The sequence below is a fragment of the Streptomyces sp. NBC_00354 genome (genome assembly GCF_036106915.1).
GTDB lineage: Bacteria > Actinomycetota > Actinomycetes > Streptomycetales > Streptomycetaceae > Streptomyces.
This window is the reverse complement of record NZ_CP107983.1, coordinates 793717-906172: the sequence shown is the minus strand read 5'-3', so window position 1 is coordinate 906172 and position 112456 is coordinate 793717. Positions and strand designations below refer to the sequence as shown.

104 protein-coding genes, 3 pseudogenes and 1 riboswitch (2 of these 108 running past the window's edge) are annotated in these 112456 nt (G+C 71.1%); of the genes and pseudogenes, 51 read left to right on the top strand and 56 right to left on the bottom strand.

The features are described 5' to 3' along the window. The 4 genes from OHT74_RS04360 to OHT74_RS04345 form a co-directional block, all read right to left on the bottom strand. Positions 1-941: the 5' portion of an ABC transporter permease gene (locus OHT74_RS04360; RefSeq protein ID WP_328619394.1), read on the bottom strand. Its footprint begins 127 nt before the window's first position; the window shows 941 of its 1068 coding nt (coding positions 1-941); it begins with the start codon at positions 939-941; its stop codon lies off the left edge, out of view. Positions 942-988: 47 nt separating this feature from the next. Next, complete coding sequence (locus tag OHT74_RS04355) at positions 989-2548, bottom strand: sugar ABC transporter ATP-binding protein (protein WP_328619393.1); 1560 nt, start codon at positions 2546-2548, stop codon at positions 989-991. After that, positions 2545-3600: a substrate-binding domain-containing protein gene (locus OHT74_RS04350; protein WP_328619392.1), complete on the bottom strand. Its 1056-nt coding sequence runs from the start codon at positions 3598-3600 to the stop codon at positions 2545-2547. The genes OHT74_RS04355 and OHT74_RS04350 overlap by 4 nt, the downstream gene beginning before the upstream one ends. Before the next feature lie 75 nt (positions 3601-3675). Continuing rightward, a complete protein-coding gene (locus OHT74_RS04345; RefSeq protein WP_266672473.1) occupies positions 3676-5202 on the bottom strand; it encodes an NPCBM/NEW2 domain-containing protein in 1527 nt (508 codons plus the stop codon). Positions 5203-5681: 479 nt separating this feature from the next. Between OHT74_RS04345 and OHT74_RS04340 the strand changes: the two genes are divergently transcribed. After that, entirely contained in the window at positions 5682-6515 is an 834-nt protein-coding gene (locus OHT74_RS04340; RefSeq protein ID WP_328619391.1) for a DeoR/GlpR family DNA-binding transcription regulator, read from the top strand. Beyond that, entirely contained in the window at positions 6512-7570 is a 1059-nt protein-coding gene (gene galT / locus OHT74_RS04335) for a galactose-1-phosphate uridylyltransferase (protein WP_328623255.1), read from the top strand. The genes OHT74_RS04340 and galT overlap by 4 nt, the downstream gene beginning before the upstream one ends. Before the next feature lie 25 nt (positions 7571-7595). Here the strand turns inward: galT and OHT74_RS04330 are convergent, their stop codons facing one another. Continuing rightward, positions 7596-8036, bottom strand: coding sequence for a MarR family winged helix-turn-helix transcriptional regulator (locus tag OHT74_RS04330; protein WP_266660753.1), 441 nt, complete (start codon positions 8034-8036; stop codon positions 7596-7598). Positions 8037-8173: 137 nt separating this feature from the next. On the opposite strand from OHT74_RS04330, the gene OHT74_RS04325 reads away from it, so the two are divergent. Beyond that, positions 8174-9688: an MFS transporter gene (locus OHT74_RS04325; RefSeq protein ID WP_328619390.1), complete on the top strand. Its 1515-nt coding sequence runs from the start codon at positions 8174-8176 to the stop codon at positions 9686-9688. Between the two features lie 135 nt (positions 9689-9823). Here the strand turns inward: OHT74_RS04325 and OHT74_RS04320 are convergent, their stop codons facing one another. Next, positions 9824-10582 (bottom strand): hypothetical protein, encoded by a 759-nt coding sequence (locus OHT74_RS04320; RefSeq protein ID WP_328619389.1) that lies wholly within the window; start codon positions 10580-10582, stop codon positions 9824-9826. Between the two features lie 212 nt (positions 10583-10794). On the opposite strand from OHT74_RS04320, the gene OHT74_RS04315 reads away from it, so the two are divergent. Next, positions 10795-11616, top strand: a complete 822-nt coding sequence (locus tag OHT74_RS04315) for a lipase family protein (protein WP_266660747.1) — start codon at positions 10795-10797, stop codon at positions 11614-11616. A gap of 4 nt (positions 11617-11620) precedes the next feature. Here the strand turns inward: OHT74_RS04315 and OHT74_RS04310 are convergent, their stop codons facing one another. After that, complete coding sequence (locus OHT74_RS04310) at positions 11621-11980, bottom strand: DUF6204 family protein (protein WP_266998852.1); 360 nt, start codon at positions 11978-11980, stop codon at positions 11621-11623. Between the two features lie 649 nt (positions 11981-12629). On the opposite strand from OHT74_RS04310, the gene OHT74_RS04305 reads away from it, so the two are divergent. Both OHT74_RS04305 and OHT74_RS04300 read left to right on the top strand, forming a co-directional pair. Beyond that, on the top strand, positions 12630-13709 hold the full coding sequence (locus tag OHT74_RS04305) for a hypothetical protein (RefSeq protein WP_328619388.1): 1080 nt from the start codon (positions 12630-12632) through the stop codon (positions 13707-13709). A 177-nt stretch (positions 13710-13886) separates the two neighbouring features. Further along, a complete protein-coding gene (locus OHT74_RS04300; RefSeq protein ID WP_328619387.1) occupies positions 13887-15644 on the top strand; it encodes an Ig-like domain-containing protein in 1758 nt (585 codons plus the stop codon). A 54-nt stretch (positions 15645-15698) separates the two neighbouring features. On the opposite strand, the gene OHT74_RS04295 is transcribed toward OHT74_RS04300, so the two are convergent. The 4 genes from OHT74_RS04295 to OHT74_RS04280 form a co-directional block, all read right to left on the bottom strand. After that, entirely contained in the window at positions 15699-16580 is an 882-nt protein-coding gene (locus OHT74_RS04295) for a pirin family protein (RefSeq protein WP_266660736.1), read from the bottom strand. Positions 16581-16704: 124 nt separating this feature from the next. After that, positions 16705-17355, bottom strand: a complete 651-nt coding sequence (locus tag OHT74_RS04290) for a hypothetical protein (RefSeq protein WP_328619386.1) — start codon at positions 17353-17355, stop codon at positions 16705-16707. Between the two features lie 116 nt (positions 17356-17471). Then, a complete protein-coding gene (locus tag OHT74_RS04285) occupies positions 17472-19547 on the bottom strand; it encodes an RICIN domain-containing protein (RefSeq protein WP_328619385.1) in 2076 nt (691 codons plus the stop codon). A 232-nt stretch (positions 19548-19779) separates the two neighbouring features. Then, complete coding sequence (locus tag OHT74_RS04280) at positions 19780-20697, bottom strand: DMT family transporter (protein WP_328619384.1); 918 nt, start codon at positions 20695-20697, stop codon at positions 19780-19782. An 87-nt stretch (positions 20698-20784) separates the two neighbouring features. Between OHT74_RS04280 and OHT74_RS04275 the strand changes: the two genes are divergently transcribed. Then, the gene (locus tag OHT74_RS04275) at positions 20785-21273 is read left to right on the top strand and encodes a MarR family winged helix-turn-helix transcriptional regulator (RefSeq protein ID WP_328623254.1); all 489 of its coding nucleotides are present in this window, start codon (positions 20785-20787) and stop codon (positions 21271-21273) included. Positions 21274-21291: 18 nt separating this feature from the next. On the opposite strand, the gene OHT74_RS04270 is transcribed toward OHT74_RS04275, so the two are convergent. Further along, a complete protein-coding gene (locus OHT74_RS04270; protein WP_328619383.1) occupies positions 21292-23163 on the bottom strand; it encodes a galactose oxidase-like domain-containing protein in 1872 nt (623 codons plus the stop codon). A 217-nt stretch (positions 23164-23380) separates the two neighbouring features. On the opposite strand from OHT74_RS04270, the gene OHT74_RS04265 reads away from it, so the two are divergent. Next, on the top strand, positions 23381-24049 hold the full coding sequence (locus OHT74_RS04265; protein WP_443047274.1) for a DUF4360 domain-containing protein: 669 nt from the start codon (positions 23381-23383) through the stop codon (positions 24047-24049). Between the two features lie 86 nt (positions 24050-24135). On the opposite strand, the gene OHT74_RS04260 is transcribed toward OHT74_RS04265, so the two are convergent. Continuing rightward, positions 24136-25065 carry an AraC family transcriptional regulator gene (locus OHT74_RS04260; protein ID WP_328619382.1) on the bottom strand — a complete coding sequence of 310 codons (930 nt, stop codon included), beginning with the start codon at positions 25063-25065 and terminating at the stop codon, positions 24136-24138. Between the two features lie 101 nt (positions 25066-25166). On the opposite strand from OHT74_RS04260, the gene OHT74_RS04255 reads away from it, so the two are divergent. Beyond that, positions 25167-26084, top strand: coding sequence for an MBL fold metallo-hydrolase (locus tag OHT74_RS04255; protein WP_328619381.1), 918 nt, complete (start codon positions 25167-25169; stop codon positions 26082-26084). On the opposite strand, the gene OHT74_RS04250 is transcribed toward OHT74_RS04255, so the two are convergent. The 7 genes from OHT74_RS04250 to OHT74_RS04220 form a co-directional block, all read right to left on the bottom strand. Beyond that, positions 26081-28015 carry a helix-turn-helix domain-containing protein gene (locus tag OHT74_RS04250; protein WP_328619380.1) on the bottom strand — a complete coding sequence of 645 codons (1935 nt, stop codon included), beginning with the start codon at positions 28013-28015 and terminating at the stop codon, positions 26081-26083. The genes OHT74_RS04255 and OHT74_RS04250 overlap by 4 nt on opposite strands. A gap of 32 nt (positions 28016-28047) precedes the next feature. Then, positions 28048-29421, bottom strand: a complete 1374-nt coding sequence (locus tag OHT74_RS04245) for an MFS transporter (protein WP_328623253.1) — start codon at positions 29419-29421, stop codon at positions 28048-28050. 617 nt (positions 29422-30038) lie between these two features. Further along, positions 30039-30596 carry a CBS domain-containing protein gene (locus OHT74_RS04240; protein ID WP_328619379.1) on the bottom strand — a complete coding sequence of 186 codons (558 nt, stop codon included), beginning with the start codon at positions 30594-30596 and terminating at the stop codon, positions 30039-30041. A 163-nt stretch (positions 30597-30759) separates the two neighbouring features. Beyond that, the gene (locus tag OHT74_RS04235) at positions 30760-31365 is read right to left on the bottom strand and encodes a CBS domain-containing protein (RefSeq protein WP_328619378.1); all 606 of its coding nucleotides are present in this window, start codon (positions 31363-31365) and stop codon (positions 30760-30762) included. Positions 31366-31694: 329 nt separating this feature from the next. Further along, positions 31695-32261, bottom strand: coding sequence for a CBS domain-containing protein (locus tag OHT74_RS04230; protein WP_328619377.1), 567 nt, complete (start codon positions 32259-32261; stop codon positions 31695-31697). Positions 32262-32272: 11 nt separating this feature from the next. Next, positions 32273-32743, bottom strand: coding sequence for a cyclic nucleotide-binding domain-containing protein (locus tag OHT74_RS04225; RefSeq protein ID WP_328619376.1), 471 nt, complete (start codon positions 32741-32743; stop codon positions 32273-32275). Positions 32744-32836: 93 nt separating this feature from the next. After that, positions 32837-33214 carry an MBL fold metallo-hydrolase RNA specificity domain-containing protein gene (locus OHT74_RS04220; protein WP_328619375.1) on the bottom strand — a complete coding sequence of 126 codons (378 nt, stop codon included), beginning with the start codon at positions 33212-33214 and terminating at the stop codon, positions 32837-32839. Positions 33215-33389: 175 nt separating this feature from the next. Between OHT74_RS04220 and OHT74_RS04215 the strand changes: the two genes are divergently transcribed. From OHT74_RS04215 to OHT74_RS04170, 10 genes are all read left to right on the top strand, one after another. Next, positions 33390-34466 carry a zinc-dependent alcohol dehydrogenase family protein gene (locus OHT74_RS04215; protein ID WP_328619374.1) on the top strand — a complete coding sequence of 359 codons (1077 nt, stop codon included), beginning with the start codon at positions 33390-33392 and terminating at the stop codon, positions 34464-34466. 5 nt (positions 34467-34471) lie between these two features. Further along, positions 34472-35155, top strand: a complete 684-nt coding sequence (locus tag OHT74_RS04210; RefSeq protein ID WP_328619373.1) for a helix-turn-helix domain-containing protein — start codon at positions 34472-34474, stop codon at positions 35153-35155. Next, a complete protein-coding gene (locus tag OHT74_RS04205; protein WP_328619372.1) occupies positions 35155-35910 on the top strand; it encodes an HAD-IA family hydrolase in 756 nt (251 codons plus the stop codon). The genes OHT74_RS04210 and OHT74_RS04205 overlap by 1 nt, the downstream gene beginning before the upstream one ends. Next, positions 35907-38306 (top strand): glycoside hydrolase family 65 protein, encoded by a 2400-nt coding sequence (locus tag OHT74_RS04200; protein WP_328619371.1) that lies wholly within the window; start codon positions 35907-35909, stop codon positions 38304-38306. The genes OHT74_RS04205 and OHT74_RS04200 overlap by 4 nt, the downstream gene beginning before the upstream one ends. Positions 38307-38391: 85 nt before the next feature. Beyond that, positions 38392-38844 carry a universal stress protein gene (locus tag OHT74_RS04195; RefSeq protein WP_328619370.1) on the top strand — a complete coding sequence of 151 codons (453 nt, stop codon included), beginning with the start codon at positions 38392-38394 and terminating at the stop codon, positions 38842-38844. Positions 38845-38952: 108 nt separating this feature from the next. After that, positions 38953-39180 (top strand): DUF1801 domain-containing protein, encoded by a 228-nt coding sequence (locus tag OHT74_RS04190; protein ID WP_443047273.1) that lies wholly within the window; start codon positions 38953-38955, stop codon positions 39178-39180. After that, a complete protein-coding gene (locus OHT74_RS04185; protein WP_328619369.1) occupies positions 39161-39850 on the top strand; it encodes a putative PEP-binding protein in 690 nt (229 codons plus the stop codon). The genes OHT74_RS04190 and OHT74_RS04185 overlap by 20 nt, the downstream gene beginning before the upstream one ends. Next, positions 39847-40347 (top strand): flavodoxin domain-containing protein, encoded by a 501-nt coding sequence (locus tag OHT74_RS04180; RefSeq protein ID WP_328619368.1) that lies wholly within the window; start codon positions 39847-39849, stop codon positions 40345-40347. The genes OHT74_RS04185 and OHT74_RS04180 overlap by 4 nt, the downstream gene beginning before the upstream one ends. Before the next feature lie 42 nt (positions 40348-40389). Next, positions 40390-40986 carry an Rv1733c family protein gene (locus OHT74_RS04175; RefSeq protein ID WP_443047272.1) on the top strand — a complete coding sequence of 199 codons (597 nt, stop codon included), beginning with the start codon at positions 40390-40392 and terminating at the stop codon, positions 40984-40986. A gap of 74 nt (positions 40987-41060) precedes the next feature. After that, positions 41061-41318 (top strand): dsRBD fold-containing protein, encoded by a 258-nt coding sequence (locus OHT74_RS04170; protein WP_328619366.1) that lies wholly within the window; start codon positions 41061-41063, stop codon positions 41316-41318. Positions 41319-41431: 113 nt separating this feature from the next. Here the strand turns inward: OHT74_RS04170 and OHT74_RS04165 are convergent, their stop codons facing one another. Next, positions 41432-43792 (bottom strand): phosphoketolase family protein, encoded by a 2361-nt coding sequence (locus OHT74_RS04165; protein WP_328619365.1) that lies wholly within the window; start codon positions 43790-43792, stop codon positions 41432-41434. Positions 43793-44027: 235 nt separating this feature from the next. On the opposite strand from OHT74_RS04165, the gene OHT74_RS04160 reads away from it, so the two are divergent. Beyond that, positions 44028-44903: a universal stress protein gene (locus tag OHT74_RS04160; RefSeq protein ID WP_328619364.1), complete on the top strand. Its 876-nt coding sequence runs from the start codon at positions 44028-44030 to the stop codon at positions 44901-44903. A 55-nt stretch (positions 44904-44958) separates the two neighbouring features. On the opposite strand, the gene OHT74_RS04155 is transcribed toward OHT74_RS04160, so the two are convergent. After that, positions 44959-45666, bottom strand: a complete 708-nt coding sequence (locus tag OHT74_RS04155; protein ID WP_328619363.1) for a response regulator transcription factor — start codon at positions 45664-45666, stop codon at positions 44959-44961. 257 nt (positions 45667-45923) lie between these two features. On the opposite strand from OHT74_RS04155, the gene OHT74_RS04150 reads away from it, so the two are divergent. Both OHT74_RS04150 and OHT74_RS04145 read left to right on the top strand, forming a co-directional pair. Further along, positions 45924-46250, top strand: a complete 327-nt coding sequence (locus OHT74_RS04150) for an STAS domain-containing protein (protein WP_328619362.1) — start codon at positions 45924-45926, stop codon at positions 46248-46250. Between the two features lie 127 nt (positions 46251-46377). Beyond that, entirely contained in the window at positions 46378-46875 is a 498-nt protein-coding gene (locus tag OHT74_RS04145) for a pyridoxamine 5'-phosphate oxidase family protein (protein WP_328619361.1), read from the top strand. Between the two features lie 14 nt (positions 46876-46889). Here the strand turns inward: OHT74_RS04145 and OHT74_RS04140 are convergent, their stop codons facing one another. Beyond that, entirely contained in the window at positions 46890-48572 is a 1683-nt protein-coding gene (locus OHT74_RS04140; protein ID WP_328619360.1) for a sensor histidine kinase, read from the bottom strand. Between the two features lie 269 nt (positions 48573-48841). On the opposite strand from OHT74_RS04140, the gene ppk2 reads away from it, so the two are divergent. After that, the gene (ppk2, locus tag OHT74_RS04135; protein WP_328619359.1) at positions 48842-49636 is read left to right on the top strand and encodes a polyphosphate kinase 2; all 795 of its coding nucleotides are present in this window, start codon (positions 48842-48844) and stop codon (positions 49634-49636) included. A gap of 23 nt (positions 49637-49659) precedes the next feature. On the opposite strand, the gene OHT74_RS04130 is transcribed toward ppk2, so the two are convergent. The 5 genes from OHT74_RS04130 to OHT74_RS04110 form a co-directional block, all read right to left on the bottom strand. After that, entirely contained in the window at positions 49660-50652 is a 993-nt protein-coding gene (locus OHT74_RS04130) for an Acg family FMN-binding oxidoreductase (RefSeq protein ID WP_328619358.1), read from the bottom strand. A gap of 24 nt (positions 50653-50676) precedes the next feature. Further along, positions 50677-51555 (bottom strand): universal stress protein, encoded by an 879-nt coding sequence (locus OHT74_RS04125; RefSeq protein ID WP_328619357.1) that lies wholly within the window; start codon positions 51553-51555, stop codon positions 50677-50679. A 115-nt stretch (positions 51556-51670) separates the two neighbouring features. After that, complete coding sequence (locus OHT74_RS04120; protein WP_328619356.1) at positions 51671-52285, bottom strand: CBS domain-containing protein; 615 nt, start codon at positions 52283-52285, stop codon at positions 51671-51673. 13 nt (positions 52286-52298) lie between these two features. After that, positions 52299-53186, bottom strand: a complete 888-nt coding sequence (locus tag OHT74_RS04115) for a universal stress protein (protein ID WP_328619355.1) — start codon at positions 53184-53186, stop codon at positions 52299-52301. A 34-nt stretch (positions 53187-53220) separates the two neighbouring features. Beyond that, positions 53221-53871: a CBS domain-containing protein gene (locus tag OHT74_RS04110; RefSeq protein ID WP_328619354.1), complete on the bottom strand. Its 651-nt coding sequence runs from the start codon at positions 53869-53871 to the stop codon at positions 53221-53223. Positions 53872-54114: 243 nt separating this feature from the next. On the opposite strand from OHT74_RS04110, the gene OHT74_RS04105 reads away from it, so the two are divergent. The 6 genes and pseudogenes from OHT74_RS04105 (at position 54115) to OHT74_RS04085 (ending at position 59038) form a co-directional block, all read left to right on the top strand. Beyond that, positions 54115-55023, top strand: coding sequence for a universal stress protein (locus OHT74_RS04105; protein WP_328619353.1), 909 nt, complete (start codon positions 54115-54117; stop codon positions 55021-55023). Beyond that, complete coding sequence (locus OHT74_RS04100; RefSeq protein WP_328619352.1) at positions 55020-55883, top strand: universal stress protein; 864 nt, start codon at positions 55020-55022, stop codon at positions 55881-55883. Before OHT74_RS04105 ends, OHT74_RS04100 begins: the two co-directional genes overlap by 4 nt. Positions 55884-55890: 7 nt before the next feature. After that, positions 55891-55977 (top strand): annotated as a pseudogene (locus tag OHT74_RS42075) (hypothetical protein); the annotation flags it as partial. A 46-nt stretch (positions 55978-56023) separates the two neighbouring features. Continuing rightward, on the top strand, positions 56024-56959 hold the full coding sequence (locus tag OHT74_RS04095) for an HAD-IC family P-type ATPase (protein ID WP_443047686.1): 936 nt from the start codon (positions 56024-56026) through the stop codon (positions 56957-56959). 2 nt (positions 56960-56961) lie between these two features. Further along, on the top strand, positions 56962-57234 hold the full coding sequence (locus tag OHT74_RS04090; RefSeq protein ID WP_443047271.1) for a DUF1918 domain-containing protein: 273 nt from the start codon (positions 56962-56964) through the stop codon (positions 57232-57234). Positions 57235-57307: 73 nt separating this feature from the next. Next, positions 57308-59038 carry a sensor histidine kinase gene (locus OHT74_RS04085; protein WP_328619350.1) on the top strand — a complete coding sequence of 577 codons (1731 nt, stop codon included), beginning with the start codon at positions 57308-57310 and terminating at the stop codon, positions 59036-59038. Between the two features lie 19 nt (positions 59039-59057). On the opposite strand, the gene OHT74_RS04080 is transcribed toward OHT74_RS04085, so the two are convergent. The 3 genes from OHT74_RS04080 to OHT74_RS04070 form a co-directional block, all read right to left on the bottom strand. Next, on the bottom strand, positions 59058-59762 hold the full coding sequence (locus OHT74_RS04080; RefSeq protein ID WP_328619349.1) for a response regulator transcription factor: 705 nt from the start codon (positions 59760-59762) through the stop codon (positions 59058-59060). A 104-nt stretch (positions 59763-59866) separates the two neighbouring features. Continuing rightward, positions 59867-60511, bottom strand: coding sequence for a CBS domain-containing protein (locus tag OHT74_RS04075; RefSeq protein WP_328619348.1), 645 nt, complete (start codon positions 60509-60511; stop codon positions 59867-59869). Positions 60512-60535: 24 nt separating this feature from the next. Beyond that, positions 60536-61000 (bottom strand): Crp/Fnr family transcriptional regulator, encoded by a 465-nt coding sequence (locus OHT74_RS04070; RefSeq protein ID WP_328619347.1) that lies wholly within the window; start codon positions 60998-61000, stop codon positions 60536-60538. 212 nt (positions 61001-61212) lie between these two features. Between OHT74_RS04070 and OHT74_RS04065 the strand changes: the two genes are divergently transcribed. Both OHT74_RS04065 and OHT74_RS04060 read left to right on the top strand, forming a co-directional pair. Continuing rightward, positions 61213-61695 (top strand): pyridoxamine 5'-phosphate oxidase family protein, encoded by a 483-nt coding sequence (locus OHT74_RS04065; protein ID WP_328619346.1) that lies wholly within the window; start codon positions 61213-61215, stop codon positions 61693-61695. Positions 61696-61785: 90 nt separating this feature from the next. Further along, positions 61786-62091 (top strand): annotated as a pseudogene (locus tag OHT74_RS04060) (SulP family inorganic anion transporter); the annotation flags it as partial. A gap of 168 nt (positions 62092-62259) precedes the next feature. On the opposite strand, the gene OHT74_RS04055 reads toward OHT74_RS04060, so the two are convergent. Continuing rightward, positions 62260-63399, bottom strand: coding sequence for an amidase domain-containing protein (locus tag OHT74_RS04055; protein WP_443047269.1), 1140 nt, complete (start codon positions 63397-63399; stop codon positions 62260-62262). Between the two features lie 219 nt (positions 63400-63618). Here OHT74_RS04055 and OHT74_RS04050 point away from each other — a divergent pair, with 219 nt between their 5' ends. Beyond that, on the top strand, positions 63619-65793 hold the full coding sequence (locus tag OHT74_RS04050) for a transglycosylase domain-containing protein (RefSeq protein WP_266998894.1): 2175 nt from the start codon (positions 63619-63621) through the stop codon (positions 65791-65793). A 37-nt stretch (positions 65794-65830) separates the two neighbouring features. On the opposite strand, the gene OHT74_RS04045 is transcribed toward OHT74_RS04050, so the two are convergent. From OHT74_RS04045 to OHT74_RS04030, 4 genes are all read right to left on the bottom strand, one after another. Then, positions 65831-67153 carry a hypothetical protein gene (locus OHT74_RS04045; RefSeq protein WP_266998895.1) on the bottom strand — a complete coding sequence of 441 codons (1323 nt, stop codon included), beginning with the start codon at positions 67151-67153 and terminating at the stop codon, positions 65831-65833. Between the two features lie 525 nt (positions 67154-67678). After that, on the bottom strand, positions 67679-67864 hold the full coding sequence (locus tag OHT74_RS04040; RefSeq protein WP_328619345.1) for a hypothetical protein: 186 nt from the start codon (positions 67862-67864) through the stop codon (positions 67679-67681). Between the two features lie 57 nt (positions 67865-67921). Then, the gene (locus OHT74_RS04035; protein ID WP_328619344.1) at positions 67922-68878 is read right to left on the bottom strand and encodes a transposase; all 957 of its coding nucleotides are present in this window, start codon (positions 68876-68878) and stop codon (positions 67922-67924) included. Positions 68879-68880: 2 nt separating this feature from the next. Further along, positions 68881-69138, bottom strand: coding sequence for an IS110 family transposase (locus OHT74_RS04030; protein ID WP_328619343.1), 258 nt, complete (start codon positions 69136-69138; stop codon positions 68881-68883). Between the two features lie 267 nt (positions 69139-69405). Here OHT74_RS04030 and OHT74_RS04025 point away from each other — a divergent pair, with 267 nt between their 5' ends. Continuing rightward, positions 69406-70620, top strand: coding sequence for an RNA-guided endonuclease InsQ/TnpB family protein (locus OHT74_RS04025; RefSeq protein WP_328619342.1), 1215 nt, complete (start codon positions 69406-69408; stop codon positions 70618-70620). A 129-nt stretch (positions 70621-70749) separates the two neighbouring features. Here OHT74_RS04025 and OHT74_RS04020 read toward each other — a convergent pair whose 3' ends face one another. After that, entirely contained in the window at positions 70750-71940 is a 1191-nt protein-coding gene (locus OHT74_RS04020) for a cytochrome P450 family protein (RefSeq protein WP_328619341.1), read from the bottom strand. Beyond that, entirely contained in the window at positions 71937-72608 is a 672-nt protein-coding gene (locus OHT74_RS04015) for a DUF6545 domain-containing protein (protein WP_328619340.1), read from the bottom strand. Before OHT74_RS04015 ends, OHT74_RS04020 begins: the two co-directional genes overlap by 4 nt. Before the next feature lie 444 nt (positions 72609-73052). Between OHT74_RS04015 and OHT74_RS04010 the strand changes: the two genes are divergently transcribed. After that, the gene (locus OHT74_RS04010; RefSeq protein WP_328619339.1) at positions 73053-74327 is read left to right on the top strand and encodes a serine hydrolase domain-containing protein; all 1275 of its coding nucleotides are present in this window, start codon (positions 73053-73055) and stop codon (positions 74325-74327) included. 178 nt (positions 74328-74505) lie between these two features. Here OHT74_RS04010 and OHT74_RS04005 read toward each other — a convergent pair whose 3' ends face one another. Further along, complete coding sequence (locus OHT74_RS04005; protein ID WP_266660676.1) at positions 74506-76986, bottom strand: SpoIIE family protein phosphatase; 2481 nt, start codon at positions 76984-76986, stop codon at positions 74506-74508. A 174-nt stretch (positions 76987-77160) separates the two neighbouring features. On the opposite strand from OHT74_RS04005, the gene OHT74_RS04000 reads away from it, so the two are divergent. Then, positions 77161-78147 carry an LLM class flavin-dependent oxidoreductase gene (locus OHT74_RS04000; protein WP_266660674.1) on the top strand — a complete coding sequence of 329 codons (987 nt, stop codon included), beginning with the start codon at positions 77161-77163 and terminating at the stop codon, positions 78145-78147. Positions 78148-78250: 103 nt separating this feature from the next. Here the strand turns inward: OHT74_RS04000 and OHT74_RS03995 are convergent, their stop codons facing one another. Then, entirely contained in the window at positions 78251-79402 is a 1152-nt protein-coding gene (locus tag OHT74_RS03995) for a baeRF2 domain-containing protein (protein WP_266660673.1), read from the bottom strand. A 218-nt stretch (positions 79403-79620) separates the two neighbouring features. On the opposite strand from OHT74_RS03995, the gene OHT74_RS03990 reads away from it, so the two are divergent. After that, the gene (locus tag OHT74_RS03990) at positions 79621-79989 is read left to right on the top strand and encodes a YbhB/YbcL family Raf kinase inhibitor-like protein (RefSeq protein ID WP_328619338.1); all 369 of its coding nucleotides are present in this window, start codon (positions 79621-79623) and stop codon (positions 79987-79989) included. Between the two features lie 16 nt (positions 79990-80005). Here OHT74_RS03990 and OHT74_RS03985 read toward each other — a convergent pair whose 3' ends face one another. Then, a complete protein-coding gene (locus tag OHT74_RS03985; protein WP_328619337.1) occupies positions 80006-81103 on the bottom strand; it encodes a baeRF2 domain-containing protein in 1098 nt (365 codons plus the stop codon). 130 nt (positions 81104-81233) lie between these two features. Beyond that, on the bottom strand, positions 81234-82037 hold the full coding sequence (locus tag OHT74_RS03980; RefSeq protein WP_328619336.1) for a TIGR01458 family HAD-type hydrolase: 804 nt from the start codon (positions 82035-82037) through the stop codon (positions 81234-81236). A 524-nt stretch (positions 82038-82561) separates the two neighbouring features. Here OHT74_RS03980 and OHT74_RS03975 point away from each other — a divergent pair. The 4 genes from OHT74_RS03975 to OHT74_RS03960 all read left to right on the top strand — a co-directional run bounded on the left by OHT74_RS03975 (position 82562) and on the right by OHT74_RS03960 (position 88087). Then, entirely contained in the window at positions 82562-84244 is a 1683-nt protein-coding gene (locus tag OHT74_RS03975; protein WP_328619335.1) for a SpoIIE family protein phosphatase, read from the top strand. Between the two features lie 209 nt (positions 84245-84453). Continuing rightward, complete coding sequence (locus OHT74_RS03970; protein WP_266660664.1) at positions 84454-84999, top strand: (2Fe-2S)-binding protein; 546 nt, start codon at positions 84454-84456, stop codon at positions 84997-84999. Continuing rightward, on the top strand, positions 84996-87101 hold the full coding sequence (locus OHT74_RS03965; RefSeq protein WP_328619334.1) for a xanthine dehydrogenase family protein molybdopterin-binding subunit: 2106 nt from the start codon (positions 84996-84998) through the stop codon (positions 87099-87101). Before OHT74_RS03970 ends, OHT74_RS03965 begins: the two co-directional genes overlap by 4 nt. Next, complete coding sequence (locus OHT74_RS03960; protein ID WP_328619333.1) at positions 87098-88087, top strand: FAD binding domain-containing protein; 990 nt, start codon at positions 87098-87100, stop codon at positions 88085-88087. The genes OHT74_RS03965 and OHT74_RS03960 overlap by 4 nt, the downstream gene beginning before the upstream one ends. A gap of 36 nt (positions 88088-88123) precedes the next feature. Here the strand turns inward: OHT74_RS03960 and OHT74_RS03955 are convergent, their stop codons facing one another. The 5 genes from OHT74_RS03955 to OHT74_RS03935 form a co-directional block, all read right to left on the bottom strand. Continuing rightward, complete coding sequence (locus tag OHT74_RS03955; RefSeq protein WP_328619332.1) at positions 88124-88879, bottom strand: hypothetical protein; 756 nt, start codon at positions 88877-88879, stop codon at positions 88124-88126. 104 nt (positions 88880-88983) lie between these two features. Continuing rightward, entirely contained in the window at positions 88984-89412 is a 429-nt protein-coding gene (locus tag OHT74_RS03950; protein ID WP_443047268.1) for a PadR family transcriptional regulator, read from the bottom strand. A 36-nt stretch (positions 89413-89448) separates the two neighbouring features. Continuing rightward, complete coding sequence (locus tag OHT74_RS03945) at positions 89449-90213, bottom strand: hypothetical protein (protein WP_328619330.1); 765 nt, start codon at positions 90211-90213, stop codon at positions 89449-89451. Beyond that, positions 90197-91660: a VWA domain-containing protein gene (locus tag OHT74_RS03940; protein WP_328619329.1), complete on the bottom strand. Its 1464-nt coding sequence runs from the start codon at positions 91658-91660 to the stop codon at positions 90197-90199. The genes OHT74_RS03945 and OHT74_RS03940 overlap by 17 nt, the downstream gene beginning before the upstream one ends. 232 nt (positions 91661-91892) lie before the next feature. Beyond that, a complete protein-coding gene (locus OHT74_RS03935) occupies positions 91893-92564 on the bottom strand; it encodes a MerR family transcriptional regulator (protein ID WP_328619328.1) in 672 nt (223 codons plus the stop codon). 136 nt (positions 92565-92700) lie between these two features. Between OHT74_RS03935 and OHT74_RS03930 the strand changes: the two genes are divergently transcribed. Beyond that, entirely contained in the window at positions 92701-94050 is a 1350-nt protein-coding gene (locus OHT74_RS03930) for a YhgE/Pip domain-containing protein (RefSeq protein ID WP_328619327.1), read from the top strand. 84 nt (positions 94051-94134) lie between these two features. Here the strand turns inward: OHT74_RS03930 and OHT74_RS03925 are convergent, their stop codons facing one another. Then, positions 94135-95484, bottom strand: coding sequence for a (2,3-dihydroxybenzoyl)adenylate synthase (locus tag OHT74_RS03925; protein WP_328619326.1), 1350 nt, complete (start codon positions 95482-95484; stop codon positions 94135-94137). A 385-nt stretch (positions 95485-95869) separates the two neighbouring features. Here OHT74_RS03925 and OHT74_RS03920 point away from each other — a divergent pair, with 385 nt between their 5' ends. Both OHT74_RS03920 and OHT74_RS03915 read left to right on the top strand, forming a co-directional pair. Then, positions 95870-96487 (top strand): CatB-related O-acetyltransferase, encoded by a 618-nt coding sequence (locus OHT74_RS03920; protein WP_266660644.1) that lies wholly within the window; start codon positions 95870-95872, stop codon positions 96485-96487. A 98-nt stretch (positions 96488-96585) separates the two neighbouring features. Continuing rightward, on the top strand, positions 96586-97326 hold the full coding sequence (locus OHT74_RS03915) for a class E sortase (protein WP_328619325.1): 741 nt from the start codon (positions 96586-96588) through the stop codon (positions 97324-97326). Positions 97327-97417: 91 nt separating this feature from the next. Here the strand turns inward: OHT74_RS03915 and OHT74_RS03910 are convergent, their stop codons facing one another. From OHT74_RS03910 to aceA, 3 genes are all read right to left on the bottom strand, one after another. Next, the gene (locus tag OHT74_RS03910) at positions 97418-98296 is read right to left on the bottom strand and encodes a 3-hydroxybutyryl-CoA dehydrogenase (RefSeq protein WP_328619324.1); all 879 of its coding nucleotides are present in this window, start codon (positions 98294-98296) and stop codon (positions 97418-97420) included. Beyond that, positions 98293-99885 (bottom strand): malate synthase A, encoded by a 1593-nt coding sequence (aceB, locus tag OHT74_RS03905; RefSeq protein ID WP_328619323.1) that lies wholly within the window; start codon positions 99883-99885, stop codon positions 98293-98295. Before aceB ends, OHT74_RS03910 begins: the two co-directional genes overlap by 4 nt. Before the next feature lie 97 nt (positions 99886-99982). Beyond that, positions 99983-101269, bottom strand: coding sequence for an isocitrate lyase (gene aceA, locus OHT74_RS03900; protein WP_266660635.1), 1287 nt, complete (start codon positions 101267-101269; stop codon positions 99983-99985). On the opposite strand from aceA, the gene OHT74_RS03895 reads away from it, so the two are divergent. From OHT74_RS03895 to OHT74_RS03870, 6 genes and pseudogenes are all read left to right on the top strand, one after another. Next, positions 101268-101444 (top strand): hypothetical protein, encoded by a 177-nt coding sequence (locus tag OHT74_RS03895; protein WP_328619322.1) that lies wholly within the window; start codon positions 101268-101270, stop codon positions 101442-101444. The genes aceA and OHT74_RS03895 overlap by 2 nt on opposite strands. A 193-nt stretch (positions 101445-101637) precedes the next feature. Continuing rightward, positions 101638-103056, top strand: coding sequence for a short-chain fatty acyl-CoA regulator family protein (locus OHT74_RS03890; RefSeq protein WP_328619321.1), 1419 nt, complete (start codon positions 101638-101640; stop codon positions 103054-103056). Positions 103057-103129: 73 nt separating this feature from the next. Beyond that, positions 103130-103308, top strand: a riboswitch (cobalamin riboswitch). 228 nt (positions 103309-103536) lie between these two features. Continuing rightward, positions 103537-104235: pseudogene (locus OHT74_RS03885) on the top strand (aldehyde dehydrogenase family protein); the annotation flags it as partial. Positions 104236-104254: 19 nt separating this feature from the next. Further along, positions 104255-105277, top strand: a complete 1023-nt coding sequence (locus tag OHT74_RS03880; protein ID WP_328623250.1) for an enoyl-CoA hydratase/isomerase family protein — start codon at positions 104255-104257, stop codon at positions 105275-105277. Further along, positions 105274-106179, top strand: a complete 906-nt coding sequence (gene mmsB / locus OHT74_RS03875; RefSeq protein WP_328619320.1) for a 3-hydroxyisobutyrate dehydrogenase — start codon at positions 105274-105276, stop codon at positions 106177-106179. The genes OHT74_RS03880 and mmsB overlap by 4 nt, the downstream gene beginning before the upstream one ends. Before the next feature lie 4 nt (positions 106180-106183). Next, a complete protein-coding gene (locus OHT74_RS03870; protein ID WP_328619319.1) occupies positions 106184-106966 on the top strand; it encodes an enoyl-CoA hydratase in 783 nt (260 codons plus the stop codon). Positions 106967-107012: 46 nt separating this feature from the next. Here OHT74_RS03870 and OHT74_RS03865 read toward each other — a convergent pair whose 3' ends face one another. Then, complete coding sequence (locus OHT74_RS03865) at positions 107013-107438, bottom strand: secondary thiamine-phosphate synthase enzyme YjbQ (RefSeq protein WP_266660620.1); 426 nt, start codon at positions 107436-107438, stop codon at positions 107013-107015. 227 nt (positions 107439-107665) lie between these two features. On the opposite strand from OHT74_RS03865, the gene OHT74_RS03860 reads away from it, so the two are divergent. Next, a complete protein-coding gene (locus OHT74_RS03860) occupies positions 107666-108100 on the top strand; it encodes a VOC family protein (RefSeq protein WP_328619318.1) in 435 nt (144 codons plus the stop codon). A gap of 78 nt (positions 108101-108178) precedes the next feature. Here the strand turns inward: OHT74_RS03860 and OHT74_RS03855 are convergent, their stop codons facing one another. The 3 genes from OHT74_RS03855 to OHT74_RS03845 all read right to left on the bottom strand — a co-directional run bounded on the left by OHT74_RS03855 (position 108179) and on the right by OHT74_RS03845 (position 110257). After that, positions 108179-108493, bottom strand: coding sequence for a hypothetical protein (locus tag OHT74_RS03855; protein ID WP_328619317.1), 315 nt, complete (start codon positions 108491-108493; stop codon positions 108179-108181). Positions 108494-108640: 147 nt separating this feature from the next. Further along, on the bottom strand, positions 108641-109174 hold the full coding sequence (locus tag OHT74_RS03850) for an SRPBCC family protein (protein ID WP_328619316.1): 534 nt from the start codon (positions 109172-109174) through the stop codon (positions 108641-108643). Between the two features lie 51 nt (positions 109175-109225). Next, entirely contained in the window at positions 109226-110257 is a 1032-nt protein-coding gene (locus tag OHT74_RS03845) for a medium chain dehydrogenase/reductase family protein (protein ID WP_328623249.1), read from the bottom strand. A 170-nt stretch (positions 110258-110427) separates the two neighbouring features. On the opposite strand from OHT74_RS03845, the gene OHT74_RS03840 reads away from it, so the two are divergent. Then, on the top strand, positions 110428-111105 hold the full coding sequence (locus tag OHT74_RS03840) for a TetR/AcrR family transcriptional regulator (protein WP_328619315.1): 678 nt from the start codon (positions 110428-110430) through the stop codon (positions 111103-111105). A 29-nt stretch (positions 111106-111134) separates the two neighbouring features. Here OHT74_RS03840 and OHT74_RS03835 read toward each other — a convergent pair whose 3' ends face one another. Continuing rightward, positions 111135-112456, bottom strand: the 3' end of a protein-coding gene (locus tag OHT74_RS03835) for a bifunctional nitrate reductase/sulfite reductase flavoprotein subunit alpha (RefSeq protein ID WP_328619314.1). The gene runs 2887 nt beyond the window's last position; only the last 1322 of its 4209 coding nucleotides appear in the window; its start codon lies beyond the right edge, outside the window — the gene reads right to left on this strand; its stop codon occupies positions 111135-111137.

Here is a 112456-nt window from a genome sequence, read left to right as displayed (position 1 = left end):
TCCAGCGCCCCGAGCAGCGTGATGGCGAGCAGGGTCCCGCCGACCCCGCCCTTTCCGCCCGCCAGGAGGCAGCCGCCCAGGGCGGCCGCCGTGATCGCCTTCAGCTCGAGGCCCTCGCTGCCGGAGACGGGGTGGCCGAATCCGGTCCGGGCGGTGAGCAGCACGCCGGCGACCGCGGCGATCACCCCCGCCAGGCCGTAGACGGCGATCAGGTACTTGTTGATGTTGATCCCGGCCAGCCGGGCGGCGGTGTCGTTGCCGCCGATCGCGTAGATGTTGCGGCCGACGTCGGTCGACTTGAGCAACAGGTGGATGGCGAGGGTGACCACGGCAAGCACCCACAGCAGTACGGGGATTCCGGCGATCGAACCGTTCGCGAGAAAGACGAAGACGTCGTCGTTGCTGACGTACCCCTGCGCCGCGCCCTTGGACAGCAGCTGCGCGACCCCCTTGTACGCGGCGAGGGTGGCCAGCGTCGCGATGACCGGGTTGACCCGGCCGAAGACGATGACGGCGCCGTTGAGGAGCCCGGCCAGCAGGCCCGCACCGAGCGCGGCGGCGATGCCGAGCAGGGCGCTCCCGCCGGTGGAGGTGAAGACCATGGCGGAGACCACGGAGGCCACGCCGACCTGCGAGCCGACGGAGATGTCCAGCGCGCCGCAGATGATCACCACGGTCTGGACGAGGGCGAGCAGCCCGGAAATGGTCACCGCGTCGCCGATGACCTTGATGTTGGCCCAGGTGAGATAGGCGGGGTTGAGCCAGCCGAAGAGGGCCAGCACCAGCACCAGGGCACCGATCAGGCTGAGGTTCTGGCCGCCGGCGGAGCCGAGGAGCGAGCCGATCCGGTGCCGGCGGCCCGCTGCCGGCCCGCCGCCCTGGTCGGTGGCGGCCGGAGTACCGCCTGTGGCGGCCGTCTCGTCGGCCGTCCCCTCGGACATGCCGCCTCCTGCGGTCGCCGTGTTCGCTGTGTCCGCCGTGTCCGCGTTCACTGCACTCCTCCGTTGCCCGTCGCTGTGCTGGTGAGGTCGTCGGCCATCGCCAGGGCGAGGACGGCCTCCTCGGTGGCCTCGGACCGGTCGAGCTCGCCGGTGATCCGGCCGCCCTGCATCACCAGCACCCGGTCGGCCAGCCCCAACACCTCCGGCAGCTCCGAGGAGATGACCAGGAGCGCCACCCCGGCCTCCGCGAGGTCCGCGATGATCCGGTAGATCTCGGCCTTCGCGCCGACGTCGATGCCGCGGGTGGGCTCGTCGAGGATCAGCACGGCCGGCCGGCGGGCCAGCCAGCGGGCGAGCACCACCTTCTGCTGGTTGCCGCCCGAGAGCGTGCGCACCTCCCGTTCCACGGACGGGGTGCGTACGCGCAGCCGGCCGGTGTACTCGCGGGCGAGCTCCTGCTCTGCCGCCCGGCGTACGAAGCGCAGTCGGCGCAGCCGGTCCAGCACGACCAGCGCGATGTTGTCGCGGACCGACCGGTCGAGGAACAGAGCCTGCGCCTTGCGCTCCTCCGGCGCGAGCCCGATGCCCGCGCGGATCGCGTCGGACGGGCGGCGCAGCCGCAGTTCCGTGCCCCGCACCGAGACCGTTCCGCCGCGCAGCGGGAGGTCGCCGATCAGGGCGCGGGCCAGCTCGGAGCGCCCGGCGCCGACCAGCCCGGCCAGGGCCACCACCTCACCCGCCCGGACCTGGAGGCTGATCCCGCGCACGTCGTCGGTCGTGACCTCGCGTACGTCCAGGACGACCTGGTCGGTGGTCACGTGCGGGCGGGCGAAACCCCTCCGAGTGGCGGACAGGTCCCGGCCGACCATCATCCGTACGATGTCCCCCTCGTCCGTGGCGTCGGCGGCCTTGACGCCGGCCAGCGCCCCGTCGCGCAGGACGGCCACCCGGTCGGCCAGCCGGAAGATCTCCTGCATGCGGTGGGACACGTAGACGACGGCGAGGCCCTGTGCGCGCAGTCTGCGGATCAGTGTGAACAGGGCCTCCACCTCGTGCTCGGAGAGCGAGGAGGTGGGTTCGTCGAAGGCCACCACCTTCGCCTCCCCGGTCAACGCCCTCAGGATCTCGACCAGTTGGCGCTGGGCCGGGGTGAGGGCGACGCCGGGGGCGTCCGCGTCGAGGACCTTTTCGAAGCCGATCCGGACCAGGTCCTCCCGGAGCCGGCGGCGCAGGGCCGCCCGGTCGAAGCGGCGGCCGACGCGGGTGGGCAGGGCGCCGAGGTAGACGTTCTCGGCGACCGTGAGGTGCGGGACGATCTCCGGCTCCTGGGGGATGAGCCGGATGCCGGCCGCCCGGGCGTCGGCCGGGGAGCGCAGCCGTACCTCGGCGCCGTCGACGTGGACCGTGCCGGAGTCGGCCGGGTGGTCACCGCAGACGATCTTGAGCAGGGTGGATTTGCCCGCGCCGTTCTCGCCCATCAGCGCGGTGACCGAGCCGGCCGGGAAGTCCAGGCTGACGTCGCGCAGGGCCGGGACCCCGGCGAAGCTCTTGGCGACCCCGGCCACGCGCAGTCCGGCGGCCGTCACGGGGGCGGCGGGGGCCGTCACTTGCAGCCGAATCCGGCGTCCCGCCAGGTACCCGCGTCGACCATCCTGGTCGGGGCGAAGGCCTCGGGGGCGAACTCCGTACCGTTCTTGAGCCTGTCGTACATGGCCTGGACGGCCAGCTTGCCGACCTCGTCGCCGGGGATGTAGAGCGCGGCCTTCATCCCGTTGTCGGCGCCCGCCTGCCAGTCCTTGCAGGCCAGATAGGCGCCCAGGCCGACACCGACGATGTCCGCGCCCTTGACGCCCGCGTTGTTCAGGCCCTTGACCCCACCGGAGACGTTCTCGTCGTTGCAGCCCATGACCACCCAGTGCTTGACCCCCTGATTGGCCGTCACAGTCGCCTCGACCTTTGCCTGTGCGCCCGCCGGAGTGTTGTCCGTACCGAGCTCGATCGTCTGGACGTCGGGGCCGCCGGCCTCCTTCCATGCGGCCTTGGCGCCGTTGATCCGGTCGGTGCAGACCGTGGTGTCCTGCTTCCAGGCGTAGACGATCCGGGTGTCCGCCGGGCTCCAGCCCGTCTTCGCGAACTCGGCTGCGGCCCGCTTGCCGACCTCGCCGCCCATCTGGACCCCTGAGAAGCCCACGCGCGCCACGAGATCGGCCTTGCCGCAGGCCGCGGGCTTGGGCCCGCTGACGCACACCTGGTCGTCGGAGGTGAGCAGCGGGATCCCCGCCTTCTTGGCCTCGGCGGCGACCTGCGGGCCGACCGCCGACTCCGGCACGACGATGATGATGCCCGAGCTCTTCTGTGCGATCGCCGACTTGACCTCGGTGATGGTCTTCGAGGCGTCGTTGCCGAGGTTGACCATGGTGAGCTTGATGCCCAGCTCGTCGGCCTTCTTCCTGGCGCCCGCGGCCTCGGAGACGAAGTACTCCTGGTCGCCCTGCTTCTGGAGGTAGGCGATGGATATCGGGCCGTCCGTCTTCTTGCCCGTTCCCGCTCCGCCTCCCTGGGCGGGGGCGGGCTTGCCGGAGGAGCAGGCCCCCAGGGTGAGCGCCAGCGCGAGCGCGCCGGTCAGGGCGGCGCCGCGGCGATACCGGATCTCGGACATGTACGTGTGCTCCCTCATCGGGCCGGGTCGGTGGATCGGCGGATCGGTGGATCGGCAAGTCGGCAGGCCCGCAGGTCAGTTGCAGGTGAGCCGGGGCGCTGCCCAGTCCGCGTGGTCGTAGTCGATGCCGTTGCCGCCGTCGGTGACGACGAGCCTCAGCGTCTGGCCGCCGGTCAGGTCGGCGGTGAGTTTCCTGGCCGTGTCCGCCGTGGTGACGACACCGCTGTCCGCGACCTTGGTGGTGTCCCGGTAGATCTGGAAGGCGACTGCACCGGTACGGGAACTCTCGTCGTCGACACCGACGTCCACCGTCAGAGCGGTGCACCTGCCGCCGAGGTGGTAGGTCACGGTGGCGGCTGCATGGACGCCCAGGCCCTTGGCGTACGTGGCGCCGCCCACGGTCAGGGTCCTGCCGTCGCCGCCGGCCTGCTCGCCGTTGCTCCGGTCCTTCTCCACCGGGCCCCAGCCGCTGCTCGCACCCGTCCAGGGCAGGTCGGACAGGTGGGAGGTGCCGGCCGGCGGGAGCGGCGCCGGTCCCGGGGTGATCCGGTAGACGACGGTGGCGTGCGGGGCGACCGACGCGCTGATGGTGCCGCTGGTGTTGGCCGAGGCGGCTTTGGTCCACAGCTCCTTGAGGGCGTAGGGGGCGCGGTTGCCGATGCCGAGGGCGTCGGTCCTGGCGGAGATCGTGGCGGCGGAACCGGTCTCGTTCGTCAGGGACAGCGCCCGGTCGCCGTTCGCCAGCTCCTTGGCCATCACCACCAGGCCGCCCGAGCTGGAGACCACCGTGCCCTGCTTGCCCAGGGCGTCCTGGTCCAGGGCGATGACATCGGGGTTGGAGAGGATGTCGAAGGTCTCGGCCGTCGCCTTGCGCAGGTCGCTGCCGATCAGCAGAGGCGCCGACATCATCGACCAGAGGGTGAAGTGCGTGCGGTACTCGGTGGCGGTCATCCCGCCGTTGCCGACCTCGAGCATGTCCGGGTCGTTCCACCGGCCGGGGCCCGCGTACGGGGCGAGCGGCTGGTTCCTGTGCGCGATCCCGATCATCGAGGACCAGCTGTCGCCGATGTCCCCGGTGGTGCGCCACAGATGGCCGAGACTCGACGCCCAGGTCCACGGCTGGTTCTCGCCCCACTCGCACAGCGAGAAGACGATCGGACGGCCCGTCCTCTTCAGCGCGTCGGCCATGTCCGTGTACCGCTTCTTCGCGTCCACGCCCTGGTTGTTGCAGTTGTCGTACTTGAGGTAGTCGACGCCGAACGCGGCGAACAGGTTGGCGTCCTGCTGCTCGTGGCCGAGGCCGCCGGGGAAGCCCGCGGTGTCGCAGGTCTTGGTTCCGGCACTGGTGTAGATGCCGAACTTCAGGCCCTTGGAGTGCACGTAGTCCGCGAGGGCCTTGATCCCGCCGGGGAAACGGACCGGGTCGGCGACGAGGTTGCCCGAGGCGTCGCGGTTCGGCAGGGCCCAGCAGTCGTCGAGGTTGACGTACTGGTAACCGGCGGCCTTGAGGCCCTTGGCGACGAAGAGGTCGGCGATGCCCTTGACCATCGCCTCGTTGAACTCCGCCCTGCAGTGGGTGGAGTTCCAGTTGTTGAAGCCCATGGGCGGGGTCAGCGCCTGGCCGTCGGGGACGGCGGCGGCGGGGGCGGCGGCCGCGACCACGGCGGTACCGGCCAGCGCGGCGGCCCCCGCCGCCGGGGCCAGTAAGGGCAGGGCCGCGAGCACCGCGGTCAGGCGGCGGGCGACGGCGCTTCGTAACGTGTGCACAGACGGCTCCTGGGGGGAGTGGGGCCCGGGGAATCCGGGAGAGCGTGTGCGGAAATGCGCCCTGACGGTGCGTCGGCCCCGCAGAAGTCCTCAGGAACGAACGGACTCCAACGGGAAGGCCCACATCACACTGCCGCCGCAGGGACATGTCAAGACGGCGGACTGCGCCGATCCGCCGCCGTGTCAGCGGCCATCGGGCCCCAACTGTGCGTTTGTCTGGCTCTGTTGACTTCTGTTGGATTGGTCAGGATGCTTCTGTCGTCCGGGGACACGGGTGCCCCAGTGCCCCAGTGCCCCAGGAGAGGAACCGCCGCATGGCCGATCCCGGCAGTCTGCTGGCCCATCAGCGCCGCGCCCTCATCCTCGACGAGGTCCGCCGGCGCGGCGGGGTGCGCGTGAACGAGCTGACCCGCTCCCTGAACGTCTCCGACATGACCATCCGCCGCGACCTGGACGTCCTCGAGCGCGAAGGCCTGCTGCGCAAGGTGCACGGCGGTGCGGTGCTCGGCGACGAAGCCAGCAGCCACGAGCCCGGGTTCGAGGCCAAGTCGGAATGGGAGACGGCGGCGAAGCACGCCATCGCCAAGGCGGCGGCCGCCCTCGTGGCACCGGGTTCGGCCATCGCCCTGTCCGCCGGGACCACGACCCACGCGCTGGCCCGGGAGCTCACCGAGGTCACCGAGGTCACCGACCTGACGGTGGTCACCAACTCGGTCCGCACGGCCGAGGTCTTCGAGGCCGCCCGCCGGACGGGCAGCGCCGCGAGCACCACCACCGTGATCCTCACCGGCGGCATCCGCACCCCGTCGGACGCCCTCGTCGGGCCCATCGCCGACCAGGCCATCCGGTCCCTGCACGTCGACCTGCTCTTCCTCGGCTGCCACGGCCTGGGCACCGACACCGGGCTGACCACGCCCAACCTCGCCGAGGCGGAGACCAACCGGGCCTTCCTCCGCTCCGCGCGGCGCACCGTGCTCCTCGCCGACCACACCAAGTGGTCGGCCATCGGGCTCACCACCTTCGCCGCCCTGGAGGAGGTCGACGTACTGGTCACCGACTCCCTTCCGCAGGAGGAGGCCGTGGCGGTCACCGAGCGGGTCGGCGAAGTGCTGCTGGCCGCCGGTCCCGCGCAGGAGCGCCCGTGGTGAGGAAGACCCGTACGACCTTGTCCGACGGGCGCGAGCTGATCTACTACGACGCCGAGGACGCTGCCGAGGCCGCCGCCGAGACGGCTGCCGGGGGACCCGTACGCGACCACGCCGACGCCCGCGGCCTGCCGCCCACCGCGACGCTCTCCGAGCGGCGCCACGACCGGCTGCTCGACGAGTGGGTGGTGATCGCCTCACACCGCCAGGGCCGAATCCACCTGCCGCCCGCGGACCAGTGCCCGCTCTGCCCGTCGGCCCCGGGACGGCCCACCGAGATACCGGCTCCCGACTACCAGGTGGCCGTCTTCGAGAACCGTTTCCCCGCCCTGTCCGGACCGGGCGGCGGCCGCTGCGAGGTCGTCTGCTTCAGCCCCGACCACGAGGCCTCGTACGCAGACCTCGGGCCGGCCCAGGTCCGCACGGTCCTCGCGGCCCTGGCCGACCGCACCGCCGAGCTGTCCGGACTCCCCGGCGTGGAACAGGTGTACTGCTTCGAGAACCGGGGCCCCGAGATCGGTGTCACCCTCGCCCACCCGCACGGCCAGGTCTACGCACTGCCCGTCCTCACCCCGCGCACCCGGCGCATGCTGGACACCGTCTCCCGCCATCACGCGGCCACCGGGCGCAACCTCTTCGACGAGGTCCGCGACGAGGCGCTGGCGGACGGCCGCCGGGTGGTGGTCGCGGGGGAGCACTGGAGCGCCTTCGTGCCGGAGGCCGCGCGCTGGCCGTACGAGGTGCACCTCTACCCGCACCGGCGCGTCCCCGACCTGCCCGCCCTCACTGAGGCGGAGCAGGCCGAGCTCGCCGGCCTCCAGCTGGATCTGCTGGGCCGTTTCGACCGGCTCTTCCCCACGCCGGCCCCGTACATCTCGGCCTGGCACCAGGCCCCCGTACGCACCGGCCGGGACGTGTACGCACTCCACCTGGAGCTGTTCACCACCCGGCGGGCCGCCGACAAGCTCAAGCACTTGGCCGGGACCGAGTCGGGGATGGGCCAGTTCATCAACGACATCGCCCCCGAGCGCGCGGCCGCGACACTGCGCGAGGCCTGACGCCGGCGGGCATGCCCTGATGTGCTCAGGCGTCTTTCTCCATGGTCGGGCGCAGGCGTTCCAGCAGGGCGTAGAGCGTCGCGCTCTCGGTCGCGTCGAGGGTGTCGAGCGCGCCGTGCGTGGCCTGCATCTCCTCGCGGACACGCCGGATGATCTCGCGGCCCGCGTCCGTCGCCACGACGTTCTTGACGCGGCGGTCGGCGGGGTCGGGTTCGCGGCGCACCAGCTCACGGGCTTCCAGCCGGTCCACGATCCCGGTGACGTTCGATGCGTCACAGACCAGGAGGGTGGCGAGGCCGCGCATCGGCAGCGGGCCGTTGAGCTGGGCGAGGACGCGGGCCTGCGTGGAGGTCAGGCCGTAGTGGGCCGCCGCGGCCGCGAAATCGCGCCACTGGGCGGTTCCGATGGCGGCGAGCAGTTCCAGGAGCTGGAGCTTGGTGGGGGTGCGGGGGGTGGTGGCGCTCATGCCGTCGAGCGTACCCGGGTGGTTGACATTGTCAATTGTTTACTTGACCTCCTTAACTATCGACGTTTACCGTCTACGGAGTTACTTGATGACATCAAACATCTGCGATCTGAAGCACTAAGAAGGTCCTGCCAGACATGAGCACCGCCGCCCCCATCCCCGCCGAGGCCAAGACCAGGAACGAGACGGTCATCGTCTTCGCCCTGAGCCTTGCCGCCATGGTCGTGTCGATGATGCAGACCCTGCCGGTCCCGATCCTGGGCCTCATCCGCACCGACCTGGGCACCTCGACCGCCAACGTGAGCTGGGTGACCACCGCCACGCTGCTGTCCGCCGCCGTCTTCACTCCGCTGCTCGGCCGCTTCGGCGACCAGCACGGCAAGAAGCCCACGCTGGTGGCCGTGCTCGGCGTCATGGTCGTCGGCTCCGTCGTCGCCGCCGTCGCGACCACGCTCCCGCTGCTGATCCTGGGCCGCGTCCTCCAGGGCGCCGCCACCGCGATCTTCCCGCTCGCCCTGTCGGTGCTGCGCGAGGAAGTCCGCCCGCAGAAGCTCCCCGGCGCGATGGCCCTGGTCAGCGGCACCCTCGCCTTCGGCAGCGGCCTGGCGCTCGTCGCCACCGGCCTGCTCACGTCCGGCTCCGACGCCGACTACCGCAACGCCTTCTGGATGGCGACGGGCTTCGCGACCCTCGCCCTGCTCGCCGTCGCCTTCCTGGTCCCCGCGACCCGGCACAAGACCGGCGGCCGCACCGACTTCCTCGGCGCGCTGACCCTCGGCATCACCCTCCTGCTGCTCCTGCTGCCCATCTCGCAGGGCCACGAGTGGGGCTGGACCTCCGGCCGTACCCTGGGCAGCTTCGCCGGCGCCGTCGTCATGACCGCCGTCTGGGTCTTCACGGAACTCAAGGTCAGCGAGCCGCTCGTGGACATGCGGATGTTCGTCCACCGCCCGGTACTCATGGCCAACCTGGCCGGCATCCTCGTCGGCTTCGGCATGTTCGCGAACTTCCTGGGCGTCTCCTACCTCGTCCAGATGCCGGAGAAGCTCACCGGCTACGGGTTCGACGCGTCCATCCTGCGTGCCTCCGTGCAGTTCCTGCTGCCCGGCGCGATCGTCTCGCTGCTGGCCTCGCCCGTCGGCGGCCAGCTGGTCCGCCACCGCGGCCCGCGCGTGGCCCTCGGCCTGGCCGCCGCACTCGGCGCCGTGGGCTTCGGCTGGCTCGCGCTCGACCACCAGCACAGCTTCTCGGTGATCGGTGCAGGCCTGGTCGTCGGCGCTGCCGTCAGCTTCGGCTACGCGGCCATGCCCGCCGTCATCATGGCGAGCGTCCCGCACCACCAGAGCGGCATCGCCAACGGCATCAACTCGATCTCCCGCTCCACCGGCAGCGCGATCGGCAGCGCCATCGTCACCACGATCCTGGCGTCGAAGACCATCGAGCACCTGCCCGCCGGCGTCCCGGCCCTGCCCGCCGAGTCCGGGTTCACCCTCACCTTCTGGATCGGGGCCGTCGCCTTCGCCCTGGTCGCGGTCATCAGCTGGATCGGACTGCGCGGAGCGCACGGACCGCGCACCGTCGAGGTGAGCACGCCCGCCGCCGCGAAGGCGACGGAGAAGGAGTCCCAGCCGGAGCCGGCCGAAACCGTCTGACCCGGCACCCCTCGAGGGGACGGCACCGCTTGCGGATGCCGTCCCCTCGTCTGCGTGCTTGTCCTGCTCCCCGTGGACAGGGGCCGCCACCGGGCGGCGGGGAGGGGCCTGACGCCAGGCACGCGAGGCCCAGGACTAGGAAGCCGAAGCGGCGTTCCCCTTGGCGAACTTCTCCCACTGCCCGGCGACGATCTCCTGCGGCACCCCGCCGAAGTCCTTCGTGTCGATGACGTCGGACCGGAACGCGAGCGTGACCGACCCGGAGCGGACCAGCGTGAGGTACTTGTACAGCGAGATGCCCGGGTCCTTCACGTCCTGCGTCACGATGCGGTAAGCGCGCGCCTCGTCGCCCAGCGCCGGAGCCTGGACCGGCTCCACCTTGAGCACCTTCGCCTCGGCGAGCGCACGGTCCTCCGTATAGCCGCCGGCGCACCGGCCGCCCGCGTCCGCCAGCGACTTCACGGCGGCGGCCGCGGCGCCGGCGTCGCGGTACGAGCGCAGCAGGATCTCGGTGCCCACCGCCTGGAACTGCCCCGGGACGCTCACCTTGGCGTAGGCCTGGGCCGTGTGGCCCGCCTTGCCAAGACCGGTCAGCGGCTGGCAGGCCGCCGGCCGGGCCTCGTAGAGCTCGCTCATCGGCTCGTCGAGCAGCGGCTCCCTGACCTCGTACGGGCCGAACTTCTCGCCCTCCGCGACGACGAGCTCCTTGAGCCGCTCCACGCCCGGCCCCGGCGTACCGCTCGGGCTCGCGGCGGCGCTGCCGGCCGGCGCACCGGCCGCAGCCTCTCCGGTCGCGGGGCCGCCGCATCCGGCCGTACCCGCCAGAAGTGCGGCGGCGCCGATGACGGCCCCTGCCGCGCGCCGGAACCGCTGCCTGTTCCCCACCCTGTACATGTGCTGCCGTCCCCCGAGGTCATGTAGAAAACGCGATTATCGCAGGCCGCAGCGGTGTCCCGGGTGGGTCGGACGCCTCCGGGGCCATGCCCGAGGCCGCCGTACGGGTGAACCCCGCGCGCGTACAGAAGGACGGGCCGGGGGGTACGCGGTACGACGGAGCCCCGGCTGATCGGCGCAGGGCCGTCGTCCGCTGCACGAAGGGGAGAACAGTGCCGGCTCCGAAGGCGTTCGATCACCAAGCCCGCGACTACAGCCCGCAGCTCGCCTACTGGATGGCGCGGGCGGCCGCGCTGGCCTACCAGGACGAGCCCCGGATCGAAGCCGAGGCGCGCGCGTGGGGCTTCGACCAGGTACGGCACCACCACACCCGGTTCACCCCGCCGTTCCCGCTGGAGGACACCCAGGCCTTCACGATGGCCGGCGACCACATGATCGTCGTAGCGTTCCGCGGCACCGAACCCGCGCAGCTGAAGGACTGGCTCTCCGACGCCACCACGCCGCCGTGGCCGGGCCCGGCCGGGACGGGATACGTCCACTACGGCTTCGCCCAGGCCCTGCAGTCCGTCTTCCCCGAGGTCGCGAAGGGGATCACCGAGCTCCGGGACCGCGGACAGACCGTCTTCCTCTGCGGCCACAGCCTCGGCGGCGCGCTGGCGATGCTCACCGGAGCCCGCCTCCACCTCGAGGACCCGAGGCTGCGCGCCGACGGCGTCTACACGTACGGCCAGCCCCGCACCTGCGACCGGATGCTGGCCAAGGCGTACAACACCGCGTTCGGCAAGCGCATGTACCGCTTCGTCAACAACAACGACATCGTGCCGCAGCTCCCGCCGGAGCCGGTCTTCCACCACGTCGACGCCCTGCGCCACATCGATGCGGACGGCAGGGTGCGCGAGGCGATGCCGATGCTGCAGTCGCTGGGCGACCGGGCCGAGGGGATGACCGCCGATCTGTTCGCCCCCGCGAGCGACGGGGTGAGGGACCACTCGATCGTCCGCTACGTCGGCGCGCTGGAGAAGAACATCCCCTGACGGTTCAGGCGTTGCCGCGGGCGGCCGCCTGGCGCTGGCGCTTGCTCAGCGGGGCCAGCGAGAGGTCCTGGGCCCGGGAGGTGAGGCGCTTGAAGGCGTAGCCGCGCTCGCCGAGCCAGCTCTCGGCCGCCAGCTCGGCACGGGCCGTCGCGTCGAGGATGTCCTCCTCGGCCTCGCCCGAGTCGAGGAAGCGGAAGGTGAAGAACGGGCCGAAGGCCAGGTCGTACGCGAGGTGACCCTCGGCGGTGTAGGCCGCGTGCAGGACCTCGTGCTCCGGCGCGGCGGCGAGCAGCTCGGCGTGCTGGTCGGCGGTGAGGGCGTCGAAGGAGCCGCGGACGGTGATCCGGAACGTGCGGGTGCTCATCCCGGCAGCCTAGGCACGGGGGACCGGCCGGCGCACCGGGATTTCCGTGGGCCGGGGCGCATGCGCCCGGCGTGAAAGTCGACATGCGTGCCCCTTGTACGCCCTCGTACTCCCTCCGGCGGACAAGGCGCCGGCAGGTGTCGTTCCGGCCCGGCCGGTCCGCCGCGCAGGGCGTTCCGCTTAGCGGCCGCCGGGCCGCCCGCGCGGCCGTGACCTGCGCGAGCCGCACCCCGTACGCGGACCGCCGCCGCATGCCCGCCGGGCTACTGGAAAGTCACATCGGAGCCCACTCCGATGGCCCCGCCCCACTGGCCGGGCAAGGAACTTCACAATTCCGCATCTGCTAGTTCATTCTGCGAAACACCTATGTAGATGCCGGGCTCGGACCCTGTTAGAGTCCGCATGCGCGACTCCGAGACGAGGGTGGCGATATGGCCGGTCCGCACCCGTGATCTGCCCCTGAGCGGCCTACATCCGCGAAGCAGGCAACCGTTGTGATGCCGTGGCACCTCCGCACCGACGACGTCGGCGCCCCCGTCACCCCGGGGCGCATCCGTCGTGGCGTTCAGCACTTCCGCACAGTCCGGTTCTCAGCCGCCGGATGCCGAGCCATGCCGCCTTCATCGCCTATCAGATGGGGAGAACACAAGTGAACACGGGACTTCTGCGGCGTCATGCCGCAGGCAAGGCGCTGGTCATGGGCGCCATATTGGCCCTGGCCCTGCCGGGCACCGCATACGCGAACACCGTGAGCGTCACCGTGAAGACCCCCGGGGCCACCGCAGGACCCGGAAAGACCTTCTCGGAGATATCCACCCACGCGGACTGCAGCAGCGGCCTGATCTCCGGAGGTGGGATCAACCAGGCCATCGGCACCGGCACGACGTCCAACGGCAACAAGATCAACGGCACATCGCCGAGCCCCGACGGCAGCACCGAGTACCTCGGCACGACCGGGGTCGTCGGCACCGACGTGACCCACTGGCTCGGCATCGGCGGCAGCGGCGGAGCGGTCAACGCCTCGTTCTCCAGCACCCCGTACGCGATGTGCTTCACGAGTAACCTGATCAACCACACCCAGGTGGTCATGAACAAGATCGCCGGACCCACCACCAGCGGAACGGTGGGCCTGGTCGTCGCGACCTGTCCGGCCAACACGCGCCTGATCGGCGGCGGCGCCCGGATCACCCCGGCCGGCGTCGGCAGCCTGAAGCCGATCGCCAGCTACCCGACCTTCAACGACTCCGGACACGCCTTCGGTCAGAAGGCCGCGGCGGACGGTCAGACCAACCCCGACTCCTGGGCCGCGGTCGGCTGGAACGGCGGCGGAGGCGACAGCAGCAACACGACGTACGCCTACGCCATCTGCAGCGGCAACAACATCGACATCAGCGGCACCACCGTGAAGGTCCGCTTCAGCGAGGCGAGCGGCCCGACCGCGGCGACCACCGGCCAGACCCTGACGGTCGGCTGCGGCCAGAACGACGGAAAGCTGGTCAGCGGGGGCGCCGCCATCAGCGGCGGCAGCGTGACGACCACCAACTTCACGGGCCCGGGCTCCGTCGGTGACCACCTCAACGGCAGCTACCCCAGCGACTCCGGCGGCACCCCCGTCGGTGACGGGACCACCACCGCCTCGTACTGGACGGCGTTCACCCACACCGGGGGCGGCAGCTCGCCGAGCACGTACTCCGACGCCTGGGCCCTCTGCGCCAACGACGGCGTCTGACAGATCGCCTGACACGGCGTCCGATACGGCGCGTCCGGTACGGCGTCCGATACGGCATCCGATACGGCATCGACCCCGATCGGCGGGCGGGCACGGCATGCACCCTGCCCGCCCGCCGGTCACCCCATCCCACCTCGGTCACCCCTCAGCGGGCCCGGAGAGGCAGCGTCACTTCCCATGAACCGCGGTTTGACCCCAGGCTCCACCCCGCGCGCCACCCCTCGTACGCGCATATCCACATCGAAGACGGCGATCGTGCTCAGCGCGACCGGCCTGCTCGCCGCCGTACTCGTACCGTTCGCCGCCGCAGACCCGGCGGCCGCGTCCTCGCCCTGCGGCTCCGGCGGGGTCTTCACCGCCTCGCCGCCCACCTGTACGTACGCCACCGCCGGGACGGACAGCTTCACGGTGCCGGACGGGGTCGGCGAGATCAGGGTCGACCTGTTCGGCGCCGAGGGCGGCAGCGCGGCCGGCTTCGTCTCCCCGAACCCGCCGAACACCGGAGCCCCGGGCGGACTCGGCGGCGAGACCCGCGCGACCCTGGCCGTGAGCGCCGGGCAGAGCCTCCAGATCACCGTCGGCTCGCTCGGCAGCTCCGGCACCTCCCGGCACGGCGAGTACGCCCGGCCCGGCGGCACCGGCCACGGAGCCGGCGGCGGCGGCGCGCACGGCGGCGGAGGCTCTGGAGGCGGCGGTTCCGACGTACGGGCCGGCTCCCTCGGCCCCACCGACCGGATCCTGGTCGCGGGCGGTGGCGGGGGCGCGGGCAACGGCGGCCCGCTGCTGCACGGCGGCAACGGCGGCGGCCCCGAAGCGCAGGACGGCGGCGAGGGCGGCGGCCCGGCCGGCTCCGGTGCCGCCGGCCGCGGCGGCACCCAGACGGCCCACGGCGCCCGCAACCCGAACTCCGCCCAGGGCGGCCCGGGAGTCGCCGGCGGCGACATCGACCCCAACACCGGGCAGCCCAACCCCGGAAGCGGCGGCCCCGGCGGCAACGGCGGGCAGGGCGGCAACGGCGGGGGCGGCGGGGGCGGCGGCTACTTCGCCGGCTCGGGCGGCTCCGGCGGCGGCAACATCGGCAACCTCTACGGCGCCGGCGGCGGCGGGGGCAGCAGCTTCGCGGCGCCGTCCGCGACCGACGTCTCCCTCCTCCTGGGCGTGAACCGCGGCAACGGCAAGGCGGTGGTGTCCTTTCGATACGGGACGACGCTCTCGCTCACCGCGGACACGAACACCCCGTTGTTCGGGCATGCGGTCACGCTCACTGCGGCCGTCGACCCGGCGAACCCCACCGCGGGAACCCCGGGCGGGACGGTCACCTTCTCCGAAGGGACGAAGCAGCTGGCGACGGTGCCGCTGACCGGCGGCCGGGCCGAGTTCCGGACCAGCGCCCTGCGCCCCGGCGCCCATCCGGTCACCGCCACCTACAGCGGTGACCCGGCGAACGCAGCGAGCGCCACGGCGGGAGCCACGGACGTCACGGTCGGATTCAGCCGGCCGTGCATCACGACGGCCCACGGCGGCCCGCTGACCGTGGCCACCGGCGAGTCGCTCTGCATCGCGCCCGGCGGCAGCCAGACCGGCCCGGTCACGGTCCGCTCCGGCGGGGCGCTGGCCGTGACGGACGCCGAGCTCACCGGGCCCGTCTCCGCCGACGGTGCCCTGGCCGTGGCGTTCTGCGGGTCGAAGCTCACCGGCCCCGTCACCGTCGGCCGGACCACCGGCTCCGTGCTGATCGGCTCGGACGATGCCGCCGCGGGCTGCGCGGGCAACACGGTCCGGGGCCCGGTGAGCCTGAACGGCAACACCGGAGGCGTCGAATTCTCGGCCAACACGGTCGTCGGCCCGCTGCGCTGCGACGCCAACGTCCCGGCCCCGCAGCAGGGCAACAACACGGTGGAGGGCCCGCGCTCCGGCCAGTGCCGACAGCAGTGAGCCGCTGACCACGGCAGGACAGGGCCGCCCCGGCCGGGGCGGCCCTGTCCCGTCTCAGATGTCGATGTGCCCCATCAGGCCGTGCTGGTAGTCCAGCTGCGCCTGGCGGATCTCGGCGGCGGTGTTCATGACGAACGGGCCGCTGCGGGCCACGGGCTCGCCGATCGGCTCGCCGGCCAGGACCAGCACCTCGGCCGCATCGCCGGGAGCCTCGACCGTGAAGCGCTCCGCGTCCCGGCCGAGGATCGCGAGATGGCCGTCGGGGAGCTGGGCGTCGGGGGTCGCGGCCGTCCCGGACAGCACGTACAGCATGGCGTTGTGCCCGGCCGGGACGGTGAACTCGGCGCGGCCGCCGGCCCTGAGGCGGGCGTGTACGACGAGCACCGGGGTGTGGGTCTCGAACGGACCGCTGACTCCGTGCGTGGTGCCGGTGATCACGGTGAGCTCGGCGCCGCCGTCCTCGGTGGCGACCGTGGGGATGTCGCCGGGGGCGGAGCCGTACTGGACCCGCGGGGGCGTCGCCTTGAGCCGGGCCGGCAGGTTCACCCAGATCTGCAGCAGGTGCTGCGGGCCGCCCTCGGCGAGCAGTTCGGGGGTGGGGCGGGCGAGGTGGACGAGCCCCGACCCGGCGGTGAGCCACTGCACCTCGCCCGGGTTCATGACGCGCTTGTGCCCCTCGGAGTCGATGTCCTCCATCGCGCCATCGATGACGTACTGGATCGTCTCGAAGCCGCGGTGCGGGTGCGGCGGCGCGCCCTTGGCCTCGCCCGGGCCGAGCACGTGCGGGCCGACCTGGTCGACCATCAGGAAGGGGTCGACCAGCGGCAGTTCCGGCTGCGGGAACGGGCGGCGGACCGGGAAGCCCTCGCCCTCGAAGGTGTGGAAGGGGCGGACGACGCGGGTGGTGGAGCGCACGGCGGCGGTGGTGATGTCCATGTACCGAATGAACGGCACGGCGAATTCCACTGTCAACGCAGACCTGTTTGGTTGTCAGGTCGTACCGACGGCTTCAGCCACCCGTCTCCCGTCCCCCTCGCTCGTCGCCCCTTTTCCGTAGACCTCAGCGCCTGCGGGCCCGGGCGCGCCGCAGCAGCACACCGGCGGCGGCGCCGGCCAGGGCGATCACGGCCACACCCGCCGTGGTCCACCAGACGGTGCTGTCCTCGCCTTCGCCGGCCGGGGCCGGGGACACGTCGCTCGCAGGCGACGGGCTCTGCGCCTGCCCGGTGGCCGGCGACGCGGACGACACGGGCGGGACCGACGCAGTGGAGGGCGCGGACGGCGCGGCTGCGCTCGGCGTGCCCGCGGACGGCGCCGGGTCGACCACCGGTACGGCGATCTCCTTCTCCCCGTGGCCGAGGGACGGGAACCCCACGTCGACGGTGACCTTCCAGTTGCCGGGCGGCAGTACCTCGGCCGTGCTCCAGCCGGTGCGCGTGCCGGGGTCGCGGACCAGCCGCCAGGGGCCCATCGTGCGGGAGCCGTCGGGGCTGGCCGAGTTCACCGTGGCGGCGACCGCCTCCTCGATGGCGTCCCCGTCGTTCTCCCAGGTGATCTCGGTGGTGACATGGCCCTCCCGCTGCCCGGTGACCACGACCTTGACGGTGTCGCCGTGGGCGTGGGCGGCGGTGGGCACGGCCAGGGCCTGGGCGAGGAACAGGAACAGGAAGCCGAGTCCGGTGCGGACCGGGAAGGCGGGGCGTGTACGCATCGTTGGGTGCTCCTGGTGCGGTGGGATGCGATGAGCTGTGGTGCGGGAGATGAGGGGGCCGGTGGACGGCCGCGCAGGGCGGCCGTCCACCGGCGGAAGGCGTTGGATCCGGGAGGTCAGCCGACCTTCTGGACCGTCCACACCTGGGCCGCGCGGCCGTCCGCGCGCTGGAGGTCGAGCAGCCAGGCGCCGTAGTACGGGCGGCTGCTCACGGTCAGGGCGTAGCCGCCGCTCGCGTCGGTGACGGTCACGCCGCCGCCGCGGGCCGCCAGCTTCCACTGCTGCGCGGAGTTGCCGCCGCAGGGCTGCTGCGCGATCCACATGCCGGCGGCCGGGGCGCCGCCCGTCTGCAGGCACTTGCCGGAGACGGCGGACTTGATGCGGACGAGCCCGCCGCCCGCGTCCTCGAAGAGCCACTGCTGCTGGGCGTAGCCGTTGGAGCGGCCTCCGACGAGCACCGTGCCGTCGGCGCTGCGGCCGCCCCACAGCTCGGCGGCCATGCCGGTGCTGCCGTTGCCGAGCGTGTAGCGGGTACCGGGGGTGGTGGTGCCGCCGCCCGCGCCGGTGGTACGGAAGGCCGTGGTCGGGCCGGCTCCGCTGTCACGGCCGGAGCCGTCGCGGACCGAGACGGCGACCTTGTACTCCGTACCGGGCTGGAGGTTGTAGATGCGCAGGGCCTGGGACTGGACCCAGGTCAGGTGCTTGCCGTTCAGCAGGACCTGGTACCAGGCGGCACCGTCGACCTTCGGCCAGCTCACCACGACGGAGTTCGACTGGATCTGCGCCGCCGTCACCTTCGGGCCGCCCGAGGGCTTCTTGGTCGGCGTCGGGGTCGGCTTCTGCGTGGGGCTCGGCGTGGGCTTGGGGTTCGGATCGGGGTTGGTGTCACCGCCGTTGGCCTTCATCAGGAACTGGTTGTTCGCGATGTTCCAGTGCGTGGCGAGGTAGCTGCCCGCCTTGGGGCTGGTGTGGAAGTAGTCGTCGTGATTGCAGTCCAGGATGTTCTCGGCGGCCTGGTTGGTGCACACGTTGCGCATCTGCGGGTAGTACGGGGTGTCCGAATAGCACATGACGTCCCACTCGTCCGTGCAGTGGGCGCCGCGGCTGGTGTTGGGGGCGCTGTTGTTCACCGCGCCGAGGTTGTGGCCGAGTTCGTGCGCCGCGGTGTGGCCGCCCCAGCAGCCGGAGTCCGTACGGCCGTAGGAGGGGCCGAAGTTGCTCTGGTTGTCCTGGCCGGGCCGCTCGTCGCCCGCGAAGGTGCCGATGCCGCAGTAGACCTGGGTGTCCGAGAAGATCATGTACTTGCGGTCGCGGCGGTCGAGGCCCTTGCCGGCGAGCGCGTTGTTGGTCGCGCTGAACTCGGAGAGGGCGGAGGCCGGAAGCTCGATGTTGAGCACCGTCGGCGTGCAGTCCGCGGCCGTGACGAAGCGGATGTGGCGGATGCCGCCGGTCTCCTGGGCGCTCGTCGAGTAGATGAGGTCGGCGTCGGCCGCCCACTTGCGGAACGAGGCGACGTACTCGGAGTAGCGGTCGCGGTCGGAGCCGTGGACGTACACGACCTGGACGCGGTTGCCGCTGCTGCCGTCACCGTCGCACTGGACCGTCTGGCCGGCGGGACCGGCCGCGACGGCCTGGCTGCTGCCGCCGGCCGCGGCGGGCGAGGGCGCCGCGGCGGGGGCGGACTTGGCGGACTGGGCGTCGGCGGCGGGCGCGTCCTGAGGACGCCCGCTGCCTTCCGCGGCTGCCGCTTCTCCGGCCTCCGGCTTCGCCGGGTCGGCGGCAGGGGCCTTCGTCTTCACGACGGGGGCGACGTCGGCCTTGATGTCGACGTCCTTCGGCGGGGCGTCGGGGCCGTGCGTGCAGAGCCCGGCCTCCGTGCGGTAGACGCCGACGCAACGGTCGCCCTTCGGCGCAGCCTTGAGGCCGTCGAAGACCATGCCCTTGGCGGTCTCGTTGGCGGGCTCGCCCACGATGGGCGCCGGCTCCGCGTCGCGGGCCGGTGCGGCGGCCGGTGTGAGGGAGTCCGCGGCCGCCTCGGCCAGTACGGGCGTCCCTGCCTGGGCGTCGTCGCCGAGCCCCGAGTAGGCGATGCCGCCCGCTATCACCGCCGCCGTGGCCATGGCGGCGGTGAGGAGTATCAACCGGCGCGGCTTGCGCCGGTGTTCGCGCTGCTTCCTGCGATGTCTAGTCATGCGCACCTCAAATCCTTGGTCGGAGGAGTGGGTGCGCAGGAGCCTGCCAGACGGGCGCGGTGGAGAATTCGGACAAACGGGAATGCGGCCCGAGATATCGGACTGTTACCTGCTGGCCTTATTTGATGAACAGTCAGTTCGCTTAAAAATTAGGGGAGTTACGCGCGTAGGCCGTTAATGGTCCAGGCCATTTTAAGGATCTCGTTATCAAATCGAGATATGGCTCAAATCCTTATTGACGGTAATTCAGCCGCGAATTTATGTTATCGCTACCTACTGAATTCCTCCCGTTACGAGCGGTGAGGAATCCTCCCCTCCGCCCGAGCAGGATGCCCGTCAGGGTCAGCAGGAGCCCACAGATCTGTCGGAAGGTGAGCGTTTCCCCGGCGATCGCCGTGCCCAACAGGACGCCCGTGACCGGGTTCAGCAGTCCCAGCAGGCCGACCGTCGCGGCCGGCAGCCGTCGCAGGCCGGCGAACCAGGCCGCGAACGCCAGTGCCGTCGCGACGACCGTGACATATCCGAATCCGAGCAGCTCGGAACCGTCGAGGGTCGGCGGAGATCCCTCCACCGCGACGGCGAACGGCAGCAACAGGAGCCCGCCGCCCAGCAGCTGCCACGCCGTCGACGCGAGCACCCCGACCTCGGTGCTCCACCGCTTGGCGAGGATGTAGCCGAACGAGGACATCGTCATGGCGGCCACGGAGGCCACCACGCCGAGGGCGTCCATGGGTACGGACCCGGTCAGCAGCATCAGCGACACCCCCGCCACGCCGAGGGCGGCGCCGGCCATCTGGCGCAGCCCCGGCCGTTCGGAGATCAGCGCCCAGGCGAAGAGCATCATCACCAGCGGCGCGGTCGCCATGACCGTCGAGGCCGTGCTCGTCGGCAGCCGCTGCGCGGCGATGTAGACCAGCGCGAAGAACCCGCCCATGTTCAGGAAGCCGAGCAGCAGGGACTTCCACCACCAGGATCCGGCGGGCAGCTTCCGGCAGGCGGCCAGGAGCAGCAGCCCGGCGGGCAGCGCCCGGAGGGCCGCCCCGTACAGCGGGTGGTCGGCGGGCAGGAACTCCCGGGTGACGTAGTAGTTCGTGCCCCATGCGATCGGCGCGATCGCCGTGACCAGCGACCACCGTAGATTAGCTTCCATGGAAGATATAGTACCTTCCTTAGAAGCTATACTGAGGTGGTGAAGCAGGAACCGGATGAAACGCAAGCAGAAGCGCCCGCCGACCACGTGGCCCGCATCCAGGCCGAGTGGGCCCGCGAACGCCCGGACGTCGACGTCGCCCCGCAGGGCGTGATCGGGCGGCTGCACCGGCTCGGGCTGCTGTTGACGGACCGCCTCTGCCTCGTCTACCGCCGCTACGGCATGAGCGAGGGGGAGTTCGACGTACTGGCCGCCCTGCGCCGCGCAGGCGATCCGTACGAGCGGGCGCCCGGCGAACTGGCCGTGCACACCATGGTGACGACGGGCGCGATGACCAAGAGGATCGACCGGCTCGAACGGGACGGCCTCGTCGCACGCCGCCGTTCCGCCGCCGACGGCCGGGGGCGGGTGGTCGCGCTCACCGCGGCGGGGCGCGAACTGATCGACCGGGCGTTCACCGAGCACATGGAGAACGAACGGACCCTGCTCGAGGGCCTCACCCCGCAGCAGGCCGCGCAGCTCGAGTCGCTCCTCACCGCCTGGCTGGCCCGGGTCGAGCCGCCGCACGGGCGCTGAGGGCGGGGTTCGCCCTCGTTACCGGCGGCTGCCGAGCTTGACCCACTTCGCCGTGCTCGGCACCCCTTTCGCGTCGAGCAGGAACAGCATGTAGTACCCCGGCGGGGCGTCGGCCGCACTCGGCGGTGTACGGAGCCCGATCGCAGTGCCGTGTTTGCCGGTGATCGGGAGTTCCAGATGGCGCTGGCTGGTGTTCACCGCATGGGTGACGGTGGTCGGCGCCAGGAGCACGGCCCGGGTGACCTGGGCGGCGGTGGAACTGCGTACCTCGAAGCCCGCCCCGTAGCCCAGCTCGCCACCGGGCGCCCGGCCGAGGGCCGGCCGGCTGCCCCGGTGCAGGTACGCGGGCTCGTAGAGCTCGATGCTGCCGTCCATCTTGTCCTTGATATCGGGGTCGTTGGCGATCTGCTGGAGCTCGTCGCCGGTGACCATCATCCGGCCGTCCGGCAGCACGAGGGCGTTGGAGTGGTAGCCGCGGGGCAGCCGCTGCGCCGGTCCGAGCCGCCAACGGCCCTGCGTATCGCGCAGTTCGATCTGCCGGTACGAGAGGTCGGCCTGCGGATTGAACGGCCCGTGCCCGTAATTCCGGGTGTCCAGGGCGCCGTTGACCGTGAGCAGCGTCCCGTCCGGCAGGATCAGCGTGTCGTCCTGGGTGCGGCCGAAGGCCCGGGGCTCCTCGGTGGTCCACCGGCCGCCGGACAGCCGGTACGTGTTCGGGTCGTGCGGATCGCCGCCGAGCACCAGTACGGAGTCGGGGCCGCGGAACCCGGCCGGCAGCGGCACCGCCGAACCGTAGCCGCGGAAGTCGGCGGGGCGCCGCGGCAGATCGGCTCGGGTCTCCTTCACCGGATCGAACAGCCACTGCTGGTCGGCGTCCCGGCCGAGGCCGTAGATCATGCCGTCGCGCAGCGAGAACAGGTGCGGATAGTCGTTGCGGAACGGGGCGTCCGCCCGCAGCCGCTCGGAGGCCAGGTCGATGGGGATGTCGTACGGCCCCCAGGGCACGGGATGGCGCAGCGCGGGGAAGCGCTCCACGACCGGGGTGGGCGTGCCCGTACCCCGCTCGGACTGGCCGGACATGATGATCTGCCGTCCGTCCGCCCCCGTCACGACCGAGGGGTACCAGCGGCCGACGGACATGTCCTGGTTGCGGAACCACTTCTCGGTCCACGGGTCGAACACGAAGGACAGCTTGGCGCCGCTGCCGCCCTTGCCGCCGGTGTTGCCGCCGAAGACCCCGACCATGCCGTTGGGCAGGAAGGCGTGCCCCGCGCAGAAGAACGGCGCCGGGCGCGGCGTGTACGTACCGTCGGGCATCAGGACGGTCGGGGGCTCCACCTTCTTGAACGCCCGGGCCCCGGTGCCCCGGGCCGGGTCCCACAGGAAGGCGCGGCCCGCGTTGGTCCGGCCGATGCGGTCGGTGGGCCCTGTCTCCTTGGTGGGGTTGACCTCCACGCGCTCGAAGGAGAAGAGCAGCACCTTGCCGGTGGGCAGCAGGGCGGTGTGCACACCGAAGTCGGGGGAGGGGAAGAACTCCGTGAACCGGCCGAACCGCGCGGCGGAGAAGGCGGCGTTGGCCTTCTGCTGGGAGGTCTTGAGGGAGGCGAGGCTCTTGGTTCGCTTCGCCTGCGGGTACTCCTTGGGGCCCTTGGCGTCGCTCCGCCGCTGCGCGTGGGCCCGGGCGTGCTCCTCGCCGAGTACGGCGGCCTCGTCGGCGTCCGCCTCGACCCGGGCGGCGCCGTCGTCGGCCCGGTACTGCCCCGGAGGGGATTCGTGCCCGACTGCCGCGGCGGAGGCGGGCGGTGCGGGCGTGGTCAGGGATGCGAGGGCGGCGGCCACGGCCACGCATGCGGACAGCGCGGCGGACCGCCGTACGAGCGGACCGGGCATGGACTCTCCTCCGTCGACGGGATGCCCATTTTATTAAAAATGCCGGATTTGGCATGGAAGGGCGCGGGTGAGGCGGGTGAAGGTGTGTCACATGGGCCATCCGGCCGCACGATCCGGATTGCTGAATCGTTTCTCCGGTGAACCGGGCCGTCCGACCGGGTGATGCCGCGTACCCGGTCGGGCTCAGCGACCGCGTGCGGCGGCTATCCATGGCGACGTGATCAAGTCACTTCGCATCGCTCGCACCGCACTGACCGCCGCCGCCGTGACCGGATGCCTCGTCACGCTCACCCTTCCGGCCGGGGCGAACGCCACCACCGCCGCACCCCCCGGCCGGGTGGCCGTCGACGTCGCCTCGGTCAACGGCTCGGGCTGCCGCCCCGGCAGTGCCACCGTCGCCGTGGCCCCCGACAACTCGGCCTTCACCGTCACCTACAGCGAGTACCTGGCCTCGGCCGGCGGCGGCGTCGCCGCCACCGAAGGCCGCAAGAACTGCCTCCTCTCCCTCCTCGTGCACGTCCCGCAGGGCTACACGTACGCGGTGTCCCACGTCGACTACCGCGGCTACGGCAAGCTGGAGCCGGGCGCGACCGGTACCCAGAAGGCCAGCTACTACTTCCAGGGCATGAGTCAGACCGCCAACCGGACTCACCAGTTCCATGGCGAGCTCGACGACAACTGGCAGGTGACCGACACCACCGGCATCGAGGCCCTCGTCTTCGCCCCCTGCGGCGAGCAGCGCAACTTCAACATCAACACCGAGCTGCGCGCGGACGTCGGGACCTCCGACAAGAACAAGACCAGCTACATGACCGTCGACTCCACGGACGGCAGCATCAACAGCGTGTACCACTTCTCCTGGAAGCAGTGCCCGGTCCGGCGCTGAGCCGGCCGGTTCCCCGGAAACCCCGAGCGGCGGTGGCGGCGATCCGTCCCGCCGCTCACGGGCGGTGGGTCCGGCTGCCCGGTCGCCTACGAGGCCTTCGCCGCCGCGTCCCGGTAGCGGCCCGGTGTGGTCCCGAATTCCCTGCTGAAGGCGTGCGAGAAGGCGTACGGCGTGCCGTACCCGACCCGGCGCGCGATCGCGGCCAGCGGGTCCGGGGTGTCCCGGAGCAGGGTGGCGGCGCACGTCAGCCGCCACCACGTCAGGTACGCCATCGGCGGGCGGCCGACCAGAGCGGTGAACCGGCGCGCCAGCGTGGGGCGGGAGACGCCCGCCTCGGCCGCCAGCCGGTCGTTGGTCCAGGGCGCGGCCGGATCCGAGTGCAGCGCCCGCAGGGCGGCGGCCGCGACCGGGTCGCCGAGTACGGCCGACCAGGCTCCGCCCGGGCCTTCGGCCATCCAGGAGCGGATCATGTAGACGAGCAGGAGGTCGAGCAGGCTGGGCACCGCCATGCAGGCCCCCGGCCGCTGCTCGCCGCCGAGCTCGCCGCCCAGCAGGGAGATCGCCGCCCGCAGTTCGGGGTGCACTCCGACCCGGTTCGGCAGGTGGACCACCTTCGGCAGCTCCAGCATGAGCGGGTGGACGCGGCTGCGGTCGAGCCGGTACTTGCCGCACAGCATCTCCACCGCGCCTGAGGCGGCCGTCGGGTCGCAGCCCGGCAGCGTCCCGTCGGGCCGCAGCTCGAACGGCGCCGCCCGCGCCACAGCCGCGGCATCGGCGGGGGAGTCGGCGATCACGTGCCCCGTGCCGTGCGGCAGCAGTACCGCGTCGCCGGGGCCGAGGGAGACCGGCGGGCCGCCGCCGTCGGGCAGCAGCCAGCAGCTGCCCTCCAGCAGCACGTGGAAGCCCGCGCCCTCGTACGGGGCGAAGCGCGTGCACCAACTCCCGCTCACCCGGACCCGGTTGGAGGAGGGCCGTCCGATCCGTACGGCCGCGATGGCGTCGCTCACCACATCCATGGGGTCAGGGTAGCCGTAGGCCTCGGGTATGAGACGACCACGTATTCACATGAGCCGTTCGGGCATTGAGAGGCTCAACTGCGCTTTCTAGACTCGACGGTATGAAGAACGAGAGCAGGCAGAGCATCATCCTGGGTGACGTCGAGATCACCCGGGTCATCGAATGGGCAGGGCCGCTCGGGCCGGCGCGCAACCTCGTGCCGGGGGCCGGGGCAGAGGTGTGGAAGGAGAACGAGGACTGGCTGTCGCCGGACCACTGGGAGGCGGACAGCGACCGTGCCGTGGTCGCCCTGCAGACCTGGGTGCTGCGCAGCGCCGGGAAGACCGTCCTGGTCGACACGGGCGTGGGCAACGGGCGGGAGCGTCCCGGCTCGCCGCACTTCCACCACCGGCAAGGCGATTTCCTCGGGGAGCTGGCACGGGCCGGAGTCCGGCCGGAGGATGTCGACATCGTCGTCAACACCCACGTGCACGGCGACCACGTCGGCTGGAACACGGTGGCCGCGGACGGGGGTTGGGTGCCGACCTTCCCCAACGCCCAGTACCTCGTGCCGGCCGCCGACGACCACCACTTCGGGCCCGGCAACGCGTACGGCAGGGGCCTCCGGGAGGACGACCGGCTGATATACGAGGACAGCATCGCGCCCGTCCACCACGCCGGACAGGCCGTGCTCTGGGACGGCGCCCACCGTATCGACGAGCACCTCACCCTCGAATCCGCGCCCGGACACACCCCCGGATCCGCAGTCCTGCGGCTCACCTCCGGGACCGACCGGGCCGTCTTCGTCGGCGACCTGCTGCACAGCCCCGTGCAGATCCTGGAGCCCGCCTGCAACAGCTGCTTCTGCCTGGATGCCGGGCAGGCCGCAGCCAGCCGTCGCCGGATCCTCGAACGCGCCGCCGATGAGGGCGAGTTGCTCGTACCCGCCCACTTCGGCGGGACGGGAGCGGTCGAAGTCCGCCGCCAGGGGCAGAACTTCGCCCTCGGCGAGTGGGCGGGCTACGTCGAGGTCGGCTAAGGCGAGGGGGGAAGCAGCGACTTCGGGACCGGGCCGGGCCGGGCTGCCGTCACCCGCAGGATCCGCAGGGCGAGCTGGATCTCCAGCGCCCCGGCCGGGGTGTTCCAGTCCTCGCCCAGGATCTGCCGGACCCGGTCGAGGCGCTGCACCACAGTGTTGACGTGCACGTGGAGCGCGTCCTTGGTCCGGGCGAGGCTGGTCCCGTGGGCGAAGTACGCCTCCAGCGTGCGGACGAGTTCCGTCCCGCGCTGCGTGTCGTACGCGATGACCGGCCCCAGTACCTGCTCGACGTACGCGCCCACGTCCGCCCGGTCGCCCAGGAGCACCCCGAGGAACCCGAGGTCGGGCAGGCCGGCTCCGTCGCCGGTGTGGCCGAGGGCGTGCAGGGCCTCGAGGCAGCGCAGCGCCTCGGCGTACACGCCTGGCAGCCCCTCCGGTCCGGCGGCGGGCCCGGCGGAGCCCGCGGTGACCGGGGTGCCCAGGGCCCGGCCCAGCTCGGCGGCGAGCGAGCGGGCGAGCGGGCCCGGGCTCTCGGTCGGGGCGAGGAGGACGACGCGGCCCTGGTGCAGCCCGGCCAGGCCGTCGCGGGCGCGTGCGTGGCGGGCGGCCTCCGCCGCCAGCCGGGGCCGCAGCGCGGCGTCGCAGTGCAGCACCACGAGGGCGTGCGGGCGGGCGAGGTCGACCCCGAGCTTGCGGGCCCGCAGGGTCTGGCTGTCGGTGTCGCGGACACGGCCGGGCGTCGCCGGAGCCAGCAGGTCGCCGAGCAGTTCGCCGCGGACCCGGTCCTCGGCGTGGGCGACGGTCCGGCGCAGCAGGAGCAGGAGCGCCGTCACCAGGCCGGCCCGCTCGAACAGCCGCCGCTCGGTGTCGGGCAGGTCGCCGCGTCCGCCGAGGGTGATGCTGCCCAGCAGTTCCGGCCCGGCCAGGACCGCGCAGACCCATATCCCGTCCACCGCGACGGCCCGGCCGCCGGAGCGCGACGCGGCCAGGCCGCGGGCCGGCGGGCTGACCGGATCCGTGCCGACCCGTGCGAGCTCGGCGCCATCGGCATCGTGCACGATCAGGCCTCCGCCCAGCAGGGCGGCGACCTCCTGGGCGACGTCGGCCACGTCGCCGCCGCGCAGGACGAGGCGGGTGAGGCGGTCGTGGGTCTCGGCGGCGAGCCGCATCGCCTCGCTCTGGGCGCGGGCGGTCTCGGTGGCGACCCCGAGTTCGACGAGGGCGGCGCGGGTCTCTTCGAGCAGCCGGGCGCTGTCGATGGCCACGGCGGCATGGTCGGCGAGGGAGGAGAGCAGCGCGACCGCGTCGGGCGCGAAGTCGCGGACCGTCCGGTCGGCCGCGTACAGCACCCCGATCACGCGGGTGCCGACGCGCAGCGGGACGCCGAGGATGCCGCGCAGGCCCTCCTCGCGGACCCCGTAGTCGATGGCGTCCGTGTGCCGGAAGCGGTCGTCGGTGCGATAGTCGGCGCTGGCGTACGGGCGGGCGGTCTGGGCGACCAGACCGCCGAGCCCCTCGCCCATGCCGAGCCGCAGCTGCTGGAAGGCGGCCGACACCGAGCCGTCGGTGACGCGCATGAACGTGTCGCCGACGACCGGGTCGTTGAGGGTCATGTACGCGATGTCGGTCCCCAGCAGCATGCGGGCGCGGTGGACGATGGCCCGGAGCACCGCGTCGAGATCGCGCAGGGCGGTGAGGTCGCCGGCCGTGTCGAACAGGGCCGTGAGCTCGGCCTCGCGCCGCCGGTGCTGGTCGAGCGTACGCCGGATGTCCAGTGCCACCCGCGTGGCCTCGTCCACGAGGGCCTGCTCGGCAGGGCCCGCCCCGGCGGTACGGGCGTCCGCCGCGGGGCGGTCGAACTGCTCGACCGGCGCGCCGCGGCGCAGCAGACCGAGCAGCTCGAGCAGGGCGGATTCGTGTCCGGAGGTCATGGGGGCATTCTTCCGTGGCGGGCCGGACCGTATCAGGCGGGGTCGACGGCGGCCGGAAGCGGAGCAGCCCGCCCGCCGGAGGCAGCGGCGGGCCCGGTACCTGCCTGGGCCAGATCACGGCCGCGGGTCTCCCGGGCGAAGGCGACGGTGACGGTGGTCACCACGGCGGCCGCGCAGAGATAGAGGGAGACGGGAACGGAGGAGCCGTAGTCCTTGAGGAGTTCGACGGCGATGAGCGGGGCCAGCGCTCCGGCGACGATCGAGGCGAGCTGAGAGCCCATCGAGGCACCGGAGTAGCGCACCTCGGTATCGAACATCTCGGAGATGAAGGCCGCTTGGGGCCCGTACATGGCGCCGTGCAGGAGCAGCCCGGCGGTGACGGCCAGGGTGATGACGGCGAAGGACTTCGAGTCGACGAGCGCGAAGAACGCGAAGGCCCACAGGGCCATGCCGACCGAGCCGATCAGGGTCACCGGGCGCCGGCCGATCCGGTCCGAGAGCGCGCCCCAGGCCGGGATGGTGACGAAGTGGACGGCCGAGCCGATGAGGACGGCGTTCAGCGCGGTGCTCTTGGCCAGCCCCAAGTGCACGGTGACGTACACGAGCAGGAAGGAGGTCAGCACGTAGTAGGAAATGTTCTCGCCGAACCGGGTGCCGATGGCGGTCAGCACCTGGCGCAGGCTGCGGCGGAACACCTGGACGACGGGCGCCTCGTCCTTGCGCCCCTGCCGGGCGGCCTGCGCGGCGAGGAACACGGGCGACTCGGAGACGGACAGCCGGATCCACAGTCCGACCATCACCAGGACACCGGAGAGCAGGAAGGGGACGCGCCAGCCCCACGCCAGGAACGCGGCATCGGACTGCACACCGGCGAGCAGCGCGAGCACCCCGGTGGCCAGCAGGTTCCCGCCCGGCGCACCGGACTGCGGCCACGAGGCCCAGAACCCGCGGTGCTCGGCCCCGCCGTGCTCGGACACGATCAGCACCGCCCCGCCCCACTCACCACCGAGGGCGAAGCCCTGCACCAGCCGCAGGACGGTGAGCAGCACGGGTGCCCCCACGCCGATGCCGGCATACGTGGGCAGCAGCCCCATCGCGAAGGTGGCCCCGCCCATCATGAGCAGGCTCAGCACCAGCAGCTTCTTGCGCCCGACCTTGTCCCCGAAGTGCCCGAAGACCACCCCGCCGAGCGGCCGGGCCAGGAACCCGATGGCGTAGGTGATGAAGGCGATGAGAGTCCCGGTCAGCGGATCGCCGGTGGGAAAGAACAGCTTGTTGAACACCAGCGCGGCAGCGGTGCCGTAGAGAAAGAAGTCGTACCACTCGATGGTGGTCCCGACGAGACTGGCGGCGACGATTCTCTTGATGGATCCGGCGGTCGGGGGAGCGGTCTCGGGGGAGGCCATGAACACCACTTCCAGGCGGTCGACGAGGAGTTTCCGTGTCGCCACAACGTAGAAGTCGGCAGGTCAGGGGCATATGTGGTGGGCTCCCACAATGAGGCGGTGTTCTATGTGTCCCACGCCCACACCACCGACGGAGCGGCCTCCCGCGGCCTCGGACGCGGGGGTGACGGGCCCCGCCGGAATTGCAGAGTTGCGCCCGTTTGGAGGGTCGGTGCTGACTCCCGTGCTGGTTACGCTGCGTTGAGCGCGCGTCCTGCGATCTCCGCTGTGGGGACCGGCGATGAGCGGAGCGGATGAACCCCCAGGAGTACGGGGGCCACTCGGGCTGGGGGAGTCGGTCCATAGGCGTTGGGCCCGCTCCTGCCATGAGGTTCTTCGTCTCCTGGTGGTACAGGCGTCGTCACACCACCGGTGACCAGCCCAAATGGCCAATGCCGGACCAATTTGGCAAGGCTTGGTCCGTGCATGGTCGGGATCTCGGCTGCCGTGTGCGACACCAGTGTCGTGGTGGGCTGTCGTCTCGGGGCGTGGATCCGAATGCCGCAGTCCGCCTGTCGCCCGCAGCGGGGTGTCCAGTGGGCGCTCGCTCCAGGGTGGCCGCCGCGGTACCTCGGCCATCAGCTGCCGTCGACGGTTCCGTGCAGTTCGACCTGCCCTTGGACCACTTCCACGGTGACGGCCTCGGGGCTCTGACGCAGGCTGAGATCGAGTACGTCGCCCATGATCTCGTGGCGGATGTCCTCGTCGTCCCGCAGGAAGATCCGCAGCAGGTCCCTTCTGCTGACGATGCCGATCAGCACGTCCGAGTCGTCTACGACCAGGAGCCGCTTGACCCCTTGTGCTTCCATCAGTCTCGCCGCTTCGGCGACGGTCCAGTCGGGCCTGGCGCACACGGGGGGCGAGGACATCAGCTCGTCGGCGCATGTCCCCGCGGCCTTGTCCTCCTGCCACGCTTCTCGTTCGGGCAGTGACTGGAAGTAGTCCCCCTGGCCTGCGGACTTCGGCAGCAGATCCCGTTCCGAGATCACGCCGATCGGATGGCCGGCCCGGTCGACGACAGGGACTGCCGACACCCGGTGGTCCGTCAGGGTTCGGGCAATCTGCTTGAACGGGGCGTTGTCGGGGACGGTGACGACCTCGCGGGTCATCAACTCGCGGATTTCTCGATGCCTCATGCTCTTCTCCTACCTCTCGGCAGCGGTGCGAGCGCCGACCGACTCGTCGTCCTGTTCGTAGTCGAGCCGGTTGACCACATCCACGGGACCGTCGATGCTCTGGCCCAGGTGCAGATTGAAGGCTCGGGTCGGCGACGCTGCGGTGCCTCATGGCCGGCCCCTTCTACGTGTGGACTTCGGTGCCGAGGCTCGCGGCCGTGACGTCAACGACCCCCGGTACGGTGCGTGAGACGCGGATCAGCACGTTCCTCAGGGCGGGGTCGGGGATGGTGCCTTCCAGGTGGACGAGGCCGTCGGTGACGTGGACCTGCACCACGGCTGAGCCGGCGGGGATGAGTTCGGCCATGATCAGTTCGCGGAGCTCTTCCGCGATGTCCGCGTCGGGACGGAGGTAGATCTTGAGCAGGTCGCCCCGGCTGACCACGCCTACGAGGCGGCCGTCGCGGTCGACGACGGGTAGTCGCTTGAGGTGCCCGTGGGCCATCAGACGGGCGGCGCTCGCGATGCCGGTCTCCTCGGTCACGGTGACGGCCGGGAAGGTCATCAGCTGGCCGGCGGTCACGGCGCGGGATCCGTCCGCGCCTTGGGCCTTCAGCAGCAGATCGGCTTCGGACACCACGCCGGAGACGCGACCCTCGTCCGACAGGACGGGCAGGGCACTGATCCGCCATTGCCGCATGGCTTCGACGATCTCCTTGATCGGTGCTCCTCGGTCGACGGAGATGACGGCGTGGGTCATCACGTCGTTGACGGTGCGCAGGTGCTTCATGGCTCCTCCAGAGCGGCATCCCCCATGTCCGAGCGTCGGCACCGACGTCTGCCGGGGATAGGGCCATCAGGGGACCGGTGGGGACTGACCGGCCCTGTCGCCGGGGCGGTACGCGGTGCTTCCATGGAGTCGACGGAAAGAGTCCTCACGAGGATGCGGAGAAGCGGCTCACGGCCGTGCACCGCGCAATCGGTATCCGCGAGAAGCGGGCGGGCTTTTTCCGCCTTCGTCATGTGAGTCAACTCGTGCAGCGGCTTCGTCGACCACCGGGGGGCGCCTGATGCGTTGCCTCGCGCAGGAAGCGGGCCATCCCGACGTCGTACATCGGATCACGCCCTTCGGTATCGGGCGGTCCGGTCTGGCTGCGGACCAGGTCGGCTTCGGAGACGATGCTGTCGGGCCAAGGAGTGCCGGTGACAGCTCAGTTCAAGGTGTCGCTTGATGCGGGGCCCACGAGTCGGCAGCGGACGTCGACGATGCCTTCGACGGAGTGGGTGAGGTGTTCTGCCATGGGGATCAGGCCGGCGTCGCGGACCGCGCTTGATGTGCAGGTCGGCCATGAGACGGGCGGCCTGGGGGAGTGTGGCGCCGGGGTTGACGGTGACGGCGGGGGCGGTCATCAGTTGCTCCGCGCGGACCGAGCCGGCCTTGGCGGTGTCGCCGAGGCGTCGCAACTGCTCGATCATGCCGGGGCGGTGCTCGTGGAACTCCTCCTTGGGGAGCAGGTCGGCTTCGGAGACCACGCCGACGACACGGGCTTCGCCCTCGATGACGGCGACGGCGCTGACCTTCCACCGTTCCATGGCGGCGACGATTTCCTTGAACTCGGTGGCGGGGGTGACCGTGACGACGGGCGTCGTCATCACGTCGTGGACGGTGTACGGGGTGGAGGTCATGGCAGGGTTCCTCAGCGGGTGTAGGCGAGCGGCCGGCCGCTGCCGTAGGGGGCGAACAGGTCGAGGAGCCGGGTCCGGGCGGAGTCGAGCCGGTCGGCGATGACGGCGGCCACGGCGATGGCGACGGACCGGCCCACGTCCGAGTCCTCCTTGCACAACTCCCGTACGGCCGGCGCGTCGAATTCGAGGGCGCGCACGTCATGGGATGCGGTGGCACCGAGGTGCCGGCTGCAGGGAGGGAACATCCAGGACCAGCCGAGGAGCTCGCCGTAGCCGAGGCTGTCGACGATCGCGTTCTTGCGGCCGGGGACGTGCGTGTCCAGGTCCACGGTGCCGCACTGGATGATCCAGAACTTATCGGCCCGCTGGTGCTCCTTGAAGATGCGGGTGCCGGCCGGGAACGTCACCTGGTGGGAGTGGGCGAGCAGGGCCTCACGGGCTTCCGGTGCCATCGCTTCCAGGATGCTGTGCATGGTGCTCATGGAGTGCCTCCAACCCTTCGTCCTCACCGTGCTCCGCGGGCCATGGGGCCGGGAGGGCCGCGCGGTGCATTGCGCAGGGCCGTCCGGCCCCGGTCAGCGGACCAGGACGGCCTCCCCGGACTTGGGGACGACGGCCGTCCAGCCCAGCTCGTGGTCGATCCGGTCCCGCAGGGTCTCGGAGGCGCTCTCCTCGCCGTGGACGAGGTAGGTGGTGTGCGGGGCGGGGGCGGAGCGCAGCCAGTCGATGATCTGGCCGGCGTCGGCGTGGGCCGAGAAGTGCGGGACGTCGGCGATTTCGGTGTCCCAGTTGCGGCGGCGCAGGTCCGCGACACCCTGGAAGAGCCCGCAGTCGACGAGTATCCGGGCGTGGTCGCTCTCGACGAGGAACTTGCTGCCGGTGACCGTGCGCACCCCGCCGAGGAAGCGCAGCAGGGCCGGACGCGCGGTGGAGGCAGGGGCTGGCTGGGACATGGCACCAGCCCTCCTTTCGGGACGGATGCCGGATTCCACCGTCGCATCCGCCGCGAGCACGGGGAGGGTCCCTACCGGGCCCCGGTAGGGGACCGACAGGCCCAAGCGGGCGGCAGGAGCGGGGGCACAGCCTGTCAGTGACCCCTACCGCACAGCACAGAGAGAAGGCCGCGCCATGAAGGCACTCGTCTTCCACGGTCCCGGGCAGACCTCCTGGCAGGACGTCCCGGACCCCGCGATCAAGGACGCCGCCGACGCGATCGTCCGGGTCGACGCCGTCACCATCTGCGGCACCGACCTGCACATCATCAAGGGCGACGTACCCGAGGTGACCCCCGGCCGCGTCCTGGGCCACGAGGCCGTCGGCACCGTGGTCGAGGCCGGCGGCGACGTCCGCACCGTACGTCCCGGGGACCGCGTCCTGATCTCCTGCATCTCCGCCTGCGGCCGCTGCCGCTTCTGCCGCGAAGGCCACTACGGCCAGTGCCGCGGAGGCGGTGGCTGGGTCCTGGGCCACACCATCGACGGCACCCAGGCCGAATACGTACGCGTCCCTTTCGCCGACCTCTCCGTCCACCCGCTGCCCAGCGCACTGGCCAGCCACGACGCCGTGCTGCTCGCCGACATCTTCCCGACCTCCTACGAGGTCGGCGTGCTCAACGGCAACGTGCGCCCCGGAGACACCGTCGTCGTGGTCGGAGTCGGCCCCATCGGCCTGGCCGCCATCGCCACCGCCCAGCTCTACAGCCCCGGGCGCATCATCGCCGTCGATCTCGCCGCCTCCCGGCTCACCGCCGCGCGTGACCTCGGTGCCGACGCCACCGCGAGCGCGCAGGAGGAGCCCGAGCGGCTGGTCGAAGACCTGACCGAGGGGCTGGGCGCCGACGTGGTCATCGAGGCGGTCGGTGTTCCCGAGTCGTTCGAGATGTGCACCCGCATGGTCCGCCCGGGCGGACACGTCGCCAACATCGGCGTTCACGGCAAGCCCGCCGTCCTCCACCTCGAAGACTTGTGGATCAAGGACGTCACCATCACCACCGGACTCGTCGACACCCACTCCACTCCCATGCTGTTGCGCATGATGGCCGCCGGACGCCTCCCCGGGGCCGCGATGGTCACCCACCGCTTCGAGCTGGACCAGATGGAAGAGGCGTACGACGTCTTCTCGCGCGCCGGTGAAACCGGCGCCCTCAAGGTCGTGCTCGGCGGACCGCAGCACGACACGCTCGCCGTGCCTCCCCAGGGAGCGTGAGTGCCGTGAAGAGCACGCCGAGCACCCAGCCGCAGCCGTCCGGCGAGAAGACCGGACGCACCGACCTGGGCCGCCGCCTGGCGGCCCGCAGGAACGCACTCGGCCTGAGCCGCGAGCAACTCGGCCAGAAGTGCGGAGCCGACGCGAACTACATCGCTTATCTGGAGGACCACGCTTCGTCCCCGGCCATCAGCACCCTCCTCCGCATCGCCGACGCGCTCGGCCTCACCGTCGAGGACCTGACCGGCGCGAGCGCCGAGCGTGTGCCGGGCCGGTCCACCGCCCGGCGCGACAGCTCGCTCGTATCGCTGGACGAGACCGAATGCCGACGGCTTCTTGCCACTCACGACGTGGGCCGCATCGCCGTCTTCATTCCGGACGGCCCGGCCGTTCTCCCCGTCAACTACCTGGTTGCAGGATCCGACATCGCCTTCCGGACCGCTGAGGGAGCGACCGCCGCCAGAGCAGCGGGGACCGAGGCCGCCTTCGAGATCGACAACATCGACGACGTCACCGCAAGCGGATGGAGCGTCCTGGCCGTGGGCGAACTGGCACCCGTCACCGACGCGGAAGACCTCCACCACCTCAACGCCACGGCCCGGTCCCATCCCTGGGCCGGCGGCGCCCGTACCCACTGGATGAAGCTCACGCCGGTCCGACTCACCGGCCGCCGCGTGGTGCATGAGTGATGAACGAGGTGGGTGCGGTCGTCTTCGACACGGACGGAGTGCTCCTCGCCACGGCGGGCTTCCACGCGGCCGCCTGGAAGGAGACGTTCGACGGCTGCCTCGCCGAATGGGAGCCGCATACCCGTGAACCACCGCGCCAGTTCGACGCCGTCCGTGAGTACCGCGAACTGGTGGACGGCAGGTCCCGCCTCGACGGCGTGCGGGCCTTCCTCACGGCCCGCGGCATCGACCTTCCACCCGGGACACCCGAGGATCCACCTGGGTGCGCCACCGTCCACGCCGTCGCCGCCCGCAAGGAGGACGTCTTCTCCGCGATGTTGCGGACCGATGGCGTGGAGGCGTTCGACGAGGTCCGGCCCGTGCTCCTGCGACTACGGGGACAGGCGATCCGATGCGCGGCCGTCTCGGCGTCACGGCACGCCCGCTCGTTCTTGGACTCAGCCGACCTGATCGGTCTGTTCAATGCCGTGGTGGACGGCCAGGACGCGGCGGCATTGGCCTTGCCGGGCAAACCTGATCCGGCCCTCTTCCTCGAAGCCGCCGAGCGGATCGGCGCCGCCCCTGCCCGAGCGGCCGTGGTGGAGGACGCGCTCGCCGGCGTCGACGCAGGCCGCCGAGGCCGCTTCCACCTGGTCGTCGGCCTCAACCGTGATGACGACCCCCAGATGGCGGACGCCCTGCGCGCGCACGGCGCCCACCTCCTTCTCCCCGACCTCGGCGGACTGCCCGCCGCACTCGAAGGAAGGCGGCTGTGACCACGCCCTGGAGCTGGGAGTACCACCGCTACGACCCCAAGACCGAGCGGCTGGTCGAGTCCCTGTGCACACTGGGCAACGGCCGTTTCGCCACGCGCGGGTCTGCCCCCGAGTGCGTCGCCGATGACATCCACTACCCGGGCACCTACCTCGCCGGCTGCTACGACCGGCTTACCTCACGGGTCGCCGGACACACGGTCGCCAACGAGGACATGGTCCGACTGCCCGACTGGACCGCCCTGCGGTACCGCTGCCTGCCCGACGATGCCGAGCGCGGCGACTGGCTCACCCCGGACCACCCCAGCCTGCGGCACTGCCACGTCTCCCTGGACCTGCGAGCCGGCACACTCACGCGCCGGATGCTGTTCCACGACGCCGAAGGGCGCCGCCTGGCCGTCACCCACACCCGTCTCGTCCACATGGGAGACCCGAACCTGGCCGCCCAGCGGACCGTCTTCCGGGCGTACGGCTGGAACGGCGAGATCGAGATCGAATCCGTGCTCGACGGCGACATCACCAACTCGGGTGTCGACCGCTACCGCGCCCTGGACGGGCGGCATCTCGTCGAGCACCGGGCGGGTGCAGAGGCTGAGGGCTTCGCTTGGCTGGGCTGCACCACCACAACCTCCCGAGTAGGGATCGGTCTCGCGGTCCGGACATCAGCACGCCCTCTGGTACCGGTTGGCAGCGCATGCACAGCTGCCACCGCCACGCAGACGTTCGTCCTGCCCATCGAGCGAGCTGCCCAGGTCGTCGTCGTGAAGACCGCAGCCCTGTGCAGCTCACTCGACCGTCCCTTGGCCGATCCCGTGCGGCGGAGCATCGAGTGCGCCGCACACGCCCCGGACTTCCCCTCCCTGCTGTCCGCCCACCGGGCATCCTGGCAATGCCTGTGGAGCGACGGCGAGTTGAAGGTACCGGGCGAGACGGGCAGGGTTCTGCGTCTGCATGCCTTCCATGTGCTGCAGACCCTCTCTCCCAACACCGCTGAAACCGACGCGGGCGTCCCCGCCCGTGGCCTCCACGGCGAGGCGTACCGGGGGCACGTCTTCTGGGACGAATTGTTCGTCCTGCCCTACCTCGCCCTCCACTTCCCCGAGACCGCTCGGGCCCTGCTGATGTACCGGCACCGACGGCTCTCCGAGGCCCGGGAGGCCGCCCGCCGAGCCACGAAGCGTGGCGCGATGTTCCCCTGGCAGAGCGGCAGTTCCGGAGCGGAGGAGACCCAGCGGCTGCACCTCAACCCGCACTCCGGCCGCTGGCTGCCGGACCACTCCCACCTCCAGCACCATGTGGGGTCGGCCATCGCCTGGAACGTGTGGCGGTACGGCCAGGCCACCGGCGACGCCGGATTCATGCACGGGGCGGGCGTCGAACTCCTCCTTCACATAGCCCACTTCTGGGCCGACGCGGCGACGTGGGACACCAGCCTCGGCCGCTACCGGATCCGCGGCGTCGTCGGCCCGGACGAGTATCACGATGCCTACCCGGACGCCGCCGCTCCCGGCATCGACGACAACGCCTACACCAACGTCACCGCCGCGTGGGTACTGGCCCGCGCCCTCGACCTGTACGGGGAACTCCCGGCCGCCCGACGCGTCGAGCTCCTCACGCAACTGGGCATCGGCCCCGACGACCTCACCGTCTGGGAGGACGTCTCCCACCGCCTGTACGTGCCGTTCCATCGCGACGTGATCAGCCAGTTCCACGGCTACGGGGACCTCGCCGAGCTGGACTGGGACGGCTACCGCGCCCGCTACCACGACATCCGCCGCCTAGACCGCATCCTGGAAGCCGAAGGCGACACGCCCAACCGCTACCAGGCGTCCAAGCAGGCCGACACCCTCATGCTCGGCTACCTCTTCCGCCCCATGGAACTCGAACAACTGTTCATTCGGCTCGGCTACAGCCTCGACGACGACCTCTGGCGCAGGACGATGGACTACCACCTGCGGCGGACCTGCCACGGATCCACGCTGAGCAGCCTCGTCCACGGCTGGGTCCTCGCCCGGGAACAGGGCCCGGATGCCTGGCGCTACTGCCAGGAAGCCCTGCTCAGTGACATCACAGACGTCCAAGGCGGCACCACCGGTGAAGGGATCCACCTCGGCGCCATGGGAGGCACCCTCGACCTCGTCGAGCGCGGCATCGTCGGACTCGAGCCCCACGGCGACGGCCTGCACATAGACCCGGTGCCCCTCTCCGAAGTGCCCGGGTCCTCGTTCTCGATCTCCTACCTCGGACACCGGAACATCCGTATCCGGTTCCGGCCCGGCCGGCTCGGCATCAGCGTCCCCTCGTCACTCCTGGGCCCGGTGCCCTTGGTCCTGCCCGGCGACCGGCACGAACGCATAGCCGCAGGCCAGGAACGGTGGTTCCGGCTCCCCAAGGGCTGACCCGGCAACCGCCGCGTCCTCACGTGGCGCTGCGTTCGTGATGCGCACACTGTGGATATATCAGCCGTCGGAAGGGTGGAACGGGATGAACAGGCAGCAAGAGGCTCCGCGGATCGTGGTGGGCGTCGATGGATCGCCCTCGTCCCAGGCCGCGCTGCGCTGGGCGGTCCGGTACGCAGGGCTGGTGAGCGGGCGAGTAGAGGCGGTCGCGGCGTGGGACCTGCCCGGTGCCGCATCGTGGTCGGCTCCGGCGGTGGACGCCACGTTCGACGAGGAGGAGGCCGAGCGCCGGCTGGTCGAGGAGGTCCGCACGGTTCTCGGCGAGGACGGCGCCTCCTCCGTGCACCAGCGCCTGGTGCGCGGCAATCCGGTCGATGTCCTGGTCGATGCGGCAGAGGATGCGGACATGCTGGTCGTGGGCAGCCGCGGTCGAGGTGGCTTCAGCCGAGCTCTGCTCGGTTCCGTGAGCCATCAGACGGCGCTCCACGCGCCGTGTCCGATCACCATCGTCCGGGCGGACGTACCCGTCGAACATTGATGGGCCCTTTGAATCCGGCATGACCTCACGTAATGGTGCAGCGCAAGGCAAGCGGCGACGGCTACCTGACTGAGGTTCCCCGAGGAGCTGGTCGGCTTCGACGAGGTCATGGCCTACGGGATGCCTGCATACGAGCGCGACGGCGCCTGTGAGATCGCGTTTGCCAGCCAGAAGCAGTACATCTCCATCTCCTTCTACCTCATGCGCAGTGACGTTCGTGAAGCGTTCGAGGAGCGGCTGGCCGAGCAGAACATGGGCAAGGGCTGCCTGCGGTTCCGCAGGCCGGCGAGCATCGACTTCGACCTGTTGGCGCGGAGTGGGCGACGTACCCGCTGATGGTTCTGAGCACAGCGACGGCTACCGGGAAGACTTCGCCCTCGAATGCCAGGCCCTTCGCCGGGTGCGCGAGGAGATGGGCCTGACCAACGTCATCGTCATGATCCCGTTCTGCCGCACCCTGGAAGAGGCCGACAAGGTCCTCGAGGTCATGGCGGCTGAAGGACTACGGCGCGGCGAGAACGGCCTCAAGGTCTACGTGATGGCCGAGATCCCCTCCAACATCCTCCTCGCCCAGGACTTCGCCGAACGCTTCGACGGCTTCTCCATCGGCAGCAACGACCTCACCCAGCTCACCCTCGGCGTCGACCACGACTCCGAAGCCCTCGCCCACGTCTTCGAGGAGAACGACCCGGCCGTCACCGACCTCATCCGGATCCTCCTCCCACGGGTCCAGACCCTGGGACGTCTGGTGGGCCTGTGCGGACAGCGGCCCAGCGACGACCCGGCCTACGCCGCCTTCCTCGTCCGCGTTGGAATCGACTCGATCTCCGTCGCACCCGACAGCTTCGCCGCCGTCAAGCAGCACGTCGCCGTCGCCGAGGAGCGGCGCTACGGGGAGGACCGAATGGTCCCCCGTAGGGATCCGTCCGGCCCAAGCGGACCAGCCGTCGGCCGCGTGACAGTGGCATCAGCAACGCACCATGGAGCCAAGGAGCACCCGCCATGAGCACCAAGCGAGTCCTGGTCGCCTACGGGACCAAGCACGGCGCCACCGCAGGGATCGCCGAACAGATCGCGGTGACCCTGCGCGAGGACGGTCTCGACGCCGTCGTACTGCCCGCCGCCGATGTCCACGACGTCCGCGCCTACGACGCCGTCGTCCTCGGCGGCTCCCTCTACGCCGGCCACTGGAGCAGCAAGGCCAAGCACTGCGCCGAACGCAATGCCGACTCCCTGCGGCACCGCCCGGTGTGGATGTTCAGCAGTGGTCCGCTCGACCGCTCGGCCGAGGAACACGACATCCCCCCGGTCTCCGCGGTCGCCCGGGAGATGCAGCTGGTCGGAGCGCGCGAGCACATGACCTTCGGCGGCAGCATCACGGCCCACACCCCGGGCTTCCTCGCCAAGGCGTTGACCCGCCAGGGCAAGGGCGGAGACTTCCGCAACCCCGAGCGGATCGAGAACTGGGCGCACCACATCAGCGCCGAGCTCGTCGCCGCCTGAAGGGACGGCCCTGCTCGGCACGCACCAGCACGGAGGCGTGCCATGCACCACCGGACGAAAAGGACGGGGGCCAACCCGCTCAGGCGGGATGCCGACCGCACCCGGACCCGTATGCATGCCGCCTTCGCGCTGACCTGCCTGCTGGCAGTGGTCGCCGGTTTTGCCCTCGGGCGGGTCGCCTGGACGGACGGCCACCGCACCGCTGAGAACATCGCGCGCCATCGGCACACCGTAACGGCCACCACGATCGGCGAGACCGGCTACCGAGCGGGAGACCAGCCGAGCAGTCGGCCCGTAACCGTCGCGACCGCCACGTGGCACTACCCCTCGCAGCGCCCGCACACGGAAACCATCCCCGTTCCGGCAGGAACCCGGAACGGTGACACGGTCCGCGTGTGGGTCGACGGAAACGGCAGTGCGGCCACCGCGCCGCCCGGCCAGGCCGACGTCGCTCTGAACGCGGTGGGCATCGGCACCGGAGCTCTGGCCGGGATCGTGTTCGCCGGCGGCGCCCTTGTCGCCGTGCGCCTCCGCATCGTGGACGCGCGCAGCGCACGGGCCTGGGAATCCGAGTGGGCAGGCATCGAGCCCCTCTGGTCCGGCCGCCTGCACCCCGGCCACGGAGCCGGCGATGACTGAGACCGCCGCCGGCCCGGATCCGGCGCTGGGCCCGGCGCCGGCACCACCGCTCCTGCACCCATCGGAGGCACACCATGTCGCACACGGCCGAATGGAAGACCCGCGTCCACCTCTTCGAGGAAGAGCACACGACCAAGGTCCGCATCGAACTCGACACCGGAACCACCCACCTCACCGGCCACGGAACCGCGCGCTGCAACCCGACGGACAAGGACGTGCCCGAGATCGGCGACGAACTCGCGGCCGCCCGGGCATTGGAGAACCTGGCGGAACAGCTCAAGCGCACCGCCTACGGCGACATGGCGGCAGCGGGGACCGCACCGCGGCACTGAGAGTTCAGGCGGTACTGGGTGCGGGGTCGACGGGCGTCCAAGTTCGCGCCGTCGGCCGCAGCATCGGTCGATTTCCGGACGCGGCCACAGGGCGCCGCAGTCCGGGGTGGGGCTCAGTACGGCCAGGACCAGTCCGCGACCTCCGGGAGGTCGGTGCCGTGCTCGCGGATCCAGCTGTGGTGGCGGATGCGCTGGTCGGCCACGGCCTGGCGCAGCCCCTCGGCCCGGCCGGCGAGGCCCGGGACGCGGTCGATGACGTCCATCACGAGCCGGTACCGGTCCATGTCGTTGCGCACGACCATGTCGAAGGGGGTGGTCGTCGTGCCGGACTCCTTGTACCCGCGCACGTGCAGGTTCGGGTGGCCGGTGCGGCGGTAGGCGAGGCGGTGGATCAGCCACGGATAGCCGTGGTACGCGAAGATCACCGGCCTGTCGGTGGTGAAGAGCGCGTCGTACTCGGTGTCCGTCATGCCGTGAGAGTGTTCCTCGTGGGGCATGAGCCGGGCGATGTCGACGACGTTGACGACGCGGACGGCCAGTGAGGGAAGGTGCTCGCGGAGCAGGGCCGCCGCGGCCAGCACTTCCATGGTGGGTACGTCGCCGGCGCAGGCGAGTACGGCGTCCGGTTCGCGGGAGCCGTGGTCGGTGCCCGCCCACTCCCAGACGCCGGCGCCGCGCGTCACGTGGGTGCGGGCCTCGTCCAGCGGCAGCCAGTCGAAGCAGGGCTGTTTCCCGGCGACGATCACGTTGACCTGGTCGCGGCTGCGCAGGGCGTGATCGGCCACGGCGAGGAGGGTGTTGGCGTCCGGCGGCAGGTAGACCCGTACGACTTCGGGGCTCTTGTTGAGGACGTGGTCGACGAAGCCGGGGTCCTGGTGGGAGAAGCCGTTGTTGTCCTGGCGCCAGACGTGCGAGGTGAGCAGGTAGTTGAGGGAGGCGATCGGTGCCCGCCAGGACAGCTCGCGCGAGGTCTTCAGCCACTTGATGTGCTGGCCGACCATGGAGTCGACGATGTGCGCGAAGGCTTCGTAGGTGGAGAAGAGTCCGTGGCGGCCGGTGAGGAGGTAGCCCTCCAGCCAGCCCTGGCAGACGTGTTCGGACAGGATCTCCATGACCCGGCCGTCGCGGGACAGGTTCCGGTCCGTCGCCTCCATCATGCCTTGCCAGGCTTTGCCGGTGGCGTCGTACAGGTCGTCCAGCCGGTTGGAGGCGGTCTCGTCCGGTCCGACGACTCTGAAGTCCCGCCGCTCGGCAGTGTCGCGCATGATCCGGGTCAGGAAGTGCCCGAGGACGCGGGTCGGTTCGTGGAGGCTGCTGCCTCGCTTGTCGACGGGGACGGCGTAGGTGTCGAGGGCGGGCAGCGGGAGGGGCCGCAGCAGTCGGCCGGCGTTCGCGTACGGGACGGCGCCCAGGCGGCGATCGCCCCGCGGGACGCAGGCGAGGACCTGCTCGGTGGGGCGCCCGTTGGCGTCGAAGAGCTCCTGCGGCCGGTACGAGCGCAGCCAGTCCTCCAACTGCCGGAGGTGGGCGGGGTTCTCGCGTACCCCGGCGAGCGGGACCTGGTGAGCCCGCCACGTGCCCTCGACCGGGTCGCCGTCGACGGTCGCGGGGCCGGTCCAGCCCTTGGGGGTGCGCAGAACGATCATCGGCCAGCGTGCGCGCTCGCGCTGCGTGCCGGTACCCGCTGTCCGGGCTTCCTGCTGGATGAGCGCGATGCGGTCCAGGGCGTGCTCCATGGCGCGGGCCATGGCGTGATGCACCTGGGCGGGGTCGCTGCCGGTCACGTACAGCGGCTCGTGCCCGTAACCGCGCAGCAGCGCGTCGAGCTCGTCCTCGGGGATCCGGGACAGCACCGTCGGGTTGGCGATCTTGTAGCCGTTCAGGTGCAGGATCGGCAGGACCGCGCCGTCGTGGACCGGGTCGAGGAACTTGTTCGAGTGCCAGGACGCCGCCAGCGGCCCCGTCTCGGCCTCGCCGTCCCCGATGACGCAGGCGACCAGCAGGCCGGGGTGGTCGAAGGCGGCTCCGTAGGCGTGGGCCAGGGCGTATCCGAGCTCGCCGCCTTCGTGGATGGAGCCGGGCGTCTCGGGGGCCACGTGGCTCGGCACGCCGCCGGGGAAGGAGAACTGCCGGAACAGCGCGCCCATGCCGACCGCGTCCCGCGTGATGCCCGGGTAGGTCTCGGTGTACGTGCCCTCCAGCCAGGAGTTGGCGAGGACGGCGGGACCGCCGTGGCCCGGGCCCCAGACGCACAGGGCGTCCAGCGAGCGGTCTTTGATCACGCGGTTGAGGTGGGTGTGGACGAGGTTCAGGCCGGGGGAGGTGCCCCAGTGGCCGAGCAGTCGGGGCTTGATGTGCTCGGGCCTCAGCGGCTCGGTGAGCAGGGGGTTGTCCATGAGATAGATCTGGCCGACTGCCAGATAGTTGGCGGCGCGCCAGTGCGCGTCGAGCTCCGAGATGGGGTACGAGGTCATGCCCGCTCCTGAGTACGACGGTCCGGGACGTTCGTCGACTGAGCCGATGCCTCCACACTGCCCTCCCCGAGTCGGCGCCGCGAGGGGAGGACCGGCCCTGGGGGAGGGACCGTTGGCCCCTGTGTGCCACGGCGCCCGGCCGGGAGGGTGGGGTCAGCGGTGCCGGTCCCCCGGCCGGCGCCGCTCCCCTGACGACCGACCTCGATGCCCCGGCATCGGTACGGAGGACAGACTCGTGAAGCGCACCCTGGTTGCCGGAGTGGACGGATCCCCTCAGAGCCGGGCGGCGGCGGACTGGGCCGGGCGGGAAGCCGTACGGCATGACCTGCCCCTGCACGTGGTCCACGCCTGGCTGTGGCAGCCGCTCGCCGGCCCGATCGTCCAGCAACGCGACACCGAAGCCCGCCGCGCCGACGACGTCCTGAAGGAGGTGGAGGGCGAGCTCACCCATCGGTACCCGGGGCTGGACCTCACCGCGGAAGTGCTCTCCGATGCGCCCGTGCCGGCCCTGCTGCACGCCGCCAAGGACGCGGAGATGCTGGTCATCGGCTCTCGCGGGCACGGAGCCCTGGTCGGTTTCCTGATGGGCTCCCACGGCCGGCAGGTGATCGCCGGCGCCGAGTGCCCCGTCGTCTCCGTACGCTCCGCGCACGGCAGGCCGGCGGCCGTGCCGGAGGAGGGCGAGGTCGTCGTCGGACAGCAGGGCGGCGTGGAGGAGTCCGCCGAGGTACTGCGCGTCGCCTTCGAGGCGGCCGCGGCACGCAAGGCGCCGCTCCGTGCGGTCCGCGTCTGGAGCCTGCCCCCGGTCTACGCGTACAGCCCCGGGTCGATGTGGATCGCCGACCAGTTCGGTGGCCTGGAGCCGTACGAGAAGGCCGCGCTGGAGCAGGCGCTGGAGCCGTGGCGGCCGAGGTACCCGGAGGTTGAAGTCGTCGCGCACGTGGAGCAGGGTAGCGGCGGCCAGGTGCTGCTCACCGCCGCGTCGGACGCGCAGCTGCTCGTCGTGGGCCGCCGGGTCCGCGAATCGGCGGTGGGGGCGCACATCGGATCCGTGGCCCATGCCGTCCTGCACCACTCGGTCTGTCCTGTCGCGGTGGTCCCGCACTCCTGACCCGGCCCGGGTCAGGCGGGAGGGCAGGCGACGGTACGGCGTGCCCGGCCGCCGGCTATTGCGTGGTCGGGACGGGGTGCTGGCTCGGCGGGATCAGCATATGACTGGCGATCACGGCGGCTTGGACGCGGCGCTCCACACCCAGCTTCGTGAACAGGCGCGAGATGATGTTCTTGACGGTCTTCTCTGCGAGGTACATCCGTTTGCCGATCTCCCGGTTGGTGAGCCCCTCGCTGACCAGGACGAGGATCTCCTTCTCCCTGTCGGTGAAACCGGGCAGACCCGGGACCTGCTCCTCCTTGGGCACGTCACCGCGCATGCGGGCCATCAGCCGGGTCGTGGCTCCGGGATCGAGCATGGAGTGGCCGGCCGCGACCGTGCGGACGGCGGTGACCAGGTCGGTTCCGGTGATCTGCTTCAGCACGTACCCGGAGGCGCCCGCCATCACGGCGTCCAGCAGGGCTTCCTCGTCGTCGAACGAGGTGAGCATCAGGCAGGCCAGCTTGGGCATCCGCGAGCGCAGCTCACGGCACACGCTCACGCCGTCGCCGTCCTGGAGCCGTACGTCGAGGACCGCCACCTGGGGGCGCAGCGCGGGGATGCGGATCAGGGCCTGTTCCGCCGTGCCCGCCTCACCGACCACGGTCAGGTCGGGCTCCGCGTCCAGCAGGTCGTGCACCCCTCGGCGTACGACCTCGTGGTCGTCGAGGAGGAAGACCGTGATCGGCGTCCTGGTGGGGGAGGGGCCACCGCTGTCGGTCATGACGCAACTCCTTCGCCTGGGTTCGTCCTGGGAGCACGAACTCCCGCATCCTGCCTGCCGAAGGAGCCGAACGGACAGGGCCGATCGGCCCTCATCCGGCCCCTTTCCCGCGCGATGGGGCACCCGGGGAACAGGGACCTTCGGCCCTGCGCGGGGGGCATGTGGACCTTCCCGGGCCGGTCTGCGTGCGGTGAGCTGGTGCCGCACGGGGAAAGGGGCGGCCCTTCCGCAGAGCCGCACGCAGCGTGGAGGGTTCCATGACGACCACCTTGATCGACCTGAAGACCGCGGTGAGGACCGACGGCGAACTGCGGGTCGCCTTGGCCGGAGAACTCGACTTCCACACGGCGGGGCAGGTGGAACCCCGACTGACAGCCCTCGCCGCATCCGGTCACCGCAGCCTCGTCCTCGACCTGTCCGGGATCTCCTTCTGCGACAGTGCGGGCATCGACCTCTTCCTGCGCGTGCACCACCGCTGCCACGCGGCCGGAATCCGGCTCCGGCTGATTGACGTGCCGCCTCTGGTGGCCAAGTCGATGCGGGTGCTCGGCGCCGACGGAGTGCTGTGGCTCGTTGTGGCCTGACCATGGCGGTGTCCGAAACCGGTGCGCGGCTCGGGACCGTTGGGCCCTGGATCTCGTGGTGATCGAGAGAGAGGCTGGTGACTCGGAAGCCGCAAGGACCGACCGATACCGGATGAGGGGCCGCAGCATGGATGAGGACGGAGGCATACCGCGCACCGATGGGCAGGATGGCGACCCGACGGCCACCCGGTGCATGCGCGAGCTCGACAGGGCCGAGGCGCTCAGGCTGGTGGCGACGGTGTCCCTGGGACGCATCGTCTTCACACAGCACGCTCTGCCGGCAGTCCGCCCGGTCAACCATCTCGTCGAGGGCGAGGACATCATCGTGCGGATCCACGACGACGGCGCGCTCGCCTCCCTCGTCGGCCCGGCCGATACCCCCGGTGTGGTCGTCGCCTACGAAGCGGACGCCATCGATCCCGTCACGCACCTCGGTTGGAGCGTCGTCGTCACCGGCTACGCGTGCCCGGTGGCCGACGCCGACGAGGCGGCCCGGTTCGCTTCCCTGCTGCGTCCCTGGGTGGGACACCCCATGACCCGAGCCCTGCGGATCCGCCCCGACCTCGTCACCGGATTCCGGCTGGAGGCGGAGCGGACGCTGCCGGAGCCGGCTGCCCGGGGATGATCGCGTCGGGGCCGTCAGCCCCCGATGGGGAGCGGCGCCCGCCAGACGAGTCGGCTGCCCCCCTCGTCGGGGGCGTCCACGGTGAAGGACCCGCCGAGCCTCTGCGCCCGGTCGTCGAGGTTGCGCAGACCGCTCCTGTGGCCCTGGGCCGGGATGCCCCTGCCGTTGTCGGAGACCGTCAGTACGACCTCGCCCGGGTCCGCCCTGAGGGCCACGGCGACCCGGGTCGCCGTGGCGTGGCGGGCGGCGTTGCTCAAAAGCTCGCCCAGCGCCGCCATGACGTGATCGGCCACCTCGGACGGGACGTCCGTGTCGAGCAGGCCCTCCATGCTCAGGCGCGGCGGATGGCCGAGGGTGGTGGCCGCGTCGCCCACGGCCCGGGCAGCGCGGGCCCGCAGACCCGGTCCGCTCTCGCGGTCCTGTGTGCGCAGACCGAAGATCGTCGATCGGATGATCTTGATGGTCTCGTCCAGGTCGTCGACCGCACGGCTGACGCGCTCGGCGGCCCCTTCGTGCTCGACGAGCCGTGCGGCGCTCTGGAGGGTCATGCCCGTCGCGAAGAGCCGCTGGATGGCCAGGTCGTGCAGGTCCCTCGCGATCCGGTCGCGCTCCTCCAGCAGTGCTATCTGCTCGGCGTCACGTCGCCGCTCCGCCAGCTCCAGGGCGATGGCCGCCTGACCCGCGAAGACGACGAGCGGCTCCAACTCGTTCTCGCCGAAGACGGGCTCGCCGGCTGCGCGCGCGAGCAGGAGTACGCCCCTGCTCTCTCCACCGGCGGTGCCCAGCGGGACCGCGACGGCGGGACCCAGCCCGTTCTGTGTCTGGGTATCGGCCGGATAGCGGTCGTCGTCCGAGGTGTGAACGACCGTGACGGGCTGCCCGGTCCGGTGAGCGGTTCCCGAGAGGGATCCCGCGAAGGGGACGACGAGTCCCTGCCGGGCCTTGCTGTCCGCACCGACCGCGAGCTCCACGAACAACCCCTCGGCGCCGGGAACCGGCATGGAGATGTCCGAGATCAGGGCGCCCGTGATCTCCTGGGCCCGGAGGGCGATGAGCTGCAGCACCGCCGGACGGGAACTGCCCGACAGCAGGCTCTCGGTGATCTCCGCATTGGCCCTGAGCCACCGCTGCTGGCGCTGCGACCCCTCGTACAGCCGCGCGTTGTCGATCGCCACGCCCGCCGCCACCGAGAGGGTGGAGATCACCGTCTCGTCCTCGGTGTCGAAATCGGCCCCGCCCCGCTTGTCGGTCAGATAGAGGTTCCCGAACACCTCGTCACGCACCCGGATCGGCACGCCGAGGAACGTGCGCATCGGCGGGTGGTGCGGCGGAAACCCGTACGACGAGGAGTGCGCGCCGAGATCGGTGAGGCGCAAGGGCTCCGGGTGGTGGATGACCTCCCCGAGCAGACCGTGACCGGCCGGCAGGGGGCCGATGTCGGCGATCGCCTCCTCGTCGAGCCCCACGGTCAGGAATTGCGACAGCGTTCGGCCGTCGGGACCGATGACCCCGAGCGCCCCGTATTCGGCGTCCACGAGCAGCGCCGCCGCCTCCACGATCCGCCGCAGCACTTGGGCCAGATCCAGCTCGCGGCCCACCGAGACGACGGCCTCCAGCAGGCTGTGCACCCGGTCCCGGGTGCTGCGGACGGCATCGATACGCACTTGGAGCTCGGCGAGCAGCTCGTCCAACCGCATCCGAGGCACCTGCGTCAACGGATCCCCGACACCCACGTGATTCCCCTTCGCTGCCCGCCCCGTGCGGAGTCAGCGTATCGACAGCCCGGCCTTGCGGGGCGGGGAGCGGCAGGCGAGGGGTCGCCGCGGCCGGGCCGGATGCGGCGAGTAGGAACGCCGACAGGACGAGGGGGCGCGACACGCCGAGGCGTGAGGGGCGTCGTTGCGCACGGCCGCCGTCCGTGACTGACTTGATCGCAGAACCGGACGGCAGAGGGGCGGAGACGGCGATGGGCCTCAAGAAGGCGGTCTACGAGAGAGAGCTGCTGCGGCTCCAGACGGAGCTGGTCAAGCTCCAGGAGTGGACGCGCGCGGAAGGCGCCCGCTTGGTCGTCGTCTTCGAGGGGCGTGACGCCGCGGGCAAGGGAGGCACGATCAAGAGGGTCGCCGAACACCTCAACCCCCGCGTCGCACGCATCGCGGCGCTGCCCACGCCGACGGAGCGGGAGCGTACCCAGTGGTACTTCCAACGTTACGTCGAGCATCTGCCCGCCGCCGGCGAGATCGTCCTCTTCGACCGCAGCTGGTACAACCGGGCCGGGGTCGAGCACGTCATGGGCTTCTGCACGCCCGCGGAACACCAGCTCTTCCTGCGGCAGTGTCCGGTCTTCGAGCGGATGCTGGTGGAGGGCGGGATCCTGCTCCGCAAGTACTGGTTCTCCGTCAGCGACGCGGTGCAGGAGGAGCGGTTCCGCGCCCGTGCGCAGGACCCGTTGCGCCGGTGGAAGCTCTCCCCGATGGATCTGGAGTCCCTCACGCGCTGGGAGGCGTACTCGAGGGCCAAGGACGAGATGCTCGTCCACACGGACACGGCGGATGCCCGATGGTACGTGGTCGAGAGCGACGACAAGCGCAGCGCGCGGATCAACATGATGGCCCATCTGCTGTCCTCGGTTCCCTATGCGGACGTGGCCGTACCGTCGCTGACCTTGCCGCCGAGGCCCCGGTCCACGGGCTACGAGCGTCCGTCCAAGGACCTGCAGACCGCCGTACCCGACCACGCGGCCACCCTTGGGAAGGACTGAACCGCGGTAGACACTGATGGTGTCTACTCCCGGATTTCCAGTACCTCGGAGACCGGACGGCGAGGCGTGGCGGGGCCTGCCGGGCCGTATCCGAGACGGAAGACCATCTGTACGTGTCCCATGGCGGCGACCGGGTCGCGCACCGTCCACCGCAGCTCCGGCCATTCCAGTGGGTGGGACGTCATCGAAGTGGCAAGGCCGTCAGCGGTGGCCTGCAGAAGGACGCGCTCCATTGCCTGGCCGGCACGCAGCCAGTCGGCTCTCGTGTCCCCCTCGGTGCTGAGCAGAGCCAGCTGTGGCCGCTTCTCGAACACGGCCCAACCGCGATCCGGTATCGGGTTGGCCCACCCGAAGTCGCGCACAGGCGTGCGGCCGCCGGAAGCCTTGGGGCCGAATGCGGCGGCGGGAATGCCGTCGCGAGGTGTGCCCGTAGCGCTCTGCGGGTGGGAGGTCCAGGCCGCGGTTTCCGCCTGCGCGAGCGGATCGATCTCCTCGCGGTGTTCGGCATCTCGTACCAGCCCGAGCAAGGTGTCGATGTGCCAGGTGTCCGGGACGGTGAGCCGGCAGCCCTCCAAGTGGGCCGCGGCCCACAGACCGTCCAGCAGCGCGGTCGGCACCGGCTCCTCGCTGAAGGGGTACCGGCTGGTGTGCCGGCGCCGGACGGCGTCGTGCAGGGAGGCCAGCTCGGGGGCCGGGCCCGTCGAGTCGTCGATGGTCACCGTGGCGAGCAGCCATGGTTCGGCGTCGTCGGGCAAGAGTTGCACACGGACGGGGAGGCCGATCCAGGCTGCGGACACGCGCAGGTTGAACAGCGCCGCGGCGCAACCGAGGTGGAGGCCACGGTGATCCGGGTCGGTCCGGGGCATTGCGCGTTCCGGATCGCCGTGCAGGGCGAGGGCACCGCTGCCGACGTGGAACACGAACTTCCATGGCTGCGCGTTGTGCATGGACGGGGCGGTGACGGCGTCGCCGATGAGCTGGATGACGGTGTCGGGGTCGAGGTGTGTTGCGGTCACGGGACTGGTCCTCTCTGTGCGGCCTCAGTTGTGCGCCACGACGGCGACAGGTGAGGTGGCGTGGTGCATCGCCGCGTGGGTGATGGGGCCGATGCGGGCGCCGAGTGCCGGACGGCGGATACGCCGGCCAACCACGACGAGTGCCGCGCCGGACACGGCGTCCAGGATATGGATGGCGGGCTGACCGATGACGACGCGTGCGTCGACGGCGAGTCGCGGGTACTTCCGCTCCCAGGGACTCGGCAGCTCAGGGAGAGTGGTCTCAAGTCCGTCGGCCATCTCCTTCTCGACGCCGGGGTCGAGGACGGGGGCGTAGGAGAAGACCGGCGGGAGCGACCAGCCGTGTACGACGACGAGCGGGCAGGCCCGGCGGTCCGCTTCCTCGTAGGCGAAGGCGAGTAGCCTGCCGCAGTTGCTGCGCAAGTCCACTCCGAGTACCACCGGCCCGGCATCGTCCGAGTTCACGGGCGGACGGTCTTGGCCGTCGACGGAGCGCACGAGGACGACGGGAGTGTCGGTCTCGGGGATCGTCGCCGTGCTGGTCGAGCCCACGATGAACCCGGCGACGGACCCGAGACCGCGTGAGCCGAGCACGAGCAGGTCCGCATCGGATGCGGCCGAGGCGAGGACCTTGGAGGTCGCGAGTCCTTCGGTGCCGCGGGTGCTGATGTCGAGCGTGCCGTGTTCGCGCAGCAGCCGGTCACGTGTGTGCGAAAGGAGTTCCTCCGCCCACTGCTGACGCGGCTCGGGGAGCGGGACGGCGAAGGGCCCGTACTGAGCCCGGTCCTCCGCGTGGACGAGTTCCAGCGCCGCGCCGCGCAGTTCGGCCTCGTGGGCGGCCCAGTCGGCTGCGGCGCTGCCGGCGCTCGATCCGTCCAGACCTCCCGTGATCCGGTTCGACATGGTGTTCCTCCTGGAGCCGATGGTCGGCTGCTTCCAGACTGTTCCGCTTGTCGTGCCGGTGGGAGGGCCCGAGCGGTCCAACCGGGGACCGATCGGCCCTCCTTGCCCGTTCAGTTCAGTTCAGCTCGGCCCCGGCCCCGGCCCCGGCCTCGGTCCGGGTCAGCCTGTTGTCGACGTCGACGACTCCGTCGACGCTCTGGCAGAGGCGAACGATCACGGGCAGGACTCCGGGCTGGGGCAGGGTGCCACTCAGCGTCACCATGCCGTCTTCGACCTCGACGGTGATGGCCGAAGGGGCGAGGTGGAGCGTCCGGGTGAGGACGTCCTCGAGGATCTCTTCCTGTATCGCGTGGTCATGGCGCAGGAAAAGTCGGATCAGATCGCTGCGGCTGAGTATGCCGACCACACGTCCGTCCGAGTCGACGACCGGTAGCCGCTTGACCTGGTGTCGCTGCATGACCCTGGCCGCGCGGACCACGCTCCACTCGGGCCGTGCCGTGACGGCCGGGCTCGTCATCAGCTCCTCTGCAGTTCTCGCACCGCCAGCGGGCCGCCGACGGAGCAGGTCGGCTTCGGAGACGACACCGACAGGGTGCCTGGTCTCGTCGACGACGGGCATGGCGGTGATGTCGAACTCCTTCAGGAGCCGAGCGATCTCCTTGAAGGCGGTCGCGCGCCGGACGGTGATGACGGTGGGCGTCATCAGGTCTGCGACACTGCGGTGCCTCATGGCGGCCGTCCTCTCATGCGGGCATGGGGGCGGTGAAATCCGCCTTGACGTCCACGACGCCCGGTACGGTGCCGGCGGCGCGCACGACGACGTCCTCCAGCGTGGGGTCCGGCAGCGACCCGCGCAGGTAGACGATGCCGTTGGCCACGTGGACGTAAACCTCGGTGGAACCGTGCGGAATGAGCTGGTACATGATCAGTTCGCGGAAATCGGCGCCGATGTCCTCGTCCGGGCGCAAGTAGACCTTCAGAAGATCGCCGCATGACGAGACCGACCGGGCGGCCGTCCTCGTCGACCACGGGAAGGCGAAAAGGGGGACGTAGTTGTAGGCAGAAGGCGTCTTCCAGCCGTGCACGGCCCGCAGCGGACAGTTGCGCCGGGCGGCTTCTTCGAAGGCGAAGTCGAGTACTTGGTCGCAGGTTTCGTGGATGTCGACACCCACGACGACCTCGGCGTTCGAACCGGTGCCCGGGCCGTTCGGGTCGTCGGCGACGCGCACGAGAACGACCGGGGTGTCGGTTGCGACCAGAGTGGACATCGCCACCGAGCCGATGATGAAACCCACCAGCCCGCCCAGGCCGCGGGAGCCCAGTACCAGGAGCCCGGCGTCGGCGGCCTCCGCGGCGAGGGCGGCCGCCGGTCGGCCTTTGAGGCTGCGCGTGGTGATCTCCAGCTGCGGATGGCGCCGGTGCAGTTCCTCTGAGGTCTCTGTCAGGGCCCGGTCCGCCCATTGCTCTGCGTCCTGCCGGTCCAGACCGGGGACAACGGGGTCCAGGAGCCAGTCGACCGCGTGCACCACTCGCAGTGGCACCTGCCGCACGACGGCCTCCTGCGCGGCCCAGCGAGCTGCTGCCCGGCTCTCCTCGGAGCCGTGCACTCCGACGCTCACACGGTCCTTCATGGCTGGGACTTCCTTCCCGCGGCAGGGCGCCTCGTCACCACGGCATCGCATGGCGAGCATGGTCGGCTTGAGCTGTTGCCGTGTCGTCGGTTCGGGCGGTGACGCGCGATGCCACGGCGACGACCCCGTCGAGGTGATCGACGAGGTTGCGCAGTACGGGGAGCTGACTTCGGAGCTCGACCTGGCCGTCCAGAATGACGATGCCGTCCACCACGTGCACGTCGACGTCACCGGCCGGCACACGGAGTACCTCCGCGAGGACCTCGTCGGTCACTCGCCGACGGATCTCGGAGTCCGGGCGCAGGAACGTGCGCAACAGGTCCCGGCGGGTGACGATGCCGACGAGCCGGTCCTCCACGTCCACGACGGGGAGGCGTTCGATGCTCCGGCGGGTCATCAGTCGGGCGGCGTCGGCCACTGTTTCTTCGGGGTGGACCGTGACCGCGGGCGCGGACATGACGTCGCCCGCGCTGGGCGGCACGGCCATTTCGCTGTTGTGCCGGGCCGTGTGCGCCAGCAGGTCCGTCTGTGAAACGACTCCCACGACACGGTCCTGGTCGTCCAGGACCGGGACTCCCGTGATGTCGTACTGGGCGAGGAGCTTCGCGACGTCCTTGAAGGTGGTGTCCGGCGTCACGGAGGCGACCTCGTCGGCCATCAGGTCCGCCACTTTCATGTGCTTCATGAGATCCTCCTGCTCCGCCGTGTCACGCGAGGCCGATGTCCGCCGTGGGGTCTGCCCCCACCATCCGTCGGGGCCTTCCGGTGATCGAGGGCCGAACGGTCCCGTCCTGTGGCCCTTAAGGGCCCAGCCGGGGTGATGGGGACCTTTGGTCCCGGCGGTGGTCCCGGGCGGCCCTCGTCCCGGGAGCACCGACGGTGCCAGCGTGAGTGGTGTCCCTCATCGGCTTCTCGGTTGGGAGGAATCGTGGAAAGCGCATTCCGTACCCCGGACACCAGCTCGGTCGTCGTCGGCGTGGACGGCTCGCAGTCGGCCCGCAGCGCCGCCCTGTGGGCGGCTCGGGAGGCCGTACGTCGTGACCGCCCCCTGCACATGGTCTTCGGCGCCGACACCGACGGCCGGGCCCTGTACCTGTCGGCGGAGACCATCGAACGGGTCCGCGTCAACGGTCGGGAGCTCCTCGACGACACGGCGAAGGCCGTGTCGGCCGAGTATCCCGGCCTGCACGTGACCACGGAATTCAGCCGCGCGAACGCCGTCGACAGCCTGCACCGGGCCGGCGGGATGCACGGCACGATCGTGGTGGGAAACCGCGGCCTGGGCGGTTTCAACTCCCTCATGCTCGGCTCTGTGGGCCTGGATACAGCGGCCATCGCCTCGACGCCCGTCATCGTCGTCCGAGGCGTCGACGGGGCCGAGGAGACCGGCAGCGTCCTCGCGGCCGTGCGCGACGAGCACGATCTCCTGATCGCCCGGTACGCCGCCCGGGAAGCCGAACTGCACAAGGCCTCGCTGCGGCTGCTGCACGTGTGGAACGTGCTCCAGTCCGTCGGCGAGGTGGTCAGCATGCTCGACGGCATCGACGAGATCGCGGGCGGGCACGCAGAGACCCTGCGGGCCGTCATGCACGTGATCCGTGAGGAGTTCCCCGAAGTGGATGTGGACGCAGATGCGGAGAAGAGCGTCTCCGTGGCCGGCGTCCTCGTCGAGGCGTCCCGCCATGCCGACCTGCTCGTCATGGGCGGCCGCCGGGTCCCCGGACCCCTCGGACTCGCCCCCAACCTGGGCAAGACCACCCACAGCCTGGTCCACCACGCCCACTGCCCCGTCCTGCTCATCCCCCGGATAGGCAGCGACTTCGGGAGTCAGTCATGACCAGCCACCAAGCAGGAACCCGGGACATCGTCGTGGGCGTCGACCCGGTCAGGGACTGGCACCTTGCCCTGGCCTGGGCCGCCGACGAGGCACAACGGCGCCGGCTGCCGCTGCGCCTGGCGCTCGCGGTGCCTCCCCAGCACGACACCCATCACGTAGACGGCATCCCTGACCAGATGTCCCTGCGGCGGGCAGGGGCCGAAAGACTGGCACAGGCCGAGGACTGGGTGCGCGACCGCCACCCCGAGCTGGGTGTCACCGCGGATCTGCTGGGCGGTTTCCCCGCCCCCGTCCTCGGTGGCGCGGCGCGGGACGCCCGCATGGTCGTGCTCGGCTCCCGCCATCTGAGCCGGACTGCGGAGTTCTTCAGCGCCGGCTCACTCGTGGTCCCCGTCACCGCCCAGGCCGCATGCCCGGTCGTCGTGGTGGGCGACGCGGAGCACATCAGCCAGCAACCGCCCTATGTCGTCGCGGGTATCGACGGCAGCGCGTCCGCCACGGCCGCGTTGGCCTTCGCCTTCGACGAGGCCGACCTTCGGGGCGCGGCGCTGCGGGTCGTCTGCGTCTGGCAGCGGCCGCTGATCATGCTGGACCAAGAGGAGGTGGCACTGCGGGCACAGCGCACCCTGCTCTCCGAGGCCACCGCCGGACTGTCCGACAAATATCCGGACGTTCACGTCACCCACGAGGTCCTCACCGGCCACCCGGTTGAGGAACTGGCCCGGGCTGCCGAGCACGCGCTTGCCGTCATCGTGGGCCGCCGGGGACGCGGCGGATACACCGGCATGCGGATCGGATCCGTCGTCCACGGCCTCCTGCACCGTGCGCACTGCCCGGTGATCACCGTCCCCACCGGTTGAGCCTGCGATGACCGTCCGAGCGATCGACACTGTCTCTGTCGGCTCCTCCGCCCCGACGGGACTGACACAGACCGAGGCCGAACGCCGACTGGCCCAGTACGGCCGTAACGAGGTGGCACCGCTCCCGCCTACACCGATCCATCGATGCGGACGTCACGGAGGCGTCCTCGCTCCTGACGGACGAATCCATGATCACGGGCGAATCCGAACCCGTCGACAAGACCTCGGGCGGGACGGTGAGCGCCGGCACCGTCGTCGTGCGCGGCCGGGGTGTCGCCCGCGCCACGGCCACCGGTGGGGCCAGCGCGCTCGGCCGCATCGCGGCGCTCCTCGACGGCGGTCACGAGCCGACACCGCTCCAGCGCAGGCTCGCCTCCCTCGGCCGCATCCTGGCCGCCGCGACCCTCGCCCTGTGCGTGCTGTTCTTCGCCCTGGGCCTCGTGCGCGGGCTCGCGCTGGGCACGATGGCCGTCACAGCGATCAGCCTTGCCGTCGCCGCCGTGCCCGAGTTGCTGCCCGCCGTGGTCACCCTCGCCCTCGCATCGGGCGCCCGCCGCATGGCGGCCCGTCGGGCGCTGGTGAGGCGCCTGCCCGCCGTCGAGACGCTGGGCTCGGTGAGCGTGCTGGCCACGGACAAGACCGGCACTCTCACCGAGGGCCGCATGGTCGTCCAGCAGGTATGGCTTCCCTCCGGCGCGGTCGGCCTGTCCGGCGCCGGATATGAGCCCTACGGGGACTTGGACATCGAAGGGCGCCCTCTCACGGCCGAGCAGCTGCGATCGGTGCGGGAACTGCTCACTACGGTGTTCTTGTGCAATGACGCAGGCCTGAGGCCGCCGGGGGAGAGTTCCGACGTCTGGACGGCCGTCGGAGACCCCATGGAAGCCGCACTGCTGGCAGCCGCTGCCAAAGCCGGCTGCCCGGAGCCGGCCGAGCTGCGCCGGACCCCTGCCCTGCAGTCGCTGCTGGAGACCCAGCCGGTGGGATGGTACGGCCTCTGGCCGGCGACAGCTGCCGCGATCTCCGCGTTCCTCGCCGCCCGGCTCCTGCGGGCCGCATTCCGAAGAAAGCCATGATCATGAACATGTACACCCCCGGGAACGGGATCCACGCCGAAGTGGGCGACCAGATCGTCGTGGGCAGCCCCACCGTCGGGACGCCGGGTCGCGACGGGGAGGTCATCGCCCTGCACCACGCGGATGGCACCCCGCCCTACGACGTGCGCTGGTCCGACTCAGGACGAACCACGGTGTTCTTCCCCGGCCCCGACGCGCACGTCCGGCACCTGCACGAGGCTCCCGCGCCGCCCACCCGACCGCGGCGCCCGTACGAAGCTGGCCGAACCGGTTGAACGGCACGCCCACCCGGCCGGGACTACCGTGAAGGAAGCGGCACCCACGGCTGCTGCCGCCCGGAGGTGGGACATGAGCGCAGGCGGTCGGTCCGCCCAGGGAAGCGGCGTGCCACGGCTGCGGCTGGACGAACTGCTCGACGAGCTCCAGGTCCGGATGGACGAGGTCAGAGGCACCCGGGACCGGCTGAACGGCCTGCTCGAAGCCGTCATGTCGGTCGGCCGTGAACTGGACCTGCCCCAGGTACTGCGCGGCATCGTCGAGGCCGCGGTGGTCCTTGTCGACGCCGAATACGGGGCCCTCGGCGTCATCGGCGACGACCAGAAGCTCGCCCAGTTCCTTCCCGTGGGCATCAGCGAGGAGCTCCGCGCGCAGATCGGCGACCTGCCCTCCGGCCACGGCATCCTCGGAGAGCTGATCCGTCACCCGGAAGCGCTGAGGCTCTCCGAGCTCTCCGAGCACCCCGCCTCGTACGGCTTCCCGGCCCACCACCCCCCGATGCACTCCTTTCTCGGCGTCCCCATCCGGGTCCGCGAGGACGTCTTCGGCAACCTCTACCTCACCGAGAAGCGCGGCGGCACCGACTTCGACGAGGAGGACGAAGCAGTCCTGTCCACCCTCGCCGTCGCGGCCGGTATCGCCATCGAGAACGCCCGGCTCTTCGAGGAGGTCCGGCTGCGCGAGCGCTGGCTGGCGGCCAGCTCCGACATCACCAGCGCCCTGCTCTCCGGCACTCCCCGGGACGAGGTCCTCGAGGGCATGATGGAGCGCTCCAAGGACATCGCCGGCGCGGACATGGGCGTCTTCTACCTCCTCGGCCCCACGGGAGAACTACGCGGCTCCCTCGCCCTGGGAGAAGGCGCCGAGGCGCACCGCGACATCATCCTGCCCAGTACCGAGGGCACCCTCGCCGAAGCCGCCCTCGCCAACGACGGCCTGATCACGGTCACGGACGTGGCGACCGACGAAAGGGTCACCGTGACCGCACGCTGGACGGGTTTCGGCCCGGCCGTCGCCGTCACGGTCGGCACCAAGGAGAAGCTCAGCGGCGTCATGATGCTGGCCAGGCGTCACGGCCGCCCCGTGTTCGCCCCTGCGGAGGTCGCCCCCCTGGCCGGTTTCGCCGGTCAGGCAGCCCTCGCCCTGGAACTGGCCGACCGGCGCCACGACGCCGAGCAGATGAGCCTGCTCGAGGACCACGACCGGATCGCCCGCGACCTCCACGACCTTGCCATCCAGCGCCTCTTCGCCACCGGCATGACCCTCCAGAGTGCGCAACGCTTCGTAGACCATCCCCAAGCCTCCGAACGGCTGGCGCGGGCCGTCGACGACCTCGACGCCACCATCAAGATCATCAGATCCACCATCTTCGGGCTCCGTGAACACGAAGCGCCCGGAACGCCACTGAAGCTGCGCTCCCGAACCGTCCAGGCCATCGACGAGGCTGCCGCGGTCCTCGGGTTCACCCCGGCACTGCGCATGGAAGGGCTGATCGACACCGACGTTCCCGTGGCCGTGGCCGAAGAGGTCCTCACCGTCATCGGAGAGGCCCTGACCAACGTCGCCCGGCATGCGCGCGCCACCCGAGCGGAGGTCTCCGTCGCCGCGGCAAACGGCACCCTGACGGTCACGGTGACCGATGACGGCATCGGCCTGCCCGACGGCGGCCGGCGGAGCGGACTGCGCAACCTCGCCGAGCGCGCCGAGAAGCTCGGTGGGAGCATGGCGGTCGCTGCGCGGGGTGCGGGGGAGCGGGGGACCCATCTGGAATGGCGGGTACCGCTGAAACCTCCGTCGTCGTGACCTGCGCCTGTCGACCTGGCTAGTGCTTCGGGTCGCCGATGTCGTGCTCGTGCTCGTGGACCTGGGCCGCGATCACGGCCGCTTGGACCCGCCGTTCCACGCCCAGCTTGCCCAGGAGCCGCGAGATGTGGTTCTTGACCGTCTTCTCCGACAGGTAGAGCCGCTTGGCGATCTGCCGGTTGGTCATGCCCTCGCCGATGAGTGCCAGCACCGCCCGTTCCCGCTCGGAGAGACCGGCAAGCCGGGCGTCCTCGGGCTCCTTGGCCACGTCCGGATCGCGGAGTGAATGCATCAGGCGGGCGGTGGTGGCCGGGTCCAGCATGGACTGGCCGGTTGCGACCGTCCGCACCGCGGAGACGAGGTCCGAGCCCTTGATCTGCTTCAGCACGTATCCGGCGGCACCGGCCATGATGGCGTCCAGCAGGGCGTCCTCGTCGTCGAACGAGGTCAGCATCAGACAAGCCAGGCCCGGCATGCGCGAGCGCAGCTCACGGCAGACGGTGATCCCGTCGCTGTCGGGGAGACGTACGTCGAGCACGGCGACGTCCGGACGCAGTGCCGGTCCGCGGGCCAGCGCCTGCTCAGCCGTGCCCGCCTCACCCACGACGGTGATGTCCGGTTCGGCGTCGAGGAGGTCATGGAGTCCGCGCCGGACCACCTCGTGGTCGTCGAGGAGGAACACCTTGATCGGAGGCTCGGCGGAGGTGTTCGAATCGTCGGCCATGATCGCCCCTGGTTTGGTCCGAAATTCGTTTCTGCAGTCGGATTGTCTCAGTGGGGAATGCAATGCACCCCATGGCGCGGCCAGGTACTTGCCGACGGTCAGGACTAGGCAGCTGCACCGAGCGCGCGGTCCAGGTCCATCCTGACGTCCACGACACCTTCGACCGTACGGATGGCTCGTGCGAGAAGCGGTACCAGGGTGCGGTCGCGCAGCGGGCCGTACAAGGTGACGACGCCTTCCTGCACGACGAAATTCAAGGTCGTACCGGGTGCCAATTCGGCAAGCACGGCTTGGCGGATCTCCTCTTCAAGCTCCTCGTCGGGCCGCAGGAACACCTTCAGGAGGTCGCTGCGACTTACGACGCCCTCCAGCATGTCCAGCGCGTTGACGACCGGCAGGCGCTTGACGCCCTTGCGGGCCATGATCCGCGCTGCCTCGGCGACGGGAGCGTCGGGATGCACGGTGATCGCCGGGTTCGACATGAGCTCCTCGGCCAGCACCGCGGCGGCCTTCGATGCCTCCTCCAGCTGACTGGGCAGAGAGGGATCCGTCTGCCGGAACTCCTCCTTCGGCAGGAGGTCCGCCTCGGAGACGACACCGACGACCCGGCCCTCACCCTCCAGTACGGGAACCGCGCTGACCTTCCACTGGTGCATCAGCTCGACGATCTCCTTGTAGGACGCCTCACGGCCGATGGCGATCGCGGTGTGCGTCATGACGTCACTGACGGTGTAGCGGGATGCGGGCATGACCGGCTCCTTCGCCGTACGGGGTCAGAGGAAGCTGCCGCTGCCGTAGGGCGCGTACAGATCGAGGAGACGGACTCGGGCCGCCTGCAGCCGGTGGGCGAGGACCTCCCCGACCCAGTGGCCCAGGGCCGAGCCGAATGCGGCGTCGGCGTCCATCAGCGTCCGTACGCGCTCCGCGTCGAATTGGTACGCGCGGACGGGCGTCATCGCCTCGGCGCCCAGGCGCCAGGAGTAGGGCTTGAAGAGCCACGAGCAGCCGACCAGCTGGCCGGCGCCGAGGCTCTCGATGACGGCGGCGCGCCGGCCGGGCACGTGGACGTCCAGGGCCACGGTGCCGGACCGGACGATCCAGAATCGGTCGGCGTGACCGCCCTCGCGGAAGAGATGCGTCCCCTCGTCGAAATTGACCTCGTGGGCCAGTTCCATCAGTTGGGAACGGCAATCGGCGGGCAGCGCCGTGGCGATGCGAGTGGAGGAGGTGGTGCTCATGAACGGCCTCCGTGGTTCGAGTGTGCTTCCAGTCTTGGGGGTCCGGTCCCTCCCGGGCATGGGCCCTGTGGCCCCCTCTGTGGTCCGAACGGCCCATGTCCGAACGAGTGCACCCCGGAGACCCTGGCAGGAGACCTCCCTCTGCGGCCGCTGCCGCCGAGCCCACAACGGATGCGTGACCGACGTCCTCCTGCTCGACCGAGGTGCCCACGATGAAGAGCCATCGAGTCGGTACGGCCCCCACTCCGGCCCCCACTCCGGCCGCCCTGCGGACGGCGAAGCGGCGCGTGGAGGACCTGCCTACCGACGAGGCGCTGAAGCTGCTGGGTTCCGTAGAGCTGGGGCGCATCGTCTTCACCCGGCACGCGCTGCCCGCCGTTCGTCCGGTCAGCCACCTTCTCGACGCGGGTGACATCATCGTCCGCGTTCAGGACGGCTCGACGCTCGCAGCCCTGCTCGCGACCCAGGAAGACGCAGGCATCGTCGTCGCGTACGAAGCGGACGCCATCGATCCGCAGTCGCACCTGGGATGGAGCGTGGTCGCGACCGGCTACGCCGCTGCCGTCACCGACCCCGCCGAGATCGAGCGCTACGCGAGCCTGCTCCAGCCTTGGGCCGTGGGTACCGGATCGGGCGCCATCCGGATCCGGCCCGACCTGGTCACCGGATTCCGCCTGAGGGAGGACAGTCCGTAGCCGTCTGCCCGCGTGCGCGCTTCACGCCCCTGTGCCCCTCCGCGCGGCACGATCGTGCCTCACACGCCCGCAGGGAGCCCCGGAGGCGCCATGCCGAAGCACGGACGGATCAGTGTGGTCCCGCCCGCCTTCCACGGCTACCGCAGGAGCTGGCTGCGCGGCGACGTGCTGGCCGGGATCACGGTCGCCGCCTATCTGGTACCTCAGGTCATGGCCTACGCCGGGGCTGCCGGCTGCCGGCTGCCGCCCGTCGTCGGGCTGTTTGCGGCTCTCCCGGCGATGGTCCTCTACGCCCTGAGCGGGTCCTCGCGTCTGCTGTCCGTCGGCCCGGAGTCGACCACCGCCCTGATGACCGCCGTGACCGTGGGCCCGCTCGCGGCCGGTGACCCAGCCCGGTAAATTGCAGAGTTGCACCCGATGCGGAAGGGCGGTGCTGGTCCACAAGTCCCGGGCGCGTATGGGGGAGTTCCGTGGAGACCGGTCACCTGGCGGCTTCCTGCGGTGATCCTGGCCGGCTTCTCCTGCCGCGGGGGTTCCGCGGCAGGAGAAGCCGAAGGGAACCCCTCAGGTGCGGTACGCGTAGTAGATCGCGTCCGGGTAGGACGCGATGATGCTCGCGAGCGACTTACGGTAGGTGTTGGTGGAGTGGTAGGTGAGGTACGGCATTCCGGCGTTGCTGCGGTACGTCACCATCATGGAATGGTCCTTGGACCCGTCCCTGTTGAAGTCCACCTGCACGATGTCACCGACGTCCGTCTGGTAGACGTTGGCCAGGTTGGCGGCCCGCTTGTTGGACAGCGTGAACCATGCCCACTCGTTCGCGCCGACCCACGAGTCGGTCTGGCGGGTGCCGTCGTACGACCAGTTGCGGTAGTCCGTCGTGGAGCCCGGAACGGTCTTCCAGCCACCCGCCTTGAGCGCCTGGCTGATGAAGTTGGTGCAGTCACCTCCCGCGCCGCTGAACTTGCGGTACGCCGGGTTGTAACTGCTCCAGTACTTCTCCGCGTACTTGGCCATGGCCGCGTAGTCGTACGCACCGCCGGTCTTCGCCTTGGGCTTCGCCGGGGCGGGGTACTTGGTGGACGCGGGGGTGCCGTCGGGATACTGATTGCCGTCGTCCTTGGCGACGTTCGTCTTGGCCGCCACGGGCTCGTTGATCGCGACGGGGCCGTTGTCCTGGGACTTGATCGAGGTCAGCTCCCAGGCACCGCCCCGCTTGCTGGTGAGGGTCAGTTCGTAGCGCGTCCGGAAGTCGGTTGTGGCCGGCTCGTCCCCGCGCAGCTTCTTGTAGGTGAGCGTGGTGTCCTCGGAGACCTCGACGGTCGCCTTCCCGCCGGTGATCGTGGCCCGGTCTACGGCGACGTGGGTGGTGGCACCCGTGTAGGCCTCGCCGAGCGCCGCCAGGCGCGTCTTACGGGACTGCAGCGACGAGATCGCGGCGTCCTCGTCCTTCTTCAGCTGGGCCGACATCCGCGTCTTCGCGGAGGACGGGCCGGAGTTGCGGTGTCCCGGCTGCTCCTCGACCAGAGCCTGGGTGCGCTGGGAGAGCACGTCGTCGGCTATGCGGGCGAAGGCGTCGACGGTCGCGCGGTCGGCTGCCTCGGGCCCGGAACCCGCACTCGCGGAGTAGGCGAACAGCGTCGCGGACGACAGGGTCACGGTCAAGGCTGCGCCGACGGCAAGCCTGAACCTCTTTGGTATCACTGCTTTTCCCCTTGTCCCCCGGTCCACACGAACCGGGGGACGGAATCTTCGCACAACCAGGCGGCTCCTTCGTCTCCTTCGGCGCGTTCCGCTTCGTCGACGGTCACCTGACACGAGTCGCCTCGAGCGCAGGGCGACCTGCCTCCGGTTGTCACCTTCCGCTACTGGCGCCGTACCTCGCGGCCGGAAGCCGATGCCACCACGCCGACCTCACAGCAAATGCCTCTAGGGTATGCAGGAAAGCACAGCAAGGGGGCATTCCTAGTGGGCAGGCAGGATACGTCCGCAAGAGGGCGATCGTGGGGCAGGCGGGCGGTTCCGGAGGGCAGCGGCGGAGCCCCGTCGGGCCGCCGGAGGAAGACCGGGACGCGCCGTCGGCCCCAGGCGGCGGCCGGCCGGCCAGGCGCCCTCGCACCGGCCGCCGCTGCGGCGCGCACACAACTGCGGCGCCTGCGACCTGACTTCCCGAGGCCGGGCCGCAGTGGCTGGCGCCGGTGGATACCCTCCTGGCGTCAGTGGCTGGGTGCCTGCCTGTATGCGTTCATAGCCCTGGCGGGCTTCATCACGTACGCCTACGCGACCACGGACATACCCGAAGACCTCAACTCGTTCGCCACACAGCAGGACAACGTCTACTACTGGGCCGACGGCTCCACGATGGCCCGGACGGGCTGGGTCAGCCGGCAGGAGATGCCGCTGGACAAGGTGCCTCCCAAGGTCCAGGGAGCCGTTCTCGCTGCCGAGAACGCGAGCTTCTACTCGGATCCCGGCGTGTCACCGTCCGGCGTCCTGCGCGCCCTGGGCGCCGCGGCGACGGGGGGCGAGACCCAGGGCGGGTCCACCATCACGCAGCAGTACGTGAAGAACGCCTACCTGAGCCAGGACCGCACGATGTCCCGGAAGTTCACCGAGCTCCTGCTCGCCGTGAAACTGGACAACCAGCGGAACAAGGAGCAGATCCTCCAGGACTACCTCAACACCAGCTGGTTCGGGCGCGGGACATACGGGATCCAGCGCGCGTCCCAGGCGTATTTCGGCAAGGACGTCTCGCAGCTCAATGCCAGCGAGGGCGCCTTCCTGGCCTCCCTCCTGAAGGGCGCCGGGCTGTACGACCCGGCCGTCGGCAAGGAGAACCACGAGCGGGCCGTCGAACGCTGGGCCTGGATCCTGGACCGCATGGTCGAGACCGGCCGGCTCTCGCGCGCCGAGCGCGCCACCTACACCACATTCCCCGAGCCCTTGGGGGCCGCCCTCCCCGGCACTCCAGGCGCGCAGACCGGATATCTGGTCGAGCTGGCCAAGGCCTACGCGATCAAGGCGGGCCACATCACGGACTCCGACTTCGACCTCGGCGGCTACCAGATCTACACGACCTTCGACCGGACCCGCATGACGGCCCTGACCTCTGCCGTCCAAAAGGCGCAGAAGGACTTCGACGCCGAGCGGCGTCCCGACACGGACAAACACGCGAAGATCGGCGCGGCGAGCGTCTCCCCCGACGGGCGGCTGCTCGCCGTGTACGGCGGCCCCGACTATCTGAAGCAGGGCTTCAACGAGTCGAACGCGACGACGATCCCGGTCGGCACGGCGTTCACACCGATCGTCTACGCCGCCGCGCTCGACGAAGGGGTGCTGCGCTCACGCGGCAAGACCCGTACGCCCGTCTCCCCCTCCACCACGTACGACGGCGACGACCAGGTCACCGTGCAGACGCCCGAGGGGCCGTACTGGGACCGCAGCGGCAAGGTGGTGAAGGGACGCAACGACGAGGGTCGCAACTGGGGCCAGGTGACGTTGCGCCAGGCCGTCGCCAACTCCGTCAACACTCCCATGCTGCAACTCGGCCTCGATGTGGGCCTCGACGGGGTGCAGTCGTTCGCCCAGCGCGCAGGCCTGCTCGGATCGAGTCTCGGGCCACGGATTCCCACGTTCGCGCTCGGAGAGAACTCGATGCCCAGTGCGATCCGCATGGCCGGCGCCTACGAGACCTTCGCCGCCGACGGCATGCACACCGACCCCTACTCGGTGCGCTCGGCCAGCCGCAACGGCTCTGCAGTCCCGCTCGACATGCCGCAGCCGAGCCGGGCCGTGACGGCCAAGACCGCCCAGGACGTGACGGACGCCTTGCGGGATGCGGTCACCGAGGGTTCGGCGAAGACGGCGGGCAAGGCGCACGCCGGGGCGGCGGGCAAGACCGGAACGACGGCCGCGAATACGGCGGGCTGGTTCGTTGCGAGCACCGAGCAGGAGTCCACGGCCGTGGTGGTCTACCGGATGTCGCTGACCGACCTGGTGCCGCTGCCGCTGACGGGACTGGGCGGCGACGCCCCGGGCACGCCCGGCAGCGAGCGGGCGGTGCGTCTATGGACCGACTACATCAAGGCGGTGAAGTAGGCCGGGCAGCGCACGCTGCCCGGCCCCGGGCCCCCGTCTACTTGATGAGCGAAGCCCAGTCCGGTGCCTGCGCGGGGTCGAGCGTGCGCAGTTGGGCCAGGACCTTCGGGTCCTGCGCGTCGAGCCAGTCCGCCAGCTCCCGGAACGACACGCAGCGGACGTCCTGGCGCGGGCAGACGTCCTTCATCACGTCCTCGACAGCCTTCATGTAGATGCCGCCGTTCCAGTCCTCGAAGTGGTTGCCGACGAACATGGGCGCCCGGCTGCCGTTGTAGACACGGTTGAAGCCGTTCAGATACGAGGCCCGGGTCTGCGCCTGCCACGCTGCGAACTTCGCCGGGTCGCCCTGTGTGCTGTCGCCCGACTGGTTGAAGAGGAAGTTGAAGTCCATGGAGAGGACCTGCACCTCCTTGCCCTGCAGCGGTACGAGCTGCAGGGGAAAGTTCCAGATGCCGTCCTGCTTGGACGGCCACAGCTGGAAGTCTCCCGCGGAACTCGCGTCGTAGCGCCAGCCGTACGGCTTGATCGCGGTCAGGAGGTTCTTCTGGCCCTCCAGGCAGGGCGCCCGGCCTCCGACCACTTCCCGGTCCGGGTCGAAGGGCAGCGGCGCCTCCTTGGTGAAACCGGTGTTGGTCTTCCAGTTCTTGACGAACGAATACGTCTGGTCGATCTCGCTCTTCCATTCGGCGGGGCTCCAGTCCCCGCCGCCCTTGGGCCCGCAGAAATGCCCGTTGAAGTGCGAACCGATCTCGTCGCCGTCGCCCCAGGCGCCGCGCAACTGCTCGAGCGTGCCCTTCACGTGCGGGACGGTCGGGTAAGAGATGGCGGCCGAACCCTGGTTGTGCTGCGGCGGCCGGTATAGCGTCTTCTTGCTTTCCGGCAGCAGGTAGATGCCCGTGAGGAAGAAGGTCATGTGAGCCTTGTTCTCGCGGGCGACCTGGCGGAAGTGAGAGAAGAGGTGGTCGTCGCCCTCCAGCGCACCGTCCCAGGAGAACACCACGAACTGCGGCGGCTTCTCCCCGGGTTTCAGCCGCTCGGGCTTGAGCTGTCCCGGCTGTGGCCCGGTGTAGGAGGTCGAGCCGTCTCCCAGCACCTTGACCTTGCCGTCCCAGGCCTCCTCGGCCTTCTTCGCGGCAGCGGCCCCGTCGGCCGCACCGCCCGGAGCCCCGAGCTTCGCATCGCCTTGGGCGGCCCCCTCGGGACCGCTCCTCGTGAAGGCGAACGCGGCGGCGGTGGCCCCGGCTATGGCGATCACGGCGATGCCTACGCCCAGGCGTCTGCGGTTCTGCGCCTTCCTCCGTACTTTGCGGGAACTCCGGGACTCCGCCCGGGCAGCCGGAGCGGTGTCGGTGTCGGCCATCGCAGTCGTCTCCCTGAGATCCCCGCAGCCGGGCCGCGTGTGGATGGTTCATACGAATATAGAACTTGTCCGCACTCATCCCACACTCCAGCCTCCTCAACCCGTCGCTTCACAGCCAACTCACAGCCCCCCACTGGGTACCCGCCTCGGGGACGGGGCCCCGGCCTCAGGGGCTGTGGCCGTGTTCGGACGAATGCGACCCGATGTCGTCGTCACTGACGAGTGGTCAGGTGAGTATTGGACGGGGGCGTCGACCTGTCCGGCGAAGGGCGGCGCTGCCGACGCGCTCGCCGACTAGAGCGGGCCGAGGCTGATCAGTTCGTCCGGCCGGTCGCTGGCGTCCATCAGCCACACCCGACCACGAGTGCGCCCAGCCACCCCTGTTCGCGTGGTCGACCACCTGGGGAGGTCATGAGCGACGGTGTCTTCGTGCTGCTTGGCTGTGCGGCCTCACTGCCTCACTGCCTCACGGCGTCACAGGGCCACGCCGCATTCCGGTGCTGGTTTCGTGCTGACCTTTCTGTCTCAGGGGTGGGGAAACCACAGGTCGTAGCTCTGGTTGCGTGAGTTGTCGTACCACTCGATGGTGGTCCCGACGGGACTGGCGGCGACGACGAGCTTGATGCTGCCGGGGGCCGGCGGAGCGGTGGGAGGCGTCCATCCCTGATCTTGCGTGGGTATCCCCGGCTTCAGCCAGGGAGGGAAACGCATCCTTGCACCGGAGGCGCGGAGCGCCGGAGTTCGCTGCGTTGAAGCTCCTATTGGTCGTCAAGCGGCGGTGAGCCAGTCTCGGTAGGCGTTGGCGAGGTTGTCGTCGCGGCGGGTTCCGCGTTCGATGCAGGAGATGACCGCGGGCCAGACGCCGAAGTGGTTGGCAACGGCGGTGAGGGTGATGTTCTTGGCCTGGCGTGCGGGGCGTAGGTCGGCGATCTCCGGGACCGTGACCGTGGTGGTGAGGCAGCGGAACACTTCCCGGACGATGGCCCGTTTGAGAAGGCGGATGATCTCCTTCTTGGTCCGGCCGGCCGCAGTCTGCCGGGCCACGTACTCGCGAGTGCGGCCGTCGCTGGCCATGCGGACGAGTGCTATCCGGTAGAGAGCCGCGTTCGCGGCCCGGTCCCCGCCGCGCGAGAGGCGGTGACGGTTGGTCTTGCCACTGGAGGCAGGGACCGGGGCGACCCCGCACAGGGCTGCGAACGAAGCTTCGGTGCGGAGGCGGTCGGGGTTGCCGCCGGCGGTGATCAGGAGCTGGGCCGCGGTGTCGGGGCCGACGCCGTAGGCGGCCCGCAGACCTGGATTGTGTCGGGTGGCCACGTCGTCGAGCGCGGCCGTGAGCTCATCGTGCTCGGCGGCCAGGACCTGGACGCGTCGGGCGAGGCTCTTCAAGGCGGTCAGGACGCCGGCATGCACGACGTCTCCCGTTCCCGCCGGCCGCAGGCGCGCCAGGGCATCGACCAGCGGCTTTCCGCGCAGGGCCCGGTAGCGGGCGCGGATCGCTTCGGGGGCGCTGATGAGGATGTGCCCGATCTGGTTCATGGCGGCGGTGCGGGCCTTGACCGTGGAGCGGGCGGCGTTGTGGAGGGCGCGTATGCCGGTGACGGTCTCGTCCTTGGGTGCGCTGGAGGCGCGTCCGGAGAGTGCGGCTCGGGCGGCGTAGGCGTCGATGGGGTCCGACTTGCCGCTGCGGCGACGTTCGGCACGGTCGGGCCGGTTGACCTCGACCACGGTCAGGCCCTCGGCGCGGCGGAGCGGGTGAACCCGGTTCCGTACGACGCGGTGCCTTCCACGCCGATCGCGATCACGTCCCCGTGGGCACTGAGGAACGCGAGAGCTGCCGTGTATCCGGCGGTGGTGGTGGGGAACTCGGCGTCGGCGAGATGGCCGCCGTTGTCGGTGACGACCGCGACATGAATGGTGTCGGAATGGGAGTCCACACCGCCGAACACCCACTGGCCAACCGTGCCCGCTATGCCTGCTGCTGTCATGCTGGAGGCGCCTTCCTAGCCGGAGGCGGCACCGGCCGGGTGGGGCAGACAGGACATTGAGGGGGCTTCTGGCCAAGCTCCTATCAGGTCATGTTCCACCTGGCCGGAGCCATGAAGAACGGGCCCCGGCAGCCGGACGGTACAACGGGAAGACAGCCCAGCAGGGCGTCAGTCAGTGGCAGAGCCACGACCACCGGAACCCGCTACGAGTATCAATGTCAGTGGCCTCCTCTAGGTTGATCACAGAACCGGAGGGGGGTGGGTTGGGTGATTCGTGCGTACAAGTTCCTCATGCGGCCCACTGTGGGCCAGCAGGTCGCGCTGGGCGAGATGCTGCGCGATCACTGCTCGCTCTACAACGGGGCGTTGCAGGAACGCCGTGACGCCTGGCGGCACGTGTCGAAGACGTCCGTCAAGTACGGGCAGCAGTCGGCGCAGCTCAAGGAGATCAGGGCGTTCGACGCGGAGCGTCAGGGCCGCTGGTCGTTCTCCTCCCAGCAGGCGACGCTTCGCCGTCTCGACAAGGCGTTCGCCGCGTTCTTCCGCCGCGTCAAGTCGGGCGAGGCGCCCGGCTACCCCCGCTTCCGGGGCGTCAACTGGTTCGACACGGTCGACTTCCCCAAGGACGGCGACGGCTGCCGCTGGGATGCCACCCCGCACGACCGCGTCACCCGCGTCCGTTTCCAGGGCGTCGGGCACGTCAAGGTCAACCAGCACCGGCCCGTGGTCGGCAGGGTCAAGACCGTCAGCGTCAAGCGTGAGGGCAGGCACTGGTACGTCGTCCTCACCACCGAGCAGCTGCGGCCCGAGCCGCTGTCCCCGACGGGCAGTGTGGTCGGCATCGACATGGGCATAGCCTCGTTTCTCACCACCTCCAGCGGCGAGCACGTCGCCAACCCGCGTCACGGCCGCAAGGCTGCCGCGATAGTGAAAGCCGCACAGCAGGCCCTCGCCCGTTTCCCCCGCGTGCGCCGCGACAAGCGCACCGCGAACCACCAGCGGGCCGTCAACAAGGTTGCCGGCCTGCACCGCAAGGTCCGCCGTCAGCGGCTCGACCACGCGCACAAGACCGCCTTGGGCCTGGTCCGTGAACACGACTTCATCGCGCACGAAGACCTCAAGATCCGCAACATGGTCAAGGCCCCCGCGTCGAAGCCCGACCCTGAGGCGCTGGGCAGCTTCCTGCCCAACGGGGGCGCCGCGAAGGCCGGGCTCAACCGTTCGATCTCGGATGCCGGATGGGGGGTGTTCCTGACGATCCTGCACGCCAAGGCTGAGAGCGCCGGACGGGAAGTGATCGCCGTGGACCCCCGCAACACCTCCCGGACCTGCCCCGAATGCGGGCACGTCGCGGCGGAGAACCGGCCCACCCAGGAGAAGTTCCACTGCGTCTCGTGCGGCCACATCGCGCACGCGGACATGGTGGGCGCACTCAACGTTCTACGGGCCGGGCTGGTCCGTCGCGACGCCCAACCGGCATAGCGAGAAGCCCCCTCCTTCAGGAGGGGGAGGAGTCACGAGTACCACTTCGGAACCCGCGCCGATGAACGGGGTGCGTTCGTAGCCCGCACCGGGTCGGGTCGGGGCGGGCGCCGTGGTTGGGGTGGGTGGTCAGGGGAGGGCCAGGGGGAGGGTGGTCAGGCCGCGGGTGAGGCGGGTTCGGCGCCAGGTCAGGGATTCTGCGGGGATGGCCAGGCGGGTGTTCGGGAAGCGGGTCACCAGGGTGCGGAGGGCGATTTCCGCCTCGGCGCGGGCCAGGGGGGCGCCCGGGCAGCGGTGGATGCCGTGGCCGAAGGAGAGGTGGCCGCCGGCGTCGCGGTCGAGGTCGAGGCCGTGCGGCTCGGGGAACGCCGCCGGGTCGCGGTTCGCGGCCCCGGGGGCGATGAGCACAGGGAAGCCCGCCGGGATGTCGACCCCGCCGACGCGCAGGTCCTCCGTGCTGTGACGGAAGGTGGCCACGCTCACCGGGGAGTCGAAGCGGAGCAGTTCGTCCAGGGCGCCGGGGATCAGGTCCGGGTCCCGGCGCAGGCGGTCGAACGCCTCCGGGTGCCGGAGCAGGGCCAGGACGGCGTTGCCGATGAAGTGGGTGGTGGTCTCGTGCCCGGCGACCAGGAGGAGGGCGGCCAGGGAGACGGTCTCGTCCCGGTCGAGGCCGCCCTCGTCGCAGTCGCGCAGGAGGGAGTGGAGCGGGCCGTCGCCGGGGGTGGCGCGGGCCGTTTCGACGAGGTGGGTCAGGTAGTCGCCGATCCGGTGCGACGCGGCGTCGACGCGGTCGGTGTCGGTCGCGTCGAAGAGGTCGTGGGACCAGCCGGCGAGCGTGGCGCGGTCGGATTCCGGCACCCCCAGCAGCTCGCAGACGACGGTGACCGGCAGGGGTACCGCCAGGTCCGCCACCAGGTCGACCTCCGTGCCCGGTCGCCACGCGGTCATGAGGTCGTCGACGACCCGGGTGATGTACGGGCGCAGTTCCCGGACGCGTCCGGTGGTGAACAGGGGCGTCGCCACCCGCCGGTGGCGGGTGTGCGCGGGTGGGTCGCTCGCCAGCATGTTGTGGGAGATCGCCGGGTGCAGGTCGCGGTTCGAGGGCCGGTCGGCGAAGAAGCGGGCCGTGTCCTTGGACAGGCGGGGGTCGGTGAACGCCTCGCGGGCCTCGGCATGGCCTGTGATCACGTACGAGTGGTGGCCGCCGGAGCCGGTGGGGACTCGTCGCACCGGGCAGCCCTCGCGCAGCCGGTCGTAGGTGGGGTAGGGGTCGGCGAAGAAGCGCGGGTCGCGCAGCGGGTCCTGCCGCGGGGCGGTCACGAGGCCGCGCCCGCGTTCTCGGGTGCCGGGCGGCGCGCATAGGCGTCCGCCACGAGCAGCAGCCACGCGGTCTCCGCCGGGAGGTCGCCCTTGCTGGAGCGGGTGCCGGCGGCGGGCGGGGCCTCGCCGCCGTCGAGGGGGAGTCCGGCGCGCTTCGCGTCGACGGCCGAGGCGATGACCGCCGCCTCCACCTCGGCGTCACCCTCGGGGGTGTCGGCCGTGTCCCGGCGGGCGACCTCGGCTGTCGCGGCGACGAGCCCCGGGCCGAGCCCGATGGAGACCAGGGCGAAGAGCTTGTACGCGGCGTAGACGAGGGCGAAGCCACAGCCGACCGAGGTCGTGCGCAGGCCCCAGCACTGACTGCGTCGTGCGTACAACACCCGGTTTCGTCCGGTGAGTTGTTCGGCGGCGAAGAAGGCGGTCATGCCGGCGACGGAGATCGCGGGGGCGATGACGCGCAGTCGGATCTGCCGGTGGGCCCGTTCGCGCTCCGGATTGAGCTGGAAGAGGAAGGCAAGGACCGAGGTGGCCGCTGTCAGGGTGAAGGTGTTGCCGAGGAGCCGGGCGACGTGGGGGACCACCGATTCGACCGCGCGCTCCACGCCGGGGGCGTAGGAGGCGAAGGCGAGGGCGAACGAGGTCAGCAGCACCGCCAAGCGCGCTTTCACGTGCGTAGTTGGTCCTTCCGCTGGGACTGAACCGGAACCGGGTCCGCCGTGCCGACGTCGTCTCTGCCGCCGCAACTGGCGACCACGTCGGCACCGACCACCTGGGGGAGCATCCGCGATGACCAGCACTGCGGTATGGACACCACCGGGATGGGTACGACGACCATCACCGTACCCGTGGACCGGCTCACCCTGAACTTGGAAGCCGTCGGGCACGACCCCGCCGACGCCAAGATCACCGCTGTCCACACCATCCCCCGCCCACCGGCGCCGAACTCGACATCCGATGAGGTACTCGGCCGCATGGGCGACACAGCCGACCACCGAAATTTTCAAGGCATCCTTCCCGGTGCACTGTGCAAATCAACCCCGGACGCCCGTAGGGAGTCTCTTCGAGCACGGGGGCGCGACCGGCGCGCCCACAGCGCTCCGGAGGTCCCATCCATGAAGCAGCGGTCCTTACGCACCGCCTCGCTCGCGCTGACGCTGGCCGCCGCCGTCAGCGTCGCCGTGCTCACCCCGACCGCGACCGCCGCGAACACTGCGAACGCCACGCAAGCGGGACGCGGGCACGACGCGACCCGCGCGGCCTTACGGGCCCTCGTCGAGGCGGGCGGATTGCCCGGCGTGGCCGCACAGACCCAGGACGGCCGGGCCAAGTGGTTCGGCGCGGCCGGCTACGCCGACACGGCGACGGGCCGCGAGCGCTCGGCCGGTGACCACTTCCGCGGGGCCAGCATCACCAAGACGTTCATCGCGACCGTCCTCCTCCAACTCGAGGCCGAGGGAAGACTGCGCATGGACGACACGGTCGAGACGTGGCTGCCCGGCCTGCTACGGGGCAACGGCTACGACGGCACCACGATCACCCTGCGCCAACTGCTGAACCACACCAGCGGCATCGCCGACTACACCGACGACCCCGCGTTCGTGCACGACGCCGCCGGTCCCGGATTCCCGGAGCACCGATACGACTCCCACACGCCGGAGGAGCTCGTCGCGATCGCCCTCGGGTATCCACCGCGGCCCGACCCGCAAAGGGCGCCGTCCTACTCGAACACCAACTTCGTGATCGCCGGCATGGTCATGGAGAGGGTGACCGGCCGTTCGTACGCCGACGAGGTCACGCGCCGCGTCATCCGGCCGTTGAAACTGAGGGGAACCTCGTTCCCCGGCACCGCGCCGCAGATGCCGAACCCGCACCCCGTCGGCTACTCCCGACTCCACCGGAGCGAGCCCGATGCCGAGATCCACGACGCCACGGAACAGAACATGACCTGGCTGGGCGCCGCCGGCGACGTCATCTCCACCGGCGGCGACCTGAACCGCTTCCAACGCGCCCTGATGGGTGGCGAGCTGCTGCCTCCGGCTCAGCTGGAGCAGATGCTCGACGAGGTGCCGGCCGGCGAGGGGTTCGGCTACGGCCTCGGGGTCGAGTTCGCGACACTGTCCTGCGGCGTGAAGGTAGTGGGCAAGAGCGGACGTACGAACGGCTCGTTGTCCGCGATGGTCGGAACGCGAGACGGGGACCACCAGTTGACGTTCAACGTCAACGGCGACTGGCTTCAAGACGGCTCGCTCTACGTCAACGTGATCGAAGCGGAGTTCTGCGGCAAGACCCCGCCCCCGACCCCCGCCGGCATGCTCGCCGACTCCCTCCTCCACCAGGGGCACCACCCGATCGACCGCTCACGGACTGCGGGCGGCTCACCGAGGTAGAGGCGGCGCCGGTCCACCGGACCTGGGGCGCCTGCGATGTGGGCGGCCACGGTCACCACTTCCGGATTGAGGGCGGGGACGATCCGCGTTGCCACACCGTAGAAACCCCCGGTTCAGCCGTACATGGCTCGCGTCCGGCCTCGGCCGCCGCCTCCGTGGTCCCCGAACCACCCTGGTGTCACCCATCGAGCGCAAAGACCGCCGCAGCCGCGGAGTGCCCCTCCGTTGCTTCGGCCAGGGGGAACTCCGTCCAGACGGTCTTGCCGTCCCGGGTGTAGCGGGTGCCCCACCGCTCGGTGAGCTGGGCCACCAGGAAGAGACCGCGCCCGCCCTCATCGGTGGTGCGCGCCCGCCGTAGGTGCGGAGCGGTGCTGCTGCTGTCGGAGACTTCGCAGATCAGGCTGCGGTCGCGGATGAGCCGCAGGATCACCGGCGTACCGCCGCCGTACCGGTAGGCGTTGGTGACCAGTTCGCTGACGACCAGTTCGGCGGTGAAGGCCATCTCTTCCAGGCCCCACCTGGTCAGTGTGGCGTCCGTCAGTTCCCGTGCCCGGGCGGCGGTGGTCGGTTCTGCGGGCAGTTCCCAGGAGGCGACCTGCTCCGGCGCCAACACGCGGGTGCGGGCGAGGAGCAGTGCGACGTCATCCCGTGGGTGATCTGGCAGCAGGGCCTTCTGCACCGCCGTGCACGTCTCATCCAGCGAGCGGCCGGGCCGGGACAAGGCTTCTCGCAGCCGCTCAAGTCCCTCTTCGAGGTCGTGGCCACGGGCCTCCACCAGGCCGTTTGTGTACAGCGCCAGCAGGCTTCCCTCAGCGAGTTCCAGTTCGGCGGACTCGAACGGGAGTCCGCCAAGGCCCAGCGGCGGCCCCTGGGGAAGGTCGAGCAGGCTCACCGTTCCGTCGGAGGTCACCACGGCGGGGGGCAGGTGGCCCGCTCGGGCCAGGGTGCAGCGCTGGGAGGTGGGATCGTAGACCGCGTAGAGGCACGTCGCGCCGACGATCTGCTGGCCCTGCGAGCGTCCGTCAGCAGGCTCCTGCTCATCTGCCAGGCGGTTGACCAGGTCATCCAGGTGGGAGAGGACCTCATCCGGAGCGTAGTCGAGGCTGGCCAGGGTGTGCACGGCTGTGCGCAGGCGGCCCATGGTGGCCGCAGCGTGCAGACCATGGCCGACGACATCGCCGACGACGAGGGCGACGCGGGCTCCGGAGAGGGGGATGACATCGAACCAGTCGCCGCCGACGCCGGTGGCGGGATCGGCCGGCAGATAGCGGTGCGCGACCTCGACCGCGCTGTGCTCGGGCAACTCCCGCGGCAGCAGGCTGCGCTGCAATGTCAGCGCAGCTTGATGCTGCTGGGTGTAGCGGCGGGCGTTGTCGATGCACAGGGCGGCGCGCGAGGCGAATTCCTCTGCGAGCGTGAGGTCGTCCTCCTCGAACGGTTCGGGCCGCTCGGCCCGCCACAGGGTGAGCAGGCCGAGGAGCAGACCGCGGGCCGTCAGCGGTACGACGATCAGTGAGTGAGCGCCCAGGCCGAGGGCGCGCCGTGTGCGCTCCGGATCCTGGAAGTACCAGCCTGGGCTGCTCTGGAGCACCGGTTCGAGGATGGGCTGCTGTTCGGCGAGGCACCTGGCCTGCGGGGTACGGGGGTCGAAGTGGAAGACCTCTCCGGTGGAGTACATCACCTGCAGTGCCTCTGCCATGACCGAATGGACGGCCATCCTGCGGACCAGTCCGCTCGCCTCCTCGGCGGTCTCCTCGCCGCGGGCCACCGGCTCCAGCAGATCCACCGAGACGGCATCGGCGAGGTCGGGGACGGCGACGTCGGCCAGCTCCCAGGTGGTCTGGCCGAGGTCCAGTGTGGTCCCGATGCGGGCGCTCGTCCGGTTGAGCAGGGCAAGCCGTCGCCGGGCCCGGTAGCGGTCGGTGACGTCCTCGACCAATTGGGTGACTCCGAGGATCCCGCCGGCGGGGTCCTCGATCCGGAACGCCGACACCGACACCACCCGCTCGCGGCCGGGGTCACTCCTCGTGCGACAGGACTGCTCGGTGAAGATCAGGGGGTCGCCCGTCTCCAGTACCCGTCGCAGCCGGGTCTCGATGGGTTCCACGTCCGGACCGAAAAGGAAGTCGCCGATGCGTCGGCCCCGCATCTGCGCCGTGGGAAGTTGCGCGAAGCGGGCCAGCGCCCGGTTGACCCGCAGGATGCTCAGGTCGGGGGCGTGGACGGACAGACCGATCGGGGAGCGCCGGAACAGACCGTCCAAGACCGACCGGTCCGTCTCCCACCGGAGCACCTCATCCGCCGGGGCGACGACGAGGAACCACTCGCGGGCCGAGCCGGCGCGGATGACAGCGCGGGCGCGGAAGCCCAGCTCCACCCGTCGCCCGCTGCGGTGCAGGACGGGCAGGACACCGGACCAGCCCCGGTCGCGCTCGCACGCGGCCACTGCGTCCAGGACCGCCTCACGGTCGCGGGCGTCAACCAGGAACTCGACCGCCGCCCGGCCCAGCACCTCCTCAGGCGGGTAGCCGAGGTGCTCCTGTGCGCGCTCGCTCCAGCCGACGACCCTGCCGTGGTCGTCCAGTACCGCCGAGGCCGAGTGGTGCAGCGCGAACGGGTCCTCGGGCCCCTCGCCCAACCCCGGCGCCGGTGCGTCCATCGCTACCACCCTTCGACCTGCCGAACGGAACGCTCAGCGGGTATTCCCGCAGCGGCTACCCAGGGTGATCAGACACCAAGGGGCGAGCGGTCTGCTTAGGTTCAGTATCGCCGCGCCGCTGCACGTCGGCAGTGGGGCGTCCGCTGTCGGGAGCGTGATCCCTATGCTGACGACATGCTCGACATACCTCTTTCAGCGCTGGAAGTCGCGATGGTCCAAACGGACACCCGCGCCGTGGACACCCTGCGGGACACCGCGGCCTTCGCACAGGGACTGGAACGGCTGGGCTACCACCGGATCTGGTACGCCGAGCATCACCACTCGCCCGCGATCGGTGCGTTCCCGCCGGTCGTGCTGATCGCGCACTCCGCCGCCTCGACCTCGGTCATCCGTCTCGGCTCGGGCGGCGTGCTGGCCCCCAACCACGCCCCCATCATGCTGGCGGAGCAGTTCGGAACGTTGGCCGCCCTGCACGAGGACCGCATCGACCTGGGCGTCGGCCGCGGCCCAGGGACCTTCGACGAGGCCATCGCAAGGGCGCTTCGCCGTGGCGCGGGACCGACGACCGACGCGGAGTACGAGAGGGACGTGGACTCGATCCTGTCCTTCCTGGTGGACGAAGTCGCCCTCGGCCCGCTGCCGGAGCCATGGCTGCTGGCCTCCAGCACCTCGGGCGCCGCTCTCGCCGCGAAACTCGGTCTGCCGATCGCCGTGGCACACCACATCCGGCCCGACAACACCCGTGCGGTCCTGGAGTGTTACCGGGCGGGGTTCACCCCGTCCCGTTGGTGCGAGCGGCCTCGGGTGCTGCTGTGCGTCGAGGCGGTGTGCGCGGATACGGAAGAAGAAGCCGCGTGGCGAGTGGGACCGATGAACGTCGTCAAGGCCGGGCTCCTCAAGGGGGTGAGTGACATGCCCTTCCCCACACCGGCGCAGGCCGCCGCCCACCCCTTCACGGAGGAGGAGCGAGGGGCGCTGGCCCATTTCCGGACACGGCAAGCCGTTGGGACACCGGAGACCGTCGTGCACCGGCTCGGCGAACTGGCGCGTGAGACCGGCGCGGACGAACTGATGCTGACCACGCCCGTCTACGACCTCGGCGACCGCCTTCGCTCCTACGAGCTCATCAAGAAGTACTCCGAGGCCACGACCACTTCGTAGGAACCGGCTCTCCCGGCGGTCGGTGGTGGGAACCGGTGTCCCAGCAACGACCAGGGCGCGTTCGAGGGCCGGAGAGCTTCCGTCCCATGCCCCGACCGAGCCGTCACATGGTCCAGCGCAGCACCGCCCCCAAGCCGCCCGCCGGTCCGGGCATGCCCGCCGGTACGACGAGGACGTCGCTGCCGGCCGCCGCCGCGGAACGCAGCAGGGCGTCGTCTGCACGCGCCCGTACGGGCTTGTCGACGCCCATCGCCTCCGCCTGGCCGCGCTGCACCGCGACCTCGTCCACGCCGGGACCGATCCACACCTCGCGCGCCGCGTCGGAGCCGTCGGGGCTGAGCAGCAGCGTGGCCACCTGGTGGGTGCGTACGGCGTCCACGACGGCCGGCACGCCCTCGGCCGCCTCGCCCGGTCCGGTGTCCACGGTGGCCTCGCGGTGCTCGCCGGGCCGGCCCCGGCCGATGCGGAAGCGCTCCAGGGTGCTCTCGAGCCGCTCGCGGGCGAACCTCTCGCGCACCTGCGCGATCTCGCGGTCGAGGGCGTCCTTCGAGGCGCCGGGCGACCTGGCGCCGCTGTCGACTTCGACGGTCATCGGCTGCATGTGCTCGGGCAGCCGGTTGCGGACGGCCCGGCGCTCGCGAGGATCGCCGGTCAACACCACCATCGGTTCGGCGCCGTTCTCGAGCCACTGCCGGGCAAGTTCAGCCGCGATGATGTCGGCCGTCTCGTTCCAGGCGTTCTCGACCTTGTTCCGGTAGTGCCACTCGCCCCGGTCCGCCGGCATGCTGCGGTGCCCGCGACCCTGCCACTCACGGCCCTGGGCCTGGCCCACGGCATCCCGCCGGTGGGCGTCTCGCAGCTCCAGATCGGCGCCCGTGCGGTCGATGTACGCCACCAGGCAGCTCGGCCCGTCGTCCCGCAGGCCGGCCAGCGGGGCGACGTGCGGCAGGACCGACCAGGTCGCCTCGGTGGCGACCGGGACCTTCCCCAGCGGGACGTCCAGTACGACCTCGGCGCCCGAAGCGAACAGCGCGCGGCCGGGCGGCGCCCCGCTGACGGGTTCCCCGGCGAGCCGGTTCACCACCGCCCGGACGGTGTAGGCGTCGGCACCTGCGTCGATCAACTGGGACGCGACCGCGCGCTCACGGAGTGCTTGCATCCGCTGTGCGTCCTCGGTCGCCCGCGTGGTCTCGATGTACACCGAGGCCCATGGCCCTTGCCGGGCGAAGAGCGGTTTGAGAAAGCCGAGTTCCATGATGTCCCCCAGGGGGTTCAGGAAGGCTTGAGCGGGGTGTGACGAAAGCCGTGCACGACGGCACACCCCTTTCCAGGGTGCCCTGCCCACCGGACCCGTGCCCACCGACCCACCCGTCGAACGCACCCCGCTCGTCCGCCCGCCACACCTGGGCCGATCGGATGGATTGCGGGCCCGGAGCGGTACGGGGAGGGGCGGGGGCGGGGAAGACGGCGGCCGTGACCGGAATTCAGCTGACCAGCGCCGTCTTCGCCGACCACGCCGAGATCCCCCGTCGGTACAGCGGTGAGGGGGAGGACGTCTCACCCCCCTTGACCTGGACGGCCGCGCCCGAGGGCACGGCCGAGCTGCTGCTCCTGTGCGAGGACCCGGACGCGCCGGGGCCCACCTTCCTGCACTGGCTGGTCACGGGCATCGATCCGTGGACCGGCGGGGTGGAGGAGGGGCAGGAGCCGCACGGCGGGACGTCCTGGCCCAACGGGTTCGCGCTGTCGCAGTCGGTCCGCCTGCACGACCGGCCCAGCGCGGACGCCGTGCAGGGCAAGGAGCTCGCGAGTGGCACCCTGGTGGGCACGTACCAGCGCTGACCCCCCGCGCAGCCCGTCAGGCCGGGGTGGCGGGGTCGGCGTACCGCAGCAGCGCCCCGACCCCCTCGTCCAGACCCAGCTCGTCCTCCGGTACGACGACCAGTTCGGCAGCGGTGCCGACGAGGGCCCGCACCAGGGCCTCGTCGGCGGGTTCCTCGCGGGGCGCCCGCACTCCGAAGGAGACCAGCTCCTCCTCGGTCAAGGCGAGCTGGGTGGGCTGCGGACCGGTCCACAGCCGCAGCGAGGCGGCGGGCGGGTGGTTCAGCAGCAGCGCCGTGACCTGGCCGCGCTGCAGGGCGGCCAGGGCGGCCTCCAGCCCTTCCGCCGCGGGCCCGCCCAGGGCCCGGCGGCCGATGAAGATGTTCACCAGGTCCCGGTCGTGCTCGGCCATCCGGCCGCGGAAGACGCTGCCGAGCTGCGGCTCCAGCAGGGCCCGTCCGGTATCCGTCGGGGTGGGGCCCCCGCACCGTACGACCTTGCCGCGCAGGGCGCGCGGCAGTCGGCGGACCAGGACGTTGCCCGCCCATGCGTCCCCGGCGACGACGACGGCGTCGGCGTGGGTTCGCCGTGCCCAGGCGTCCAGCCGGTGGCCCAGCTGGACGGCGCTGTGGTGCCAGGTGGCCACTGCCACGTTGTGGTGCAGCCGCTCACCTGGGGCCACGATGGAGGCCGGCCAAGTGCCGGACTCCGCCTCCACCGTCACCCAGCCGTGCGTGTCGGCCGTCGGCAGCCCGCCGTAGTGCACCACCACCGCCAGGTAGGGGATCTCCGGCAAATGCTGGGTGACCAGCGGCATCGTCTCCGGCAGGGTGCTGTAGCGGGCCGAGTTGTGGTCGGGCGGCCGGGGCAGCTCCCCGTCCAGGACGAGCGAGCCGCCGGCCGCGAAGATCGCCTGTCCGTGTGTCCCCGGCAGCTCGGCGTCCGCGCCGACCGCTTCCTCCAGTACGCCGAGCAGCGCCCGGTCCGCGCCCTGCCGGGTCAGCTCCTCACGCAACCGGTGCCAGCGCAGGGCGACGGCCCGGTCGGACTGCGCCATGTCCCGCGAGGTGTCCAGGTACACCGAGGCGAACGGGCCGGACTCCGCGTACAGGGGTTCCAGGAACGACAGCCTCATTCCTCATCACCCTTCCCAGGCCGCTCCCAGGTGTCTCCCTATCGATGATGCGCGTGGGGGCGGGGCGGACGAAGACCTGAATCGGGATTTCGAGGCGGACCGTCCCGGAGGAGACGGGGACGGGAAATGCCTACGTCCCGGGGCTGCCGGAACCGGAACCGGAGGCGAGAAGGGCGGGCAGGTCGGCGAAGGAGTCGAGGACGTGGTCCGGGGTCCCGGAGGCGGCCCGGTGCGTCTCGGGGAGGTACTTGCCCGTCCTCACCAGGACGCCGGCGACGCCGAACCGCTGGGCGGCCAGCACGTCCGACTCGATGTCGTCGCCGACCATCAGCGCTTCGGACGCGTCGGCGCCCACGTGGGCGAGGGCGCTCGCGAAGAACGCGGGCGCTGGCTTGCCCGTCACCTCCGCCTCGGTGCGCGAGGCCTTCTCGAGTCCCTCGAGGAAGGCCCCGGTGTCCAGGTCGAGGCCGCCCTCGGTACGCCAGTACAGATTGCGGTGCATGGACACCAGCCGGGCCCCGCGCTGCAGTTGCCGGAAGACGTGGTTGAGGGCCCCGTAGCCGAACTCGGGGCCCGCGCCGCCGAGCACGACCACGTCCGCGTCCCCCTCGTCGACGAGGGTGACACCCGGCAGGTCGTCCCGTACATCGCCGCTGTTGAGCAGGAGGCAGCGGGCGCCGGGGCAGTGCTCGCGCAGGTACGCCGCGGTGGCGGCCGGAGCGGTCAGGATGTCTTCGGCACCGACGGGGAAGCCCAGGTCAGCCAGGCGTGTGGCGATGGCGGCGCGGGTGCGGGAGGTGTTGTTGGTGACCAGGGCGAGGCGGAGGCCGGCGGCGCGCAGCCGTTCCATGGCAGAGACCGTTCCGGGCAGGGCCTTCCAGGAGACGGTGAGGACGCCGTCGATGTCGATCAGGACCGCTCGGATTCGCTCCATGGAGCCGACGGTAGCCCAGGGGCTCCGCGACGGCGGGCAGGTCGCCGGGTGGTCCTTCGGGGAAGATACTGAAGGTCACGGTGCGTGGAGGCGACATGCGTGAACCGGAGCAGCGCGGTCCGAGGCCGGCCTCGGCGCCCTTCGGCGACACGGCAGCGGTCGTCCTGGACGGCGAAGGCGTGGTCATCGCCCGTTCGGAGTGGGCCGCGACGCTCCTGGAATGCTCGCCTGGGGAGCCGTGTGCCCCCTTGTCGGGGCTACTGCCGCACGGTGGAACGGAGGCGGGACCGGCCGGGCGACTCGTGACGGTTCCCGGGAGCGGTTCCGGGGGCCGGAAGGCCTCGCTCGTTTGCAAGGTTGTCCCGCTTGCGGCCCGGACTTCAGGCGACCGTGATGCCGGCGCCCAGTGGCTTGTCCTGATCAGCCCGGCCGAAGCCCTGGTGGAGGTGGCCGAGCGCGACTCGGAGCGACGCCGGAGGGGGCTGTCCCGAGCCGCCGCCGAAAGCATCGGGGCCTCTCTGGATGTGACGGAGACGGCCCAGGCCCTCGTGAACCTCCTGGTCCCCGATTTCGCCGACCTGGCGACCGTGGACCTCGCGGAGCCGGTACTGGTGGGCGACGAGCCGCCCCACCTCGAAGCCAGCGGCGATGTCCGCCTGCGCCGGACCGCTGCCGCACAGAGCCCGGGGATATCCGCGGAGGAGCTCCTGCCGGTGGGAGAGGCGCTTCCTCCCGTACCGGACAGCGAGGTGATGCGTCCGCTCATGGAGGGACGGCCCGTCCTGGTGTCCGACGTCGCCGTACTCCGTGCGTCGCTCGGGGTGGATCCCGAGAGCCTGCGTCTGTTCGTCCCGAGCGGGGCGCACTCCTCCGTGGCAGTGCCGCTCTACGCGCGGGGCCTGATCCTCGGCTGCGTCACGGTCTGGCGCAGTCAGTTGCCTTCCGTATTCAGCGAGGAGGACGCTGCGCTCCTGCACGACCTCGCTTCCAGAGCCGCGCTCGGCGTGGACAACGCGCGCCGCTACACCAGGGAACACCGGTCGGCGGTGGCCCTGCAGCGCAGTCTGCTGCCGCACTCCGCCCTGAACGTGGCGGCCGCGGACACCGCGGGGGTGTATCAGCCGGCAGGCGGCGGAGTCGGGGTCGGCGGGGACTGGTTCGACGTGATTGCCTTGTCGTCGTTGCGCGTGGCCTTCGTTGTGGGGGACGTCGTCGGACACGGACTCGAGGCGACCGCGGCCATGGCACGGCTGCGGACCGCGGTGCAGACCCTCGCCGACCTCGACCTGGATCCAGGTGAGCTCCTCACACATCTCGACGATCTGGTGCTCGGCTTCTCCGACGAGCAGACGGCCGGCGAGTCCGGTTCCGAGCACTCAGAGCACTCGGAGCGCTCCGAGCCCGCGGTGCTCGGAGCGACGTGCCTGTATGCCGTCTACGACCCGGTGACGAGGCAGTGCGCCGCCGCCACTGCGGGACATCCGCCCCTGCTCCTGCTGCCTCCGGGTGAGGAACCGGTCTCTGTCGGCCTGGTGCCGGGACCGCCGCTGGGGGTGGGCGGAGTGCCCTTCGAGGTAACGGAGTTCGGCGTACGGCCCGGCAGCATGCTCGCGTTCTTCACGGACGGACTCGTGGGTAGCCGCGGCGGCGACATCGAAGAGGGGATGGAGAGATTGAAGGTCTCGCTCGCCGAGGCCGGCGCCGGCGCCGACCAGAGCCGGCCCCTGGGCGGGATCAGCCAGAGCGTTTTCGACGAGGTGCGGCCTCAAGCGCCCGTCGACGACGCCGCCTTGCTGCTCGCCCGCATCCGCCCGCTGTCGTCCGATCAGGTCGCCGAGTGGGAACTCGAACCCGACCTGTCCCTCGTCGCGCACGCCCGTGAGCTGGTGGTGGGCCGGCTGTCCGACTGGCAGTTGGAGGAACTGGGCTTCGTGACCGAGCTCGTCGCCAGCGAGCTCGTCACGAACGCGATCCGCTACGCAGGCGGCCCGGTCGGGCTCCGACTGATCCGCGACCGGGGAGTGCTCGTCTGTGAGGTGTCCGACCCCAGCAGTACCCAACCGCGCCTGCGGCGCGCACGGGAGACGGACGAAGGAGGGCGTGGCCTCTTCCTCGTCGCCCAGCTCACCGACCGCTGGGGCAGCCGGTTCACACGGACCGGGAAGACGATCTGGACGGAACAGCCCATAGGCGGCCCGCTCGTCTAGGGTCCTTCGGCCTGCGGTGCGAGAGGTGAGACGGCCGTGGTGACGCTGTCGAAACGCATGGTGGTGGGGGACCGCCGGTCGTACCGATCCCCCCTCCGAGCTCGTCAGGCGCAAGATCCAGTAGAGGCGTAGAGTGAAGCGGAGACGTGCGGAGTCTGCGCTCGGGTGCGGGCCGGGCCCGCAGCTCGCCGAAACGGGGGTCATGCCCCATGCGCAGCACACAGTCATCCGAGGTCGTCGAGGACAGCCCAGTTGTCCGTGCTGATATCGCACTGAACGTCAACGGTCAGGAATGCCGTCTGACCATCGATACCAGGATGTCTCTCCTCGACGTACTGCGTGACTCCCTCGGCCTGACCGGAGCGAAGGCCGGCTGTGATCGGGGCCATTGTGGTTGCTGCACCGTGCTGGTCGACGGCAGGCGTGTCTACGGCTGTCTGACACTCGCCGTGGCGTGCGGCAACGCGCGCGTCGTGACGGCGGAGGGCCTGGGCGGAGCGGATCTCCACCCGCTGCAGGCGGCGTTCGTCGCGCGTGACGCCTTCCAATGCGGATTCTGCACCCCCGGCCAATTGTGCTCCGCGATCGGAATGCTCGACGAGTTCGCCCGCGGATGGCCCGGTTCCGCGACCGGACGGCCCCCGGCCGTTCCGGTTCTGACGCAGGCGGAAATCCGTGAGCGCATGAGCGGGAACCTGTGCCGTTGCGGTGCGTACCAGAACATCGTGGCTGCGATCATGGATGTGGCGCCGTGACACACCCGTCCGTCGGCTCCGCCATTCCCCGGCGGGAGGCCCGGGAGAAGGTCACGGGCAGCGCTCGCTACACCGGCGACGTGACCCTGCCGCACCTCGCGTACGCGGCAGTGGTTCCAGCGGCGGTCGCGCACGGGCGGGTCACGGCGGTCCATCCCGAGGAGGCCCTCGCCCGTTCCGGAGTGCTGGCCGTGATTCACGGCGGCAACTGCCCCCGCCTGAACCGGACCGGCGATGCCGACCTCGCCGTCTTCCAGTCCCCTTCGGTCGCCTATCGAGGCCAGTTCGTCGCCGCGGTCGTCGCCGAGTCCCCGCAGATCGCCCACGAGGCAGCGCGGATGGTGGGCATCGACTACGCCGCAGCCCCGCACAGGGTCAGCCTCGACATCGCGTGCGACGGATTCCACCAGCCGCCGGACCACGGGCCCTTCTTTCCGACCGACTGCTCGCACGGCGATGTGGAGTCGGCCCTGTCGCACGCTCCGGTACGGATCGAGGCCACATACACCACTCCTCCGTACCACCACCATGCCCTCGAACCGCACGGGACGGTCGCGTACTGGCACGACGGTGCGCTGACCGTCTACGACACCACGCAAGGGCCGTCGGGGACGCGTGACATCCTCGGGCACCTCTTCGGCATCAGCCCCGACCGGGTGCGTGTCATCGCCCGGCACGTGGGGGGAGGGTTCGGTTCCAAGGCCGCGCCAAGAGCCCAGCTGGTCGTCGCCGCCGTGGCGGCACTCGTCGTCGGCCGGCCGGTCAGGACCGCTCTCACCCGGGAGCAGCTCAGCGTCGTCGCCGGATACCGGACGCCGACCATTCAGCGGATCCGGCTGGGGGCCGAGACCGACGGCCACCTGCTGGCCGTGTCCCATGTGTCGTTCGAGCAGGCGTCCCTGACGGGTGACCACTGCGAGTACTCGGCCGCGCCCACGCGCACCATGTACGCGGCGCCGAACCGCGAGACCAGGCACTGGAGGGTGAGGCTGCACGTTCCGTCGCCGACCTGGATGCGCGCACCCGGTGAATGCCCGGGGATGTTCGCGCTCGAATCGGCCATAGACGAGCTCGCCGTCGCGTGTTCGCTCGACCCGGTCGAGCTGCGCCTGCGCAACGACACCGCGAACGATCCGCACAGCGGCCGGCCCTTCAGCACACGGAACCTCGCCACCTGCCTGCGGCTGGGCGCGGAGCGGTTCGGCTGGGCCGAACGCGACCGCCTCCGCGCGGAGCACGGCGACGGGCGCCGGCTCGTGGGCATGGGCGTCGCCGCGTCGACCATTCCGCAGTACCGGTTCCCCTCCCGGGCGAGCGTGCACACCGATGGCCACGGCCGCTACACCGTGCGCATCGCGGCCGTGGACATCGGCACCGGGGCGCGTACGGCACTGGCCCAGATCGCTGCCGACGCCCTGCACGTCGGCTTGGATCACGTCATGGTGGAGATCGGCGACAGTGCGTACCCGTCGGCCAGTTGGGCCGGCCGGTCCAGCGGAACGACCTCGTGGGGGACGGCGGTGGTGCGCGCCTGCGAGGCATTGCGGACCGACATCGGGCGATGCGGCGGCCTGGTGCCGGACAGTGGCCTCGAAGCCAGGGTCGACACCCTCGAGGAGCTCTCCGTGCCGCGCGCCCACTCCCAGCACGCGTTCGGGGCGCAGTTCGCCCGGGTGACCGTGGATACGTCGACCGGGGAGATCCGGGTGCCGCGCATGCTCGGCGTCTTCGCCGTGGGCCGTGTGATCAATCCCGTCACGGTGCGATCGCAGTTGGTCGGGGGCATGGTCATGGGTCTTTCCATGGCCCTGTGCGAGGAGGGGCTCATCGACCGGACGTACGGGCATTTCCACACCCGCGACCTGTCCGCCTACCACGTGGCGACCTTCGCCGACGCTCCCGAGATCGAGGTCGTCTGCATTGACGAGGAGGACTTCCACACGAGCCCCATGGGGGCCAAGGGCGTCGGCGAGATCGGCATCGTCGGGACGGCAGCGGCCATCGCCAATGCCGTCCATCACGCGACCGGTCGCCGGATCCGCAGCCTGCCGCTCAGCGTGCGCCGTGTGAGGGATGCGGCCGCACCGGGAAACGGGACATGAAACCCTTCCGCTATGAGCGCCCCGCCACCGTGCGGGAGGCCGTAGCGCTGGTCGCGGGTGATCCCGGGGCCGTGTTCGTGGCTGGCGGCACGAACCTGTTCGACCACCTCAAGCTCGGAATCGTCCGTCCGTGTCTGCTGGTGGACGTCACCGGCCTGCCCCTGAGCGGGGTCGAAGTGCTCCCCGACGGCGGTATCCGCATGGGGGCCACCGTCCGCAATGCCGATCTCGCCGCCCATCCCGAGGTGCGCGAGCGCTATCCGGTCGTGTCGCAGGCGCTGCTGGCCGGTGCGTCACCCCAGTTGCGCAACATGGCCACCCTGGCGGGGAATCTGCTGCAGCGCACTCGGTGCCCCTACTTCCTGAACCCGGACACCCGGTGCAACAAGAGGCGACCCGGATCCGGCTGTGCCGCCGTGGAGGAACACAGCGAGCACACCGCCGTACTCGGTGCGTCGGAGAGCTGCGCGGCCGTGCACCCCTCCGACCTGGCGGTCGCCCTGTGCGCCGTGGACGCGACGGTCTGCGTACAGGACGGCACGGGCACCACCCGCCGCATTCCCGTCACTTCCCTGTACCGGCTGCCCGGGCACCGACCTGAGCTCGATACCGTCCTCGAACACGGTGAACTCATCACGGCGGTGGAGCTGCCCGCGCTGCCGATGGCGGCCCGCTCCCGCTACCGAAAGGTCGGGGACCGGGCCTCTTTCTCCTTCGCGCTGGTGTCGGTCGCCGTGGCGGTGGACCTCGACGGCGACAGGGTCAGGGACGCGCGCATCGCGTTCGGCGGCCTTGCGACCACGCCGTGGCGCGCGCGGCGGGCGGAAGCCGTCCTGCGGGGCGCACCGGCCACCGCGGACCGGTTCGCGGCAGCCGCGATCGAGGAACTCGCCACCGCCCGCACCGTCCGCGCCAACGCGTACAAGGTTCCGCTGGTTTGCGACACCCTGGTCGCCACGCTCCGCGATCTGTGCGAGGAAGGCTGACCGGGTTCCCTGGTGCTGTCCATGGCGACGACACGACTAGCCGCCGGCCAGCGGGTCCCGCCCACCCCGCCGTCTCCGTACGCTCACCACGACGGCGGCGACCAGCAACAGCCCGAGCAGACCGGCGAGCCAGCTCACGGCCAGCCCGCCGGGGACCACACCGAAGTACAGGAAAGGCAGTCCCGCGAGCAGTACGGCCGGCGCGCTGCGCAGCCGGACGAACGCCTGCCGGCCGGCCAGTAGGAGTCCACCGGCCACCGGTACGGCGAACCGCAGTCCGCTGAGCGGACCTGGCAGCGGAACCACCACCAGCGCACCGGCGACCACCACCGTCCAGGCCATCACGGCGACCACCCCGGTCCTGGTACGGATCCGCGGAGCCGGCCGCAGATCGGGCGGGCACAGCACTGTCACCAGGGTCAAGGCGAGCAGAGGCGCGCTGAAGAAGGCCCCGAACCAGATCAGACCGGCGCCCGTCCGGACCATGCCGACAGCGATCTCCGCGACGATGCCGGCCAGCGCGATCCAGCTTCCCACCCCCCAGCGTCCGGCCAGTGCGAGGAACGCGCCCAGCATCGTGACGAGTTGTGTCGCCGCCAGCAGGGGGAAGACCAGGCTGTCGTCGGTGAGGACGGCGTGGCCCATCAAGCGGGCCCAGCCCAACGCGGTTGCCCCGATCGCGACGGCGGCGAACGGCGCCGACGCTGCCAGGAGCCGCCCGGAGCGCCCCGCCGAGCCCAGCCCGAGCCGCATGCGCAGGGCGTGCCCGACGACATCGACACCTTCGCGCACCCGGGCGGGCCAACCCGCCGCTCGCGTTGCCTCATGGTAGGCATCGGTGATTTCGTCACCGAACTCCTGCCGGTAGGCAGCCGGATGCAACCTCACCAGTGCGGTCACGAGCCCACCACCGCACCATCGAAGCCGAGCCGCTGCCCGAGCAGCCCACTCGTACGGAACGAGGCACCGAACGACGCAGCCGCCGCCCCGGCCCCACCGAGCCCCAACCGCCGAGTCGCCTCCTGCGCAGTACGCGCGATCCGGGCCGCCTCGGCGGCCAGCACCTCGCGGCCGCGCGGCGCGAGCGCATAGCTGCGCCGCATGCGTCCGTCGACCACCTCTTCCTCGTGGACGGCGATGAGTTCTTGTTCCAGGAGCCGCTCCAGGGCCCCGTAGAGCGTTCCGGTGCGCATTTTCGTGCGCCCTTCCGAGATCTTCTCGACCTCCTGGGCGATCGCGTACCCGTGCCGTGGGGCGTCGGCGATCGCGGTGAGGATAAGGAGGGTTGGCTCGCGTAGAGCTTGATCATTCACGTACGTCACCATAGCTCGGCATCCGACATATGTCGATGATCGGCTTGTCTAGCGGAAGATGGCCATCGCCTGGACCTCCAGGACCCCCTCCTCCGGGTTCCACTCCTGGACCTTGCCTAGGCAGCGGGCCAGGAAGGTGCCCCGGGGGACCTGGTTGCGCAGGCCCTCCGTGGCGCAGGTGATCCGGACCCGGGGGCCCCGTGACGGGTCGGCCGGATCCCCGTACGGAGCGAGGAACACGGTGGAGCCGGCTCGCTCCGGGCCGTCGCCGGTCGTGCGGAACCGGCCCCGGATCAGTACGAAGTCCTCGATGTCGCGCAGCCGGACGGCGCCCTGCGTGTCGGAGGCCGTCCGCAGCAGCGCGGAGCTGCGGGTGACGGACTGGCTCGGGAGGTCGACGTGCACGATGATCCGCTTCCCCTCCAGCACCTTCATGATCAGGCCGATCACCGAGATCGGCTCCGCGACCTCCATGTAGCGGCTGACGATCTCGGTGTTCTCCTTGCGGCCGCCGTCGGCGCCGACGCCGAAGACCTTCGCGCGGACGGTGCCGTCCTTGCTGTCGCTGGTGCGCTGTTCCACCTCCTTGCGCAGGGCGGCCGTGTACCCGTCCATCTGGTAGTGGTCCATGACCGTCTTGTCGTGCAGGTAGAAGCAGATGCCGTCCGTGAGGTCCTGGGTGGCGGCCCGCCGGGCGCGGAGCAGGCGCAGCACCGCCACCGCCAGGAGCGCCGCGAGGCCCGCCCCGGTGGCCGCCCACAGCAGCATCCAGGGCCACCACACGGCCCACCACGCTTCACTCGTGACACCCACGGATCTCCTTGAAGGCATTGAGAAGGGACTGCCCGGTGGCATCGGCCATGTGCCCGCCGGTGGCCCTGGCGGCCCGGTCGAGTTCCCGCGGATCGGCCTCGCCGTACCGGACGGTGTACGTGCGGACCGCGCGGGCCACCGACGGCAGGGCCGCATACCGGGCGAGGAAGGCGTCGAGGCTCATCCCGGCGTTGCTCTCCCCGTCCGTCATGAGCACGATGGAGACGCGCTGCCCGGGGTCATCGGCCACCGCGTCGGCCGCGGTCCGGTAGCCGTGGTCGAGGGCCGACCACACGGCGGTGCTCGCGTCGAAGGTGTCGTCGGCGACCATGCCGCGCAGCCGCTCCAGGTCGGCCACCCCCGTGTACGTCACGCTGTGCTCGTCCAGGACGCGGCCTCCGAAGCGCACCACCGTGAGGGTCTCGCCCTGGTGGAAGCGGGCGAACTTGCCGGAAGGGGAGCCGTCCGCGCCGCTCAGCCCGTCCATCGTGGCGCGGAGGTTCGCGATCCGCTCGCCGCGCATGGACGTGGAGAAGTCGAGCAGGAAGATCACCCGCACCGGGCGGCCGCTCCGCGCGTCGGCGTAGTCGGCCAGCAGCCGGTCGACGACCGCCTGGCTGTCCGGGAAGTACAGGGCGCTGCCGAGCGGGGCGCGCAGGCCGGGCACGCGGGTGAGGCCGGGGTCGACCGGCCGGCGCAGCGTGCGTTCCATGATCTTCCGCTGTACCGGCTCGCTCCGGAGCCAGGCAGTCAGGCGGTCGTACGCGGCCCGCTTGGCCGGATCGAGCAGCATCAGCGGATAGTCGGACAGCACGATGCCGTCCTTCGGGTAGACGACCTCCAGGGGAGTGCGCAGGGTGCCCGCGCGGTTGAGGGAGAGCAGCTCGGACTCGTACGTGACCAGCGCGTCGAGGCCGTCCTGGTTGCGTGCGTACGCGTCGGCGAGGCGGCCGGAGGAGTCCTCGGTCACCACGTGCCCGGCGAAGAAGCCGCGCAGCCGGTCGCAGGAGATGTCCTCGGGGCGCAGCGCGCCGCCGGTACCCGCGGCGGCGGTCGCGACGCCGACCAGCGCGGCGAGCCCGCTGTTCGAACTGCGCGGGTCGGCCATGGCGTACTTCAGCGTGCCGGCCGCTGCGGCGTCCGCCAGGTCCGCCCACGACAGCTGCCCGTCCGGGGTCGCCTTCCGCAGCCGCTGCGCCACCTCGGGCTTCAGGCCGACGACGACGGGGGAGCGCATGGTACTCGTCGACAGCGGACCGTCCGCCTGGCGTCCGCCCTCCTTCAACAGGAGCTGGAAGGGGCGGGACGAGGAGAGCCAGGCGAGGTCGTGCCGGTAGTGGCCGGTGGCCAGGGAGGCGGTGGGCCGGACGGCCGGCGCCGGACGGCCAGGCGGGGCTCCTCGATGAACGGTCTCTCCCCTGAAGCTCTCTCCCCGACGGCCACCCATGCCCCCCAGCACGCTCGCGTCACGGTCGAGCGGCAGCATTTACCGCCCGGCTGACCATTCACGCACGGTTCCGCTAATCCTGCGTTAACAACTGCATTGAAAACATGGAGAGTTGCCGCGGAGAGTTGGCGAGTCGGCTCGCCGGCCGGCGTCTTCCGGCCGCCCCCGCAAGACCAGTCGACGCGGCCTGCCCCGCGCGCAAGCACTCCGTAGGGTGAGGCCGGTCGCTGCGCTATCGGGGTGTTTCGGACGCAGCGCCGTCGCCCGTGACACGGCGCCGGACCTGGTCCTCCTGGGCGAGACGCCGCAGCAGCTCGAACACCGGGGCGCAGATCGCGAAGACGATGACCGCCCGCTCTGCCAGGGCCACCGGGTCGTCGAGGCCGGCCGCGCGCTCCAGGTCCAGCCGGGCCACCGACTCGGCCAGCCCCGCGTAGGCGGCGAGCTCGCCGGGGGCGTACTGCGCGTCCAGCCGACGCAGTTCCTTCAGTGCCGCCGTCAGCCCCTTCACGTGCGGTGAAGTGCCGGGTGCCTGCCACTCCAGGGCCGCGAGCAACTGCGCCACCTCGGCCCCGGCGGCCGCATCGGCCTCGGCCTCCTCCTCGGGGCCCGCAGCGGGCTGGGCCACCACCGCCACCGGAAGGGCATAGCTGACCGCGCCCAGGGCGCCTTCGGAGCTGTGGGCCTGGTCGACGGCCCCGAGCACGTCACGGGTGGTGGCGATGGACAGGCCGCCGAGCGTGGTCAGCGCCTTGATCAGCCGCAGCCGCTCCGCGTGCTCCTCCCCGTACTCGGCCAGGGTCGCGGCGGTCGCCCGCCCCGCGGGCAACAGGCCCTGCCGCCGGAAGTACTTGATGCTGGCGACCGGCACGCCGGTCCGCCGGCTGAGCTCCGAGATCTTCATACGGCCTCCCTGCTGGTCGTGTGGTCCGGAATTCGTCATCGGCGATTGGACACCACAACAAGATACTGCGACTATCCAGTAGCTGGATACCTGAAGTATCCAGCTAAGGAAAAAACGCAGCCGCGCCGGAGATTCGATGCCTCATCCCACGCCCCCCTCCGTGCTCCGCCGACCCCAGTTGTGGATCGGAACGGGACTCATCGCCGCAGTGGTCTCGATGTTGTTCGCCCTGCTCTACGTCGGGGGCAACGTCAACCCGAGGGGCAACCTGCGCGACCTGCCCGTGGCCCTGGTCAACTCCGACAGCGGCGCCGACGTCAACGGCCGCCGCGTCAACCTGGGCGAGCAGGTCGTCTCGGGGATCCAGAAGGCTGCCAAGGGCGACAAGAGCATCGACTGGCAGCTCGTCAGCCGCGAGGAGGCCGACAAGCGGCTGGGCCGGGGCAAGGTCTTCGGCGCCCTCGTCATACCCAAGGACTTCACCACCACGGTGACCGGGCTCACCGCCCCGCAGCCCGCGCCCCAGGGCAAGGCCGTCCCGCCGGCCCTGACCGTACTGACCAACCAGGCCGCCGGCAGCATCGGCTCCTCGATGTCCTCGCAGGCCGCCCAGAAGGCCGCCCACGCGGCCTCCGCCCAGCTCGGCCAGGAACTCCTCAAGCAGGCCGCAGCCCAGAAGAGCCCGCTCCCGACGGCCGCCCAGCTCAAGCTGGCCGACCCGGTGACCGTGAACGTCGCCGACGGCCACCCCGTCGGCTCGCGCAGCGCCATGGGACTGAGCGCCTTCTACTACGCGCTGGTCCTTGTCGTCTGCGGCATGCTCGGCGCCAACGTGGTCAACTCCCAGGTCGACACCGCGCTCGGCTACCTGCACACCGACTTCGGCCCCGTCCGCAAGCGCGAACCCGTCCAGCACACCAGCCGCGTCCGAACCCTGGGCATCGGCATGGCGCTCATGCTCGGCCTGTCACTGGTCATGGGCACACTGGTCGAGGTCGCCACGGTCGGCATCCTCGACATGGACGCCTCCCACCTCGGCCTGCTGTGGCTCTACTCGGTCGCCACCATCGCGGTGGTCGGCATCGGCAGCCTGGCCCTGTTCGCGGCCTTCGGCACCCCCGGCATGCTGCTGGCCACCATCGTCTTCGTCGCGATGGCCGTCCCCTCCTCCGGTGCCACCGTGCCCGTGCAGGCGCTGCCCGGGTTCTTCCGCGCCCTCGCCGAGTTCGAGCCGCTGCGCCAGATCACCGAGGGCCTGCGCTCCCTGCTCTACTACGGAGCCCAGGCCGACGCGGGCCTGACCCGGGCCTGGGCGTCGATGGGTGTCGCCCTCGTCGCCGCGCTGGTCTTCGGCTTCGTCGTCACGACCCTCTACGACCGCAGGGGACTGCACCGCATCCCCCTGCCCGGTGCCGAGGCCGGGGCCCCCGCTGAGACCCCTTCGTCTCCCGCGTCCCCCGAGGCCGCAGCACCCGCCACGGCCTGAGACGGCCTCCGGCTGCCCGCTGCGGACGTGACCTGCCGGGACCCGCCGCCCTTCCCGCAGGCGTGCCGGTCCCTGCGGGCCCGGTCAGTCATCGAGGCGGCCGGTTATCACCAGGTGGCCGTCCGGGGTGCGCCGCGCGAGTTCGCCGGTGCGGAAGTACCCGTCAGCGGTGAAGGAGCCTGCGTTGTGCTCGGGCGCCCGGTAGTAGCCGCGCAGGGTGTACGGACCGCGGGCGAGGAGTTCGCCGGGCTCCCCGTCGGGGACGTCCTTGCCGTCGACGTCCACGATGCGGATCTCATCGTCGGGCGAGAGCGGCCGGCCCTGCGTGGTGAGCACGGTCTCGTCCCGGTCGGCGGGCCGGGTGAGCGTGAGCAGACCGTCAGGCATGCCGAAGACCTGCTGAAGGCGACAGCCCATTTCGGCGCCCATCCGCTCGGCGGTCGCCCGGTGCAAGGGCGCGCCGCCGATCTGCAGGAGACGCAGACTGCTCAAGTCGACCCGGACCGTGGGGAGTACGTCGAGCCAGAGCCGGGCGGCGGCGGGCGCCAGCGACGTGATGGTGACCCGCTCCCGTTCGATGGCCGCAAGGCATTCGGCGGGTGCCGGGTTCTCGGCCAGGACGACGGTGCCGCCGACGGAGAGGGTACCGACGATGCCGGGGCAGCCGAAGGCGAAGTTGGACTCGGCGGGCAGCGCGGCGAGGTACACGTCGTTCTCGGTGAGCGACACCAGCTCGGCGGCGGCCCGCACCTGGTAGGCGTAGTCGTTGTGGGTACGCGGAACGAGCCTGGGCGCCGCAGCGGCAGCGCCGGAGAGCAGGAAGAACGCCACCTGGGCGGCGCTCTGCGCAAGCGCCGGTTCGGGCGCGGCGTCGATGGAGCCCAGTGGGGAGTACTGGCAGCCCGACGGGTCGGTCGTGAGGCCGCCGTACGGGGACGACTCGCCCGGCGCCTCAAGGGTGAACACCCGCCGCAGGAAAGGCCATCGGGCCGCGATGTCCCCGGCCATCGCCGTGTGGTCGAAGCCCTGGTAGGTCGAGGGAGCCACGTAGCCGACGGCCTGGGTGACCCGCACGAGCTCGGGTACCTCGGACGCGCGGTGCGAGAGCGGGCAGAACACGGGGATCACGCCGACGCGCATCAGCGCGAACACGGTGATGACGAACTCGGGAACGTTCGGCAGCTGGACGACGACCCGTTGCCCGGGCCGGAGGCCGCGCAGCCTGAATCCGGCGGCCGTGCGGTCCACGCGCCGGTTCAGGTTCGCGTACGTGATGCGGGTGTCGCCGTGCACGAGCGCGGTCCGGGGTCCGTACTGCAGGGCCATGCCGCGCAGCAGGCTGTCCAGCGTGTTGCCACGCCAGTGTCCGGCCGCCCAGTAGCGGTCGACGAACTCCTGGGGCCAGGGCGTGCAGCCGGCGAGCATGGATGCCATTCGTTTCCTTCTGTGCCAGTTCCGAACCGGAAGCCCTGCGGATCGTGTTTCGCCTTGACGGGGGCGTGGCGGTGGTGATCGCGACGACCGCGGCCCCCGACTCCGTCCGCGACTCCCGAGCTGCTGATCACTCTTGGTCTTTCCTCTGGCCGCGAGCAATGTGCTTTCCGGACCATGGACGCTGAATTCCCTCAGCGGATAGTCCAATCAGGGACCGCTGACCAGCAGGAATGATCGGGGTTCAAGCCAACTCGGCCCAGGGGCCAGATGATGAAAGCCGGACGCGACGTCCGGGATCATGGACGTACTGTCCACGCACGCATAGACCGTCCGGAGTGGTTCCACCGTGAATCCTGTTTCGCCCGACTCCTCGGTTCTCCATCCGATGCCCGGACAGCCGCGCGTCGTGCTCCTGAAGCCGCTGGTGACGTCTCCGCTGATCGAGGTCGGCGAGTACTCCTACTACGACGATCCGGACGAGCCCACCGCCTTCGAGACCCGCAACGTGCTCTACCACTACGGGCCCGAGAAGCTGATCATCGGGAGGTTCTGCGCGCTGGGCACCGGCGTCCGGTTCATCATGAACGGTGCCAACCACCGCATGGACGGACCTTCGACGTTCCCGTTCCCCATCATGGGCGGCGGCTGGGCCGAGCACTTCGATCTCATCACCGGCCTCCCCGGCCGCGGGGACACCGTCGTCGGCAACGACGTCTGGTTCGGCCACGGTGCCACGGTCATGCCCGGAGTACGCATCGGCCACGGCGCGATCATCGCCTCCGGAGCCGTCGTCGTCGACGACGTCCCCGACTACGGCATCGTCGGCGGCAACCCGGCCGAGCTGATCCGAACCCGGTACAGCGAGGCGGACGTCGCCCGCCTTCTCGCCCTGGCCTGGTGGGACTGGCCGGCCGAGCACCTGACCCGGCACGTACGCACCGTCATGTCCGGCAGCATCGACGACCTGGAAGCCGCCGCCCCGGCCGGCCCCCGGGGCATGTGAGCGCGCGCCAGGCAATCACGTGGTCCTCGAGTCGCGGGAGGGAGGTCACAGACCTGGACCCTTATCAACCTGTTGCCCCGTATGTCACTCTGGCGCCCATGTTCCTGCCGTTCCCGTCCCGAGCCGTGCCCGCCGTACTGGCCGGGGCCGTGACCGCCCTGCTGGCGGGGTGCGCGCCTTCGGCCGCCGCCGGTGCGGTGGCTCCGCCGGCCGTGGGCTCCGTGACGTACACGCCCGCGCGGGAGCCGTCCCCGGCAGCTGCCACCGCCGCTCCTACCGTGCCGGCGTCCGTGAGCCCCGGTGCTGCCGTCCGGACCCAGGTCTCGACGTTGTCCATACCCTCTGCCGGTATCGCCGGGCTGCGCGTGGTGCCGTACGAGGGCACCACCGACGACGCACCCGGCACCCGTATCCAGGACCTCGGCGTGGCGGCCAGTCCGTACGGCGAGCGGGGCGGGGTCGGACCCGGTCAGGTGGGCAATTTCCTGGTCACCGCGCACCGCCTGTCGGCAGGCGGTCCGCTGCACGACCTGCCTTCCGTCGACAAGGGCGACACGGTCGTCGTGACCGTCGGCGGGGCGGCGTACACCTACGAGATCGTCGCGACCCGCAAGACGTCCTTCCGCTCGGAGAGCTCGCTGGGCGAACAGCGCGCCGCAGTGCCCGGGGAACCCGGGGTGGCCCCCACCCAGGCCATGATCACGATCTCGACCTGCGCCACACCGGAGGACCACGCCGAGGGCAACTTCTGGAGCGACGCCCGGGGCAACCCCGAGCATCGCATCGACAAGATAGGGGTTCTGCGCAAGACCGCCGCCGGAGCCCCGGCCGCCGGCTGACACACGGCGGGGCGGGACGACACCACTCGTCACGCCCCGCCGTTCCCTCAGCACCCGGGGCACCCTCGGCCCGGGCCGCGAACCGGGGCCCTCAGCCCCGGTCGTACGTGTGGAACCCGCGGCCCGTCTTGCGGCCCAGGAGCCCTGCCTGGACCATCCGCTGGAGGAGCGGCGGCGGGGCGTAGAGGGGTTCCTTGAACTCGTCGTAGAGGGATTCCGCGATGGCGGCGACGGTGTCGAGGCCGATGAGGTCGGCGAGCTTCAGCGGTCCCATGGGATGGGCGCAGCCGAGCACCATGCCGGCGTCGATGTCGGCGGCCGTCGCGAAGCCGGACTCGGCCATCCGGATCGCCGACAGCAGGTAGGGGACCAGGAGCGCGTTGACCACGAACCCGGACCGGTCCTGCGAGCGGATCGCGGTCTTGCCGAGCGTCTCGCGTACGAAGGACTCCATCGCCTCGGCGGTGTCCGCCGTGGTGTGCAGGGAGGAGACGATCTCCACCAGGGGCAGGACCGGCACGGGGTTGAAGAAGTGCAGGCCCAGCACACGGTCGGCGCGGCGGGTGGCCATGCCCAGGGTCATGACCGGGATGGCGGAGGTGTTGGAGGCGAGGATCGCCTCCGGGTCCTCCACGATCTTGTCGAGAGCGGTGAAGATCTCCGTCTTCACCTCGGCGTTCTCGACCGCGGCTTCGATGACCAGCTGCCGGTCCGCGAGATCCTCGAGGTCCCCGGTGAACAGCAGGCGGGCCAGCGCGTCCTCGGCGGAGATCCGGTCGAGCTTGCCGCGCTGCACGGCGCGTTCCAGCGATACGGCGACCCGCTCCCGGGCGGCGCGGGCAGCCGTGGCGTCGGCCTCGCAGACGACCGTGTCGAGGCCGGCTCGGGAGCAGACTTCGGCGATGCCTGCGCCCATCCGGCCGCCGCCGACGATGCCGATGCGACGGATCTCGGAGCTGAGCGTGCTCATGAGCGGGCCTCCGGACGGCGGACGAGGTGGCGGGTGTAGGCGTCGGGGGTGAAGAAGGCGGGCAGCTCGCGGCCGAGGGCGTTGCGCTCCAGGATGCCGCGCGCTTCGCCGACCAGAGCGTCGGGCCGCTCCGCGGCGAGAGCCGCGCATTCGGTGTCGATCAGCCGCAGCACCTCGTCCCGCGTGACGAGGCGGTGGCGCAGCCACTGCCAGAGCTGGACACGGGCGATCTCGGCGGTGGCCGCGTCCTCCATCAGCCCGTAAAGGGCCACGGCCCCGCTGCCGCGCAGCCAGGCATCGAAGTACCGCAGGGACACGGCCACATTGGCGCGCACCCCCTCCGTCGTGGGCGGTCCGCTGATGCGGCGGACCGACAGCAGGTCCGAGGCGCGGACGCTCACGTCCTCGCGGGTGCGGTCGATCTGGTGCGGGCGCTCGCCCAGGACGCCGTCGAAGACCTCCCGGCAGACGGGGACCAGACCCGGGTGGGCGACCCAGGAGCCGTCGAAGCCGTCCTCGGCCTCGCGCTCCTTGTCGAGCCGCACCTTGGCCAGGGCCGCTTCGTTCGCGGCCGCGTCCTTGCCCGGTACGTGCGCGGCCATGCCGCCGATGGCGTGGGCGCCGCGCTTGTGGCACGTACGGACGAGCAGTTCGGCGTACGCCCGCATGAACGGGGCGGTCATGGTGACCTTGGCCCGGTCGGGCAGCAGGAAGTCGGTGCGGTGCCCGAAGTTCTTGATGAGGCTGAACAGGTAGTCCCAGCGGCCTGCGTTGAGACCGGAGCTGTGCTCGCGCAGCTCGTAGAGGATCTCCTCCATCTCGAACGCGGCCGTGATCGTCTCGATGAGGACGGTGGCCCGGACGGTGCCGCGCGGGATGCCGAGGAGTTCCTGGGCGAGCAGGAAGACGTCGTTCCAGAGGCGGGCCTCGTACCGGTTCTCCAGCTTGGGGAGGTAGAAGTACGGGCCGTACCCGGCATCGATCTGCCGCTGCGCGCAGTGGAAGAAGTACAGGCCGAAGTCGACCAGCGAGGCCGGGACGGGTCGGCCGTCGACCGTGAGGTGCTCCTCGGTGAGGTGCCAGCCGCGGGGGCGGACCACGATGGTCGCGAGGTCCGCGCCGAGGCGGTACTCCTTGCCCTCGGGGGTGGTGAAGTCGATGCGCCGCTGACAAGCATCCAGCAGGTTGAGCTGACCGCCGATGACGTTGTCCCAGGTGGGCGCGGTGGCGTCCTCGAAGTCCGCCATCCACACCCGGGCACCGGAGTTGAGGGCGTTGACGGTCATCCGGCGGTCCGGCGGTCCGGTGATCTCGACGCGGCGGTCGGTCAGGCCGGGCGCGGGCGGGGCCACCCGCCAGCCGGGGTCGGCGCGGACGGCCGAGGTGGCGCGGGAGAAGTCCAGCGGCGAGCCCGCGGCCAGGTTGGTGTACCGGCGCTGGCGCTCCTTGAAGAGCTCGAGCCGTCGCGGGGCGAAGGCGGCGTCGAGGCGGCCGATGAAGTCCAGGGCCGCGGGGGTGAGGATCTCCTCGTGGCGCTCGCCCGGCGTTCCGTGGACCTGGACGGTGCGGGTCGGTGCATGGGTGGACATGGTGGGTCTCCTCCGGGGAGGGGAGGGCCGGACGGGACGGTGCGTCCGGCCCTCCGGAACACGGGCCGAGGGATGAGGTGCCTGACGGGCGGGGTTCCTAGTGGAACTGCTCCTCCTCGGTGGAGCCGGCGAGCGCCGTGGTGGAGGAGGCGGGGTGGACGGCGGTGGAGACCAGGTCGAAGTAGCCGGTGCCGACCTCGCGCTGGTGCCTGACGGCGGTGAACCCGTGCTCCTGGGCGGCGAATTCGCGCTCCTGGAGGTCCACGTACGCGGTCATGCCGTGCTCGGCGTAGCCGCGGGCGAGGTCGAACATGCCGTGGTTGAGGGAGTGGAAGCCGGCCAGGGTGATGAACTGGAAGCGGTAGCCCATTGCGCCCAGCTCCCGCTGGAACTTGGCGATCTGGTCGTCGTCCAGGGAGGCCTTCCAGTTGAAGGAGGGCGAGCAGTTGTAGGCGAGCATCCGGTCCGGGTACTCGGCGTGGACGGCCTCGGCGAACTCGCGGGCCTGGGCCAGGTCCGGGGTGCCGGTCTCGACCCAGATGAGGTCGGCGTACGGGGCATACGCGAGGCCGCGGGCGATGACCGGCGCCATGCCGTTCCGGACGCGGTAGAAGCCCTCGGCGGTGCGCTCACCCGTCACGAACTGCGCGTCGCGCTCGTCGACGTCGCTGGTCAGCAGGTTCGCGGCGAGGGCGTCCGTACGGGCGATGATCAGGGTCGGGGTGTCCGCGATGTCGGCGGCCAGGCGGGCCGCGTTCAGGGTGCGGATGTGCTGCGAGGTGGGGACGAGCACCTTGCCGCCGAGGTGGCCGCACTTCTTCTCGGAGGCGAGCTGGTCCTCGTAGTGGATGCCGGCCGCACCCGCCGCGATCATGGCTTTGGTGAGCTCGAAGGCGTTCAGGGGACCGCCGAAACCGGCCTCGGCGTCGGCGACGATCGGCGCCAGCCAGTCGATGCCGTCCGCGCCGCCCTCGGCGGTGGAGATCTGGTCGGCGCGCAGCAGGGCGTTGTTGATCCGACGGACCACCTGGGGCACGGAGTTGACCGGGTAGAGGCTCTGGTCCGGGTAGGTGTGCCCGGCCTGGTTGGCATCGGCGGCGACCTGCCAGCCGGAGAGGTAGATGGCCTGGAGGCCGGCCCGGACCTGCTGGACGGCCTGGCCGCCGGTCAGGGCACCGAGGGCGTGGATGTAGTCCCGCTCGTGGAGCTGTCGCCACAGCCGCTCGGCGCCGCGCCGGGCCAGGGTGTGCTCCTCGCGGACGCTGCCGGAGAGCCGGACCACGTCCTCGGCGGAGTAGGTCCGCTCGATGCCGGCCCAGCGCGGGTCGCTCGCCCAGCGCTCGGCGAGGTCCGCTGCCGCTGCCGTCGTGTTCGTGTCTGCCATGACCGTCACCGTCTCCATGATGTCGATTGAGCTGCGCCTGTACGTCAAAGGTGCAAAGGCTTGGCACTGTGTGCCGTTCGTGGTGGTCGCGGCCCGCCGTCCGTGCCTGGAACGAGCTGAGCAATGTTGTCGAACCCAGCCGGAACCTGCCGGGATCGCCGACATCAGGGCATGAATCGTGCCCGGTTGTTCCGTGCCGGCCGCCGAGTCCGGCGGGCCGCAGGACGACTCTCCCAATGACACCCAGTGCCATCAAGATGGGATGTCTGCTAAGTTCTGCGCATCTTTTCGCGCGGGTTTGCCAAGTCTGCAAAGGTCGGCCGATGCCGACTCCCGAGCCAGGCCGGCGCGGGACACGAGGGGGCGTCGTGAGCAAGACGTACGCGGGAGCGCGGCTGCGGCGGCTGCGCGAGGAGCGGCGGATGAGCCAGGCCGACCTGGCCCGGGTGCTCGCGATCTCGCCCAGCTACCTCAACCAGATGGAGCACGACTCCCGCCCGCTGACCGTGCCCGTGCTGCTGCGGCTGACCGAGGCCTTCGGCGTCGACCCCGGCTTCTTCTCGGAGCGGGACACCAGCCGCCTCGTCGCGGACCTGCGCGAGGCGCTGGCCGGGGAGGTCGCCGAGGCCCGGGTCTCCACCTCCGACCTCGCCGAACTGGCCTCGCGGATGCCCGCGGTCGCCCAGGTGCTGCTGGACCTCGGCCGGCGCAGCCAGCGGCTGGCCGAGGGCCTGGCCGGAGTCGCGGACTGCCGCGACGGGGACGGCGGCGGCGGTGGGCCCCTCTCCCCGCACGAGGAGATCCGCGAGTTCTTCTACCGCCGCCAGAACTACCTCCACGACACCGACCTCGCCGCCGAGGATCTCGCCCGCACCATCGGGATCCGGCCAGGCGAGGTCGTCCACGCCCTCTCCGCCCGGCTGGCGGACCGGCACGGCGTACGGGTCGTGGTCGCCGGCGACTCGGCGGCCGGCTCCGAGCGGCTGCACCACTACGCGGAATCCGGCCGCGTGCTCCAGCTCTCCGCCCGCCTGAGGCCGGGCCAGCAGGCCTTCCGGATGGCCACGCAGCTGGCCCTGCTCGAGTACGGCGAGGAGCTGGACCGGCTCGCCTCGGAGGACTTCCCCGCCGGTTCCACCCCGCACGGCCTCGCCCGGATCGGCATCGCGAACTACTTCGCCGCCGCGCTGATCCTCCCGTACAGCGCCTTCCATACGGCCGCCGAGGGATTCCGTTACGACATCGAGCGGCTCACCGACCACTTCGGCCTCGGCTACGAGACGGTCTGCCATCGCCTGAGCACGCTCCAACGCCCCAGGCTGCGCGGGGTCCCCTTCTCGTTCGTGCGCGTCGACCGCGCCGGGAACATGTCCAAGCGGCAGTCCGCGACCGGATTCCACTTCTCCCGCGCGGGCGGCACCTGCCCGCTGTGGAACGTGTACGAGGCCTTCGCCGCACCCGGCCGCATCCACGTCCAGGTCGCCGCCATGCCGGACGGGCAGCGCTACCTGTGGACGGCCCGCGCCATCACCCGCCACCGGGGCGGCTGGGGCGAACCCGGCAAGACCTTCGCGATCGGCCTCGGCTGCGAGATCCGGCACGCCTCGAGGCTCGTCTACTCCGACGGCCTCGACCTGGACAACACCTCCGCCGACACGCCCATCGGCATGGGCTGCCGGATCTGCGAGCGCCTGGAGTGCCCGCAGCGCGCCGTCCCGCCGCTCGGGCGCCCGCTGGCCGTCGACGAGAACAGCAGCACCTTCGTCCCGTACCGGGTCGCCGAGTAGGGCCTCCGCTCCCGGGGGTCGTTCACACGTCCGCGCCGTGGGTGGGGGTGGACTTACTTGGACGTCCAACTATATGTTCGTGACAACCCGCGGTGCAGGGAAGCCGGTGTGAATCCGGCGCGGTCCCGCCACTGTGACCGGGGAGTGTGCTCTTCAGCAGTTCAGGCCACTGACGGAATCCATCCGTCGGGAAGGCCGGAGAGCGCGCGCTGATCCGGGAGTCAGGATACCGGCCGTGGGGTGTTCCGTGTTGTCCACGAGGATGGAGAAGACACGCATGGCACCGGTACGCGACCACGGCCCAGGTGATCCGGCGGAGTACCCGAACCACGAGGCCCTGTCCCCGCGTTCGTGACTCGACGAAGGCACCCGCGCCTTCCCTGTCCCGCGGTCGGCCCCCGCGGTGCGCACCCCGATCGGTGCCGTACCGCGCCCTCGCCGCGCCTTCCTCGGATCCTCACCTGACGAGAGCAGGCTTCGATGGTCCGTGAACTCACCCACTTCATCGGCGGAAAGCACACCACCGGCACGTCCGGGCTCTTCGACGACGTCTACGACCCGAACACCGGCGCCGTCCAGGCCAGGGTCCCCCTGGCGGGGCGCGCCGACACCGAGGCGGCGATCACCAACGCCTAGGAAGCGCAGGCCGAATGGGGCCGGTGGAACCCGCAGCGCCGCGCCCGGGTCATGCTGCGCTTCCTCCAGCTCGTCGAGGGCGAACGCGACGCGCTGGCCCGGCTGTTGTCCTCCGAGCACGGCAAGACCGTCGCCGATGCCCACGGAGACCTGCAACGAGGCCTGGAGGTGGTCGAGTTCGCCGCCGGGATCCCGCACCTGCTCAAGGGCGAGTTCACGGACAACGCCGGCACCGGCATCGACGTGCACTCGCTGCGCAGTCCGCTCGGCGTCGTCGCCGGGATCACCCCCTTCAACTTCCCCGCGATGATCCCGCTGTGGAAGGCCGCCCCGGCCCTGGCCTGCGGAAACGCCTTCATCCTCAAGCCCTCCGAGCGGGACCCCTCCGTACCGCTGCGCCTCGCCGAGCTGTTCCTGGAGGCCGGTCTGCCGCCGGGCGTGCTCAACGTCGTCAACGGCGGCAGGGAAGCGGTCGACACCCTCCTCGAGGACCCGCGCGTCCAGGCCCTGGGCTTCGTGGGCTCCACCCCGATCGCCGCGTACCGAGGGACGGGCCGGCCGGCTGACCCTCAACCGCCCCAAGGCCCTCAACGCACTCACCCACCCCATGGTGCTGCGCATCGAGGAGGCCCTCACCGCCTGGTGGGAGGACCCCGCGGTGGAAACGGTGGTGATCTCCGGCGCAGGCGAGCGCGGACTGTGCGCGGGCGGCGACATCCGCGCCATCTATGAGGACGCCCGCTCCGGCGGCAGCGCCTCGGCCGATTTCTGGCGGGACGAGTACCGGCTCAACGCGCTGATCGCCCGCTACCCCAAGCCGTACGTCGCCCTGATGGACGGCATCGTCATGGGCGGCGGCGTCGGCATCTCGGCCCACGGAACCGTGCGGATCGTCACCGAACGCTCCCGCGTCGCCATGCCGGAGACCGGCATCGGCTTCGTCCCCGACGTCGGCGGCACCTACCTGCTCGCGCTGGCCCCCGGCGAGCTCGGCACCCACCTGGCCCTGACGGGCGCGCCCGTCGGCGCCGCCGACGCGATGCTCTGCGGCCTCGCCGACCACTTCGTGCCGGCCGAGCGGCTCGGCGCGCTGGTGGCGGGGCTCGGGCAGGAGCCCGTACGCGACGCCCTGGCGCCGCATGTCGGCGAGGCGCCGCCCGGTGAACTGCCCGCCCACCGGGAGTGGATCGACCACTGCTACGCCGTCGACACGGTGGAGGAGATCGTCGGCCGCCTCATCGGCAGCGGCGTACCGGCGGCCGAGGAGGCGGCCGCCGCGCTGGCCGCCAAGTCCCCGACGGCGCTGAAGGTCACCCTGGCCGCACTGCGCAGTGCCCGTCGGCTCGGCCCGCTGGAACGGGTCCTGGAGCAGGAGTACCGGGTCTCCTGCCACGCCCTGCGCTCGCCCGACCTGGTCGAGGGCATCCGGGCCCAGGTCATCGACAAGGACCGCAGCCCCCGCTGGTCGCCCGCCCACCTCGCCGAGGTCGGCGAGAGCGACGTCGCCCGCTCCTTCGCCCCGATCGGCGCCGACCGCGAACTGAACCTCGCTGCCGCCGACTCCCTTCAGGAGGTGCCCTGGTGACCACCGTCATCGCCTTCATTGGCCTCGGTCACATGGGCGGCCCGATGGCCGCCAACCTCACGGCCGCCGGCCACCGCGTACTCGGCTTCGACCTCGTCCCCGATGCGCGGGCCGCCGCCGCGGCGGCCGAGGTGGAGATCGCGGACTCCGCAGGGGCGGCCGCCGCGGAGGCGGACGTGGTGATCACCATGCTGCCCGCGGGACGCCACGTACTCGCCCTCTACCGGGACGAGGGACTGCTGGCGGCCGCGAAGCCCGGCACCCTGTTCATCGACTGCTCCACCATCGACGTCGCCGACGCCCGCGCCGCCCACGAGGCGGCGGTCGCGGCCGGTCACCGGGCCCTGGACGCCCCCGTATCGGGCGGCGTCATGGGCGCCGAGGCGGCGACCCTCACCTTCATGGCCGGCGGAGGCGAGCCGGAATTCACCCAGGCGGAACCGCTGTTGGCGGCCATGGGCAGGAAGACGGTGCACTGCGGGGGCGCCGGCGCCGGGCAGGCGGCGAAGATCTGCAACAACATGATCCTCGGCATCTCGATGATCGCGGTCAGCGAGGCCTTCGTCCTCGGTGAGAGCCTCGGCCTGTCCCACCAGGCGCTCTACGACGTCGCGTCCACCGCCTCCGGCCAGTGCTGGGCTCTCACCACCAACTGCCCCGTCCCCGGCCCGGTCCCGGCCAGCCCCGCCAACCGCGACTACCGCCCCGGGTTCGCCGCCCCCCTCATGGCCAAGGACCTCGGACTCGTCGCCGATGCCCTGCGCGCGGGCGGCATCGACACGGGACTCGGGCTGCGCGCCGCCGACATGTACGCCGCCTTCGCCGAAGGCGCCGGAGCGGACCAGGACTTCTCCGCCATCGTCCACACCCTGCGCGAAGCCGCCGCAGCACAGAACGGATGACCTCATGACCGACACCCCGTACGAGACGATCCTCGTCGGGCGCAAAGGCCGCACCGCCCTCCTCACCCTCAGCCGGCCGAAGGCGCTCAACGCCCTCAACTTCCACGTCATGAACGAGGTCGTGGCCGCCACCGAGGCGCTGGACCGGGATCCGGAGATCGGCTGCATCGTCCTCACCGGCTCCGCGAAGGCCTTCGCGGCCGGCGCCGACATCAAGGAGATGCAGCCGCAGGGGTACATGGACATGTACCTCACCGACTGGTTCACCGCCTGGGACCGCCTCGGCAACGTCCGCACCCCCACCATCGCGGCCGTCTCCGGCTACGCGCTGGGCGACGGCTGCGAACTCGCCATGCTCTGCGACATCCTGCTCGCCGCCGACACCGCCGTCTTCGGCCAGCCGGAGATCAAGCTGGGCGTGATCCCGGGCATCGGCGGCTCCCAGCGGCTCACCCGGGCCGTCGGCAAGGCGAAGGCCATGGAACTCTGCCTGACCGGCCGGACGATGGACGCCGTCGAGGCGGAGCGCGCCGGGCTGGTCTCCCGCATCGTCCCGGCCGAGGAGCTGCTCGCCGAGGCCCTCACCGTCGCGGAAACCGTCTCGGCGATGTCCGCCCCCGTCGCGATGATGGCCAAGGAGGCCGTGAACCGGGCCTTCGAGACCACCCTTGCCGAGGGCGTCCGCTTCGAACGCCGCCTTTTCCACGCGGTGTTCGCCACCGCCGACCAGAAGGAGGGCATGTCCGCCTTCGTCGACAAGCGCGCTCCGGACTTCACCCACCGCTGACCCGCCTTGACGCCGCACCCCCCACCGATCGGGAACCGGTGGACGGCTACGAGGACAGGAAGGACAGCCGTACCGTGCGGTGGGGGTTGTCGCGGTTGGTGTCGACCAGTACGACGGACTGCCAGGTACCCAGGGCCAGCCTGCCCCGCACCACCGGCAGCGTGGCGTGCGGCGGTACGAACGCGGGCAGTACGTGGTCGCGGCCGTGCCCCGGGGAGCCGTGCCGGTGGCGCCAGCGGTCGTCGGCGGGCAGCAGGGTACGCAGGGCATCCAGCAGGTCGTCGTCGCTGCCGGCGCCCGTCTCGATGACGGCCAGCCCGGCCGTCGCATGCGGAGTGAACACGTTGAGCAGTCCGTCGCGGCCCCGGGAGGCGTCCTGCAGGAACTCCGTACAAGCCGCGGTCAGGTCGTGCACGGTCTCCGAGGAGCCCGTCGTCACGTCGAGCGTGCGTGTGGTGAAGGTGTCTGCCATGGGCCCATCCTCGCCGGGCACCGCGGCGCGGCCACGGCGCCGCGCCCCGGACCGCGGACAGCGTCCGCATCGCCAGCCCCGCCAACCCGGCCGGGGCGCCGGCCTTGGCGTGGCTACAACTCACCTGCGCGCATGCGACGTTCCCGAAGTCGTCTGCCGCATGTGCCACAGCCTGGCCAGGGGCGGGCCCGTGGGGACGACGAAGGCCCCGCCTCTATGCTGGACCGATGCCATCGATCAAGCAGGTCCAAATCACCTTCGACTGCGCAGAACCCGAGCGCGTCGCTCGTTTCTGGTCCGAAGTGCTGGGGTACGTAGCACCGCCGCCGGAGGGGTTCGCCACCTGGGACGACTTCGATCGCGCTACGCCGCCTGACCATCAGGGTGCAGCGTACGCATCATGCGCCGACCCCTCGGGTGCAGGCCCGCGACTGTTCTTCCAGCGCGTTCCCGAAGGCAAGATCGTCAAGAACCGGGTGCATCTTGACGTGCGGGTCGGCACCGGGCTCGTGGGTGAAGAGCGACTGGCCGCACTTGAGGCCGCATGTGCACGACTGGTCCCGCTCGGCGCGGTACGCGGGCGACTGCTGCTGGCCGATGACGAGAACGAGTCGTGCCTCTTGATGCAGGACATCGAGGGCAACGAGTTCTGTCTCGACTGAGCGGCGAGGGTCGCCGTCCCCCGGCAGGTGGGCGCCGACCGCGTCGACGACGACCGGCTGAGGGTGATCCGGAAGCTGCTAGGCCGGCCCTGGCCCGCCCTCGTGGGCGTCTGCCGGCAGGTTGCGGGGGACGGTGGCGGCCCCGCCGGTGCGTACGGCGTCCACCACGGCCTGGTGCAGGAAGCGGCTGCCGTCCTCGGAGGCGCAGGGCACCGGACTTCCGGTGACGGTGAACCAGTCCGAGCCGCCGGTGTACTGCACGGCCACCTGGGCCTCCTGGCCCGACCAGGTGGTGTGCACGGTCAGGTCCCCGCTGAGGACCCCCGCCTCGTCGGTGCTCACTCCGCCGCGTCCGGCGAACACCCCTGTCGTTGTCCACGAAGCCCAGGTCATGGCGCATCGCCCCTCACCACGCAGTCCTCTGACCCTTCCACGTTACGGCGGGTCCGGCGATCCTGCGTGGTCGCCGCCGTGCCGCGGCCGGTATCCCGCCCGGTTCGTACGAGCAGCTCACCATGGCGGCCAATGGGCTGACGGGGCTCAGGCCCGGTCTTCGGCCTTGGCCTTCAGGCGGTGGAGCCAGGTGTCGAGCGAGGCGTCGAGCGCCTGCTGGAGAGCGGGGGTGTCGGCGTTGACGGGCGCGCCGGCCCAGGACTCCTCGGTGTGGACGTGCACCCCGTCCTTGCGCTGGGTGAAGGTCCATACGTGGACCGCGGTGATCCCCTGCGCCGGTCCGCCCCACGCGATCCGGCGCTGCGGTACGACCTGCCGGACGGTGGAGTCGATGTCGGCGAGGCCGTGGACGGACCAGCGGAACACGGAGCCGGCCCGCAGCGGGCCCGGCGTGCGCTTGGTCGCCTCGATGACCTCGGGCTGCCACGCCGGCCAGGCTTCGACGTCGGTCTGGATCTTCCAGATCTTGTGCAGCGGCGCATGGATGACGATGTCGTCGCGCGTGATCACCGGGGCGTCGTGGTCGATCTCCACGGGATGATGGGAGGCGCCGGTGCCGGAGATGCCGATCGTGAACGCGAGGGGCAGGGCAGCGGTCTGGGCGAGCAGGGTGGTCAGCATGGCGGTTCTCCTGGGGAAGTGGGGGAGCGGTGACGGCGAGGGGTCGGCGGGTCAGGGGACGAGGACGACCTTCCCGGCGACCGTCCCCGACTCGGCCAGGCGCATCGCCTCGGCGACGCGGGCCAGCGGGATCTCGGCCGCGACCTTGGCGGTGATCTCACCGCGCTGCAGCGCCGTGAACACCTGGGTGAGGTCGGAGCGCAGGCGCGCCCGGAAGCGGTTCTTGGCGTAGGCGCGGCCGGCCCACACGTTGAAGAAGTACGCACGGCGGCCGTTCGGCAGCGCGTTCCACAGCCACACCCGGCCCAGGAGCTTGAGGATCGGCGACGAGCCGGAGCCCTCGTCGTCGCGGGTGGCGGCGCTGCCGTACGAGACGAGCGTGCCGCCGGGGGCCAGGAGCCGCCAGGAATCGACGATGCCCTCGCCGCCGACGTGGTCGAACACCGCGTCCACCCCGCCGGGGGCAAGGGCCCGTACCCGTGCGGCAACGTCGCCGGAGCGGTAGTCGACGGGGGCCACCCCGAGGTCGCGCAGCGCGTCGTGGTGACGGGCGGAGGCGGTACCGATCACCCGGGCGCCCGCGGCGAGCGCCAGCTGGACCAGGATCGAGCCGACACCGCCGTTGGCGCCGTGGACCAGGACGGTCTGCCCTGCGTGCACCCGGGCCTTGCGGTGGAGCATCTGCCAGGCGGTGATGCCGTTGACGACCGCGGTCTCCGCGTCCACCGCGCTGACGCCGTCGGGTACCTCCACCACGTCGGCGGCGTCGAGCGCGATGTGGCTTGCCCAGCCTCCGGTCTTCGTCAGCGCGGCCACCCGCCGGCCGAGCAGGCCGGAGCCGACGCCTGCGCCCACGGCCAGCACCCTGCCGACCAGGTCGTATCCGGGGACGAAGGGGAACGCGGGCTGGTCGTAGTACCGGCCGCGGCGCATCTGCTGCTCGGCGAACGACACGCCCGTCGCCTCCATCGCGACCACGACCTGCCCGGCGGCCGGTACCGGGACCGGTCCCCGGTGCAGCTCCAGGCCTTCCGGCTCGACCTTGCCCGGGAGAACGATCTGGATCAGCTCGGCGGTGTTCATCATGACCTCCAGTTTGTTTCGGCATCTCGTGTTCGTTAGAAGCTATAACTAGAATGAGTTGCTGTATCGCCGATGTCAAGGGAGTGGCTCGTCCGATCGCGAGTGGTCCTGCCGATGGTGATAGCCTCTAACGAACAGTTGGTGTGACGGGCCATGAGAGGGTGGCGGGCATGACCGGGAGTACGAAGACCCCCCGTGAGCGGTACCGGCAGCAGGTGCGCGAGGAGGTCAAGGAAAAGGCCTGGCAGCAGATCGCCGGATCCGGCGCCTCCGCGCTCTCCCTCAATGCGATCGCCAAGCAGATGGGCATGAGCGGACCGGCGCTGTACCGGTACTTCGCCAACCGTGACGAGCTCATCACCGAACTCATCCGCGACGCGTACCGCAGCCTCGCCGACGCCTTCATCGCCGCCGGCGACGGGGGGAAAGGCGGAGCGGGCCGACCCGGCCTCGGCGCGCTGGCGAAGGTGCTCCGTCGCTGGGCCCTGGAGGACCCGCACCGCTACTTCCTCGTCTACGGCACCCCGGTGCCCGGCTATCACGCGCCGCAGGACATCACCGCGATCGCCTCGGAGATGATGTCCGTCCTGCTCGACGCCTGTGCAGCCGCCGGGCCGGACCCCGCCCCGGGTGCGGAGCCCCATGCCTTCGAGGGCCACCTGGCCGGCCACCGGGAGTGGGCCGCGAGCCACCCGGACGCCCCGCCGCCGGCCCTGCGCCTGGCCCTGGCCTTCTGGACCCGCCTGCACGGCGTGCTGTCCCTGGAGCTGGCGGGCCACTTCACCGGCATGGGCCTGGACCCCGCCCTGCTCTTCGAGGCCGAGGTGGACAGCCTGACCACGCGCTGACCCGCACGCACCCCCCGCACGCGCGGCGCTCAGTACACGTCGCGGCCGTACCGCTTGTCGGCGGAGAGCTGCTTCAGGTACGCGGCGGCTTCGTCCTCGTCGAGGCCGCCGTGCGCCACGGCTATGTCGCGCAGCGCCTGGTCGACGTCCTTCGCCATCCGGCTCGCGTCACCGCACACGTAGAAGTGGGCGCCGTCCTGGAGCCAGGACCACAGCTGGGCGCCGTGCTCGCGCATGCGGTCCTGGACATAGATCTTGGTGCGCTGGTCGCGGGAGAAGGCCAGGTCGAGGCGGCTGAGTGTGCCGTGCCGGTGGAGCTCCTCCAGCTCTTCGCGGTAGTAGAAGTCGCTGGCCCGGCGCTGTTCGCCGAAGAACAGCCAGTTGCCGCCGTGGTGGCCGAGGGCGCGGCGGTGTTCGAGGAAGGCCATGAACGGGGCGATGCCGGTTCCCGGGCCGACCATGATCGCCGGTGTGTCCGCGCCGGCGGGCGGGCGGAAGTGGGCCGAGCGCTGGACGAACAGCGGTACCGGGGTGCCCGGTTCGGCATCGGCGAGGAAGGTGGAGGCGACGCCTTTGCGCTGCCGGCCGCCCGGCCCCTCGTAGCGCAGGACCGAGACCGTCAGGTTCACCTCGCGCGGGGCGGCGAGGGGGCTGGAGGAGATGGAGTACAGGCGCGGCTGGAGGCGTTTGAGGCGCTCGGCCCACTCCTGGGCGCCCAGGCGGACCGGGAACTCGGCCAGGATGTCGACGGGCTGGCGCCCCCAGGCCCATTGGGCGAGGCCGTCCTTGTTGTCGGGGCGCGTCAGCTGTTTGAGCTTGCGGTCGCCGGTGTGCTCGGTGACGAACCGCAGGAGGTCGGGCGTGAGACGGGTGATGTCCAGGTGCCGGTGCAGCGCCTCGGCGAACGGCATGGGGGCGTGTCCGGGCACGGCCACCTCCGCGTCCGGGGCGAGGCCGGTGGCGGCCAGCCATTCCGTCACCAGGTCGGGGCAGTTGACCGGGAGGACGCCGAGGGCGTCACCCGCCTCGTACGCCGGGCCGTCCTCGCCCAGGTCGAAGGTGAACCGGCGGACCTCCTTGGTGGCGCCGGGCAGGCTCAGCAGCCGGTTGCCGGACAGCCGGGCGGTGTACGGGGAGTTCTTGTCCGGCACCGGGCGGGACGGCCCGGCGGTCGCCGGGTCCGGGGTCGCCGGCACCGGGGCGGCTGCCAGGGCGTCGCGGACCCGCTCCAGCCACTGGGCGGCGGGTTCCTCGTAGTCGGGCTCGCAGTCCACGCGCGGCAGGAGGCGCCGGGCTCCCAGCTCTTCGAGGCGCCGGTCGAGCCGGCGGCCGTGGCCGCAGAACGCGTCGT

What these genes read in the sequence shown, in the direction of transcription:
- OHT74_RS04350 (WP_328619392.1), bottom strand. Translation starts at nt 3,600, where the DNA reads ATGTCCGAGATCCGGTATCGCCGCGGCGCCGCCCTGACCGGCGCGCTC.
- OHT74_RS04345 (WP_266672473.1), bottom strand. Translation starts at nt 5,202, where the DNA reads ATGGGCTTCAACAACTGGAACTCCACCCACTGCAGGGCGGAGTTCAAC.
- OHT74_RS04340 (WP_328619391.1), top strand. Translation starts at nt 5,682, where the DNA reads ATGGCCGATCCCGGCAGTCTGCTGGCCCATCAGCGCCGCGCCCTCATC.
- OHT74_RS04330 (WP_266660753.1), bottom strand. Translation starts at nt 8,036, where the DNA reads ATGAGCGCCACCACCCCCCGCACCCCCACCAAGCTCCAGCTCCTGGAA.
- OHT74_RS04325 (WP_328619390.1), top strand. Translation starts at nt 8,174, where the DNA reads ATGAGCACCGCCGCCCCCATCCCCGCCGAGGCCAAGACCAGGAACGAG.
- OHT74_RS04320 (WP_328619389.1), bottom strand. Translation starts at nt 10,582, where the DNA reads ATGTACAGGGTGGGGAACAGGCAGCGGTTCCGGCGCGCGGCAGGGGCC.
- OHT74_RS04310 (WP_266998852.1), bottom strand. Translation starts at nt 11,980, where the DNA reads ATGAGCACCCGCACGTTCCGGATCACCGTCCGCGGCTCCTTCGACGCC.
- OHT74_RS04300 (WP_328619387.1), top strand. Translation starts at nt 13,887, where the DNA reads ATGAACCGCGGTTTGACCCCAGGCTCCACCCCGCGCGCCACCCCTCGT.
- OHT74_RS04295 (WP_266660736.1), bottom strand. Translation starts at nt 16,580, where the DNA reads ATGGACATCACCACCGCCGCCGTGCGCTCCACCACCCGCGTCGTCCGC.
- OHT74_RS04290 (WP_328619386.1), bottom strand. Translation starts at nt 17,355, where the DNA reads ATGCGTACACGCCCCGCCTTCCCGGTCCGCACCGGACTCGGCTTCCTG.
- OHT74_RS04285 (WP_328619385.1), bottom strand. Translation starts at nt 19,547, where the DNA reads ATGACTAGACATCGCAGGAAGCAGCGCGAACACCGGCGCAAGCCGCGC.
- OHT74_RS04280 (WP_328619384.1), bottom strand. Translation starts at nt 20,697, where the DNA reads ATGGAAGCTAATCTACGGTGGTCGCTGGTCACGGCGATCGCGCCGATC.
- OHT74_RS04270 (WP_328619383.1), bottom strand. Translation starts at nt 23,163, where the DNA reads ATGCCCGGTCCGCTCGTACGGCGGTCCGCCGCGCTGTCCGCATGCGTG.
- OHT74_RS04260 (WP_328619382.1), bottom strand. Translation starts at nt 25,065, where the DNA reads ATGGATGTGGTGAGCGACGCCATCGCGGCCGTACGGATCGGACGGCCC.
- OHT74_RS04255 (WP_328619381.1), top strand. Translation starts at nt 25,167, where the DNA reads ATGAAGAACGAGAGCAGGCAGAGCATCATCCTGGGTGACGTCGAGATC.
- OHT74_RS04250 (WP_328619380.1), bottom strand. Translation starts at nt 28,015, where the DNA reads ATGACCTCCGGACACGAATCCGCCCTGCTCGAGCTGCTCGGTCTGCTG.
- OHT74_RS04245 (WP_328623253.1), bottom strand. Translation starts at nt 29,421, where the DNA reads ATGGCCTCCCCCGAGACCGCTCCCCCGACCGCCGGATCCATCAAGAGA.
- OHT74_RS04240 (WP_328619379.1), bottom strand. Translation starts at nt 30,596, where the DNA reads ATGAGGCATCGAGAAATCCGCGAGTTGATGACCCGCGAGGTCGTCACC.
- OHT74_RS04235 (WP_328619378.1), bottom strand. Translation starts at nt 31,365, where the DNA reads ATGAAGCACCTGCGCACCGTCAACGACGTGATGACCCACGCCGTCATC.
- OHT74_RS04230 (WP_328619377.1), bottom strand. Translation starts at nt 32,261, where the DNA reads ATGACCTCCACCCCGTACACCGTCCACGACGTGATGACGACGCCCGTC.
- OHT74_RS04225 (WP_328619376.1), bottom strand. Translation starts at nt 32,743, where the DNA reads ATGAGCACCATGCACAGCATCCTGGAAGCGATGGCACCGGAAGCCCGT.
- OHT74_RS04220 (WP_328619375.1), bottom strand. Translation starts at nt 33,214, where the DNA reads ATGTCCCAGCCAGCCCCTGCCTCCACCGCGCGTCCGGCCCTGCTGCGC.
- OHT74_RS04215 (WP_328619374.1), top strand. Translation starts at nt 33,390, where the DNA reads ATGAAGGCACTCGTCTTCCACGGTCCCGGGCAGACCTCCTGGCAGGAC.
- OHT74_RS04205 (WP_328619372.1), top strand. Translation starts at nt 35,155, where the DNA reads ATGAACGAGGTGGGTGCGGTCGTCTTCGACACGGACGGAGTGCTCCTC.
- OHT74_RS04195 (WP_328619370.1), top strand. Translation starts at nt 38,392, where the DNA reads ATGAACAGGCAGCAAGAGGCTCCGCGGATCGTGGTGGGCGTCGATGGA.
- OHT74_RS04190 (WP_443047273.1), top strand. Translation starts at nt 38,953, where the DNA reads ATGGCCTACGGGATGCCTGCATACGAGCGCGACGGCGCCTGTGAGATC.
- OHT74_RS04180 (WP_328619368.1), top strand. Translation starts at nt 39,847, where the DNA reads ATGAGCACCAAGCGAGTCCTGGTCGCCTACGGGACCAAGCACGGCGCC.
- OHT74_RS04175 (WP_443047272.1), top strand. Translation starts at nt 40,390, where the DNA reads ATGCACCACCGGACGAAAAGGACGGGGGCCAACCCGCTCAGGCGGGAT.
- OHT74_RS04170 (WP_328619366.1), top strand. Translation starts at nt 41,061, where the DNA reads ATGTCGCACACGGCCGAATGGAAGACCCGCGTCCACCTCTTCGAGGAA.
- OHT74_RS04165 (WP_328619365.1), bottom strand. Translation starts at nt 43,792, where the DNA reads ATGACCTCGTACCCCATCTCGGAGCTCGACGCGCACTGGCGCGCCGCC.
- OHT74_RS04155 (WP_328619363.1), bottom strand. Translation starts at nt 45,666, where the DNA reads ATGACCGACAGCGGTGGCCCCTCCCCCACCAGGACGCCGATCACGGTC.
- OHT74_RS04150 (WP_328619362.1), top strand. Translation starts at nt 45,924, where the DNA reads ATGACGACCACCTTGATCGACCTGAAGACCGCGGTGAGGACCGACGGC.
- OHT74_RS04145 (WP_328619361.1), top strand. Translation starts at nt 46,378, where the DNA reads ATGGATGAGGACGGAGGCATACCGCGCACCGATGGGCAGGATGGCGAC.
- OHT74_RS04140 (WP_328619360.1), bottom strand. Translation starts at nt 48,572, where the DNA reads ATGCGGTTGGACGAGCTGCTCGCCGAGCTCCAAGTGCGTATCGATGCC.
- ppk2 (WP_328619359.1), top strand. Translation starts at nt 48,842, where the DNA reads ATGGGCCTCAAGAAGGCGGTCTACGAGAGAGAGCTGCTGCGGCTCCAG.
- OHT74_RS04125 (WP_328619357.1), bottom strand. Translation starts at nt 51,555, where the DNA reads ATGTCGAACCGGATCACGGGAGGTCTGGACGGATCGAGCGCCGGCAGC.
- OHT74_RS04120 (WP_328619356.1), bottom strand. Translation starts at nt 52,285, where the DNA reads ATGAGGCACCGCAGTGTCGCAGACCTGATGACGCCCACCGTCATCACC.
- OHT74_RS04115 (WP_328619355.1), bottom strand. Translation starts at nt 53,186, where the DNA reads ATGAAGGACCGTGTGAGCGTCGGAGTGCACGGCTCCGAGGAGAGCCGG.
- OHT74_RS04110 (WP_328619354.1), bottom strand. Translation starts at nt 53,871, where the DNA reads ATGAAGCACATGAAAGTGGCGGACCTGATGGCCGACGAGGTCGCCTCC.
- OHT74_RS04100 (WP_328619352.1), top strand. Translation starts at nt 55,020, where the DNA reads ATGACCAGCCACCAAGCAGGAACCCGGGACATCGTCGTGGGCGTCGAC.
- OHT74_RS04090 (WP_443047271.1), top strand. Translation starts at nt 56,962, where the DNA reads ATGAACATGTACACCCCCGGGAACGGGATCCACGCCGAAGTGGGCGAC.
- OHT74_RS04085 (WP_328619350.1), top strand. Translation starts at nt 57,308, where the DNA reads ATGAGCGCAGGCGGTCGGTCCGCCCAGGGAAGCGGCGTGCCACGGCTG.
- OHT74_RS04080 (WP_328619349.1), bottom strand. Translation starts at nt 59,762, where the DNA reads ATGGCCGACGATTCGAACACCTCCGCCGAGCCTCCGATCAAGGTGTTC.
- OHT74_RS04075 (WP_328619348.1), bottom strand. Translation starts at nt 60,511, where the DNA reads ATGCCCGCATCCCGCTACACCGTCAGTGACGTCATGACGCACACCGCG.
- OHT74_RS04070 (WP_328619347.1), bottom strand. Translation starts at nt 61,000, where the DNA reads ATGAGCACCACCTCCTCCACTCGCATCGCCACGGCGCTGCCCGCCGAT.
- OHT74_RS04065 (WP_328619346.1), top strand. Translation starts at nt 61,213, where the DNA reads ATGAAGAGCCATCGAGTCGGTACGGCCCCCACTCCGGCCCCCACTCCG.
- OHT74_RS04050 (WP_266998894.1), top strand. Translation starts at nt 63,619, where the DNA reads ATGCCTCTAGGGTATGCAGGAAAGCACAGCAAGGGGGCATTCCTAGTG.
- OHT74_RS04045 (WP_266998895.1), bottom strand. Translation starts at nt 67,153, where the DNA reads ATGGCCGACACCGACACCGCTCCGGCTGCCCGGGCGGAGTCCCGGAGT.
- OHT74_RS04040 (WP_328619345.1), bottom strand. Translation starts at nt 67,864, where the DNA reads ATGCGTTTCCCTCCCTGGCTGAAGCCGGGGATACCCACGCAAGATCAG.
- OHT74_RS04030 (WP_328619343.1), bottom strand. Translation starts at nt 69,138, where the DNA reads ATGACAGCAGCAGGCATAGCGGGCACGGTTGGCCAGTGGGTGTTCGGC.
- OHT74_RS04010 (WP_328619339.1), top strand. Translation starts at nt 73,053, where the DNA reads ATGAAGCAGCGGTCCTTACGCACCGCCTCGCTCGCGCTGACGCTGGCC.
- OHT74_RS04005 (WP_266660676.1), bottom strand. Translation starts at nt 76,986, where the DNA reads ATGGACGCACCGGCGCCGGGGTTGGGCGAGGGGCCCGAGGACCCGTTC.
- OHT74_RS04000 (WP_266660674.1), top strand. Translation starts at nt 77,161, where the DNA reads ATGCTCGACATACCTCTTTCAGCGCTGGAAGTCGCGATGGTCCAAACG.
- OHT74_RS03995 (WP_266660673.1), bottom strand. Translation starts at nt 79,402, where the DNA reads ATGGAACTCGGCTTTCTCAAACCGCTCTTCGCCCGGCAAGGGCCATGG.
- OHT74_RS03985 (WP_328619337.1), bottom strand. Translation starts at nt 81,103, where the DNA reads ATGAGGCTGTCGTTCCTGGAACCCCTGTACGCGGAGTCCGGCCCGTTC.
- OHT74_RS03980 (WP_328619336.1), bottom strand. Translation starts at nt 82,037, where the DNA reads ATGGAGCGAATCCGAGCGGTCCTGATCGACATCGACGGCGTCCTCACC.
- OHT74_RS03970 (WP_266660664.1), top strand. Translation starts at nt 84,454, where the DNA reads ATGCGCAGCACACAGTCATCCGAGGTCGTCGAGGACAGCCCAGTTGTC.
- OHT74_RS03960 (WP_328619333.1), top strand. Translation starts at nt 87,098, where the DNA reads ATGAAACCCTTCCGCTATGAGCGCCCCGCCACCGTGCGGGAGGCCGTA.
- OHT74_RS03950 (WP_443047268.1), bottom strand. Translation starts at nt 89,412, where the DNA reads ATGGTGACGTACGTGAATGATCAAGCTCTACGCGAGCCAACCCTCCTT.
- OHT74_RS03940 (WP_328619329.1), bottom strand. Translation starts at nt 91,660, where the DNA reads ATGGGTGGCCGTCGGGGAGAGAGCTTCAGGGGAGAGACCGTTCATCGA.
- OHT74_RS03935 (WP_328619328.1), bottom strand. Translation starts at nt 92,564, where the DNA reads ATGAAGATCTCGGAGCTCAGCCGGCGGACCGGCGTGCCGGTCGCCAGC.
- OHT74_RS03930 (WP_328619327.1), top strand. Translation starts at nt 92,701, where the DNA reads ATGCCTCATCCCACGCCCCCCTCCGTGCTCCGCCGACCCCAGTTGTGG.
- OHT74_RS03925 (WP_328619326.1), bottom strand. Translation starts at nt 95,484, where the DNA reads ATGGCATCCATGCTCGCCGGCTGCACGCCCTGGCCCCAGGAGTTCGTC.
- OHT74_RS03920 (WP_266660644.1), top strand. Translation starts at nt 95,870, where the DNA reads ATGCCCGGACAGCCGCGCGTCGTGCTCCTGAAGCCGCTGGTGACGTCT.
- OHT74_RS03915 (WP_328619325.1), top strand. Translation starts at nt 96,586, where the DNA reads ATGTTCCTGCCGTTCCCGTCCCGAGCCGTGCCCGCCGTACTGGCCGGG.
- OHT74_RS03910 (WP_328619324.1), bottom strand. Translation starts at nt 98,296, where the DNA reads ATGAGCACGCTCAGCTCCGAGATCCGTCGCATCGGCATCGTCGGCGGC.
- aceB (WP_328619323.1), bottom strand. Translation starts at nt 99,885, where the DNA reads ATGTCCACCCATGCACCGACCCGCACCGTCCAGGTCCACGGAACGCCG.
- OHT74_RS03895 (WP_328619322.1), top strand. Translation starts at nt 101,268, where the DNA reads ATGACCGTCACCGTCTCCATGATGTCGATTGAGCTGCGCCTGTACGTC.
- aceA (WP_266660635.1), bottom strand. Translation starts at nt 101,269, where the DNA reads ATGGCAGACACGAACACGACGGCAGCGGCAGCGGACCTCGCCGAGCGC.
- OHT74_RS03870 (WP_328619319.1), top strand. Translation starts at nt 106,184, where the DNA reads ATGACCGACACCCCGTACGAGACGATCCTCGTCGGGCGCAAAGGCCGC.
- OHT74_RS03865 (WP_266660620.1), bottom strand. Translation starts at nt 107,438, where the DNA reads ATGGCAGACACCTTCACCACACGCACGCTCGACGTGACGACGGGCTCC.
- OHT74_RS03860 (WP_328619318.1), top strand. Translation starts at nt 107,666, where the DNA reads ATGCCATCGATCAAGCAGGTCCAAATCACCTTCGACTGCGCAGAACCC.
- OHT74_RS03855 (WP_328619317.1), bottom strand. Translation starts at nt 108,493, where the DNA reads ATGACCTGGGCTTCGTGGACAACGACAGGGGTGTTCGCCGGACGCGGC.
- OHT74_RS03850 (WP_328619316.1), bottom strand. Translation starts at nt 109,174, where the DNA reads ATGCTGACCACCCTGCTCGCCCAGACCGCTGCCCTGCCCCTCGCGTTC.
- OHT74_RS03845 (WP_328623249.1), bottom strand. Translation starts at nt 110,257, where the DNA reads ATGAACACCGCCGAGCTGATCCAGATCGTTCTCCCGGGCAAGGTCGAG.
- OHT74_RS03840 (WP_328619315.1), top strand. Translation starts at nt 110,428, where the DNA reads ATGACCGGGAGTACGAAGACCCCCCGTGAGCGGTACCGGCAGCAGGTG.